Source organism: Bosea sp. 29B (genome assembly GCF_902506165.1).
GTDB lineage: Bacteria > Pseudomonadota > Alphaproteobacteria > Rhizobiales > Beijerinckiaceae > Allobosea.
In genome coordinates this window covers 3,898,137-4,010,919 of record NZ_LR733817.1, presented here as the reverse complement: position 1 = coordinate 4,010,919, position 112,783 = coordinate 3,898,137, and the positions used below count along the sequence as shown (strand labels likewise).

Here is a 112,783-nt window from a genome sequence, read left to right as displayed (position 1 = left end):
GGGTGGCCAGCGCCAGCGCATCGCCATCGCCCGCGCCATGATCCTGCACCCGGCGCTGGTCGTGCTGGACGAGCCGACCTCGGCGCTCGACCGCACTGTGCAGCAGAGCATCGTCGCTTTGCTCAAGGACCTGCAGGCGAGGCACGACCTCTCCTACCTCTTCATCAGCCACGACCTCGCAGTGGTGCGCGCCATGGCCGACGAGATCATGGTGATGAAGGACGGCAGGGTGGTCGAGCGCGGGCCGACCGAGGCGATCTTCGAGGCACCGCAGCAGGGCTATACCCAGCGCCTGATCGCGGCGGCGCTGAAGTGCTGAGACGAAAACGCCGCCTCGCTGGAGCGAAGCGGCGCCCTATCGGTGTCCGGCCAGGGGAGGCCACCGACACCGGCTAGAGTATTGTCTTATCGCATTTTCTTCACGCGAACCGGTACCCGCTTCGCTCGAAAATGCTCAGGCCGTCAGTTCTCGACATAGCTGATCTTGCCGTCCGAGCCCTTCTTCCAGGTGTAGACGGTGTAGTCGAGATTGGTGCGGTCGCCCTTCTTGTCATAGGACATGTCGCCGAGCACGGTCTTGAAGGTCATGCCCGAATGCATCGCGGCGGCGATCTTCTTCGGATCGAGCGATTTAGCCTGCTCGGCTGCCTGCTTCATGATCTGGACCGCGGCATAGGAGTAGAGCGTATAGGCCTCGGGATTGATGCCCTTGGCCTCGAAGCGCTTGACCACCTCGGCCGCTGCGGCACGTTTGCGCGGATCGGGTGGGAAGGTCATCAGCGTGCCTTCGGTGCCTGGACCGCCGATGACAGCGTATTCGTCGGAGGTGATGCCATCCGCGCCCATCGCCACAGTCGTCAGGCCCTGATCGCGCATCTGCCGGACGATCAGGCCGAGCTCGGTGTGCAATCCGCCCCAATAGAGCAGGTCGGCCTTGGCCGCCTTGACCTTCGAGACCAGCGCCGAGAAATCCTTCTCGCCTGTGTTGACGCCTTCGTAGAGCACTTCCTTGATGCCGGCGGCGTGCAGGCCCTTGCGGGTCTCTTCGGCGAGCCCCTGGCCATAGGTCGTCTTGTCATGGACGACGACGATGACCTTGCCCTTGAAGGTCTTGGCGATATGGCCGGAAGCGACGACGCCCTGCTGGTCGTCGCGGCCGCAGGTGCGGAAGACGTTCCAGAGGCCGCGCTCGGTGATCTTCGGGTTGGTGGCCGAGGGGCTGATCATCAGCATGCCGTTCTCGGCATAGACCTCGGACGCCGGCATGGTGACGCCGGAGTTGAAGTGGCCGACGACGAGCTTGACGCCGTCGCCGACGAATTTGTTGGCGACCGAGACGCCCTGCTTGGGATCGCCGACATCGTCTCCGCTCGAGAGCGCGATCGTCTGGCCGAGAATGCCGCCGGCGGCATTGATGTCGGCCACCGCCTGCTCGACCCCGTTCTTCAATTGCGCCCCGAAGGCGGCGCTCGCGCCGGTCATCGGGCCGGCGACGCCGAGCTTGACCTGCGCCAGCGCTGCGCCATGTGACATCGCGAATGCGCCTGCGGCGAGCATCGCGATCAGATTGATCCTCATATCCGTTCTCCTCCACGGTCTGAGCCGTGGCCGGACGCTACGTCGCTTGCCTTAACCTGTAAATCTGAGATAGCTGGTTACATGACAACCGATCGTACAGGCGGCCCCAGCCGCGCCGGCTCGCTGCCGCTCGTCGCCAGCGAGCTCGCCTTCGACTTCACCAACACCAGCTCCGATCGCGGTGGGCCGAACGAGCTTGAGCATCTGCGCGAAGGACGCGACGTCGTGATCTGGGCGCGACATGCCAAGGTGATCAGCGACAGCGACCGCGATGCGTCGCTAGCCGCGGTCGAGGCGGACGCCAGGCTGGCGGCGCGTCTGCTTACTGAGGCACTCGATCTGCGCGATACGATCTACCGGATCGGCGCCGCGCTCAGCCGCCGCCAGCCTCCGGCGGAAGAAGACCGGACGCAGCTCGCCGCCACCCACGCGCATTGCCTGGCCTGCGCCAGGCTTTCGCCGTTCGGCGACGGCTTCGTCTGGCGCTGGGACGCCAGCCAGACCCTGAGCGAGGCGATCCGCGGGCCGGTCGCGCTGTCGGCCCTCACCGTGCTGACCCAGCAGAATCTCGCCCGCATCAAGCAATGCGAAGGCGATCATTGCGGCTGGCTGTTCTTCGACACCACCAAGAACCGGCTGCGGCGCTGGTGCGAGATGTCGGTCTGCGGCAATCGCGCCAAGGTCCGCGCCTTCCGCCAACGCCATTTCGAGGCGAAGACGACCGGCTAGCGCCGCCCTGCATCCGGCGCCGGTCGGCAAGCCGGCATGCCATCTCGCTTCGCGCCTCCGGCTCGGCTAGGAAGGTCCGTCCTTCCCGCATGAGACCATCCCCATGAGCCGCACCGTCTACGTCAATGGCGCCTATCTTCCCGAGGAAGAGGCGACGATCTCGATCTTCGACCGCGGCTTCATCTTCGGCGACGGCATCTACGAGGTCTCGGCCGTGCTCGGTGGCAAGCTGGTCGATTGCGAGGCACATCTGGCACGGCTCGAACGCTCGGCCGGCGAGATCGGGCTGGAGCTCCCCTGCTCGCGCGCCGAGCTCGTCGCGATCCATCAGGAGCTGATCGCCCGCAACAACCTGGATGAAGGCAGCATCTATCTGCAGGTCTCGCGCGGCGCCTCCGATCGCGACTTTCCTTTCCCCAAGGGCGTCAAGTCGTCCCTGGTCCTGTTCACGCAGGCCCGCCAGTTCGCCAATACGCCGCTGGCCAAGACCGGCATCAAGGTCGTCAGCACGCCGGACCTGCGCTGGGTGCGGCGCGACATCAAGAGCGTCAATTTGCTCGCGCCGGTGCTGGCCAAGCAGTTTGCCGCCGAGAACGGTGCGCAGGAAGCCTGGATGATCGAGGACGGCGTCGTCACCGAAGGCGCCTCGTCGACCGCCTGGATCGTCAAGGGCAAGACGCTGATCTCGCGGCCGCTTTCGCACAAGGTGCTGCCCGGCATCACCCGCACGGCCGTGCTCGCCTTCCTGGCGGAGAGCGGCTTTACCTTCGAAGAGCGCGAATTCACGCTGGAAGAGGCGCTCGACGCCGAGGAAGCCTTCATCACCTCGGCGACCAGCCTGGTCATGCCGGTGACGACGATCGACGGCCACAGCATCCATAACGGCGCGCCAGGCCCGGCGACGATCCGGCTGCGCGAGATTTATCTCGACCACGCCCGCAAGGGCGGCGTGCTGGGCTGATCGCTCGTTCTGGCGGCGCTCACAGCGCCGCCAGACGCTTGTCCAGACCATCGATACGCGCGATCGCCGCGGTTAGGCGTTCCCGCCAACGCGGGCCGCGTGCCTGCGCGTCCTCATAGGCCTCCCGCAGTTCGTCAGGCCGATCGCGGGCCAGAATGTCGATCAGTATGGCGGCCTGGCGGCGATCCTTCACCGCCTTGAGACTGTCCGGCCCGCCTTGCCGACGGTCCGAGACGATCAACTTGTGGATGGCGAAGCGCTCGGGGCGCGGAATCTGGACCAGCACGCCGCCGCGATAGGTGACCGCGGCCTTGATCGGCTCGGCGATCAGGTAATTGAGGTAATGCAGGGACTGTGCGTGGATGCCGAGGGCCGGCAACTGCCGCGGCTCCTCACGCTCCGTGAAAGCAGGCGTGAGAAACTCGACCAGCGTTTCGCTGCGGCTCTGCTTCCAGCGCCAGGCACGGCGCTCATCGAGCACCGGTGCCGGCGCGAACGAAAACCCTGCCAGCAGCCGGGGAAGCGCTTCTTCGACCACGTCATCGAGCGCGAGCGACAGACGCTCGAAGCTGGCGATGTCGATGTCATTGGTCTGCGCCGCCTGGTCGAGGCCGAAACGGATGCCGAGTTCGCCTTCATAGAGGCGAAAGGCGACAGTCCCGACCAGCGTGCCGCCTAGGCGGAAGACGCCAGCCTTCGCCATTGCCGCCAGCAGGCTGCCTGTCCCGGCATCGACACCAAGGAACCCCTCGGCGCGCAGAATCCTGATCAGCCGGGTCCGGTTGGCCTGCGCAGCGGTAATTTGCTCGCGAAGCGCCGGAACCTGCGCGAGGCGCTGCCGAAGCGCTTCGCTGTCCTCGCCGATGTAGGACTTCTTGACCTCGGAGCCGACGCGATAGCTGTCGTACCAATAAGCTCGTCCGTTCCGCTCGACGCGTGTCGGCGTTCCACGAACCGCCGACACCGCCTCGTCGAGCAACGAGCGCAGCAGGTCGTGATAGGCCGCATGGGCCAGTGAAGAATGATAGGCTGCGGGCGTCATCCGTGTTCAACAATCGCAGATTTTGTTGAACATTAGTGCATATTCAACAAAAATTCAATTCGTTGAACATGCAGAGACCAACTCTCCCGCGACGTAGGTCGCGGCGACGTTGCGCTCGTCGCCGAGCGTGATCAGCACGAAGAGCTCCTCGGCAAGGTCACGCACCGTCTCCAGCCGGTGCGCCATTGCGCGCGTCGCGGCGGGGTCGAGCACGACGATATCGGCTTCGCGACCCGGTTCGAACGAGCCGATCAGATGGTCGAGCCCGAGCGCCGCCGCATTGCCGAGCGTGATCGCGTGCAGCGCCTCGAAGGCCGAGAGCGACTGTCCCTGGAGCTGCAGGATCTTGTAGGCCTCGGCCATGGTGCGCAGCATCGAATAGGAAGTGCCGCCGCCGATATCCGTGGCGACCGCGACCTTGACGCCCTCGTGCCGGGCTCTCTGCCAATCGAACAGGCCGGAGCCGAGGAAGAGGTTCGAGGTCGGGCAGAACACCGCGATCGCGCCATGCTGGGCGAAGGCACGCCATTCGCGCTTGGTCATGTGAATGCAATGGCCGAGCAGGCTCTTGCGGCCCAGCAACCCGTAATCCTCGTAGATGCCGGCATAGTCGGCTGCATCGGGATAGAGCTCCCTGGCGAAGGCAATCTCGGCCCGGTTTTCGTTGATATGGGTCTGGACGAAGCAGTCCGGGTGCTCCTCGACCAGCCTCGTTGAGGCCGCCATCTGCTCCGGCGTCGAGGTCACGGCGAAGCGCGGCGTGATCGCGTAGAGCTGGCGGCCCTTGCCGTGCCAGCGGCCGATCAGCGCCTTGCTGTCGGCATAACCGCTCTCGGCCGTGTCGGTCAGCGCCGGCGGCGCGTTGCGGTCCATCATCACCTTGCCCGCGATCATGCGGGTGTTGCGCCGGTGGGACTCGGCGAAGAAGGCCTCGGCCGACTGCTTGTGCACGGAGCAATAGACCGCCGCAGTGGTGGTGCCGCTCGCCAGCAACTCGTCGAGCAGGAAGGCGGAGAGCTTCTCGGCATGGCCCTGCTGCGCCAGCTTCTGCTCCTCGACGAAGGTGTATTTGTTCAGCCACTCCATCAGTTGCGCGCCATAGGAGGCGATCACTTGCGTTTGCGGCATGTGGAGATGCGCGTCGATGAAGCCCGGCATGATCAGGTGCGGGCGATGATCGGTGATGGCGGCACCGGCCGGCAGCGCCGGCAAGAGCTCCTTCGCCTCGCCGGCAGCGCGGATCAGGCCGCCCTCGATGACGAGCAGACCGTCCTCGACATAGCGATGCGCGGCCTCACCGACCTCGTGCGGATCACCGAAGAACCAGAGAAGCCGGCCGCGCAGGGCCAAGATCGCACCGTCTTTGCTCAAGGCTCGCCGCTCCGGCTCAAATCGCGATCATATCTGCACCAAATCAAAGCTTCCGGCCAAGCCGCGAACGTGCCTAATCTTGGGGCATGAATCCGATCTGCGAGCGGCCGTGCCGCCATGCGTGAGAGCGTGCGTTTCCTGCTCGGCGACGAGCTGGTCGAGATCGCGTCCTGCGATCCGACCCGCACCGTGCTCGACTGGCTCAGGCTCGACCGGCGCCGCACCGGCACCAAGGAAGGCTGCGCCGAAGGCGATTGCGGGGCCTGCACCATCGTCGTCGGCCGGCTCGATGGCGAGCGGCTGCGCTATGAGGCGATCAACGCCTGCATCCGCTTCCTGCCGACGCTGGACGGCTGCCATGTGCTGACCGTCGAGCATCTGAGAAGCCCTGACGGGGCGCTCCATCCGGTGCAGCAGGCGATGGTCGACTGCCATGGCTCGCAATGCGGCTTCTGCACGCCCGGTTTCGTGATGTCGCTGCTGGCGCTCTGGCTGAACGAGACGGCGCCGTCGGTCGCGCGCATCGAGGATGCCCTCGCTGGCAATCTCTGCCGCTGCACCGGCTACGAGCCGATCATCGCGGCGGCGCAGCGCATGGATGCAGCTGAGCGCGGGAAGGACCGCTTCGTCGCGGGGATACCCGCACTCATCAACCGGCTGAAGGCGCTCGCTGACGGCGAGACGATCTCGATCGGAGATGGCGAGCGCCATTTCTATGCTCCCGCCACGATCGAGGCGCTCGCCGAGCTCGTCAGCACCCATCCGCAGGCGACGCTCGTGGCTGGCGCCACCGATGTCGGCCTCTGGGTCACCAAGGGCATGCGCCGGCTCGACCCGGTGGTCTCTCTCGGCCGGATCGACGAACTGCGTGCGATCTCGGATGAAGGCGATCACCTCCGCTTGGGTGCGATGGCCAACCAGATCGCGGTTCGCGAGGCATTGGCAACCATCTCGCCACAGCTCGACGAGATGATGCGCCGCTTCGGTGGCGAGCAGGTCCGCAATGCCGGCACGATCGGCGGCAACATCGCCAATGGCTCGCCGATCGGCGATCTGCCACCGGCGCTGATCGCACTCGGCGCGGCTTTGGTGCTGGCGCGCTCCCGTCATTGCGAGGAGCGCAGCGACGAAGCAATCCAGGGGGACGTAGAGCAAGCCCCCCTGGATCGCTTCGCTACGCTCGCGATGACGGAAATCGATCGCCGGACCATTCCCCTCGAAGCCTTCTTCCTCGACTACCGCAAGCAGGATCGACAGCCCGGCGAATTCGTCGAGGCCGTGCTGGTGCCGAAGCTGCCTGCGGGTGTCCTCTTCCATATCTCGAAGATCTCGAAGCGCTTCGACGAGGACATTTCGGCTGTCTGCGGGGCGTTCCATCTGACGCTGGATGAAGCCGGGCGCGTCAGCGAGGCGCGGCTCGCCTATGGCGGCATGGCCGGCATCCCGAAGCGGGCGAAAGCTGCGGAAGCCGCCTTGCTTGGCCGCTCCTGGAACGAGGCAGCGATCGCTGCCGCAATCGCCGCGCTCGCACAGGATTTCACCCCGCTGACCGATATGCGCGCCTCGGCCGCCTACCGACTCAAGATCGCCGGCAACCTGCTACGGCGTTTCCTGATCGAGACGACGACGCCTGAGACGTCGACCCGCGTCGCCGGCCTGCTGGCGGAGGCTGCCCATGGCTGACGCGCGCAAACGGCTCGACGCCATGGCGACGCGGCCGATCGTCGGCTCACCGCTGAAGCATGATTCCGCCGAGAAGCACGTCGCCGGCGAGGCCCTCTATATCGACGACATCGCCGAGCCGGCTGGCCTCGCCCATGCCTGCCTCGGCCTTTCGACCATCGCGCATGGCAAGCTGCTGTCGCTCGACCTGTCGGCCGTCGAAGCGGCGCCGGGTGTGCTCGCGGTCCTCACTACCGCCGACATCCCCGGCGAGAACGACATCTCCTCGACGCACAAGCATGACGAACCGGCCTTCGCGACGGCGGACATCCTGCATCACGGCCAGCCGCTCTTCGCGGTCATCGCCGAGACGCGCGAGCAGGCCCGCCATGCCGCATTGCTAGCCAAGGCGACCTACGACGAGGCGCCTCCTCTGCTCGATGTCGCCGCCGCTCGCGCCGCCGGCTCCGATCTCGTCACCGAGCCGCTGAAGCTCGAGCGCGGCGACATCGCTGCGGCGCTTGCCGCCAGCCCGCGCCGGCTGAAGGGCTCGATGGCGATCGGCGGCCAGGATCATTTCTATCTCGAAAGCCAAATCTCGCTCGCCATCCCCGGCGAGGACCAGGACACGCTGGTGCTGTGCTCGACGCAGCATCCGAGCGAGGTCCAGCACATGGTCGCGCAGGTACTCGGCGTCGGTGCACATGCGGTCACCATCGAGGTCCGGCGCATGGGCGGCGGCTTCGGCGGCAAGGAGACGCAGGCCAATCTATTCGCCTGCGTCGCCGCGCTCGCCGCACGCAAGCTGAAGCGGCCGGTGAAGCTCAGGCCTGACCGCGACGACGACATGGTCATCACCGGCAAGCGCCACGACTTCGTCGTCGACTACGAGATCGGGTTCGACGATGACGGCCACATCCATGCGGTCGATGCGGTCTATGCGGCGCGCTGCGGCTGGAACGCCGACCTCTCCGGCCCGGTCACCGACCGCGCGCTGTTCCACATGGACAATTGCTATTTCTACCCGGCGGTGCGGGCCCGCTCGGAGCCCCTGCGCACGCACACCGTCTCGAACACAGCCTTCCGCGGCTTCGGCGGGCCGCAGGGCATGGTCGGCGCCGAGCGCTTCATCGAGGAGGTCGCCTACGCTACCGGGCTCGATCCGCTGGAGGTCAGGAAGCGCAACTTCTATGGCGGCGAAGGCCGGGAGATCACGCCCTATCACCAGCCCGTGGAGGACATGATCGCCGGCGAGATGATCGACGACCTCGCGCATTCCTGCGACTACCACGCCCGGCAGGGGGCGATCCGCGCGTTCAACCAGCAGAGCCCCATCATCAAGCGCGGCATCGCGCTGACGCCGGTGAAGTTCGGGATATCCTTCACCGCCACCTGGTACAATCAGGCCGGCGCGCTGGTCCATGTCTACACCGATGGCACGGTGGCGCTGAACCATGGCGGCACCGAAATGGGCCAGGGGCTCTACCAGAAGGTGGCGCAGGTGGTGGCGCAGGCCTTCGGCATCGGGCTGGAGCAGATCAGGATCACCGCGACGACGACCGGCAAGGTGCCGAACACCTCGGCGACCGCCGCCTCCTCCGGTTCCGACCTCAACGGCATGGCGGCGCTCGACGCCTGCGAGACGATCAAGCAGCGGCTCACCGCCTTCGCCTGTAAGCACTGGCAGGAAAAGCCGGAAGCGATCGCCTTCCTCCCCGGCCGGGTGCAGGTCGGCGCACGCGAGATCGGCTTCGTCGAGCTGGTCAAGGCGGCCTATATGGCCCGCGTCCAGCTCTCGGCCACCGGCTTCTATGCGACGCCGAAGATCCATTGGGACCGCAAGGCCGGACGCGGCCACCCGTTCTACTATTTCGCCTATGGCGCCGCCGCGGCCGAAGTCGCGATCGACACGCTGACCGGCGAGTACAAGGTCGAGCGCGTCGACATCCTGCACGACTGCGGAAACTCGCTGAACCCGGCGATCGACAAGGGCCAGATCGAGGGCGGCTTCGTCCAGGGCATGGGCTGGCTCACCACCGAGGAGCTGGTCTGGGACGAGAAGGGGCGCCTCAAGACGCACGCGCCCTCGACCTACAAGATCCCGGTCGCTTCCGACCGGCCGCGCATCTTCAATGTCGCGCTCTTGGAGAAGGCTCCAAATCGCGAGCACACCATCCATCGTTCCAAGGCGGTCGGCGAGCCGCCGCTGATGCTGGCGATCAGCGTGCTGCACGCGCTGTCCGATGCCGTCGCCAGCGTCGGAGATCACCGCTTCTGCCCGCAGCTCGATGCGCCGGCGACGCCGGAACGGGTGCTCGATGCGGTCGACCGGGTGCGAGCCCTGGCGGAGGCGGTAAGATGACCCTCGCCGACTTCCTCGCCAGCAGCCTTGCCGACGGCGCCGTCATCGTCCGCATCGCGGAGGCGCAGGGCTCGACCCCGCGTGAGGCCGGCGCAACGATGATCGTCAGCGCCCACGGCAGCGCCGGCACGATCGGCGGCGGCCAGCTCGAATTCCATTGCATCGACCTCGCCCGCATCCTGCTCGACAGCGGCGGGCCGCAACAACTCGTTGAGATACCGCTCGGCCCGCAGATGGGCCAGTGCTGCGGTGGGCGCGTGCGGGTGGCGATGGAGCCGGCGGGCGCGGCACATCTCGAAGCGCTGAGGCAAGACGAGGCGAAAGCCGCCGCCGAGCGGCCACAGGTTCTGATCTTCGGTGCCGGCCATACCGGCAAGGCGCTGGCGCGCAGTCTTGCTCTGCTGCCCGTCGCCGTGACGCTGATCGACGATCGACCCAGGCAGTTCGACGAAGTGCCGACGACCGTCGCCTGCCTGCAGCTCGACGATCCCGAGACTGCGCTGACCGCTGCCCGGCCAGGCTCCGCCTTCGTCGTCCTGACCCATAGCCACGCGCTCGATTATCGCCTGGCCGAGGCGGCGCTGCTGCGCGGCGATGCGGCTTATGTCGGGATGATCGGCTCAGGCACGAAGCGCGCCCGCTTCGAGGCGAGCTTCCGCCGCCGGCACCCGGGCAGCACGGCGTTGACCGGGCTCACCTGCCCGATCGGTGGATCGGATGTGCATGACAAGCGTCCGGAGGTGATCGCCGCCTTGACGAGTGCCGAGCTGGTGCGTTGCTTGCTTGGTGAGAAGGCAGGCCTCGCGGGGAGGTCTGCCACGGGACGCGCGAGGGCACGGAACCGCCATGACGCAGCCGCCTGACCAGACGGCACCTTCGCGCCTGGCGCTCGCCCATGTCTCGAAGAGCTTTCCGGGCGTGAAGGCCAATCAGGACATCAGCCTCAGCGTCCGGCCCGGCGAGATCCATGCCCTGCTCGGCGAGAACGGTGCCGGCAAGTCGACCCTGGTGAAGATCATCTACGGCGTGCAGCGCGCCGACGAAGGACAGATCAGCTTCGACGGCCGGCCGGTCGAGATCGCCTCGCCCAAGGCGGCGCGCAAGCTCGGCATCGGCATGGTCTTCCAGCATTTCTCGCTGTTCGACGGCATGACCGTGCTGGAGAACATCGCGCTCGGCCTCGACGAGACCGTGCCGGCCGAGGAGCTGAAGGCGCGGATCAAGGCGATCCTCGACAGCTATTCGCTGCCGCTCGATCCGGACCGCGAGGTGCACACGCTCTCGGTCGGCGAGCGCCAGCGCATCGAGATCGTGCGCTGCCTTTTGCAGAAGCCGAAGCTCCTGATCATGGACGAGCCGACCTCGGTGCTGACGCCGCAGGAGGTCGAGCGCCTGTTCGAGACGCTGCGCCAGATCGCCAGCGAGGGCTGCTCGATCCTCTACATCAGCCACAAGCTGCACGAGATCAAAGCGCTCTGCGAAGCCGCCACCATCCTGCGGGCTGGCAGGGTCGTCGCGGCCTGCGACCCTCGCATCGAGACGACGCAGCGCATGGCCGAGCTGATGATCGGTGCGGAACTGAAGTATCTCCAGCGACCAGCCGCCAGCAAGCAAGGCGCGGCCCGGCTCAGCGTTGAACACCTGGACATGCCGGGTGAGCCGCCCTTCGGCACCAGCCTGAAAGGCATCTCCTTCTCCGCCCAGGCCGGCGAAATCCTCGGCATCGCTGGAGTCGCCGGCAACGGCCAGGCGGAATTGCTGCTGGCGCTCTCGGGCGAGCATCTCGCCGGCCGGGCCGATGCGATCAAGCTCGATGGCCGGCCGATCGGTCTTTCAGGCGCCGGTGCGCGCCGCGCCGCCGGCCTTGCCTGCGTACCCGAGGAGCGCAACGGCCATGCCGCGGTCCCCGACTTCTCCCTCGCCGAGAATGTCGTGCTGACCGCGCGCCATCGCCTGCCGCTCGCGCCGTCCGGGCTGATCCGGCAGAGGCCGGTCGAGGCTTATGCGAAGGAGGTCATCGCCCGCTTCGATGTCCGTACGACCGGCCCAGCGGCGCTCGCGGGCTCGCTCTCAGGGGGCAACCTGCAGAAATTCATCATGGGCCGCGAGATCGGGCAGAAGCCCGACGTGCTGGTGGTGGCGCAGCCGACCTGGGGCGTCGATGCCGGCGCCGCCGCGGCGATCCGGCAGGCGCTGGTCGATCTTGCCGCACAGGGCTCGGCGATCGTGGTGATCTCGCAGGATCTCGACGAGCTGCTCGAACTCTCCGACCGGCTCTGCGTGATCAATGAGGGCCGGCTGTCGCAGGCGCGGCCGGTCGCCGGGCTGAAGCTGGAAGAGATCGGCCTGCTGATGGGCGGCGTCCACGGCGAGAGCCATGAGGCGGAGCCGGCGCATGCTTGAGTGGCGGCGCCGGCGCGAGCCGAGCAAGACGATGCTGTACCTCAGCCCGCTGATCGCGATCGGGCTCACCATGCTGACCGGCATGCTGGTCTTCGGCGCGATCGGCTATGACGGCCTGCGCGCGGTCACGGCGATCTTCGTCACGCCGCTGATCGAGCCGCAGCGCTGGGCCGATCTCGGCGTCAAGGCGGCGCCTCTCATCATGATCGCGCTCGGCCTCGCCATCGGCTTCCGCGCCAATGTCTGGAACATCGGCGCCGAGGGGCAGTACGTAATGGGCGCGATCGCCGGCACCGGCGTCGCGCTATTGACCGATGACATGGCCGGCTGGTGGATTCTGCCGGCTATGGCGCTCGCCGGCATCCTCGGTGGCGCGGCCTATGCAGCGCTCCCTGCCCTGCTCAAGGTCCGCCTGCAGGTCAGCGAAATCCTGACCAGCCTGATGCTGACCTATGTCGCGGTGCAGTTCCTGTACTACCTCGTGCGCGGCCCTTGGAAGGACCCGGACGGCTTCAATTTCCCGCAGACCAAGATGTTCAGCGCCTCCCAGACGCTGCCGGCGGTCGCGGAAGGCTCGCTCGTCCATCTCGGCGTTCCGCTTGCCATCCTGCTCGCGCTGATCGCCTGGTTCGTGATGAGCAAGACCATCGCCGGCTATGCCGTCCGCGTCGTCGGCCGTGCGCCGGCAGCCGCCCGCCATGGCGGCTTCGATGCCAATCGCGTGACCTGGGCGGCGCTGCTCGCCGGCGGTGGGCTCGCGGGCCTCGCCGGGCTGTTCGAGGCAGCCGGCCCCTTCGGCCAGCTCACGCCGCAATTCCCGGTCGGCTACGGCTTCACCGCGATCATCGTCGCCTTTCTCGGCCGGCTCTCGCCCGTTGGCATCGTCTTCGGCGCGCTGGTGCTGGCGGTGACCTATGTCGGCGGCGAGATCGCCCAGAGCACAGTGCGCCTGCCCTCGGCCGCGACCGGCATGTTCCAGGCGCTGCTGCTGTTCTTCCTGCTCGCGACCGATGTGCTGGTGCGCTGGCGGCTCGCCTGGAAGGCGCGCCCGACGAGGAGCGCGCCATGACAGCCGCCATCCTCGTCTCGATCTTCATGACGCTCGCCGCCGCGGCGACGCCGATCCTGCTTGCCGGTCTCGGCGAGCTCGTGACCGAAAAGGCCGGCGTGCTCAATCTCGGCGTCGAGGGCATGATGCTGTGCGGCGCGGTTGCCGGCTTTGCCGTCGCCTACTCCACCGGCAGCGTCCCGCTCGGTCTCCTGGCCGCGACATTGGCTGGCGTCGCTGCAGCGATGATCTTCGCGCTGCTAACGCTCGGCCTCGGCTCCAATCAGGTCGCGACCGGCCTCGCGCTGACGATCTTCGGCATCGGCGCCTCCTCGCTGATCGGCGCCGGCTTCGTCGGGCGCACGATCACGCGGCTCGGACCGCTCTTCCCGGCCGATTATGCAGCGCATCCCTGGCTGCGCCTTGTCTTCGGCCATGACGCGATCGTCTATCTCTCGCTCGCGCTCGTCCTTGCGGTCAGCCTGTTCCTGCGCCGGACCAAGGCCGGGCTGATCCTGCGCGCCGTCGGCGAGAACGCCGATTCCGCCCATGCGATCGGCTATCGCGTGCTGGCGATCCGCACCGGCGCAACGGCCTTCGGCGGCGCGCTGGCCGGCCTCGGCGGTGCTTATTTTTCGCTGGCGCTGACGCCGATGTGGGCCGACCGGCTGACCGCAGGCCGTGGCTGGATCGCGCTCGCTCTCGTCGTCTTCGCCGCCTGGAAGCCGGGCCGGCTGCTGATCGGCGCCTATCTCTTCGGCGCGGTCGCGACCTTCGAACTGCAGGCCAAGGCGGCCGGCCTCAGTTTCATCGCGCCCGAGGTGCTGGCGATGACCCCCTACCTTGCGACGATTGTGGTTCTGACCATGATGTCGCTAGGAGGACGGACCGGCGGACGCGACGCGCCCGCCTGCCTCGGCAAGCCTTTCCCGGCGCCCTGACGGCGTCGCAACCGACAACGGGGAACACCACCATGTCGACCATCATCACCCGCCGCACTCTTCTTGCCGGCGCTGCCGCGAGCTCGGCCCTGCCGCTGGTGGGCGCGAACGCCCAGGCGCCGTTCGGCGTCGGCTTCGTCTATGTCGGCCCGATCGGCGACCATGGCTATACCTGGACCCACGATCAGGGCCGCCTCGCACTGGAGAAGCACTACGGCAACAAGATCAAGACCAGCTTCATCGAGAACGTCGCCGAAGGCCCGGACGCGGCGCGCGCCATCCGCCAACTCGCCCAGGCCGGCAACCAGCTGATCTTCACCACCTCGTTCGGCTTCATGAACCCGACGATCCAGGTCGCCAAGCAGTTCCCGAAGATCTTCTTCGAGCATGCCACCGGCTATCAGCGCGCCGAGAATGTCGCGACCTACAATGCCCGCTTCTACGAGGGCCGCGCCGCGATCGGCACCATCGCCGGCCATATGTCGAAGACCGGCCAGGCCGGCTATGTCGCCTCCTTCCCGATCCCCGAGGTGGTGATGGGCATCAATGCCTTCCATCTCGCAGCGAAGAAGGTGAACCCGAACTTCAAGACCAAGGTGATCTGGTGCTCGACCTGGTACGACCCGGCCAAGGAAGCCGATGCGGCCAAGGCGCTGATCGACCAGGGCGCCGACATGATCACCCAGCACACCGATTCCGCCGCTCCGTTGCAGGCGGCCGAGCAGCGCGGCGTCTTCGCCTTCGGTCAGGCCTCGGACATGAAGGCGTTCGCGCCGAAGGCCCATCTCTCGGCGATCGTCGACGACTGGTCGGGCTACTACATCAAGCGCGTCAAGGAGGCGATGGACGGTACCTGGAAGACCGGCGACGTCTGGCACGGCCTCAAGGAAGGCATGGTCAAGCTCGCGCCTTATAATGACGCCGTCACACCGGCAGCGCGCGCCGCCGCAGACGAAGTGCAGAAGGGCATCGCAGCCGGCACGCTCCACCCCTTCACCGGCGAGCTCAAGGACCAGAAGGGCACGCTGCGCCTCAAGGCCGGCGAGACCGCCAGCGACGAGATGCTCTCGAAGATGGACTGGTACGTCGACGGCGTGCAGGCCTGACGGCGGCTACCCAGGAAGCGTCATGCTCGGGCTCGTCCCGAGCATCTCAGGCCGGAAGGGGCGCCAGCCGGCGCCTTCTCGTCCTGAGATTCTCGGGTCTGCGCTTCGCTCCGCCCGAGAATGACGCTCTCCGCCCACGCACGAAAATTACACGCAGGAACCCCCTTGCAGATATTTTAAGCTTGAAACAATATGGCTGCCGACACCGCACGGACAGGGATGGGGAACCCCGCCGGCGGCCGCATCTGGCACGTCCTGGGAGGACATCAGACATGACGCTCAAATTCACCCTGTCGCTCGGCGCCGGTGTGCTCGCACTCGGGCTCGCCACCGCCCAGGCGCAGGAGCCCCTGAAGATCGGCGTGGTCAGCGTACTGACCGGGCCGGCGGCGGCGCTCGGCCAGCAGGTTCGTGACGGTTTCCAGCTCGCGGTCGACCAGAACGGTGGCAAGCTCGGCGGCGTGCCGGTGCAGATCACCGTGATCGACGATGAGCTCAAGCCCGATGTCGCGGTCGGCAAGGTGCGCAGCTACGTCGAGGGCGGCAAGGTCGACTTCGTCGTCGGCCCGGTGTTCTCGAACATCCTCGGCGCGATCGCCAAGCCGGTGCTGGACTCTGGCGCGATCCTGATCAGCCCGAATGCCGGCCCCTCGACCATGGCCGGCAAGGCCTGCCACCAGAACTTCTTCGTGACCTCGTACCAGAACGACCAGGTCCACGAGGTGCTGGGCAAGTACGCGCAGGACCAGAACTACAAGAAGGCTTACATCATCGCGCCGAACTATCAGGCGGGTAAGGACTCGCTCGCCGGCTTCAAGCGCTACTTCAAGGGCGAGGTCCTCGACGAGGTCTATGTGCCGCTGAATGCGCTCGACTTCTCCGCCGAGCTCGCCAAGATCGCCTCGGCCAAGCCCGACGTGGTCTTCGCCTTCCTGCCCGGCGGCCTCGGCGTCAACTTCGTCAAGCAGTGGTCGCAGGCCGGCCTCACCGGCAAAGTGCCCTTCCTCTCCGCCTTCACCGTCGACGAGTCGACGCTCCCGGCGCAGCAGGACGCGGCGGTCGGCATGTTCGGCGGCATGACCTGGGCGCCCAACATGGACAACCCGCAGACGAAGAAGTTCGTCTCGGCCTATGAAGCCGCCTACAAGATCGTGCCCGGCTCCTATGCCCAGCAGGCCTTCGACGCGGCGCTCCTGATCGACTCGGCGGTCAAGGCCGCCGGCGGCACCGCCGACAAGGACAAGCTGCGCGCCGCGATCAAGAAGGCCGACTTCACCTCGCTGCGCGGCAAGTTCAAGTTCAACACCAATGGCTACCCGATCCAGGACTTCTACCTGGTCAAGGTCGCCAAACGGGCCGACGGCAAGTTCCAGACCGAGATCGCCCAGAAGGTGTTCGAGGACTATGCCGACCCGCATGCAAAGGATTGCGCGCTGAAGTGACGGTGACGTCCTTCAACGCGACCTGAATGGTCATCCCGGGCGGGCTCAAGCCCGACCCGGGGTCCATGCCAGACCCGATCGATGTTCAGGCATGGATCCCGGCTCTCCGCTTCGCTGCGGCCGGGATGACGGCATCTGTTGTTCTCGAGCCGAGTTGCCGAAGCGCATGACCACCGGCCTTCTCATCGTCCAGATCCTGAACGGGCTGCAGTTCGGCATCCTGCTGTTCCTGGTGGCGGCAGGGCTGACGCTGGTCTTCGGCGTGATGGACTTCATCAACCTGGCGCATGGCGTGCAGTACATGCTCGGCGCCTATCTTGCCGTGACCTTCGTGGCGCTGACCGGCTCCTTCGTGCTCGGCCTCGTGCTGGCGCTGGCGGCGGCGCTGGTCTTCGGCCTCGCGCTCGAATTCCTGGTCTTCCGCCATCTCTACGAGCGCGACCATCTCGACCAGGTGCTGGCTACCTTCGGGCTGATCCTGCTGCTCAACCAGGGCGTCAAGATGATCTGGGGCGCCGCTCCCCTTTCCGTGCCGCTGCCGGCGTTCCTGACCGGCAATGTCGCGCTGATGGATGGCATCCTCTACCCGACCTATCGCTTCGCCCTGATCGGCTCTGGCTTGGCAGTCGGCGCCCTGCTCTGGTTCATCGTCGAGAAGACCCGAACCGGCATGCTGCTGCGCGCCGGCGCCTCCAATGCGCCGATGGTCTCGGCGCTCGGCGTCGACATCCGCAAGCTGTTCATGATCGTCTTCGCTTTCGGCACGATGCTGGCTGGCTTCGCCGGCGCGATGGCAGCGCCGATCCTCTCGGTCGAGCCCGGCATGGGCGACACCGTGCTGATCCTCGCCTTCGTCGTCATCGTCATCGGCGGCATCGGCTCGATCCGCGGCGCCTTCGTCGCGGCGCTGATCGTCGGGCTGGTAGACACGCTCGGCCGCTCCTTCATGAACGACCTGCTGCGGCTGTTCATGAGCGCGCCCTCGGCGCGGGCGACCGGCGCGGCCCTGTCCTCGATGCTGATCTACCTGCTGATGGCGGTGGTGCTGTTCGTGCGGCCGGAAGGCCTGCTGCCGGCGCGGGGACGGACATGAGTGCGACGACGACAGCCGAGGTGACCAGCGTCGTCCCGCCGCGCGAGCGCGCCAAGGTCTTGCTGCCGGCCATCCTGTTCCTGCTGCTCGCCCTGCTGCCGCTCGCCGTCTCCATCGGCATGCCGGCCGGCTGGCTCGCTTTGCTGACGCGGGCGCTGATCTTCGCCATCGCTGCGCTCTCGCTCGACCTCATCCTTGGCGTCGGCGGGCTCGTTTCCTTCGGCCATGCCGCCTTCCTCGGGATCGGCGCCTATGTCACCGGCATCATGATCACCGAGGGCCGGAGCGAGGCGCTCGCGATCCTGCCGGTGATCCTCGCCGTCTGCGCGCTGTTCGGCGCGATCACAGGAGCGGTCTGTCTGCGCACGCGCGGCGTCGCCTTCATCATGATCACCCTCGCCTTCGGCCAGATGGTCTATTTCCTGGCGCAGGCGCTCTCGGCCTATGGCGGCGATGACGGGCTGACGCTCTACGAGAAGAGCACCCTCCTCGGCTTCAACCCGTTCGCGAACCGGACCTCGTTCTATTACAGCGTGCTGATCGCGCTCGCCGGTGCCTATCTGCTGGTGCGCGGCCTCGTCGCCTCGCGCTTCGGCCGAGTGCTCCGGGCGGCGCGCGAGAACCCGGTCCGCGTCAGCGTCACCGGTTTCGACGTCACCAAGGTGCGCCTCGTCGCCTATGTGATCAGCGGCATGCTGGCGGGCCTCTCCGGGTTCTTCCTCGCCAACCACACCGAATTCGTCAGTCCGGCCTTCATGTCCTGGCAGCGTTCGGGCGAGTTGATCTTCATGGCGGTGCTCGGCGGCGTCGGCTCGCTGCATGGCGCGATCATCGGCGCCATCGCCTATCTGATCGCCGAGGACGCGCTCTCGCACCTCACCGAGCACTGGCGCGTCATCTTCGGACCGATGATCATCCTGTTCGTCCTGTTCACCCGCGGCGGCATCGTCGGCTTGCTGCGCAAGCTGGGTGGGCGCCATGGCTGAGCCGGTCCTCGTCCTCGAGGCGTTGAGCAAATCCTTCGGCGCGCTGAAGGTCACCGACGGCGTCAGCCTCGCCGTCGCGCCCGGCGAATTGCACGCGCTGATCGGCCCGAACGGCGCCGGCAAGACCACGCTGGTCCACCAGATCTCCGGCATGCTGACGCCCGATGCCGGCCAGATCCGTTTCCGCGGCCAGGACGTCACCGCCTTCAACGCCGAAAAGCGCGCCCGCCACGGCCTGGCGCGGACCTTCCAGATCACCTCCACCATCGCTTCGCTCTCGGCGCTGGAGAATGTCGCGCTCGGCGTGCAGGCCAAGGCGACGCATCCGCTCTCCTTCTTCCGCAATGCCGCCGGCGACGAGCGCCTGAACAGCCCTGCCCGCGTGGCGCTGGATGCGGTCGGCCTCAGCGAGCGCGCCCATGTCCCGGCCGGCAGCCTGTCCCATGGCGAGAAGCGGGCACTGGAGATCGCCATGGCGCTGGCGCTCGAGCCGGCGGCGATCCTGCTCGACGAGCCGCTCGCCGGCGTCGGCAAGGAGGAAGGCGAGCGCCTGATCGCCCTGCTCAAGAGCCTGAAAGGGCGCTACGCCATGCTGCTGGTCGAGCACGACATGGAGGCGGTGTTCGCGCTCGCCGACACCGTCAGCGTGCTGGTCTATGGCCGTGTCATCGCCTCGGGCGACCCGGCCGTCGTCAGGGCCGACCCGGCCGTGCGCGAAGCCTATCTCGGCGAGGAGGGCTAGCCGTGCTGACGGTCGAGAACCTCGATGCCGGCTATGGCGAGGCGCAGATCCTGTTCGGCGTCGATCTTTCGGTCGGCGCCGGCGAGGTCGTGACCCTGCTCGGCCGCAACGGCATGGGCAAGACCACGACCGTGCGCGCCATCATGGGGCTGATCCGGCCGCGCGCCGGCCGCGTCAGCTTCGGCGGTGTCGACCTCACTGGCAGCGCGCCGTTCCGGCTGGCGCAGGCCGGCATCGGGCTCGTTCCGGAAGGCCGCCAGATCTTCCCGACGCTCTCGGTCGAGGAGAACCTCATCGCCACCGCCGCCAGCCGCTTTGGCAAGGCACGCTGGACGCTGGAGCGCGTCTACGCCTTCCTGCCGCGCCTCAGGGAGCGCAAGGCCAATCGCGGCAACCAGCTCTCCGGCGGCGAGCAGCAGATGCTGGCGATCGGCCGGGCGTTGATGACCAATCCCAAGCTCGTCATCCTCGACGAGGCGACAGAAGGGCTGGCGCCGATCATCCGGCAGGAGATCTGGTCCTGCCTCGCCGCGCTGAAGGCCGAGGGCGAGTCGATCCTGGTAATCGACAAGAATGTCGACGCACTCGCGAAGATCGCCGACCGGCATATCGTGCTGGAGAAGGGCCGCGTCGCCTGGCGCGGCAGCAGCGACGAGCTGCGCAGCGACAGCGCGGTCAAGGACCGCTTCCTGCATCTTTGAAAGAAGGAGACCGAAGATGAAACCACTCACCGCCGGCGTGACCAAGGCCAATGAGGGGATCGACGCGATCTCCTGGAACATCCTCGGCCAGACCTATGTGCCGAAGATGCTGAGCGAGGACAGCTTCTCCTGGCACGCCACCTTCCCGCCCGGCACCTTCGTACCGCCGCACATCCACCCGACCCAGGACGAGTTCATCTACATGCTCGAGGGCCGGCTCGACCTCGTGCTCGACGGCCAGGAATCGCATGCCCTGCCCGGCGACCTGATCAAGCTGCCGCGCAACATCCCGCACGGCCTGTTCAACAAGAGCGATGCCCCGGTGAAGTGCCTGTTCTGGGTCGCGCCCACCGGCCGCCTCTACGACCTGTTCTGGGCAATCCATTCGATGAAGGAGCAGAACCCGGCCGAGGTCGTCGCCCTGTCGGCGCGCTACGAGATCGACTTCCTGCCGCCTCCGCCCGACGGCGCCTGAGCAAGCGCGGCGCAGTTAAGGTTAAGGAAGACTTACTGCTGCAACCGGGAGCATGAACGGGCATTATCTCAACCTGAGCTTGAAGAAGGGCCAGGCCCATGCCCGCCGTAACCACCTCCTCCGAACGCCGCCGCTCACTCCGCAACCGGACCTTGATCGGTGGCAAGGTCATCTTCAACCAGCGCCAGTCGACGCTGGACTGCACGATCCGCAACCTGTCGGAAGACGGGGCTCTCCTGGTGTTCCCGGATAGCGTCGCCCTGCCGGAGCTGTTCGAGCTCTATGTTCCGGTGAAGCGGGAAAGCCGTATGGTGCGCAGCCGCTGGCGCGACGCCGAGCGCATCGGCGTCTCCTTCGCCGCTGCCGCGAAGCAGGATGATGCGCCGGTTCCGCTCGACCTGATGCAGCGCCTGCGCCAGCTCGAGCAGGAGAACACGGTGCTGAAGGCACGCATTGTCGAGCTGACGGAAGGCGCCTGATTTCCGGCTGAATTTCGCCGGCTTGCAGCGCCGACATCACGCCCCGTTTCGAGGGGATGGCGATGAAACGAATCTGGCTCGTTGCCGGCGCTGTGGCCGCGGCTTTAGGCGTCACCGCCTTCGTGCAAAACACCTCGCTCCTGGCCTCGGCCTCAACGGAGCGCCCCGTGCTGCTGGCGCATCGTGGGCTGGCACAGACTTACTCATCGAGCGGCGTAACAGACACGACCTGCACGGCGAGCCGGATCAATCCGCCAGAGCACTCCTATCTGGAGAATACGCTGGCCTCGATGGACGCGGCCTTCGCCGCGGGCGCCGACATCGTCGAGTTTGACATCCACCCGACCACGGACGGCCAGTTCGCCGTGATCCATGACTGGACGCTGGACTGCCGCACGAACGGCACGGGCGTGACCCGCGAGAAGACACTGGCCGAGCTCAAGGCGCTCGACATCGGCCATGGCTACACGGCGGACAGTGGCAAGACCTACCCGTTCCGCGGCAAGGGCGTCGGCCTGATGCCGTCGCTGGACGAGGTGCTGGCGCGCTTTCCTGACCGGCGCCTTTTGATCAACGTCAAGAGCAACGATCCGCGCGAGGGCGAGGCGCTGGCCGAACGCCTGCTGAAGCTCCCTCCGGCACAGCTTTCCCTGCTGATGGCCTATGGCGGCGACCGGCCGATTACGGTGCTGCGCGCGCGAATCCCGACCTTGCGCACCATGTCGAAGGAGGCCGAGAAGCGCTGCCTGATCCACCATCTCGCGCTGGGTTGGGCCGGACTGACGCCTGAAGCCTGCGAGCGGCAGCTGCTGCTGATCCCGTCCAACTACACCAGCTGGATCTGGGGCTGGCCGGCGCGGTTCACGGACCGCATGCGTGCCGCTGGCAGTGAGGTCATCGTCGCCGGCCCACTGGTCGGCGGAGACGGTTCCGCCGGCATCGACCGAGCCGAGGATCTAACCTCGCTCGACCGGCCCATCCCCGGCATCTGGACCAACCGGATCGACCGGATCGCGCCGCTCGTGCAGGCTGAGCGGCGTTGAGGCAGCCTCAGCCTTTCGTCGGCTGCGCGACCGGGAGCACGGTCTTGCCGGCATAGGCCTTCACGATCTGCTCGCGCTTGCCATAGGGCAGGACGCGCTCGACATCGTCGAAACCGTTGGGCGCGAGCGCCTCGACCGCATCGATGACGCGCTCGGGACCACCGGCGCGGTTCATCGCGACGATCTCCGCCGTCGCCGGCAGGCGCAGCGCTTCATAGGCCGCAAGCGCATGGCGCGGATGCTCGGCCTTGACCAGGAGGTCGGCGAGGCAGCGCGCATCCAGGATCGCCTGCGAGGCGCCGTTCGAGCCGACCGGATACATCGGATGAGCGGCGTCGCCGAGCAGCGTCACCCGTCCATGACTCCAGCGCGGCAGCGGATCGCGGTCGCACATCGGGTATTCCCAGAAGGTGCCGCTCGCGTGGATCAAGGCGAGGATATCGACTCCCGGTACGGTGAAGCGCTTGGCGAAGGGCAGCACGTCCTCGAGCCGCCCGGCCTTGGACCAGGCCTCCTTCGGCGGCGGCTTGGCGGGGTCGCCCGTGCGGATGTTGACGACCCAGTTGGTCAGGCGCGTACCCGGCTTCTTGCCCTCGGCGATCGGGTAGAGCACCAGCTTGCCGGCCATGCCGCCGGCGATAATCATGCTCTCGCCATCGAGGAAGGCCGGCCAGTCGCAGGCGCCACGCCACATCTGGACGCCGTTCCAGCGCGGCCCGCCCTGGTTCGGAAAGTAATGCGCCCGCACCGTCGAATGGATGCCGTCGGCGCCGATCAGGATATCGGCGCGCGCCGTTTCGCCGTCTTCACCCAGCTTCGCATCGGCGAAATGTGCGGTCACCCCGCCCTCGTCCTGCAGGAAGCCCTGCAGGCGGCGCCCGGTGCGGATCGCATCCGGCCCCAGTCGCTCGACCACGGCATCCCGGATCACGCCCTGGAGCCGGCCGCGATGGATCGAGAACTGCGGCACCGGAGCGCCCGCGTGCAGGCCGCGCAGCTCGCGCCAGACGGTCTGGCCGAAGCGGTTCATGTAGACCAGCTCGCGCGTCCGGATCGCCACTGCATCGAGGGCCGGCAGCAGGCCGAGCTCGGCCAGCTCGCGAATCGCGTGCGGCAGCGTGTTGATGCCGACGCCGACCTCGCGGATCTCGCTCGCCTGCTCGTAGACTGTCGCGGCGATGCCGCGTGCGTGCAGCATCAGGGCCAGTGACAGCCCCCCGATGCCGCCGCCGATGATGATGGCCTTCATGCCGCGTTCCGCTCCCCTGAATTATTTCAAGCTTCAAATAATTCGGAGCAATTTGTCAATCGCTCCACAAAGCTGGTGAAAACCGCCGCAATTTCGCGGCTTTTGACAGGAACGAAGCCGATTGCTGTGCGTATGTACGGCCGTTGCCGTCGTGTTTCGGCGGCAAGCATGCCAAATGGCGGGTTCGTGCGCGAGAGCGCGTCGATTCGCCGCGTTGCACCCGTATCCGTTGGGATTCGGCGCAGCGTCAATTTTAACAACATTGGTCTCTAGGAGGTTTTCATGACCAAGAATGAACTGATCGCCGCGATCGCGGACGAGACGGGCAAGACCAAGGCCGATGTCTCGGCCATCCTCGGCTCGCTCGCCGGCGTCGTCGCCAAGACGCTGAAGTCGGGCGGCGACGTCACGCTCGGCGGCATCGGCAAGCTGGCGGCCGCCAAGCGCGAGGCCCGCGAGGCCCGCAACCCGTCGACCGGCGCGACCATCAAGGTTCCGGCCAAGACGGTCGTGAAGTTCAAAGTCACCAAGGATCTGGCCGACGCCGTCGCCTGAGCCTTGTTAGACAGCGGCGGCCCAGAGCCGGGTCCGACCAGCCTGCCTCGCAGCTTGATCGGGACCGGCCCTAGGCCGCCGCAGCTTGACCTTGAGGCGCTGCTGGCCACAGTAGCGCGATGTTCCTCCGCCTCTTCACCGATCTGCGCGCCGCCAAGGTCCCGGTGACCTTGCGCGAATATCTGGCGCTGCTCGAAGGCGTCGAGGCCGATCTCGCCGAATACCGCGTCGACGAGTTCTACTATCTCGCCCGCACCTGCCTGGTGAAGGACGAGCGCCATCTCGACCGCTTCGACCGCGTCTTCGCCGAGGTCTTCAAGGGCGTCGAGACCCTGGGCGAGGCCTTCGAGCAGGTCGGCATTCCCGAAGAGTGGTTGCGCAAGCTCGCCGAGAAATTCCTAACCGACGAGGAAAAAGCCCAGCTCGATGCCCTCGGCTGGGAGAAGCTGCTGGAGACGCTTAAAGCACGTCTCGCCGAGCAGAAGGGCCGCCATCAGGGCGGCTCGAAATGGATCGGCACCGCCGGCACCTCGCCCTATGGCGCCTATGGCTACAATCCCGAAGGCGTACGCATCGGCCAGGACAAGAACCGCAACTTCCGGGCGGTGAAGGTCTGGGACAAGCGCGAGTTCAAGGATTTCGACGACACGCGCGAGCTCGGCGTGCGAAACTTACGGATCGCGCTGCGCCGCCTGCGCAAATTCGCCCGCACCGGCGCGGCCGAGGAGCTCGACCTCGACCAGACCATCACCGAGACCGCCAAGCATGGCTATCTCGACGTCAAGCTCCGGCCCGAGCGGCACAACGCGGTCAAGGTGCTGCTCTTCCTCGACGTCGGCGGCTCGATGGACTGGCATATCGAGCTGGCCGAGGAGCTGTTCTCGGCAGCGCGGGCCGAGTTCAAGCATTTCGAGCATTTCTACTTCCACAACTGCCCCTATGAGCGGGTGTGGAAGGAGAACCGGCGCCGGCACGACCAGGTGATCCCGACCTTCGACGTGCTGCGCACCTACCCGGCCGATTATCGTCTCGTCTTCATCGGTGACGCCTCGATGAGCCCCTATGAGATCGCCATGCCGGGCGGCTCGGTCGAGCATTGGAACGAGGAGGCCGGCGAGGTCTGGATGCGGCGGCTGACCGAGCGCTTCCCGAAATCGGTCTGGCTCAACCCTGTCCAGCAGCACCTGTGGAGCTACACCCAGTCGATCCGGCAGATCGGCGGGCTGATGGGCGGCCGGATGTTCCCGTTGACGCTCGACGGCCTGGATGGGGCGATGAAGGCGTTGACACGGTAACGCAGGCCCGCACCTCTCCTCCGGATGGATCGCAGGTCAGCGCCTGGCCGGCCGGGCGCGCCCCTCGATAGCTGCGACGAGGGTTTGGCTGCCCTCGACCAGATGCTGACGCAGAACGTGAACCGCCCTGCTCTCGTCGCGTTGCCGGCAGGCCGCGAGCAGCTCCCTGTGCTCGGCCTGAGAGCGGCTACGATAATCCAGGTTCGACAGCAGGATGCGGACATAGCGGTCAGCGGCGTTGTGATGCGCTTCGATGAGCCCGAGCAGCCGGCAATTGCCGCAGGCACTGTACAGAACAAGATGGAAAGCGCGGTTCAAAGCCCCCCATCGGCCGACATCCGGCTCGGCATCGATTTGCCCCAGCACGCGGTCGGCTTCGTCAAGTTTTGCATCCGTGACGGCGGGAACCGAAAGCCGCAACGCCTCACATTCGAGTAGCTCGCGCAGCGCGTAGATTTCGGCGATCTCGACCCCGTCCATCGCGGCGACATGCGCGCCTTTGGTCGGATGAATTGAGACGATGCCTTCGGCCTCCAGCTGGCGAAGTGCGTCGCGCACCGGCATCCGGCTGAAGCCGAACTGTTCTGCCAAATCGTCCTGGCGAAGCACGGTGCCGGCCGCCAGGCTTCCGTCCGCTATCGCTTCGCGCAGAACGCCAGCGACCTGCTCGGCCACGGTTTGCGGCTTCTGCTTCAGGGCTTCGGCCAGTCCAAGCAAGCGACACCCTCCGATCCACTCAACCCTCTAGCAGATCGTGGCTCGTCGGGATATAAGTATCCTCGTATACGAGTATACCAACAAGCAGACTGCGAGGGAGCCAGCACATGTCACATGTCACGCGACCGATGGATGCCGTGGTCATCGGTGGAGGAATTGCGGGGTGCACGCTCGCTTACGAGCTCGCGCGGCGAGGCGTGAAGACGGTCGTGATCGAGCAGAGCATGATCGCCGCCGAGTCCTCGGGCCGAAACACGGGAACCCTGCTGAGCGGCCCGGAAAGGCCAGTGGTCGAACTGCTCGACGCCTGTGCCGGGATCTACGCCGAGCTTGCCGACGGGCCGGTGCCGTTCGAATTCGGCCGCATCGGCCATCTGCTCATCTCCGAGGACGAGGCCAGCTTCGAGCAGGCTGCGGCCGCCGCGGAGCGCTACCGAGCGGCCGGCGTGGCGATGGAGAAGCTGTCGGGTGCTGAGCTGGCGAGGGACTATCCGCGGATCGGCTTCAGGGTGGCGGGAGCCTATTCCGTCGACCGCGCCTGGACATTGGAACCGATGGGTGCGACGCATGCCTTCGCCCATGCCGCCCGCGAGGCCGGCGCCACGATCCGGACCGGCCTGCGCGTCGCCCAGATCCATTCGCGCGGGGGGAAGGTCCAGGGTGTCCTCACTGACCAGGGCATCATTCCCGCCGATCTCGTCTTCATCGCCAACGGCTTGTGGATGTCGGACCTGTTGCGGCGGACCGTGGGCGATGGGCCGCTTCCCGGCCTACCCTTCATCGCCGGGCGCGGCTGGCTGATCCAGCTCGGCAAGCTCGACTTCGCCTTGCCCTGGATCGTCGAGGAGCTGACCTGGCCGGGCCAGGAGGAGCTCGGCCGGAGAATGGATCTCGGCGGCCTCGCGGATGTCGCCGACCAGCGCGACGACCGGCCGATGGTCGAAGCCATCTGCCTGAATCCCATGCAAGGCGGCGATGCCCGCCTCGGCGCTTCGCTCCAACCCGCCTTCCGCGACCTCCTGCGCAACACCGACATGGCGAGCCGGATCGCCCAGCGGACGCTGCGCATGCTGCCCGGCCTCGGAACACCGCCGGTCAGGAACGTCTACCCGGGGAACCGGCCGATGCTCCCGGACGGCCTGCCGGTCGCGGGCAGGACCGCGGTCGAAGGCCTGTTCATCCATGGCGGGTTGGGGTCGATCGGCATGCATGCCGCGCCGGCAACGGCGCGCTGGCTGGTCGAGGCGGTTCTGTCGGGCGACGGCAATCCCGAGCAGGCATGGCTTCGGCCGGGCCGCTTCCCCGGCTGGGGACATTAGCACTCCGGTTATGAGCTGACGCGGCAGACTCTACGACACATCGGCGGCGGGCGTGCCTTGGTGGAACACCATCTGCCAACGCCCCTCGCGCCACATCCAGATCGAACTCCGAAGCGATCGGGCTACTTTGCCCAACTCGCGTCGGGTCGAGCGGTAGGTCAGCAGGACCACGCCATCGGCCAGCTGATTGATGCGGAAATGCGTGGCAGTTCGTTCCGCCCGCTCGGAACCGTCGGCTTTGCCAGCCAGCGCTTCGACGGTCTGCAGCTTGTCATAGATGAGGCCAGAACGGCCGAACTCGACGAAATCGTCGGCCAGTAAATTGGCGACCTCGCCGGGCGCGGATCGCACTTGCAGCATCAGGAGCCGCTCTTCGAGGCCCCTCAGCACCGTCAGCAGTGCTTCATCATCAACCTTCGGTGGGCTTCGATCAGCCATGTCATCTCCAAAGGCTCCAGCGAGAGCCAAGACAAGAGCGCAAGCAGACGCTAGAGCCTGCATCATGGACAATCCCGACGATACAACCCTGCCCTTCTGGCGCCAGCGGCCACGGCCGATCGGCTTCGAGATCGCCTATCGGCTCAAGGGCGACACGCTGGAGATCGATTCGACCCGCAAGGTCGATCAGGTCAGGCTCTCGGCCGTCGAGCAGGTGCGCTTCATCTATGCGCCCAGCAATGTCTCGTCGAAGGGCTTCCGAACCCAGCTGCGGCTGAGCGATGGCCGGACGATCAGCTTCGGCAACCTTTCCTGGCGCTCGCTCACCGACATCGACCGCGACGATGCGCGCTATCATACCTTCGTCGCGGCGCTGTCCGCTGCGATCGTGCGTGCCAATCCCAAGGCGCGCTTCCTCGCCGGCAAGCCCTATCTGCTCTGGCTGGCACTGGTGATCGCCGGCGGCGGCGCCACGCTCATGCTGACCTTCTTCAGCCTGCGCGCCTTCCAACAGGGCGCGACCGCCGCCGCAGGGCTCGGGCTCGTGCTCGCCGCGGCCTCGTTCTGGCAGGTATGGCCGATGATCAGGCTCAACCGGCCAAGGGACCTCGCGAGCGGCGAAATCCCGGACGATCTCGTCCCGGGCCGCCTCGCGGCCTGACGTTTGCTACCTGACCACCAGCACCGAGCACTTCGCCCGGCGCACGATGGTCGAGGCGTTCGAGCCGATCACATAGGCGAGCATGCCGGGCTCGTGCGAGCCGATGACGATCAGGTCGGCACCGCTGGCATCGGCCTCGGCCAGGACCTCGCCATGGACCGAGCCGACCAGGACCTTGGCCGAGACGCGTTCGGCCGGCAGGTTCACCTTGGCGGCGATCTCGGCGAGCTTGGCTTCGGATTCGGATTGCTGGCCGGCGTCGAAATCCGCCGGCACGAATTCCATGTAGGTGATCGGCACCAGCGAGCGGACATAGATCAGCCTGATCGAGCCTTCGGACTGGGTGGCGAACCCCTCGGCCGCGGTGATGGCAGGACCTGCCAGCTCGGCCTCGGCGAGATCGACCGGGACCAGAATCGATTTGTACATCGCATCCTCCTCCGGCGTGGCCCGCCCGGCCGCATGGTCGAACGATCGGAACCGACGCCTACACACTATGTCGGAGCACATTCCCCTATGGGAAGAGCGTCGCGTCGTCGCGATGGGCTCCGGCGTCCGACAGCGCGATCATGGCCAGTGCGAACGCGGCCGTCCTTGCGGTCGATCAATCAGGAGGGACATGCCTGCAGGAAGGGGATGATGCCGCGTCGTCATTCCGAGCCCATCGCTGCGCGATGTCCCGGAAAGACGACGTGCCTCCGGAAAACTCAGCCCTGGCGTGCCGGTGTGCGCACCACCAGACCGTCGAGGTCATCCCGCACCCTGATCTGGCAGGACAGGCGCGAGTTCGGGCGGACGTCGAAGGCGAAGTCGAGCATGTCCTCCTCCATCGGCTCGGCGTGCCCGGCTTTCTCGGCCCAGGCCTCGTCGACATAGACATGGCAGGTGGCGCAGGCGCAGGCGCCGCCGCACTCGGCCTCGATGCCCGGCACGCCGTTGCGCACCGCGACCTCCATTACGGTCGACCCTGTCTCGCCCTCGACCGTGCGGCTGGTGCCCTGGGCGTCGATGTAAGTGATCTTCGGCATCGTGAACTCCGGCCGCCTGGCGACGGCTGCGCGGCTGGCGCGGTCGGGAGGAACCGGCCGGGCTTCCTGGCGGGCCTCGGGCAGGTTCGCGAGAGGGACATCGTCCGCGAGCAGGGAAGCCACGGACATCGCATCTCTAGAAGATTTCGAAAGCGCGCGAAACGGCGATCTCCGCCGTGCCGCCCCTGCCGTCCTGCGGCGTCAGGCCGCGCAGTCGAGCCGGGAGATCACGGCGCGCGCCTCAGCGGCAGCGAGCGCCAGCGCGTCCAGCGCATCCTCGCGCGGCGCGGCGCCGGCCTCTGTCAGCTGCTGCTCGATCCGGTCGGCGGCCTCGGCCACCTGCCAGGCGCCGATGGCGCGGGCGGCTCCCTTCAAGGTGTGGGCGGCATCGCGGCCGACGCTCGCGTCGCCGGCATGGATGGCGCGCAGCTGGCGGGCACATTGCTGGGCGAACAGCGTCAGCAGCTCGCGCTCCAGCTCGGCATCGCCGCCGCTCTGGCGGGCGAGATGCACGAGGTCGATGGCAGTCTGGGACATGGGGAACTCGGTTTTCTCTCGCGCTGCGGAACTCGCGCAGCCTTCTGACCCCTGATGAAGCGCCGTTATGGTGAATGAGGCGTTAACGACGTTTGTGAATCAGAAGGTCAAACGGGTTTCAATCCCTGCTTGCCTCAACTACCCTTCAAGACAGTAAACGATGGGCGTCGTGTCGCTTGTAGGATCCGGCTGGAGGCTGCCGGTTCCCGCTCTGCGGCGGACAGTGACACCCGTCGCAAGTAGCGTAGCGAGGCGGCATTCATGACCCGGCAGAACAAGCTCCAGGATCCGACCGAAGCGGCAATGTCGGCGATCGAGGAGGCGCTGAGGCTCGATCCGTCGAAGACTGAGGGTCAGGCTCCGGCCGAACCGAGGCTGCCCTCGACGGGCGAGAACGAGCTCAAGATCGAGCTGCCTCGTGTCGAAAGCGCTCCGGCCAGCGCCGAGCCCGTATCAGAACCGCTTCCCGCCCCCTCCCGCCCGGCCATCGCGCCGGACACCAGCCGCGTCGCCAATGACGACCGCCGGGATTCGTCGTCACTCGTCCAGGCCTTCGCCGCCCGGCCTTCCGGCCGACCCTATTGGCTTGCCGCCCTCACCACCCTGATCTGGGCCGGCGCGGTCGGCTTCACGCTGGTCAGCCGCTACGGCTCCTTCACGGAGGGCCTGCCGGCTGGCATGGCCGCCTGGGGTCCGGGCCAATGGGCGCTGCTGGCGCTCGGCGCCGGCACGCCGGTGGTGTTCTTCTTCGTGCTGGCGGCGCTCTATCGCCGGACCCAGGAGATGCGGCTGGTCTCGCGCGCCATGACCGAGGTCGCGCTGCGCCTGGCCGAGCCTGAAGTCGTCGCGACGGATTCCGTCCTGTCGCTGAGCCAGACCATCCGCCGCGAGGTCGCCGCCATGGGCGACGGCATCGAGCGCGCGGTTGCCCGCGCCGGCGAGCTCGAGACCATCGTGCGCGGCGAGATCGCGACGCTGGAACGCGCCTATGCCGACAACGAGATCCGGCTGCGTTCCCTTATCGACGAGCTGGTGACCCAGCGCGAGTCGGTCGTCGGCAATGCCGAGCGGGTGAAGTTCGCGATCTCAGGCGCGCATGAGAGCATCACCAAGGACCTGGAGACCGCCAGCCGCTCGATCTCCGAGGCTGTTGCCGAGGCGGGCGAGCGCGTCACCTCGCGCCTGACCGACAAGGGCGACCAGATCACGCTGGCGCTGGGCCATGCCGGCGAGCGCATGGTCGACGAGATCAGCGGCCGCGGCAACGACCTGGTCGAGCGCCTGCAGTCCACGTCGCACGACGTCAGCGAGCGCATGACGAGCGCCAGCCAGTCCGTCACCGCCGTGCTCGACAACCGCGCCCAGGAGATCGCCGGTTCGCTGGAGCGCACCGGCGCCGTCCTCACCGAGGGCCTGACCGCCGGCGCCCGTGATGTCACCCGCGCCATCAGCGAGACCGGCGCGCAGGTCGTCGAGTCGCTGGCGAGCCGCGCCGAGACCGTCAACGAGACGCTGCGCTCGACCGGCGACACGCTCGCCGAGGAGATCACCCAGCGCGGCGCCACCGTCGCCGAGCGCTTCGAGCAGAGTGGGCGCACGCTGGTCGACCTGTTCGACACGCAGAGCAGCAGCCTGACCCAGCGCCTGACCGAGACCGGCGAGAGCCTGCGTACGTCGATCAGCAGCGAGGGCGAGAGCGTCACCACGCGCCTGGCCGAAGTCGGCCGCGGCGTGCACATGCTGCTCGGCAAGCAGAACGAGCTCGTCGTCAGCCGCATCCAGGAGGCCGGTGACACCGTCCACGGCCTGCTCGCCAGCCAGGGCGAGACGCTGGTCGGGAAGCTCGAAGGCACCGTCCAGACTGTCGACAGCCTGCTGCGCGAGAAGACCGACTCGATCACCCTGCGCTTCGACGAAGCCGGCAAGGGTCTGCACAACCTGATCGGCGAGCGCGGCGAGGAACTGACCGCGCGCATCTCCGCCGTCGGCGCGACCGTGCATAGCCTGTTCTCGGAGGAGGCGAGCAGCCTCGTCACCCGCCTCTCCGACCTCGGTCACGAGGTCCGCAGCACGATTGGCGAGCAGGGCGACCATCTGGTCGGCCGTCTGTCCGAGACCGGCCAGCGCCTGCAGGAGGCGATCAGCGAGCGCGGCGACGGGCTGGTGCTGCGCATGGCCGAGATCGGCCAGGGCGTCGAGCATGCGATCGGCGAGCGCGCCGACAGCATCGTCAACCGCGTGGCCGATGCCGGCCGCAGCGTCGAGGCCATGATCGGCGAGCGCGGCGACGGCCTCGTCTCCCGGCTATCCGAGACCACCTATGAGATCGAGCAGACGCTGGGCGGCCGCGCCGACGGCATCGTCGCGCGCATTACCGATGCCAGCCGCGGTATCGAGAGCGTGATCGGCGAGCGTGGCGACGGCCTTGTCGCCAAGCTGTCCGAGACCACCGAGGAGATCCACCGGACGCTCGGCGACCGCGCCGAGGGTATCGTCGCCCGCGTTGCCCATGCCGGCCGCGACGTCGAATCGGCAATCGGCGAGCGTGGCGACGGACTGATCGCCCGTCTGTCCGAGGTCGCGCGCGAGGTCCATGCCACGATCGGCGAGCGTGGCGACAGCCTCGTCGCCCGCCTGTCGGATGTCGGCACCGAGGTCCACACCGCGATCGGCAGCCAGCGCGAGACGCTGGTGACCCAGCTCTCCGATGCCGGCGCCAGCGTGCGCAACATTCTCATCACCGAGGGCGAGGCGCTCAGCGGCCGCGTCATCGCGACCGGCCACGACATGCAGGAGCTGCTCTCCGGCCAGAGCCAGGCGCTCGTCACCCGCGTCGCCGATGTCGGCCGCTCGGTGCACGGCCTGCTGGCGGAGCGCGGCAATGCCCTGATCGATCGGCTGGCCGAGGCCAGCGGCACCGCCCATCGCCAGCTCGACGAGACCGGCGAAGCGCTCGCCGCCAAGATCCTCGCCGCCAGCGAGACGGCGAAATCGGTCATCGACGACCAGCACAGCGGCTTCATCGCCCGCCTCGGCCAGGCCGGGGACGAGGTCGGAGCCCTGCTCGGCACCCAGCGCGATGCGATCATCGCCGGCCTCACTGCCACCGGCCGTGAGGTCCATGGCCTCATCGGCGAGCAGAGCCAGAGCCTGGCCGGCCGTCTCGACGAGGCGACCAAGGCCCTCGCCGACGCGATCAATGTCGACGGGCGCGAGATCGCCGACCGCGTCAGCGACGCGGCGACGGCCCTGCGCAGCACCTTCACGACCGAGGCCGAGCGCGCCAGCAGCCTGCTCGCCGCGACCGGCAAGGACGTGGTCATCGCCCTCACCCAGCAGGGCGGCCGGGTCAACCAGGCGCTCGCCGCCAATGCCGAGTCGCTGCTGCGCTCGGTCGATGCCCGCTCGCAGGCGCTCAACGAGTCGCTCGCCGGCAAGCACGATGCGCTGAACCGTCTCTTCGACGTCCAGGGCCGCGAGATCGAGGCGACGATCGGCGCTCGCCTCGGCGCCTTCGAGGAAATCATCGTCACCCGCGGCGGCACGCTGGCCGCCAAGCTCGGCCACGACGCCCGCTCCTTCACCGATTCGGTGACGCTGCGCCTCGGCCAGGTCGAGAAGCTGCTCGGCGAGGAAGGCCAGGCACTGGCCGAGCGGATCGGCGAACGCTCGCAGCACGCCGCCGAGACCATGATGGCGCGCACGCAGGAAGCGGCGGCCGCCATGGAGACGCAGATCAAGACCTTCGAGGACCGTTCCAGCGCCAAGAGCGCAGAGATCGCGACCTCGCTCGACGGGCTCATCGCCCGCATCGACGGCAATCTCGGTTCGCGCGCCAGCGCGCTCAACGAGGCGTTGGTCGAGCGCACGGTCGACATCGCCCGTGTCATGGCCGAGGGCGGGCGCGAGGTCACCCGTGCCCTCACCGCCAAGGCCGACGAGATCGGCGAGATCGTCACCTCGAAGAGCGAGGCGCTGACGCAGACGCTCGCCGAGAAGGCCGACAGCATCAATGCGACGCTGGGCGGGCGCGCCTTGCAGATCGCCGACACGCTCGACCAGAGCGTGGCGCGGTTCGAGGAACGCGTCGTCAACCGGCTCGACACGGTCTCCGGTACGCTCGACGCGCGCGGCAGCCAGATCGCGCAGACCCTGCAGGGCACCGCAGATTCGATCGCCGGCTCGCTCGGCGACCGCACCGAGGAACTGCGCGCCCTGTTCGACGGCAAGGGCACCAGCCTGATCACCCTGCTCGACGAGCGCGGCAACCATATCGTCCAGACGCTGCAAGGCACCGCGGATGCGGTCACCGGCTCGCTCAGTGCCCGCACCGACGAGCTCCGCGCCCTGTTCGAGGGCAAGGGCACCGGCCTGATCACCCTGCTCGATCAGCAGGGCAATCAGATCGTCCAGACCCTGGAAGGCGCTGCGGCGTCGGTCGCCGGCTCGTTCAGTGCGCGTACCGACGAGCTGCGTGCCCTGTTCGACGACAAGGGCACCGGGCTGGTCACCCTGCTCGACCAGCACGGCAACCAGATCGCGCAGACGCTGCAGGAGAAGTCGGACGGCATCTCGGCAGCGCTCTCCGACCGTTCGAACGAGCTGCGCGCCGTGTTCGACGAGCGCGGTGGTGGCATCCTCAACGCGCTCGGCCATCGCGGCAGCCAGATCGCCCAGATCCTGCAGGAGCGCTCGGAGGGCATCGCCACCGCCCTCTCCGGCCGCACCGAGGAGTTGCGCGCCTTGTTCGACGAGCGTGGCGGCGACATGCTGAACACGCTCGACCAGCACAGCCGCAACCTGGCCCGGACCCTGACGGAGCAGTCGGACGGGATGAGCTCGGCGCTGACCACGCGCACCGAGGAACTCCGCGCCCTGTTCGACGAGCGCGGCAACGGCGTGGTCGATGCGATCGGCCGCAAGGGCGTGACGCTCGCCAACCAGTTCGCCAACCTCGGCGAGGCCCTGGTCAACAACATCGAGAACCGCGGCAACAGCATGGTCGCCGGCCTGCACGAGCGCAGCACCGAGATCAGCCAGGCGCTCGAGCTTGCTTCGGGCGCACTGCGCGAGACGATCGAGACCGGCACGAACCACTCGGTCGAAGCGCTGCTCAAGACCAACGAGCAGCTACGCAGCGAGCTCGGCAGCATGCTCGGCCGCCTCGGCGAGGCCAACAAGCTGATGCAGCAGATCGTCACCGGCGCGAACAAGAATCTCGCGGCGGTCGAAGGCAGCCTGTCGGGCCGCGTCGAGGAGCTGCAGAACGTGCTCTCGACGGTGGTGCAGGAGACCAACCGGACCTCCGAGCAGGTCGCGAACCAGATCGCGACGCTGAAGGGCTATTCGGAGGGAACGCTGCGCGACACCGCAGCGCTGATCTCCCGGATCGACGCGCAGGGCTCGTCGATGACCGAGACCTCGCAGACCAATGCTGCGGCGCTCAACGCCGTCGCGCAGCGGTTGGAGCAGGTCGAGGCCCGCGTCGGCAATGTCCTGGCCGACCGCAAGGAGGCGCTGGAGCACCTGCACGGGCTGATCTCGACGCGCACCGACGACATCGAGCAGATCACTCGCTCCTTCTCGTCGGCGCTCGACGATTCGCTCAGCAACGCCGAGACGCGCACCCGCCAGCTCAGCACCGTGCTCGGCGACGCGGCCGAGTCGACCAGCAGCGCCATCGCCCAGCAATTCGACTCGATCCGCGCCGCCAGCGGCCGCGAGCGCGAGGCGACGGCACTGGCGCTGCGCGCGGCCTATGAGGAGGTGGTGAACGAGGTCTCCGGCGAGTTTGCCAAGGTCACCGAGCGCTTCCAGAGCGCCGCCGAGGACATGCGGACCATGTCGGCGGAGATCCATCGCGAACTCGAGACGACCCGCACGGAGCTCAAGAAGGGCGTGCTCGATCTGCCGCGCGAGACGCAGGAATCGACCGCCGCCATGCGCCGCGTCGTCGCCGACCAGATCAAGGCGCTCAATGAGCTGACCGAGATCGTCTCGCGCTCGGGCCGCAGCAGCGATGTCGCGCGCCCGCAGGGCGAGCGGCGGCCGACGACGAGCTATCAGCAGCCGGTCCCGGTCGTCAGCGCCGCGTCCTCGGTCGCGGTGCAGAGCGCCCCGGTGCTGACCGAGCCGCTGCGTGCCTCGATCGACCCGACGCCGGAGCCGGCCCGGGCCGAGATGCAGGCGGCGCCCGTGCGCCCGGCCCCTGCCCCCGAGCCGGTGCGGCCCGAGGTTCAGCGTGCCGAGCCGGCTCGCCGCGCTGCCGTCGAGCAGCCTGCCCCCGCCAAGTCGGGCTGGCTCTCGGATCTGCTCAGCCGCGCCTCGCGCGACGACCGGGCGCCGGAAGCCGCCAAGCCGACGGCTCACAGCATCGAGAAGCTCGATTCGCTCTCGGTCGACATCGCCCGGATGATCGACCATGACGCGGCCGTCGAGCTCTGGGAGCGCTACAAGCGCGGCGAGCGCAACGTCTTCACCCGCCGGCTCTACACATTGCAGGGCCAGCAGACCTTCGACGAGATCCGGCGCAAATACCGCCGCGACACCGAGTTCAAGGAGACGGTCGACCGCTATATCGAGGAGTTCGAGCGCCTGCTCGGCGAAGCCGCCAAGGACGATCGCGACTCGATGGTGGCGAAGACCTACCTGACCTCGGAAACCGGCAAGGTCTACACCATGCTGGCCCATGCCAGCGGGCGGTTCGAGTAAGAGCTGCGGCTGTCGGCACCATCGAGGCCGCCCTCTCCGAGGGCGGCCTTTTTCATTAGCGCCCCGACGGATCGGCAGAACCGGCGAGACGACGATGTCGAAGTGGATCGAGCGCGCGAAGCAATCGGCGCGCCTTATCAAGCGGGATGTCTTGGCGCTGTGGATCGCGGCGCGGGATCGACGCACTCCCGTGCTGGCCAAGCTGATCGCCGGGGCCGTCGCGGCCTATGCGCTCTCGCCCATCGATCTGATCCCGGACTTCATCCCTGTCCTCGGCTATCTCGATGACCTCGTCATCGTCCCGCTCGGCATCCTGCTGGCCGTGCGGCTGATTCCACCGCCGTTGATGCAGGAATTTCGCGATCAGGCGTCAGCCAGGGAGCGCCCGGTCAGCCAGATCGGGCAGATCGCGATCATCAGCCTGTGGCTTCTGGCCCTGGTGCTCGTCGCGTGGTTGCTCTGGGGGCGGTAAATCACCCCTCCGCCAGCGCAGACATACAAGAAGGACAGTATCCCGGCGAACGCCGTCAGCGTGCCCAGCGGGCGATCTGGATCAGCACCTGCGACAGGGCCTGGTCGAGAGCCTGTGCCGCCCCTGCCCCGTCGGCGCCTCCCGGCACGCGAGCCGAGAACAGCTTGGCGCGCTGGACCTTGCCGGTGCGGTCGCCGATCAGCTTGGCGGTGATCTCGACCACGGCCTGGCCGCTGGCGGCGTCGATGTTGAAGGCGCGGATATCGGTGTTGAGCTGGAAATCGGGCACGATCCGCTCGCCCGGCCGGCCGACGGCAGCGATGCGGCTGCCGTTCTCGAAGGTCTGGATCAGGCGGGTCTGCACCAGATTGGGCACCCGGTCGGCCCATTGCGCCCCGCCGAGGAAAGAGAGAGCGCCGCTCGAATCCTTGACGATCAGCCGGTCGGAATCGAGTGCCTGCACCGCCGTCGGCTGGGCGACGATAAGCACCCCGCCCCCCCCGCCAATGCGGCCGAAATCGCGCGGTGCCGAGAGGTCATAGGTGGTCGGCGCGGACCCGCCGCCGCAACTGGCCAGCAGCAACGAACCTGCCGCCGCAAAAGACAGGGCGCGCAGACGACCACGAAGCGGCGAGGGCAGAATCGGCATGGTCATAACGGGCTAGCGCGATCCGCTGTATTGGGGAAGCGGCGGACGGCCGCCGAAGATGAACTGCTGGGGATTGCGCTCGACATTGCGCAGAACGCGGTTGAGATCCCCGAGCGTGCGCTTGCCGTCGGAGGCGAGCGTCTCGAGGTCGCGCAGGCCAGGGCCGGTGAAACGGCTGATGCCGGTGGTGATCTCGGCGGTGCGCCTGTCGAGATTGTCGGCCAGCACCCGAATCGACTTCGCGGCGCTGGCGACCTCGGCGAAGGCGCCCTGCCCGTCCTGCGTGTTCAGGAAGGCCTGCGCCGCCTTGAGCACACCCTCGACCTGGTCGGCGGCGCGGTTGAGCTTGTCGGTGATCGAGGCGACGTCCTTGACCGCCTTCGAGACGTCGCCGCTCGAGCCGCCCAGCGCCCCGGTGAACTTGTCGACATTGTCGATGATGCCGGTGATCTTGGCGCGATCGACCGAGCGGACCACTCCGGTCAACTCCTCGCTCAGCGTGCCGAGTTTCTGCGACAGCGGCGCGATCGTATCGGCGATCTGGCCGAAGCTCGACATCAGCTTGTCGATGCTGCCGGAATTGTCGCCAAGCGCCTGCGAGAACTTCTCGACATTGCGGACGGTGTTGGTGATCGAGCCGGCGTTGGTCTTGATCAGCCCGTCGAGATTGCCGAGCACCTCGTCGGCCTTCTTGGCGACGTTGCGGACGGATTCGATGATGTCCTGCAATTCGGAGCGCTCGGCGATGATGGTCGGCATCGGCTCGCCTGGCCTCGCCTGCAGCACGGCGGCATCTGGCTCGCCGCCGATCAATTGCAGGGCGACGACCCCGGCAAGTCCCTGCGCCTCGATGCGGGCGCGGGTGTCGACCCGCAGCGGCGTCGTGTTGTCGACCTCGATCACACCGAAAATGCGGCGCGGATCGTCGGGCTGCAGGCCGATCTGCTTGACCTCGCCGACGCGCAGGCCGTTGAAAAGCACGCTGGAGCCACGTCCCAGGCCAGTGACCGTCCCGGTAAAGATGACCCTGACGTCCTGCTTGCGGCCGCCGCCGCCACTGCCGAACCAATAGGCGAAGCCGAACATCGCCGCGATCACGGCGAGGGTGAAGAGACCGACCAGGGCGTAATTCGCACGGGATTCCATCGCGGGCGTCCGTCACGTCCTCGTTTGATCGGGCATGCGGGCGCGGGCGCGCTCGCCGCCGAAATACGCCTTGAGCCAGGGATGATCGGAAGCCAGCATGGTGGCGAGCGGACCGACCGCGATGACACGCTTGTCCGCCAAGGCGGCTATCCTGTCGCAGGCTACATATAGACTGTCGAGATCATGGGTTACCATGAACACGGTCAGGCCCAAAGTCTGCTTGAGCGTCATGATCAGCTCGTCGAACTCGGCGGCACCGATCGGGTCGAGACCGGAGGTCGGCTCGTCCAGGAAGACGATCTCGGGATCGAGCGCCAGCGCCCGGGCCAGCGCCGCACGCTTGATCATGCCGCCGGACAGTTCGGAGGGCGTCTTGTCGGCCGCATCGGGTTTCAATCCCACCATCTCGATCTTGAGCATGGCGAGCTCTTCCAGCAGACCCGGCGAGAGCTGGAGATATTCGCGCATCGGCACCTGGATGTTCTGCTTGACGGTCAGCGCCGAGAACAGCGCGCCTTGCTGGAACATCACGCCGAAACGACGTTCGAGCCTGCGCCTGCCGCGCGGATCGAGCTTGTCGACGTTCTCGCCGAAGACTTCGATGGTGCCGCGCTGCTTGCGCACCAGGCCCAGAATGGTGCGGGTCAGCACCGACTTGCCCTGGCCGGAGCCGCCGACGAAGCCGAGAATCTCGCCGCGCATCACGTCGAGATCCAGGCCGTCCATGATCACCTTGTCACCGAAGGCGACCTTGAGATCGCGAACGCGAATCACTGCCTCGGGCTCCTGCCCGGCTGCTGCGCCCGGTCCAACCGGGCCGGTCTGAGAGGGTCTGTCGAGCACGCTCAGCTCCCCTCACATCCTGATCGAGGCGAAGAACATCGCGAACAGCCCGTCGACCACGATCACCATGAAGATCGCCTTCACCACCGAGGCCGTTACCTGATGGCCGAGTGATTCGGCCGAACCCTTGACCGCCAGCCCCTCGATCGAGGCGATCAGGCCGATCACGAACGCCATGAAGGGGGCCTTGATGAGGCCGACCGCGAAATGCTGCCAGGTGATCACCGATTTCAGGCGGTCGAGATAGGTGTCGAGGCCGATGCCGCCGTAGAGCCAGCTCACCAGACCGGCGCCGACGAGGCCGGACATGGCCGAGATGAAGGTCAGGATCGGCAGCGAGATGATCAGCGCCAGGATGCGCGGCACCACCAGCACCTCGATCGGATCAAGTCCCATCACTCTGAGCGCATCGATCTCCTCGCGCATCTTCATCGAGCCGATCTCGGCGGTGAAGGCGGAGCCGGAGCGGCCCGCGACCATGATCGAGGTCAGCAGCACCGAGAGCTCGCGCAGGACGAGAATGCCGGTCAGGTTCACGACGAAGGCGGTGGCGCCGAAGCGCTGAAGCTGGAAGATGCCCTGCTGCGCGACGATGCAGCCGACCAGGAACGAGATCAGGATGATGATCGGCGCGCCGTTGAAGGCGATCAGCTCGACCTGGTTGACCAGCGAGGGCCCGCGGAAGCGCCGCGGCCCGAACAGGGCGCCGACGCAGCCCGCCATCACCTCGCCGAGGAAGACGGCGCCGCCGGCAAGGTCGCGGCCGAAGCGGGCGACCGCCTGACCGATGTCGACGAGGACGGTGACGAGCCCGATCGGACGAACCGGCGGCTCGTAGTCGGTGACATTGCGCTCGACCTCGCGCAGGAGCACCGCATGCTCCGGACGGCGGCTCACCAGCTCGATGGCGACGCCCTTCGCCTCGCCTGCCTGCTTCACCTGGTCGAGCAGATAGGCGCCGAGCGTGTCGAGGCGCTCGATCGCCGACAGGTCGAGGCGCGCCTGGCGGACGCCGCCGACGCGCTCTGACAATTCGCTGGCCAGGGCTTCCAGGCGCGGCGCGCGCCCAACGCTCCAGCGGCCGGCCAGAGACACGACAAGGACGCCGCCATCGTCGCGATAGACCGCCTGCGGCTCAACGTCGTCGACGACAGCCATGACGGCTCGCCCGCTCCCACGCTTAGATTCGGCCCCCGAGACCTGTATTGCCGCGGGACCTGAGGATGGCAAGGGCCGCCAAGGCCAGCCCGAGCAGCGCAACCGGCACCATGGCGAGGAACACGCCCGGCCCGAACAAGCGATAGAGATAGCCGGACAGCACGGTGGCGAGCCCCATCACCAGCGCACTCACCGCGACGAGGCGCCCCTGCGCTGCTGCGCGGCGCGCCTCTGGGGACAGCGCCGACAGCGCCGCGAGCGTGCCGAGATGCATGCAGCCGAAGGTGATGCCGTGCAGCAGCTGCAGGAAGGCGGTGACGGCAAGGCCGGGATCGACGCTCATCGCCGCAAACCGCAGCGCGGCTGCGACCGCCGCGATCGCGATCCAGCGCAGGCCGGTGAGACCGCTTGCCGCAATACTGCCCCCGATGAGGAAGACGGCGATTTCGGCGAGGACGGCAACCGCCCAGAGCCAGCCGACCGCCTCGCCGCTGAAGCCGATGCTGCGCCAATGCAGCGAGCTGAAAGCATAGACCGCCGCATGCGTGGCGTTGACGCAAGCCGCCGCCCCGACCGCGAGCCAGAACGGCAGCCCGAAGCCAGCCGCAGACGCCCCTCGCGGAACGGCTGCCGACAGTCCCCCTGGCGGCGACGGCGCCTGCAGCGCGGCAAGCGCAGCGAGCGAACTACTGCCGGCGAGGACGAAGGGGATCAGCCAGGCGCCGTGCTGCGCGATCAGGTAGCCGCCGGCGAGATTGGAGAGCACGAAGGTCACCGAGCCCCAGAGCCTGACGCGGCCATAATCCTTCAGCGCCCCGGCCTTCACCTGCGCGGTGGTCAGGACGTCGGCAAGCGGCACCACACCCGACAAGGCGATGGCGCTGAGCGCCGTCAGGACGGCGATCGGCAGGAATTCCACCTGCTGCGCCAGGGCAAAGTAAACCAACGCTGCCAACGCGTTGAGCAGCGCCAGAAGAATGTTCGGGCGCAGGCGATCACCGAGCCCCGTCACCGACGATGCCACGAAGACGCGCACCAGGATCGGGATCGCCAGCACATAGCCGATGTCGACATCGCCCAGCCCCTTGGAGGCGAGCCAAACTGGAAAGAATGGCAGATAGAAGCCCACGCCGAGGAAGTTCAGCGCGTGCATGAGCGAGAGGCGCAGAGCCAACACGCGCGAGAATCCGGTCCGGAGCGGCGGTGACATGCCTTTGGCAGCGATTTCTTAAAGAATCAGCAGCAATTTTGCCGATGGGCATCTTCGGTCGGCGAAACACGATTCGGCCAGCCCATGGAGTGCAGCCTGGCCATGAGCGACGCGCGTTCGCTATCTCCGCTGAGCGCGGCCGACTATGACGCGATTGCCGCCGCCGTGATGGAAACGGCACGCGGCCGCTGGTTCCTGTCTGAATATGCCAGGCGCAACCGGCAGACCGACACCGAGATGGTGCTGTCGGCGATCGCGCGCCTCGAACGGCTCTGCACGGTGCCGGTTGCGCTGCCGGATCTGGGGCCGGAATTCTCGGAAACTGCCCGCACCATCGCCGAGTTGCGCGACGATCTCGACCGCGGCGGCGCCTCGGCCCGCCTGTCGGCCCGCATCCAGGAGACCACCGCCGGCATCATCGAGGCGGCCGAATCCATCCAGGAGATCGCCTGGACCTTGCGCGAGGGCGGCGCGGAGCCTGAGCTATGCGATCGGCTCGACCGGCGCGCGACCGAGATCTATGGCGCGACCACGGTGATCGAGGCCGGCGCCAACCAGATCGAGAAGGTCTCCGACACCGTCGCCATGCTCGATGCGAGCTTGCGGGCCGCAGCCGACGTCGCAGCCGAGGAATCGCATCCGGCCGTGACCGCCGCGCCTGCGCAACCGGCCATGATCGACCCGACGACCGATCTTGGTGACATCGATGTGGTCGATGCCGGAACGAAGCAGCGTGTGCCCCTGAACGAAACCGGCCTGCACCAGCAGACGCAGCCCTATCGCCGGCGCAGCAGCACCCAGGTGGCCGAGGACGATATCGCCTTCGCCGATGTCGGTGCACCGGCAGAGTCGATCGTGCTGCCGGAAACGGCCAGCTCGGCGCGGCTCGAGCTCAGCTATTCGGAGGCCGACCTGCGGGCGATAGCCTCGCTGCCAGTCGAGGACCGACTGCATTTCTTCGGCTGAGACTTTCGATCTGTCGCACTGTCTTCAGGCGAACCGGTATCCAGTTCGCTTGAAAACGCTTCGCGACGCCCGGCTCAGTTCTCGCGCTTCAGCGCGCTCTCGTGCCAGCGCCGCAGCAGGAGATGCGAGATCAGGCTGGTCGCCAGGAAGATCGCGATGCCCGAGAGCGAGATCATCAGCAGCGCCGCGAAGACACGCGGGATCTTGAGCTGATAGCCTGCCTCGAGGATTCGATAGGCCAGCCCCGATTCCGAGCCGCCCGTCCCGGCCACGAACTCGGCGACGACGGCGCCGATCAGCGCGAGCCCGCCCGAGATCTTGAGGCCCGCGAGGAAGTACGGCAGCGCCGCCGGCAGCTTGAGATAGCGCAGCGTCTGCCAGCGTGTCGCGCCATGCAGCTGGAAGAAGTTGATCAGGTTGTGGTCCGCCGAGTTCAGCCCGAGGATCGTGTTCGACAGGATCGGGAAGAAGGCGACGATCCAGGCGCAGATCAGCAACGACAGGTTGATGTCGCCGGCCCAGATGATGATCAGCGGCGCGATCGCGACGATCGGCGTCACCTGCAGGATCACCGCATAGGGCAACAGCGCCATCTCCAGCCATTTCGACTGGGTAAACAGCACCGCGAGCGCAACGCCGACGATCACGGCTGCCGCCAGCGCCATGAAGGTGATGCGCAAGGTGACCCACAGCGAGGTCGAAAGCGTGCCCCAGTCGGCGATCAGGGTCTGGCCGACCAGGAGCGGCCCGGGCAGCACATAGGACGGCACCTCGTTCCAGCGCACGGCGAATTCCCAGAGCCCGAGCACCAGGATGCCCACCGCGATCGGCGCGAGGATGCGCGGCCAGAAGCTGACCGGCAGGCCGAGGATGGTCGGCTCAGCGAGCGCGAGCGGGCGGGCTTCCGCATCGGTGCCATCGTGCGGCACGGCGGTCGCGGGGGAAGACGAGCTCATGCGCCGATCGCCTCCTTGAGCTTGCCGGAGGCGAGCCGGCAGAGATGAGCGTATTCGGCCGAGGTCCGGAACAATTCGTCACGCGGATAGGGCGCGGAGACGTCGAGATCGGCCATGACGCGGCCGGGTCGCGCCGCCATCACCACGATGCGCTGCGAGAGATAGACGGACTCGAACACCGAATGGGTGACGAAGACGGCGGTGAAGCGCTCGCGCCACCACAGGTTCAGAAGGTCGTCGTTGAGGCGGTGGCGGGTGATCTCATCGAGCGCGGCGAAGGGCTCGTCCATCAGCAAGATCTTCGGCCGCATCACCAGCGCACGGGCGATCGAGACCCGCATCTTCATGCCGCCGGAGAGCTCACGTGGGTAGGACTTCTCGAAGCCCTTGAGGCCGACCAAGGCCAGCATCTCAGCCGCGCGCTCCTCGGCTTCGCGCCGCGGCACATGCTTCAGAACCAATGGCAGCATGACGTTGGCGAGCGCATTGGCCCAGGGCATCAGCGTCGGGTCCTGGAAGACGAAGCCGAGGTCGCGCTCGGCCTTGCCTTCACTGCCTTGGCCGGTGCCGGGCCAGGTGATCGTGCCGGTGGACGGACTGCCCAACCCGGCGATCATGCGCAGCAAGGTCGACTTGCCGCAGCCGGAGGGGCCGAGCAGGCTGATGAACTCGCCGGTGCCGAGATCGAGATCGACGTCGCGCACGGCGATGGTGCCGTTGGCGAACTGCTTGGAGACCCGCCGGATCAAAACGAGGGGAGCCCCGCTCGCCGCGCCCGCTGCCGGATGTGTGCTCAGATAGGCTGTGTCCAAAGGCCTGATGATCCGTTGTGTGCAGGGCCGTCATTCTCGGGCGGAGCGCAGCGCAGACCCGAGAATCTCCGGCAAGAGATGCTCGGGGCAAGCCCGAGCATGACGCTTATCAGGGCTTGCCGACGCCCTTGTTGATGAACTCCAGGCTGTAGGCCTTCTTCACGTCGACGCCCGCGGGGATGACGCCGGCCTCGGTCATCGTCTTGGCGAAGCTCGCCCAGCGCGCATCCGTCATGGCGCCAATGCCGAGTGTCTTCGCATCGCCCGAGGTGACGATGCCGTTCTCGTTCATCACCTTGAGCGCGTAGTCGATCTTCTCCTGATCCATGTCGGGATTGTCCTTCAGGATCCGGGCATTGGCGGCGGCGATGTTTGGGCCGCCCTTCATGTATTCAGCCCAGCCTTCGGCGGTCGCGTCGACGAAGCGCTGCACGACCTCCTTCTTCTCCTGCACCATCTTGCGGGAGATCGTGATGGTGGTGTTGTAGTTCTCGAAGCCGGCATCGGCGAGGAGATGGACGACCGGCTCGACGCCGGCCTTGCGGATGACGAAAGGCTCGGAGGACAGGAAGCCCTGCTGGGTCAGCTTCTTGTCGGCCAGGAACGGCGCCATATTGAAGGTGTAGGGCCGGATCTGCTCGTCGCGGAAGCCGAATTTCAGCTTCAGGAAGGGCCAGAAGCCGACACGGGCCTGGGCCGCGATCAGGATCGGCTTGTCCTTGAGGGCGGCGAGCGAGTCGTTGCCCTGGCCGGGATGCGAGATCAGGACCTGCGGGTCCTTCTGGAAGATCGAGGCGATGCAGAGGAAGGGCAGGTTCTCCTGCGCGAAGCTCAGCGCCTCCAGCGAATTGCCCATGATCATGTCGACGCGGCCGCCGAGCAGGAGCTGGGTCGGGTTCTGCTGCGGGCCGCCGGGGCGGATGTCGACGTCGAGGCCGTACTTCTTGTAGATGCCGTTGGCGGCGGCGAGATAGAAGCCGCCATGCTCGGTCTGGGCGCGCCAGTTGGTCTGGTAGCTGACCTTGTCGAGGGTCTGCGCGTTGACGCGCGCACCCGGCACCGGGATCAGCACCGAGGCGGCCGAGCCACCGAGCAGGCCGAGCGCAGCGCGCCGGTCGAGGCGATATTTCATCGTCATGGCCGAACCCCCTCCATCATGGCGCGAACCTGTCGCCGGACCGCGCAACCCTTGTATCCAGCAGGCAGCTTGTATGCCACGGCCTGTGGGCCGCTGGAAATGCGTCGTGGCCGGCTTTCGCACAGACAGGCTTTGCCGGCGAGGCTCCAGCCCGCATGGCATGCGCGTGCCATCGGCCCTTCCCTCGTCATCTCCGGCCACTATGCTGGGCAGTCCTGTCGCCGTGAGGCAGCAGGTGCGAATCGCGGGACCGGCCCGCAGCTTGACCGACGAGACCTCGAGACCATGACCGCACGCTTCTGGGGCGACCTGAAGACCACCGAGTTTGCCGGCCTCTCGCCCGAGGCGACTATCGCCGTGCTGCCGCTCGCCGCGATCGAGCAGCACGGCCCGCACCTGCCTGTGTCGGTCGACACCACCGTGATGAACGCGATGCTGGCATTGGCAATGCCGCAGGTCCCGGCCGGGCTCGACGTGCTGGTGCTGCCGACCCAGGCGATCTGCAAGTCGAACGAGCACCTGCACTCGCCGGGCACGCTGACCATCTCCTGGGAGAGCGCGATCCGCAGCTGGATCGAGATCGGCGAGAGCGTGAGGCGCGCCGGCCTGCGCAAGCTCGTGCTCGTCACCTCCCATGGCGGCAATGTCGACCCGATGAAGGTGGTGGCGCGCGAGCTGCGCGTCAGCCAGGGGATGTTCGCGGTCTCGACCTCCTGGAGCAATTTCGGCCTGCCGCCCGAGCTCTATGGCGAGATGGACGCCAGGCACGGCATCCATGCCGGTGACATCGAGACCTCGCTGATGCTGCATTTCCGGCCCGACCTCGTCGACATGAGCGAGGCCGGCCGTTTCGTGCCGCGCACGGTCGAGATGGCAGATGAGGGTTATAAATGGCTGCGGCCGACCGGTGCGCATCCCTTCGCCTGGATGGCGCAGGACGTTCACCCCTCGGGCGCGGCCGGCGATGCCAGCCTCGCAACGGCCGAGAAAGGCAAGGCGACGGCCGAGTTGCAGGCCAAGGGCTTCGTCGAGCTGCTGGCGGATGTGGCCCGGTTTCCGCTGGCAACGCTGCACAAGGCCGATTGACACGCGTCAATCCGGATCGAGCAGCCTCGGCCCCGCGCCCTGCTTGCCGAGCTCGTCCCAAGGGTTGTGCAGCGGGCAGCTCTTCACCGAGAGGCAGCCGCAGCCGATGCAGTCGGTGAGGTGGTCGCGCAGGCGCGTCAGCCGGTCGATACGATGCTCCAGCTCCTCCTTCCAGGCAGCGGAGAGCCGGCTCCAGTCATCGGCCGTCGGCGTCCGCTCCTGCGGCAGCGCCTTGAAGGCCTCGCGGATGGTCTTCAGCGGAATGCCGGTGCGCTGCGCCACCTTGATGATGGCGACGCGGCGCAGAACCTCGCGCGGATAGCGGCGCTGGTTGCCGGCGTTGCGGCGGCTGCGGATCAGCCCCTCGGCCTCGTAGAAATGCAGCGCAGAGACGGCGATGCCGCTGCGGCTGGCGACCTGGCCGACGCTGAGATCGTCGGCGAAGGGATTGCGGGCCGGGTGCTTCATGGCGCTTGACCTTAACCTTAGTTGAGGTCTTATAGAGTTCGCTCCGCTGCACCGCCAGCCCTCCGGAGCCCTTCCCATGCATCGCCCGCTCATCCCCCAGATCAAAGTCGCCGTGATCTATGGCAGCACGCGCCAGGGCCGCCTCTGCACCAAGGTCGCCGGCTGGACGATCGCGCAGATCGAGGGCGACGGCCCCTTCTCGGTCGAGAGCGTCGACCCCGGCGTCCATGATCTCGCCGAACAGGCAGAGCGGCTCGGCCGTGCCGACGCCTTCATCGTGGTCACGCCCGAATACAATCGCAGCTTCCCCGCCCCGCTGAAGGCGCTGATCGACGGAACCGGCGCACAATGGCGCGGCAAGCCGGTCGCCTTCGTCTCCTATGGCGGGGTCTCGGGCGGCCTGCGCGCCGTCGAGCAACTGCGCCTCGTCTTCGCCGAACTGCACGCCGCGACGATCCGCGACGGCGTCTGCTTCGCCAATGCCTGGGACCAGTTCGACGAGACGGGCCGGCTGCGCGACGCCGATCGCGCCGAGCGGGCGATGGCGACCATGCTCGGGCAATTGCACTGGTGGGCAACCGCGCTCAGGACGGCGCGAAACACCGTGCCCTACGGCCAGTTTGCAGCCTGAGCGGCATCGGGCTCGACACGATACCGATAGCTTGCGCGCAGGAATCTTCTCATGTCAGCAGCTTGTCGGAGACAAATTCAATGTCCCGATGGCTGCGAGTGAAAAATTTCCCTGAAACCTCAGTATCCTAACGCCGCGATGCAGTTTGCTTCACAAATTGGAACTGGTCGTGGCGGCTGCATACGGGAAGGATCGGGCAAACCGATCCCTCCTTCTGCGGAGCCGCCATGCAGCTCAAACTCCTGCGCAACGCCCTGCTCAAGCTGAGCTATGCCGGCAAGACCTTGCTGATCGATCCCGATTTCGGCGAGAAGCTCAGCCGCCGCTCGATCGCCGGCAAGTCCCAGAACCCGATGGTGGACCTGCCCGAGCCGATCGAGGACATCCTCGCCGGCGTCGACCATGTCATCGTCTCGCATCTGCATGCCGACCATTTCGACGAGGTCGCCAAGGCGCGGATCCCGAAGGACATCCCGCTGATCTGCCAGCCCGGCAACGAGGACGCGATCCGAGCAGCCGGCTTCAGCAATGTCGAGCCGCTCGAATGCTTCATCCGGATCGGGCCGATCGTCGTCAAGTCGCAGCCGGCCCAGCATGGCACCGGGCCGGTCGTCGAGGTGATGGGCCAGGTGATGGGCTTGACGCTGGAAGCGCCGGGCGAACCTTCCGTCTACTGGTGCGGCGACAGCGTGCTCTATCCGCCGTTGCAGGAGGCTGTTGCCAAGGCCGAGCCCGACGTGATCGTCACCCATTCCTGTGGAGCGCTCTGGGACGGCACACTGATCGTCATGGATGCGCAACAGACGCTGGACCTCGCCGAGCAGGCGCCGCAGGCGGTGATCGTCGCGACCCATATGGAAGCGCTCGACCATGCCAGCGTCAGCCGGCTGGCGTTGCGCGAAGCGGCCGAAGCCCGCGGCATCGGCCGCGACCGGCTGCTGATCCCGGCCGATGGCGAGACGATCGAACTGAAGGCGCCGGTGCACGCCTGAGCGGCGCCTATCTGACCCGCTTGGCGTCGACGCCGAAGGAGCGAAAGGTATTGCGGTCGACGACGATCACCGTCGTCGACGAGCTGGAATTGCCGAACTCGCTCTTGCTGGACATTTCCAGCACGCACTCACCGGCGCCGGAGCCTGGCTTGGCCGTCCATTGCCCCGAAGTGACCTGCTCCTCCCACTTCCCTTCCTGATTGACGAAGCGGCGCACCGCCCGGAAGGAGCCGTCGGCATTGTAGACGTCGCGATTGTCGACCTTGACCTTCGCCAGACCCATATCGACGTCACCCTTGGTGACCCATCGCCCGGTCAGCGTCCCCCGGCAATCGGTGGCGGCCGAGGCGATCCCGGCCGAGCCGAGAAGGGCTGCAAGTAGCGGCAGGAGGAAACGGCGCATGACGGTCTCCGGAGGGCGGTGCAGGTATCTCTGCACCGATCCTTGCTCCGGAAGCACCTGACCGCGCGTCCTCCATTCGAAGGAGCGGGTCTATTCCCCAGCCTTGAGCTGCTTGGCGTAGATGTCCTTGTACTGCTCGCGCAGCAGGTTCTTCTGGACCTTGCCCATGGTGTTGCGCGGCAGGTCGGCGACGACGAAGACCTGCTTGGGCTGCTTGAACTTGGCGAGGCGTTGCTCCAGCGCCCTGGCGATGCCGGCGGCGCTGACCTCGGCGCCGGGCTTGGCCACCACGACGGCCGTGACCCCCTCGCCGAAATCGGGATGCGGACAGCCGATCACGGCGCTTTCGATCACGCCGGGCATCTCGTCGATCTCGGCCTCGACCTCCTTGGGATAGACGTTGTAGCCGCCGGTGATGATCAGGTCCTTGCCGCGCCCGACGATGTGAACGTAGCCGGCCGGGTCGATCTTGCCGAGATCGCCGGTGATGAAGAAGCCGTCGGCCCTGAACTCAGCCTTGGTCTTCTCGGGATTGCGCCAATAGCCCTTGAAGACGTTCGGGCCCTTGACCTCGATCATGCCGATCTCGTCGCGGACGAGCTCCTTGCCGTTCTCCGGATCCGTGACGCGGGCCGAGACGCCCGGCAGCGGGAAGCCGACCGTGCCGGCTACCCGGTCCCCGTCATAGGGGTTCGAGGTGTTCATATTGGTCTCGGTCATGCCGTAGCGCTCGAGGATGGCGTGGCCGGTGCGCTCACGCCATTCGCGATGCGTCTCGGCCAGCAGCGGCGCCGAGCCGGAGACGAAGAGGCGCATATGCTTCACCGCCTCCTTCGACAGGCGCTGGTCCTGCAAGAGCCGGACATAGAAGGTCGGCACGCCCATCATGCTGGTCGCCCTGGGCAGGTATTTGAAGACCTGCTCGGGATCGAATTTCGGCAGCAGGATCATCGAGGCGCCGGCGAGGAGGATCGTGTTGGTCGCGACGAAGAGGCCGTGGGTGTGGAAGATCGGCAGCGCGTGCAGCAGCACGTCATCCTTGGTGAAGCGCCAGTAGTCGACCAGCGACAAGGCGTTCGAGGCGAGGTTGTCGTGGCTGAGCATGGCGCCCTTGGAGCGCCCCGTCGTGCCGGAGGTGTAGAGGATGGCGGCGAGATCATCGGCCCCGCGCGCGACATCCGCGAACACGGCCGCAGCCGCATTAGCCTTGTCGAGCAGGCTGCCGGCACCGACGCCGAGAGTCTCCAGCTTCGCGCCGGCCTTCTCCGCGAAGGGCTTCAGCGCCTCGGCCTTGGCGGGGTCGCAGACAAAGACGGCCGGCTCGGCATCGCCGAGGAAATACTCGATCTCGGCCGGGGTATAGGCGGTGTTGAGCGGCAGGAAGATCGCGCCGGCGCGGACGGTGCCGAGATAGAGCATCAAGGCTTCCAGGCTCTTCTCGACCTGGACGGCGACGCGATCGCCCGGCTTGACGCCGAGGCCCACCAGCGCATTGGCGAAGCGGGCAGAGCGCGCGACCATGTCGGCGTAGGTATAGGTCCGGCCGTCATCGAGGAACGCGAAGGGCGCAGTCGGCGCCGGCATGCGGGCCTTGATCAGGTCGAACAGATGATTGCCCATGATTTCGGGTCCTTTCAGGCGTTTCCGTTGTCTTTGGTCACTTGGTCGCCGGCCGCAACTGCTTCTTCACCGAGGAGGAAGCGACCACGGTGTTGCGGGTGGCGAAGGCCTCGTGATTGGTCTCGATGTCGTCGAGCTCATAGCGGTAATTGACCATGACGCCATGCGACTCGCGCAGGCCGCGGTCGGAGAGGTTGCCGCCGACATTGATGCGCTCCAGCCGCGCGCCATTGCCGAGATGGAAGCGCGCGACCGGGTCGATCACGCGGCCGGAGGAGGTCCGCGCCCGCAGCATGTACTGCGCCATCATCTGGCCGAGCAGCTTGTCGCGGCGGGCGCGGGTGACCTCATCCTGCGCCGCGACCTCGGCCGGAGCCTGCATCAGCAGTGCCGCTTCCTCATTGGTCAGGCCGAGCTCGGCCGGCTCCGCCAGCGTCGGCCCGAGCCAGCGCGCGAAACCGGGAACTGGCGAGAGCGTGACAAAGACGTCGAGCCCGGGCAGCTCGCGCTTAAGATCCTCGGCGACCTGCTTGATCAGGAAATTGCCGAAGGAGATGCCGCGCAGGCCCTCCTGGCAGTTCGAGATCGAATAGAACACCGCGGTGGTCGCCGAAGACGCCGGCAGCACCTCGCGGTCCTCGCTCAGCACGTCGACGATCCGGCTCGGGCTCTCGCGGGTCAGCGCCACCTCGACGAAGATCAGCGGCTCGTCGATCAGCTGCGGATGGAAGAAGGCGAAGCAGCGCCGATCGGCCGGTTCGAGCCGGCGGCGCAGGTCGTCCCAGTCCTTGATGGCGTGGACCGCCTCGTAGCGGATGATCTTCTCCAGCACATTGGCCGGTGTGGTCCAGTCGATGCGACGCAGCACCAGGAAGCCGCGGTTGAACCAGGAAGCGAACAGGTGGCGGAAATCGGCATCGACCGCCGAAAGCTCCGGCTCCTGCTTCATCGCCTCGAACATGCTCTCGCGCATGCGCACCAGCACATGCGTGCCGCCGGGCGCGAGGTTGAGCCGGCGGAACAGCTCCTGCCGGCGGGGTTCGGAGGCGAGGTGGAGCTGGCCGATCGCCGCGGCGTCGGGATTGTCGCGATAGCGCTCCAGCGCGGCGTCGAGCCGCTCGCGATCAGGGCCGAAGCGCTCCTGCAGCAGGCGGAAGAAAGCGAGCCGGCCAGCCTCGTCGAGCTGCTCCCAATCCTCCAGCACGGCCTGCGCCAACGCCATGCCCGAGGCCTCGCCGCGGCCCGAGAGCAGGTCCTCACAGAGCTTGTCGAGCGGCCGGCGGCGATTCGAGGCGAAGCGCTCGAAATTGATCAGCGCCCGGCCGCGATCGGCGACGCTGGTCAGAAGATCGCCAAGAAACGCCATCTGCACCCCCAAAGCCTCGCTTGCACCGCCTATCCTATACGAGTTTGCCGCAGTGCAAACGCGCGGCGCCGCGACACGATCGCGCTACTTCAGCAGATCCCAAGCCTTGAGGAAGAAATCTGGCGCGCCGAAATTCCCCGACTTCAACGCCACCACCATGTCCGGTCCGTCGACGACGCGCGTCCAGGGCACGCCGGGATCGATCTCCGGGCCAATCTCCAGCGTGCGGATGGAAAGGCCCTGCACGACCGCGCCGGAGGTCTCGCCGCCGGCGACGAGCAGGCGAGAGACGCCGCCGGCGTTCAGCAGACGCGCGACCTTGGCGAAAGCGTGCTCGACGATCTCGCCGGCCTTGTCGCGGCCGAGCTTGTCCTGCACCGAAGCGACCTCGGCCGGGTCGTCGCTGGAATAGACGAGGAAGGGCTTGTCGGCCGGCTGAGCCAAGGCCCAATCCGCCAGTTCCTTCGCCGTCTGCTTGCCGCCGGCCAGCGCGAGCGGATCGACCTTCAGCGCAGGGATGCCGGCTGCCAAGGCCGCCTTGATCTGGCCGCGTGTCGCGGCCGAGCAGCTGCCGGAGATGATGCCGGCACGGCCCGCCGGCGCGGAGAGATGCGTGGCGGTCTCGCGCCAAGGCAGCAGCCCCGCCTTGCGGAAATTCTCGGGCAGGCCCATGGCGATGCCGGAGCCGCCGGTGAGCAGGACATGGTCGGAAATGGCCTCGCCGAGCACCTTCAGATGGCCGTTGTCGAGCGCGTCGGTGACGACATAGCGCACGCCGTCCGCTGCCAGCTCGGCCAGGCGCTTGCGCACCGCGGCAGCGCCCTGGTTGACGGCGGCATAGGAGGCGAGCCCGACCTTGTGGGCGGTCTGCGCGCCCATCAGCCGCATCAGGTTCGAATCCCGCATCGGCGTCAGCGGGTGGTCCTTCATCGAGCTCTCGTGCAGCGGCACCTCGCCGACGAAGAGATAGCCATTGAAGATCGAGCGGCCATTGGTCGGGAAAGCCGGGCAGACGATCGCCTGATGGGCATTGAGGCGCTGCATCAGCGCATCCGCCACTGGGCCGATATTGCCCTTCGCCGTCGAGTCGAAGGTCGAGCAATATTTGAACAGGACCTGCCGTGCGCCAGCCGCCAGCAGCGCTTCGCAGGCGGCAAGCGAATCCGCCACAGCCTCGGCGACAGGGTTGGTGCGCGACTTCAGCGCGACGACGACGGCATCGGCGTCGGGCAGCTTTGCGCCGGCAGCAGGCGCGCCGATGACCTGGACCGTGCGCATGCCCGCGCGGTTCAGCATCAGGGCGACGTCGGTCGCGCCCGTCATGTCGTCGGCGATCACACCCAGCAGCATCACTAGACCTTTCCTATGCCGTGCCGCTTCGAATGTGAGCGTAGTCGGCAGAATCTTGCATACCAGAATTCGTGCGAGCGGCGACAGACCTTGGCCGCCCTGCCGCCATGCGGGCACCGGCGGCACCCGATCGTCACACTGTATCCATTGCACCAATCGCGGCGGCGTGGAATGTTCGCGGCAACGCCCGGCAGGAGCAAGCCGAGCCTATCGACGATCACCGAAAAATGCGCCAGCTTGGTACCGAATGGGACCAACCCAGAGTGACCCGCGGAACTCCCGCAAGCGCCGAAGAGCGAGGGAGCGCCACTCAGCGGGCCAGCATCAACACAAAACAATAAGGGGAACAGCCATGAAGCGTATCGTTCTGCTGGCCTCGGCGGCCCTGCTCGGCCTCGCCGCTCTTCCAGCCCAGGCCCAATCGCCATCGACCTTGCGCATCGGGCTGCAGGAAGATCCCGACATGCTCGACCCGCACAAGGCGCGTACCTTCGTCGGCCGCATCGTCTTCATGGGGCTGTGCGACCGGCTCGTTGACATCGATCCGGAGCTGAAGATCACCCCGCGGCTCGCGACCGAATGGTCTTTCTCAGGCGACGGGCTGACGCTGACGATGAAGCTCAGGACCGACGCCAAATTCCATGACGGCGAGACGTTCAACGCCGAGGCGGCCAAGGCCAATATCGAGCGGGCGATGACCCTGCCGGATTCGCTGCGCAAGTCCGAACTCGCCTCGGTCGAAAGCGTCAGTGCCCCCGATCCGGCGACCCTCGTCTTCAAGCTGAAGCGCCCCGATGCGACGCTACTGGCCCAGCTCACCGACCGCGCCGGCATGATGCTGTCGCCCAAGAGCCTCGGCCCCGATATCACAGCCAAGCCGATCTGCTCCGGCCCCTACCAGTTCGTCGAGCGCGTCCAGAACGACCGGATCGTGCTGGAGAAATTCAAGGGGCACTGGGAGGCGGACAAGTACCAGTTCGACCGGATCATCTACCGCGCCATCCCCGACACCACCGTCCGCCTCGCCAACCTGCGCGCCGGCGAGCTCGACATGCTCGAGCGGCTGGCCCCGACCGATGTGAAGTCGGCCCAGGGCGACAAGAACCTGAAGGTCCAGAGCACCGCCAATCTCGGCTATCAGGGCATCACCATCAACACCAACCATACCGATGCCGCCAACCAGCCAATGGGCAAGGACAAGCGCGTCCGGCAGGCGCTGTCGCTCTCGATCGACCGGAAGGTGCTGAGCCAGGTGGTGTTCGAAGGGCTCTATGCCCCGATGAACCAGCCCTTCAACCCGGGCAACCAGTATCTCTCCGCCGCCCTGCCCGTACCGGAGCGCGACGTCGCCAAGGCCAAGGCGCTGCTGAAGGAGGCCGGAGTCGCCAAGGTTTCGGTCGAGCTCTTCGTCACCAACAACCCGGTCGACGCCCAGCTCGGCCAGGTGATCCAGGCCATGGCGCAGGAAGCCGGCATCGACATCCAGATTCGCTCCAGCGAGTTCGCCAGCCAGCTGCGCGACCAGCAGCAGGGCAAATTCCAGATGAGCCGGATCGGCTGGTCCGGCCGCATCGACCCGGACGGCAACATCCATCCGTTCGTGACGAGCAAGGGCAACCAGAACGACGGCAAGTACTCCAACGCCGAGGTCGACAGGCTGCTCGACGAAGCCCGCACGATCTACGACGTCGCCGAGCGCAAGAAGCGCTACGACGCGGCGCAGAAGATCCTGCAGGACGAGCTGCCGATCGTCTATCTCTACAACCAGACCGTCTTCTTCGCGCTGCGCTCCAACATCCAGGGCTTCGTGATCAATCCCGACGGGATGATCCGGCTCTCGGGGCTGAAGCGGTCGTGAGCACGGGCGGCGCCCTGTCCCCTTCCCCCCGCTTGCGGTGGGGAAGGGTTAGGGATGGGGGGCCGGAAAGCCGGAACGCCATCCTCAATCGTTTCGCCAAGCGGCACTGCCCCCCACCCCAGCCCTCCCCACCGCAAGCGGGGGGAGGGAGAAGACAGCCATGCTAGCGCTGATTGGCCGACGCCTCGTGATCGCGATCCCGACCCTGTTCCTGGTATCGCTGTTCGTCTTCGCCCTGCAGCGGGCGCTGCCGGGCGATCCGTTCCTGGTGATCGCCGGCGAGGAGCGCGACCCCGAGGTGATCGCGCGCCTGCGCGAGATCTACCGGATGGACGATCCGATCGTGGTGCAGTTCTTCGCCTGGCTCGGCCAGGTGATCCAGGGCGATTTCGGCCGCTCGCTGCGGACGGGAGAGCCGGTGCTCGGGCTGATCATCCAGAAGCTCGGCGTCACTTTCCAGCTGGCGGTCGCCTCGATGCTCATCGCCGTCGGCATCGGCATCCCCGCCGGCATCATCGCTGCCAGACGCAAAGACACGCTCGCCGACTATTCCGCGAGCGCAGTCGCGCTGTTCGGCCTCTCGGTCCCGCATTTCTGGCTCGGAATCATGCTGATCCTGCTGGTTTCGGTCGAATTGCGCTGGCTGCCGGCCTCGGGCTTTGAATCGATCTTCCGCGACCCGCGCGCCGCGATCGAGCGGCTGATCATGCCGGCCTTCGTGCTCGGCGGTGGGCTGGCGGCGTCGCTAATGCGCCATACCCGCTCGGCCATGCTCGAAGTGCTGCAATCCGACTATGTCCGCACCGCACGCGCCAAGGGGTTGGCCGAAGACGCCGTGATCAACCGGCACGCGCTGCGCAATGCGCTGGTGCCGATCATCACCTTGTCGACGATCCTGTTCGGCGAGTTGCTCGCCGGCGCCGTGCTGACCGAGCAGGTCTTCACTATCCCCGGCTTCGGCAAGCTGATCGTCGACGCGGTCTTCAACCGCGACTACGGCGTCGTCCAGGGCGTGGTGCTCTGCACCGCGATCGGATTCATCGTCATGAACCTTCTCGCGGATGTGCTCTACATCCTCGTCAATCCGCGCCTAAGGGACGGCTGATGGGCGCCCTGACCGTCCGCGCCACTGGTGCGACCCTTCAGGGCCGTGGCTCCTTCCGCAAGCTGATGCGCAGCCGCTCGGCCCGGATCGGCGGCCTGATCGTGCTCGCCTTCGTCGCCATGGCGCTTCTGGCGCCGCTGCTGCCGCTCGCCGACCCCCTGAAGTCGAACTTCCTCGCCATCCGCAAGCCGCCTTCCGAGCTCTACTGGTTCGGCACCGACGAGCTTGGCCGCGACCAGGTCTCGCGGCTGATCTTCGGGGCGCAGGCCTCGCTGCTCGCCGGCATCGTCTCGGTCGCGATCGCGCTCGCGGTCGGCGTGCCGATCGGCCTGATCGCCGGCTGGTATGGCGGCTGGATCGATGCCGTGATCTCGCGCGTCACCGAAGCGCTGCTCGCCTGCCCCTTCCTGATCCTGGCGATCGCGCTCGCGGCCGTACTCGGCCCGTCACTGACCAATGCGATGATCGCGATCGGGCTCTCCTTCGCGCCGATCCTGATCCGCCTCGTGCGCGGCCAGGTGCTGGCGATCAAGAACGAGGAGTTCGTCGACGGCGCCCGCGCCATCGGCGGGGGCAAGCTCTACATCCTGTTCCGCCATGTCGCGCCGAACACGCTCTCGCCGATCATCGTGCAGTCGACCCTGTTCATGGCGCAGGCGATCGTGCTCGAAGCCGCCCTCTCCTTCCTCGGCCTCGGCCAGCAGCCGCCCTCGCCGTCCTGGGGCCAGATGCTCAACGTTGCCAAGAATTTCATGGAACAGGCGCCGTGGATGTCGGTTGCGCCCGGCGTCGCCATCTTCCTGGCGGTCCTGGGCTTCAACCTGCTCGGCGACGGCCTGCGCGACGCGCTCGACCCCAAAGAATCCTGATACTGCTACCCAAGGAACCGCCCATGTTCACCACCCGTCCCGAGATCCTCGGCACCTTCGGCGTCGTCACCTCGACGCATTGGCTCGCGACCGCCTCAGGCATGGCGATGCTGGAGAAGGGCGGCAACGCCTTTGACGCCTGCGCCGCCGCCGCCTTCGTGCTGCAGGTGGTCGAGCCTCACCTCGTCGGCCCGGCCGGCGACATGCCCGCGGTGTTCTATTCGGCCGAAACCAGGAAGGTCGAAGTGCTCTGCGCCCAGGGACCGGCGCCGGCAGCGGCGACGATCAAGGCCTATAAGGACCTCGGCATCGACATCATCCCCGGCGACGGCCTGCTCTCGACTGTGATCCCCGGCGCCTTCGGCGGCTGGATGACGATGCTGCGCGACCATGGCCGCCTCCCCTTGCGCGAGGTGCTGGAGCCGGCGATCGGCTATTTCGAGAACGGCCACCCGATGCTGCCGCGCGTCTCCGACACGATCGCGGGGCTGACCGATCTCTTCAGCAATGAATGGCCGACATCCGGCGCGGTCTACCTGCCCGGCGGCAATGTCCCGAAGGGCCGCGAGCTCTTCCGCAACCCGGCCGCAGCCAACACCTACAAGCGCATCCTCGCCGAGGCGGAAGCCGCCGGCGGCGACCGGCAAAAGCAGATCCAGGCCGCTTACGACTGTTGGTACAAGGGCTTCGTCGCCGAGGCGATGGATGCCTTCTGCCGCACGGAAGCGCCGATGGATTCGACCGGCCGCCGGCACAAGGGCTTGCTCACCGCGCAGGATATGGCCGGTTGGACGCCGCATTACGAGGCGCCAGCGAGTGTGACCTACCATGACTGGGAGGTGTTCAAGATCGGCCCCTGGGGCCAGGGCCCGGTCTTCCTGCAGACATTGAAGATCCTGGAGGGCTTCGACCTCTCCGCCATGGGCCCGGCGAGCCCCGGTTTCATCCACCACGTCACCGAGGCGATGAAGCTCGCCTTCGCCGATCGCGAGGCCTATTACGGCGACCCCGATTTCGTAAAGGTGCCGCTGGCAACGCTATTGTCCGAGGATTATGCCCGCGGCCGGCGCGAGCTGATCGGCAACAAGGCCTCGCTCGAAATCCGGCCGGGTGCAGTCGCTGGCTTCGAAGCCCAGGTCGCGCAGGCGCTCGCCAATATCCGGATCGCCGGCCAGCATGGCGCCAGGGGCGGCGCGACCGTCGGCGAGCCGACATTGGCCTCGATGGTCTCCTCCTCGCGGCGCGGCGACACTGTCCATATCGACGTGATCGACCGCTGGGGCAACATGGTCGCGGCGACGCCCTCGGGCGGCTGGCTGCAATCCTCGCCGGTGATCCCGGAGCTCGGCTTCCCGCTGAATTCGCGCGCCCAGGCCTTCTTCCTCGAAGAGGGCCTGCCCTCCTCGCTTGCGCCCGGCAAGCGCCCGCGCACGACGCTGACCCCGACCATCGCCTTCGAGAACGGAGAGCCGCGTCTTGCCTTCGGCACTCCGGGCGGCGACCAGCAGGAGCAATGGCAGCTCGGCATGTTCCTGCGCCGGGTGCATCACGGCCTCAATTTGCAGGAGGCGATCGATCTGCCGCTGTTCCACACCCAGCATTTCCCCTCGACCTTCTATCCGCGCGAGGCCCGGCCGGGCCATCTCACTGTCGAGGAAAGCGTCGGCGAGGCGACATTGGCCGAACTCACCCGGCGCGGCCACAAGCTCGAGAAAGCGCCGGCCTGGACGGTGGGGCGCCTGACCGCAGCCGAGAAGAGCGCCGACGGGCTCTTGCGCGCGGCTGCGACGCCGCGTCTGATGCAGGCCTACGCCGCCGGGCGCTAGGAGGCCTGCTTCCATGACATGGTCCATTGTCGCTCGCGATGCCGCGACCGGCGCCTTTGGCGTCGCCGTCTCGACCTGCGCCTTCGCCGTCGGCGCGCGCGTGCCCTATGGCTGCGGCCGGGTCGGCGCGATCGCGACTCAGGCCTTCGTCAACCCGCTCTACGGCGTCGACGGCCTGAGATTGCTGCAGGAAGGGCGGTCCTCGGTCGAGATCATCGCCAATCTGACCGCGGCCGATGAAGGCCGCGCGCACCGGCAATTCCATCTGATCGACCGCGACGGCCGCACGGCGTCCTATACCGGCAATGCCTGCATCGACTGGTGCGGGGCGGTGAACGGGCCGCAGGTCTCGGTCGCCGGCAACATGCTGGCCGGCCCGGAGGTCGTCCAGGAGACGCTCAAGGCCTATGTCGAGAATTCGGGGCTCGACTTCGACGAGCGCCTGCTTGTCGCACTCGAAGCCGGCGAGAAGGCCGGCGGCGACAAGCGTGGCCGGCAATCCAGCGCGATCCGGATCTGGGCGAGCGAGCCGGTGCCGAGCTTCGACATCAGGGTCGACGACCACGCCGAGCCGCTCGTCGAGCTGCGCCGGATCTGGCGGGTTGCGCATCAGCGCTCCGTGCCGTTCCAGCAGGCCTCACCCTCGCGGGCGCGCCCTGCCGGCGTCACCGACCGGGACGAGCTCGACCGGCTGTGCAGCGAGTATGCCGCAGCGTGGAATGCGCGGCATCCGGAATAGTCTCCGCAGAACCCCTCTCCCGGATGGGAGAGGGGCAGGGGTGAGGGACCGCCGCTGATTGTTAAGGCGAGGCGGCACTGTCGTGCCATTTGCGGATAGAGCAGGCCCTCATCCCTGCCCTTCTCCCACACGGGAGAAGGGTTCCAAGCGTCCTTTATCCGGCACTTCGCCCGAGAGTGACGACTCTGATCACGCCGCCTTGGCGGCCCGCCCCTCGGCCGCCCATTTGGCGTACCAGCTCTTGAAGCGGCGCCATTCGGTCTCGACATAGTTGCGCTGAGCGTCGGAGAGCCTGTCGGCGTCGTTAAAGTGGCGCTCATAGGCCTTGTGGCCCTCCAGCACCATCAGGTGCTTGTAGTACAGCACGAGGTCGACGCCCTCGTCGAAGGACGACAGCACATAGAGCGCCCGCTCCAATTCGAGCGCATCACGCTCGGCCTGTGGGTCACCGGCGGCGGCCTTCTGCGACAGCGCGACGAGGTGCAGCACCTCCTTGGGCAGGGCATTGCCGATGCCGGTGATCGCGCCGCCGGCGCCGCAGCGGATGAAGCCGTGGGTGACCTGCGTGTCGACGCCGACCATCAGGGTCAGCTTCGGATCGCGATTGGTGATGTGCTCGGCCGCATAGGTCAGCGCTGCGCCGCCGCCGAACTCCTTGAAGCCGACGAGATGCGGGAAGCGTGCATTCAGCGCGAAGAACAGGTCGGCTTTGGTCTCGTAGCCGTAATAGGGGCTGTTGTAGATCACCGAAGGCAGATCGACCGCCGCTTCCAGTATGCCCTCGAAATGGGCGCGCTGGGCCTGCAGCGAGGAACCGCGCGAGAGCACACGCGGGATGACCATCAGCCCTTGCGCGCCTGCCTTCTTGGCATGGGCGGCGAGCGCGGCGGCGCGCTTGGGGTTCTGCGCGCCGGTGCCGACGATGAGCGGGATGCCGCCCCTCACCAGGGCCTCGACGCCCTCCATGCGCTGCTCGTCGGTGAGCAGCGGCCAGTCGCCCATCGAGCCGCAATAGACCACCGCCGACATGCCGGCGTCGATCAGGTGGCGGCCGGTGCGCACCAGCTCGGCATAATCGACGTCGCCCGAGGCGGTGCAGGGGCTCATCAAAGCGGGGATGGTGCCGCTGAAGATGTTCTTGGTCATGGCAGGGGTCCGCTCACGGGAGGAAATGCGGCTGCGGGCGAAACGCCCGCAGCCGTGATGATAGCTTAAAAAATCAGGCCGTGATCGCCTTGCCGGCCTTGCGCAGGTCGGCCAGCACCGGCGCCTTGGGCAGCCAGATCTTGTCGAACTCGGCGATGACCGCCTCGGCGTCCTTCGGGTTGGCGAGCTTGAAGTTGGCGCCGGCCGCCTTGAACTGCTCGACCAGCTTGGGCTCGTTACCGGCGAGCGCATCGATCTGCTCGTCGAGCGCAGCGCGGACCGTCTTCTGGATCAGCTCGCGATCAGCAGCCGGCATGCCTTGCCAGACACGGCCCGAGGCGAGCGCGATCACCGGCATGAAGATCGCATTCATCTGCAGGATGGTCTTGGAGACCTTGTCGAAGCGCTGGTTCCAGGAGAACTCAAGGTCCGCCTCGAGCCCGTCGACCTGGCCATTGGTCATGGCGTCGAAGACCTGCGGCGTCGGGATCGGCGTCGGGGCAGCGCCGAGCAGCTGATAGAAGTCGCGATAGACCGGCGTCGGGTTGATGCGCAGCTTCATGCCCTTGATGCCGGCGATCCCGTCGATCTCCTTGGCGGCGAAGACGGCGCGCATGCCAGTGATGCCCCAGGCCATGCCGACGCAGCCGGTCTCGCGCGGCAGGACGTCAAACAGCTTCATCGCAACGGGGTCGCGCACCAGCTTGGCGATCTTGGCGGTGGAATCGACGATATAGGGCGCGGTGATCGCGCCGATCGCCGGGACGCGCGAGCCGAGCTCGGCGGCCATGATCCAGCCCATGTCGAGCGCGCCGGACTGCATCTGCTGCAGCATCGCCGCCTCGTTTCCGAGCTGGCCGGAGTGGAAGACCGTCAGGTTCAGCCGGCCATTGGTCTCGGCCTTCAGGCGCTCGCCGACCTTGACGGCCGCAACGTTCCAGGGATGGCCGTTCGGGGTGAGGATGCCGAGGCGCAGATCCTTGCTCTGGGCGAGCAGCAGCGCGGGCTTGGCGATCGGCAGGGTCGCTGCGGCGGCGAGCAAATGGCGGCGCGAGATGGTCATGACGGTACTCCCCTTATTGGTTGGCAGACAGGTTCACTTCACCAGGGCCAGCGAGAGCCATGGGTAGATCGAGAGCAGGACCAGGAGGACGCAGGAGATGATGAAGAAGGGCAGCGTCACCAGGAACATCTTGCCGGGCTTGGCTCCTGTCACCGCAGCGGCGACGAAGAAGCACAGGCCCACCGGCGGCGAGAGCAGGCCGAGCACGAGGTTGATCACCACGACCACACCGAAATGGCGGGGATCGATGCTGTAGACCTCGGTCGCGATCGGCAGCAGGATCGGCACCGTCATGATCAGGCCGGGAATGCCATCGATCACCGTGCCGATGACCAGCAGGATGACGTTGACCAGCAGCATGAAGGTCACCGGATCCTTGGCGATCGCCTGGATCGAGGCCGCGACGGTCTGCGGGACCTTGCCGTAGACCAGCACCCAGGAGAACACGGCGGCGGCAGCGACGAGGAACAGCACGATCGCCGAGTAGACGCCGGCGCGCAGCATCATCTGCGGCAGCTGCCCGAACTCGAGCTGCCTGGTCCAGTAGCGGCCGATCAGCAACGCCGCGACCGAACCGACGGCCGCCGCCTCCGTCGCATTGGCGAAGCCGCCGAGGATCGAGCCGACGATGACGATCGGGATCAGCAGGGTCGGGGCCGAGCTCAGCACGATCCTGACGCGCTCGCGCAGGGTCAGCTTGTCACCGGCCGGGTAGTTGTAGACGAAGCCCATGCCGGCGATGATCAGGAAGAACAGCACGGTCAGGAGCACGCCCGGCACGATGCCGGCCATCAGCATGTCGCTGACCGAGACCTGGGCCAGCACGGCATAGACCACGAACATCACCGAGGGCGGGATGATCGGGCCGAGCATGCCGCCATAGGCGGTGAGGCCGGCGGCGAAGTCCTTGTCGTAGCCCTTGCGCTCCATCTCGGGGACCATGACCTGCGCCATGATCGCGACCTGCGCCGTCGCCGAGCCGAGGATGGAGGCGACGAACATGTTGGCGAGGATGTTGACATAGGCCAGCCCGCCCTTGAGCGAGCCGACGAAGGCCATGGCGAGGTCGACGATGCGACGAGTGATGCCGCCGCCATTCATGATCTCGCCGATCAGGATGAAGAGCGGGATCGCGATCAGCCCGTAGCTGTCGACGCCGCCGAACATCTGCAACGGATAGTTCGGCAACAGCTGCATGTTGCCGGTCGCCGCCATGTAGATGAGGGCGCCGAGGCAGAGGCACAGCGCGATCGGCACGCCGGCCAGCATGATGCCGAAGAAGGCTCCAATCGTCAGCGCCATGTCAGTTCACCACCCCGTCGGCATTGGCGGCGAAGCCCGGCAGCTCCTGCTTGGCAACGAGGCCGAGATCCTCGAACAGGTTCGCCAGGGCATGCAGGGTCATCGAGAGCGCGAAGATCGGCATGATCAGGTAGATCACCCAGGTCGGCCAGTTCAGCGTCTGGGTCCGCTCGGTGTAGATGAAGTTGAAGGACTGGCCGGCATATTCCTTGGCGTCGAAGCCGGCCTGGGCGATGCCGACTGGATCGAGCCAGAGCCAGCACATCACGCCGAGCGCGATGCCGAACAGCACGACGCCGAGCGTCGCGATCACCCGGAATATCGCGGCGCCGCGCTCCGAGAAGCGCTCGGTCAGCATGGTCACAGCGAAATCGAGCCGCATGCGGGTCATCGCGGAGGCGCCGATGAAGGTGAGCCAGACCACGCTGTAAACCGCGGATTCGTCGATCCAGTAGATCGGGTAGCCGGTGTAGCGCGTGACCACGTTGAGCAGGATCAGCGCCGAGAGCAGGAACATCAGCGCCTGGATGGCGCGGTGCTCGACCCGGAGCAGGTGCACGGACAAGGCAACGATCGCCTCCGGCACGGCCATGGAGCGGCCTTTCGCCGCGACAGCTTCATTGTTCATTCTTGCCTTCCCCTTGCCGCTTTGTAGATTGTATAAAATCTACATGTCAATGGCGTTCGGCACTGCGATCCACTACGGTGCAACTCGATGTCCCCTCCCCTGAAGCACCGCACCCTCGCCTCTGCGATCGTCGACCGGCTCCGCCAGGAGATCCTCGACGGCAGTTATCCGGCCGGCTCGCAATTGCGGCAGGATGCGCTGGCGCAGGCCTATGAGGTCAGCCGCATCCCGGTGCGCGAGGCGCTGTTCCAGCTGGAGGCGGAGGGGTTCGTCCGGATCGTGCCGCATAAGGGCGCGATCGTCTCAGGACTGTCGCTGGACGAGATCAATGACGTCTTCGAGTTGCGCAAGCTCCTGGAGCCGCGCTTGCTGGCAAGCTCAGTGCCGGCATTAACGGTGGAGGATTTCGCCGCCGTCGCCGGGATGGAGGCTGCGTTCGAGCAAGCGATGACGGCTGGTGACGTCAGCCGCTGGGGGTTGCTGAACGCCGATTTCCACATGGCCCTCTATGCGCGGGCGACCCAGCCGCGCACGCTCGCGATCGTCGCGGGGCTATTGCAGACCAGCGACCGCTACACACGGCTGCAATTGCAGCGCAGCTCCTCGATCGAGCGGGCGCGGACCGAGCACAACGAGCTGATCCGACTCTGCCGCGCCGGAGCGATGCAGGAAGCCTGCCGCCTGCTCGTCGACCATATCGAGCTGGTTCGGCAGGATCTGGTCGCCTTCCTGGAGGATCGCGGGAAGGGGTAGCAAAGACTGGGCGTCCTTCTCGGGCGGAGCGGAGCGCAGACCCGAGAATCTCAGGGCGAGAAGGCGCCGGCAGGAGCCTCCTCCGGTTCGAGATGCTCGGGTCAAGCCCGAGCATGACGCCTCGTGAACCTTAGGTCAGCTTCCCTCGTGCCGCCACCGGCAGTTCGCCGACGAGCTTGTCGCCGCGCACCGTCACCAGCCGGTCGACCATGTTGACGACGACGCAGACATGGTTCGGCACCACACGCACGACCTCGCCGACATTGGGCCGCTCATTGCTGCCGGAGAGGTCGAGGAAGCCGTGCTCCTCGGCGAATTGCGCGATCCTGGCCAGCGGATATTCGAGGATATAGCCGTGGCCGTCGAGCCCGCCCTTGTCGCTGGTCAGCGTCTTCGAGCCGGAATCGAGGATGCCGCGCTCCGGCCCAGCCCGGCTGACGACCGTGGCGTAGACGGTCAGCGCACAGTCTTCCAGCTCCGCCACCCCGGCCGCGATCTGCATGCGATCGTTGAAGATCGAGGTGCCGGAGCGATGCTCGGTCGAGCCCTTGAGCTTGCCGATGTTCGGGATGTTGGGTGAGCCGCCGGTCGAGATGATGCCGGCTTCGAGGCCAGCCTCGCGCAGGCCGGCATTGGCGGTGTCGAGGAAATCCTGCGTCGCCGGCCAACCGGTCTCAGGCGGATACATCAGGAAGCCGGCGAAGGTCAGGCCCCTGGATGCAGCGATCTGTTTCGCCAGTTCGACGGCTTCGCCCGGCGTCTCGACGCCGGCGCGCTTGCGGCCGGTGTCGCACTCGACCACGACCTCGAGATTGCGCCCGGCGATCTCGGCGGCCTTGGGCAAGCCGGCGATGGTGACGGGATTGTCGGCGGCGACGATCATGCGGACGCGTCTTTGCAGCGCTCCGAGCCGGCCCAGCTTCTCCTCGCCCAGAATGTTGTAGCTGATCAGGATATCGTCGATGCCCCCATCGGCCATGACCTCGGCCTCGCCGAGCTTCTGGCAGGTGATGCCGCGCGCGCCGGCCGCGACCTGCATGCGCGCCAGCTCGGGCGATTTGTGCGTCTTGATGTGCGGACGGTTGGCGACGCCGGCGGCGTCGCAGGCGGCCTGGAGCCTGGCGATATTGGCCTCGACCTTGTCGAGGTCGATGACGACCGCGGGCGTGCCGTAGACGCGGGCGATTTCCTCTGCGAGCGCGGTCACGGCAGCACCCGGACGATGACTTCGATCTCGACGGTCATGTTGTTGGGCAGCGAGCCCATGCCGACGGCCGAGCGGGCATGGCGGCCATTGTCGCCGAGCACGGCGACGAACAGGTCCGAGCAGCCATTGATGACCTTGGGATGCTGCGAGAAGTCAGGGGCGGCATTGACCATGCCCAGCAGCTTCACGACCTCGATCTTGTCGAGCGAGCCGGCCGCCTTCTTCATCGCCGCCAGCAGGCCGAGACCGGTCTGCTTGGCGTGCTCATAGGCTTCCTCGATCGAGACATCGGCGCCGACCTTGCCGGTCGGATAGGTGCCGTCGGCACGCTTGGGACCCTGGCCGGAGAGGTAGATGAAATCACCGACACGCTTGAAGCTGACATAGGTCGCGACCGGGGTCGGGACGTCGGGCAGGGTCAGGCCCAATTCCCTGAGCTTGTCATCGGCACTCATGCGTTTCTCCCATCGTCTTTCAAATCGCGAACCAGATAGCGGGCCGCATCGTCATAGCTCGCAAGCTTGCGGGCAAGGGCTTCGTCATGCGCCTCACGAAAGCCCTGGCGACGCCAGAAGCCGGCCGAGTTGCCGACGGCGACCAGCGCCATGCGGACAAAGCCCGATGCACGAGCATGAGCCGCCAGCCGGTCGACGCATGTGGAGGCGGCGCCACCGTCGCGCGCGACCGGCAGCAGAGCAAGGTCATGAATGTAGTAAGCGTCGGCGTCATCGGGCAGCGCGCCGAGCAGGCTGTCGAGCGCCGGCACCTGTCCGAGCCGCCAGGGATGGCTCAGCACATAGCCGCCGAGCCCCTCTGCGCCCGTCAGCACGAGGCAGCCGGCAGGATGGAGTGCGAGCCGCTCGGCGAAGACCACCTCGCTTTCCGGGTAGTTCGGGTGCACCTGCGCTGCGACTGCCATCACAGTCGGCAGGTCGGTGGCGGTCATGGGGCGCCAGGAGGAGGAAATCTTTTCAGGCATGAAGTCAGCGGCTTCTCTCTACGCGTCGTCCCGGGCGACCGCAGGGAGACCCGGGACCCATTCCGGAACCTTCATCGGAAAGGCTCAGGAATGGATCCCGGATCGGCGCCGCTTCGCGGCTTGTCCGGGATGACTCGTGTTCTAGAGGCTGAAAACCGCTACGCCGCCTCGACCTTCCTGAACTTGTTGCTGCGCTTGGGGTGCCACCAGGCGCCCTTCAGCACCACGCCCTCGGAGACGATCTTGCGATCGCCGATGAGGTGCTCGCCGACGACGTCGACATAGTCGAACTTGCCTTCCTTGACCGTCAGCACGGTCGCGTCGCCGAGCGAGCCGACCTTGAGCGAACCGTATTCCGTCCGCTTCAGCGCCATCGCCGCGTTCACGGTCGAGGCCGCGATCACATTGTTCAGGCTCATGCCCATGCAGAGGAACTTCGACATGGTGGTGACCTGGTCATAGGCCGGGCCGTCGATGCAGAGCTTGTGCACGTCGGAGGAGATCACGTCCGGCTCGAAGCCGTTGGCGAGCATGGCGCGCGTCGTCTTGAACGAGAACGAGCCCTTGCCATGGCCGATGTCGAAGATGACGCCGCGCTTGCGGGCGGCGAGCACCTCGGGCTTCACCGTGCCCTGCGCCGTCGCCGGCGCATTGGGGAAGGGCCGGAACGCGTGGGTCAGCACGTCGCCCGGCCGCAGCATGCCAATCACCTCCTCATAGGATGGCGGCGGATGGTCGATATGGCACATCAGCGGCATGCCAACCTCGTTGGCGACCTGCAGCGCGATATTGAGCGGCACGGTGCCGGAGGTGCCGGAGGCGTGTAGCCCGACGCGAACCTTGATGCCGACGATCAGGTCGCGGTTCTTGTCGGCGACCTCGACGCAGTCGATCGGGTTCATCAGGCGCAGATCGCCGCTCTCGCCGACCATGACGCGATGGTCGAAGCCGTAGATGCCGGCATGCGAGACGTGGAGATAGGCGAGGATGCGCGCCTGGCTCTTCTCGATCACATGCTTGCGGAAGCCCGGCCAGTTGCCGGGCCCGGCCGAGCCGGTATCAACCGAGGTGGTGACGCCGGAGGCGCGGCAGAACTCGTCGGCGTCGATGCCGAGCGAGGTGCCGCCCCAGTAGACATGGGTGTGCAGGTCGATCAGGCCCGGCGTGACGATGTAGCCAGAGACGTCACGGATCTCCTTGGCTCCCTTCAGGTCCTTGCCGAAACCCGAGACCTTCCCGCCGGTGAAGGCGACGTCGAGGATGCCGTCATGCTTCTGCGACGGGTCGATCACCCGTCCGCCCTTGAGGATGAGATCGTGAGTCATGACTGCTCCTTGGGAAACCGGGCGGGCGGACGCTTCGCGTTCAGGCGAAGCCGCCCGTAGCGCCCTTCTGGATAACGGTAAAGACGTCGTCGAAGCGACCTCGCAGGCCGGGGATGTAGAGCTGCGAGACGGTCGGGTCCTGGATCGGAATGTAATCGGCATTGCCGTCGCGCTCGTCGGCCTCATCCGGGTCGCGATTGTAGAAGGCGGGAAGCCCGCGCCCCTTGTAGGCGTCAAGGCGGACGTCGAGCCGGGCGATGACCAGCGAACCGCAATCGCCCCATTCGTAGGGAATGGCGAAGTAGAGCTTGGCCGCATAGGCGAGCCGCGACGAGCGAATATTCTTGGCATAGCGTTGGATCGTGCGCTGGCGCTGCGCCGCCTGCTTCACCTTGACGAAAACTTCGTAGTCGGCCCACCAGCAGCCAGAAGCTGCGGCTTTCCAATCTTCGCCGAAGCGCCTCCTGTCACAGAAGCGGAAATAGTACTGCCCGACGTTGAGATGGATGCGCTGGACATGCGACATGCCGCCGTTCTGCGGCCCTTTCGCGATGCCGCGGGCGTCGTTGTTGTAGAAGGTGATGCTGGCCTGGTCGGCCGGGTTGTCAGAGACGAAGCAGGTCTTGTTGAAGGGTTCGGCGACCATGTCGGCACTCCTGTCGAGGCGCCGCATCCATCGGCTCGACGAGCGGATGCGGCTTCCGGGAGCCATTGGCCTGATCAGACGCGGTTCCAGGCTGCGCCTAGGGAATGCGGCGCATGCGCCGTCAGCACTCACGCGATCACCGCGCCCTTGCGCTCGACGATCATGCCGTAGGTTTGCGGCTCGCGATGCTTCGCGAAGTTGAAGGTCGATCTCTTGTAGCTGTTGCCGAGATCGAGATCGCAGCGGGCGACGACGAGTTCGTCCCCCTCGGTCACCGCCTGCGCCACCACCTCTCCGGTCGGGGCGATGATGCAGGAGCCGCCGATCTGGTCGACGCCGGCCTCCAATCCCGCCTTGGCGACGCCAACGACCCAGGTCGCGTTCTGATAGGCGCCGGCCTGCATGACGAGCTGGTTGTGGAAATTGCCGAGCCGGTCGTGCGCCGGCGCCGGCGGGTTGTGCTTGGGCGTGTTGTAGCCGAGCACGATCATCTCAACGCCTTGCAGCCCCATGACGCGATAGCTCTCGGGCCAGCGCCGGTCGTTGCAGATCATCATGCCGAGCCGGCCGCCCATGGTCTCCCAGACAGGCCAGCCGAGATTGCCGGTCTCGAAATAGCGCTTCTCGAGATTCTGGAAGACGGCGTCGGGGCGGTGCTCAGGATGCCCCGGCAGATGGATCTTGCGGTATTTGCCGACGATCTTGCCGGACTTGTCGACGATGATCGCGGTGTTGAAGCGGCGCTTGCGGCCGTCCTCGAAGGCCAGTTCCGGATAGCCGAGATGGAAGCCGATGCCGAGCCGCTCGGCTTCGGCGAAGAGCGGCGCCGTCTCGTTCGAGGGCATCGCGCTCTCGAAATAACTGTCGATCTCGGCTTCGTCCTCCATCCACCAATGCGGGAAGAAGGCGGTCAGCGCTGCCTCCGGATAGACGACGAGGTCGCAGCCATTCGACTTCGCCTGACGCATCAGCTCGATCATCCGGGCAACGGCGGAGCTGCGGCTCTCCTCGCGCTGGATCGGCCCGAGCTGGGCTGCGCCGACGGTCAGGATACGAGGCATCGGAAGGCTCCTGCTGTGCTTGTTCGTTGCTCGAGGATGCTGCCGGAGGCGAACACCGCTATCCCTGTGCGCCATTGCGCAGTTGCCCTTACGGCAATACCGTCTGGCGTTCCCTCTAGGCTCGGTCCGGAACCGCCGGCCGCGGCTGCCGGGGCAGCATCGAGCTGCGGGTCAAGGCCATGGCCACGTTCAATGTCGTCCGCTTCCGCATCAAGCCCGGGCGCGAGGCCGAATTCCTCGACGCCCATCGCCAGGGCAAGGCCAACTGGCCGGGCCTCGCGCGGGGCCACATCATCAAGACCGGCGACCATTCTTATTGCCTGATCGGCGAATGGGAGGACCTCGCCGCCTTGAAGGGCGCCCGCGACCAGATGATCGCGACGCTGGGCAGCTTCCGCGACACGCTCGAGGACCTTGGCGGTGGCCTCGGCGTCACCGACGCGGTGTCCGGGGACGCCGTTCTCGACCTGCGGGCCTAGCGCCCGGCCATCAGCGCCATCACCGAAGGCGACAATGGGACCGAGCGAGCGAATCGGCCGGCCAGCGGGCCAATTCGACGAACGGATCGGGCTTCGTGCTTGCCCGATAGCCACACATGCCATGACGTCGAACGCCTTCAGATGCTTTTGGCCAGCCTGGGATCGAGCGAGTCGCGCAGGCCGTCGCCGAGCAGGTTCACGGCGAGCACGGTGATCGACAGGAACAGCGCCGGGAAGAAGACGATGTGCGGCCGAACCTGCCAGAGTGCCCTGCCCTCGGCCATGATGTTGCCCCAGGACGGGGTCGCCGGCGGCACGCCCGCGCCGATGAAGGACAGGATCGCCTCGATGATCATCGCGCTGGCGCAGATATAGGTCGCCTGCACCGTCATCGGCGCGATCGTGTTGGGCAGGATGTGCTTGATGATGATGCGCGGCACGCGGGCGCCGTTCGAGATCGCAGCCTCGACATAGGGCTGCTCACGCAACGAGAGCACGACTGATCGCACCAGGCGGGCAACACGCGGGATCTCGGCGATGGTGATGGCGAGGATGACGTTGCCGACCGAGCCGCGCGTCAGCGCCATCAGGGCGATGGCGAGCAGGATCGGCGGGATCGACATCATGCCGTCGATGACGCGCATGACGATGCCGTCGGCCCAGCGCACGAAGCCGGAGAACAGCCCGATCGCGAGCCCCACGACCGAGGCCAGGATCGCGACCGAGAAGCCGACGATCAGCGAGACGCGGGCGCCGTAGACGACGCGCGAATAGATGTCGCGGCCGAGCATGTCGGTGCCGAACCAGTACAGTTCGGACGGTACGCGGGTGCGCCGCGCCGTCGAGATCGCCGTCGGATCGACGGTAAAGAGCAGCGGCGCGAAGACGGCGATGAAGATCATCGTCAGCAGCAGGAAGCCGCCGATCGCGACCGAAGGGTGCTTGCGCAGATAAGAGCGCCTGGGCGGCTTGACGCCCGCGCCGATGTCATCCGCCAGGGGCAGTGGAGCAGCTGGAGCGGTCAATAGCGTATCCTCGGATCGACGAGGGTGTAGATCAGGTCGACGGCCAGGTTCACCAGCACGTAGACGAACGAGAAGATCAGCACGACGCCCTGGATGACCGGATAGTCGCGCCGCAGGATCGCATCGAGCGTCAGCCGGCCGAGACCGGGAATGGCGAAGACGCTCTCGGTGACGACGGCGCCACCGATCAGCAGCGCGACGCCGATGCCGATGATGGTGACGACCGGCACCGCCGCGTTCTTCAGCGAATGCAGGAAGAGCACGTCACGGTTGCCGACGCCCTTGGCCTGGGCGGTGCGGACATAGTCCTGCTGCAGCACCTCGAGCATGGTCGCGCGGGTGATGCGCGCGATGAGCGCGATATACACCGTGCCCAGCGTGATCGAGGGCAGGATCAGGTTCTTGAACCAGGGCCAGATGCCCTGCGCGATCGGCGTGTAGCCCTGCACCGGCACCCAGTCGAGCTTGAGCGCGAAGACATAGGCGAGCAGGTAGCCGATCACGAAGACCGGCACCGAGAAGCCGAACACCGCAAAGCCGACCACGGCACGGTCGACCCAGGTGCCGGCCTTCCAGGCCGCGATGACGCCGAGCGGCACGGCGATCGAAACCGCCAGGATCAGCGTCAGCACCATCAGCGACAAGGTCGGCTCGATGCGCTGGCCGATCAATTGCGTCACCGGCAGCGAGGTGAAGATCGAGGTGCCGAGATCGCCCTGCAGCACCCGGAAGAACCATTCGCCGAAGCGGACCAGATAGGGTCGGTCGAGGCCCAGGCTGGCGCGGATGCGCTCGACGTCGGCGGGTGAGGCCTGGTCGCCGGCGATCACGGCCGCCGGATCGCCTGGCGCGATGTAGAGGAGCGAGAAGACGAACAGCGCCACGAATGCCATGACGGGGATCGTCGAGATAATGCGTCTGACGATGAAAGCGAGCATCGAACCCCTGAGTTGCCGCTGCTGGCGCCGGACTTGTTGGGATCGCGACCCCGAAAAGTCCGGCGGCTTGATTGGAGCCGCGCCCCGGGGTCAGCCGGGCCGCAGGCTTGCTCGGTCTCAGGCCTTGGACACGCCCCAGAAGAAGGGCAGCGGGCCGCTGGTCACGCCGGTGACGTTCTTCCGCCAAGCCTGGTAACCGAGATAGAAGCCGGTCGGCGCATAGACGACGTTCTCGACGGCGGCCTTGTTGAGGCGGTCCATCGCCGCCTTCTCCTCGGCCATGTCCTTGGCGTTGAACCAGTTGGTGACCTCGGTCTCGACCGCCGGCACGTCCGGCCAGCCGAACCAGGCCTTTTCGCCATTCGCCCGAATCGCCGTGTAGGAGGACGGGTTGAGGCAGTCTGCACCGGCATGCCAGGTGTGGAACATGCTCCAGCCGCCCTGGCTCGGCGGGGTCTTCTGGGCGCGGCGCGCGCCGACCGTGCCCCAGTCGGTGGCGACGAAGTCGACCTTCAGGCCGATGCTCTTGAGCAGCTCGGCCGTGACGTCGCCCATCGCCTTGGTCGCCGACATGTCCTGCGCCACGACGCAGATCACCGGCTCGCCATTATAGCCGGACTCGGCGATGAGCTTCTTGGCGGCCGCGACATTCTTCATCTTCAGCATGTCGCCGCCCGCCTCGGTATAGAGCGGCGTGCCGGGCGTGAAGAAGCCAGGCAGCGGCCTCCAGAGCTTGTCGTCGTCGCCGACGATCGAGCGCATGAAGTCTTCCTGGTTCATCGCCGTCAGCACCGCCTGGCGCACCTTCAGATTGTTGAAGGGCGGATGCAGGTGGTTCATGCGGAAGGCGCCGATATTGCCGAGCGGGTCGCCGATATCGACGTTGATGTCCTTGTGGCCCTTGAGCACCGGCACGAGGTCGGAGAGCGGGGTCTCCCACCAGTCGACCTCGCCGCTCTGCAGCGCCGCGGCTGCGGTCGCCGCGTCCGGGATGATCACCCATTCGACGCGGTCGACCAGGATATTCTTGCCGCCGGCGAGCCAATCGGCCTTCTCGGAGCGCGGCACATAGTCGGCGAATTTCTCGAAGACGGCCTTGGCGCCCGGCACCCATTCATTGCGGGCAAACTTCATCGGCCCGGAGCCGACATATTCCGTGATCTGCGTGAACGGATCAGTCTTGGCGATGCGCTCGGGCATGATGAAGGAGCACGGCGCGTTGTTCTTGGCGAGCGCCAGCAGCATCTTCGGGAAGGGCTGCTTGAGCTTCCATGTCCAGGTGCGGTCGTCGACGGCGGAGAGCTCGTTCTCGATCGCCTTGATCATCAGACCCATCGGATCGCGGGCCTGCCAGCGCTTGAGGCTCTGCACCACGTCCTTGGCGAGCACCGGCGTGCCGTCATGGAATTTGAGGCCGGAACGCAGCTTGAAGGTCCAGGTCAGGCCGTCGGAGGAGACCTCCTCGCCCTCGACCATCTGGCGCTGCGGCTGGAACTTCGAATCGATGCCGTAGAGCGTGTCCCAGACCAATGCCGCGGCATTGCGGACGACGTATTGCGTCCCCCAGATCGGGTCGAAATTGGCGAGGTTGGCCTGCGGCACGAAGCGCAGCGTCTTGGCTGCCGCGCCCTGCGAGAGCGCCGGCATGGCGAGGCCGCCGGTTGCTGCCAGAACGCCGGTCCCGGCGGCGGTCTTCAGAAAATTCCTGCGGTCCATCTTGTACTCTCCCCTGAAGCGGCGGCGGCCTCTGATCGGGCGACCTTGCCTAGAGTGTGGGCAGAAAAATCTGCACCTGACAACACGCTTGACGGGTCGCTACGACAAGAATTGGCCCTGCAGGGTTCGTGCCAGACGGAACCGGTTTGCGGCTCACGACATCGTTTGCAAGCAAACGACACGCAAAGCCGGGGGGCCGGCGCAGAAAATTGCGCCGATCCGCTTAAATCGATTTGATCGGCGCATCGACACGCGCGAAAGGACGCGCAGACTCGAAAGATACAGCCGCCTGCATGACGAGCGCATCATTGCCGAAGGCCCCGACGATCTGCAGGCTCGCCGGCAATCCGGCCGAGGTCAGCCCACAGGGCACGGCGGCGGCCGGCTGCTGGGTGATGTTGAAGGGGTAGGTCAGCGGCGTCCAGCGCGTCCAGTCCTCGCCATAGCCGCCATGCTCGGGCGTGTTCCTGCCGACCGCGAAGGCCGGCAGCGGCAGCGTCGGCGTCAGCAGGAGATCGAACCGCTCATGGAACTGCGCCATCTGATAGGCGAGCGCATTGCGCTGATATAGCAGGGCATCGACGTAAGTGGCGCTCTCGATCCGCTCGCCCATCTCGGCGACAGCAACGAGGCCGGGGTCCATCTGCGCACGCCCGGTTGCATCGGTGCTGCGCAGGGCCAAAGCCGCGCCGGCCGACCAGAGCGTCATCAGCGTTTCGATCGGATCGTCGAAGCCAGGGTCGACCTCCTCGACGGTCGCGCCCAGTTCGCGGAAGGTCAGCGCCGCCGCATGCGTCAGCGCTGCGATCTCGGGATCGACCAGCGCGTCACCGCCGAGACGGGGCGACCAGGCGATGCGCAGGCCGCGCACGCCGCGATCGAGCCCAGCGGTGAAATCGGGCGGGGCATCCTTGAAAGCGGTCATGTCGCGCGCATCGGGCCGGCCAATCGCATTCATCGCGAGGGCGGAATCGCGCACGGTGCGGGTCAACGGGCCGAGATGGGCGAGGAAGCCCATCACCGAGGCGGGCCAGGCCGGCACGCGGCCATAGGTCGGCTTGAGACCGAAGACGCCGCAAAAGGCGGCCGGAATGCGCACCGAGCCGGCGCCGTCGGTGCCGAGATGGATGCAGCCGAGATTGAGCGCTGCGGCCACCGCCGCGCCCGAGGAGGAGCCGCCCGGACCGGTCGAGACGTCCCAGGGATTGCGGGTGATGCCGGAGAAAGGCGAATCGCCGACGCCCTTCCAGCCATATTCCGGCATGGACGTCTTGCCGAGGAAGACGCAGCCGGCCTCGCGCAGCCGCGCCGTCGCCGGCGCGTCCTGCTGGAACGGCGCATCGGAAGCCAGCGCCGAGCCGCGTCGCATCGGCCAGCCGGCGACGCCGAGATTGTCCTTGATCGTCACCGGCACGCCGTCGAGCGGGCCGAGCGCCTCGCCCTTCAGCCAGCGGCCCTCCGCAGCTTGCGCCATGGCGAGCGTTACGGGCTCATCTCGGGCGACGAAGGCATTCACCTCCGGCTCGAAGCGCTCAATGCGGGCGAGCGCGTCCCTGGCGACCTCGACTGGCGAGAGCTCGCGCGCGGCATAGAGGTCGCCGAGTTCGGCGGCGGAGAGGGAGGCGATGCTGGTCATTGATCTACCCCGTCAGGCGTTGGCGGCGCGCCAGGCGGCGCTGAGCAGGACGTTGGCGCCGGCGACCATGTCGTCGTCGCTGCTGAGCTCGGCCGGGTTGTGCGAGAGCCCACCGATCGAGGGGATGAACACCATCGCGGTCGGGCAGAGCCGCGACATCATCTGCGCATCGTGACCGGCCCCCGAGATCATCCGGCGGATCGGCAGGCCGAACTCGGCGGCGCTCGCCTCGACGCTGGCGATCAGCTCCTCGGCGAAGGGCGTCGCCGGGAAGCGGGCGAGATCGCGGAAGCTGATGGCGATGTCGTCGCGGGCCGACAATTCGGCGCAGAACTTGCGGACGGCAGCCTCGGCCTCGGCCAGCGGCGCATCGAGCGGGTTGCGCAGATCGAGCGTCATCACGACGGTCTCGGGCACGACGTTGACGTTGCCGGGCCAGGTGCGGATCACGCCTGAATTGGCGAGCTGGCCCGGGATCGTCTTGGTCAGTTCGTTGGCGAAGATATTGATACGGGCAGCGGCGAGGCCGGGATCCTTGCGATAGCGCATCGGCGTGGTGCCGGCATGGCTCGGCCGGCCCGTCAACGTCAGCTCGAGCCAGCAGATCCCCTGGATGCCGGTGACGGCGCCGAGGCCACCGCCCTCGCTCTCCAGAATCGGCCCCTGCTCGATATGCAGTTCGAGATAGGCATGCGCCGGCAGGAAGCCGGGCTGCTCCGGCCCGTGATAGCCGATGCGGTTCAGCTCCCTGCCGAGCACGGCGCCGTCGGCGTCCTTCTCGGCATGGGCGGCAGCGACGCTCATCCCGCCGGCCCAGACATAGGAGCCGAGCATGTCGGGATGGAAGCGCGCGCCCTCCTCATTGGTGAAGGCGATCACCGCCATGTCGCGCTTGGGCGTCACGCCGGCATCGCGCAAGGCCGCCAGCACCTCGACGCCGCCGATCACGCCGAGCGCGCCATCGAAGCGACCGCCGGTGCCGACCGTATCGATATGCGAGCCCATGATCACCGCCGGCCCGTCCTCCTGGCCCTTGAGGATGCCGACGATATTGCCGATCGCATCGACGCGGACATCGAGGCCGAGCGCCTTCAGTTCACCGACCAGCCAGCCCCGCCCCTGCTTGTCTTCATCCGTCAACGCAAGGCGCCGGCAGCCGCCTTCCGGCGTCGCCCCGATCTTCGACAGGGCCGCCAGCCGCGAGAGCAGGCGCTCCCCGTCGATCCGCAGATTGGTGCTCATCGCGTCGGCTCTCCATAGGCGCCCGTTCAGGCCCCCAGCAGGCCGGAACGGGCGCTCGCGCGCAAGAGGCAGATTGGGCGGCACGACGCGGGCCGGCAGCGCGCCACGCGCAGGGCGCGGTCCAGCCCGGCGCGCCGAGGACTTTGAAGGAGCACTCTGCCCAGATAAAAGGCAGCCATCATGTCGCAGATTGCCCTGCCCTACCGCTCGGGGAGCCCCTGGCTCACCGAGGTCAAAGCCATGCTGGCGCTGAGCTGGCCGATGGTGCTGACCAATGTCGCCCAGACGGCGATGACGGCGACCGACGTGATCATGATGGGCCATCTCGGCCCCGACTCGCTGGCCGCCGGCGCGCTCGCCTCCAATCTCTACATGGCCTTCCTGATCTTCGGCATCGGTGTGATGGCCGCCGTCGCACCGATGGTCGCGATCGAGCTTGGGCGGAACCGGCATTCGGTCCGCGACGTGCGCCGCACCGTGCGCCAGGGCTTCTGGGTGGCGGCGACCATGGCCGGCCCGATGTGGCTCTGCCTCTGGCAAGCCGAGGCGATCCTGACGGCGATGGGCCAGAATCCGGCGCTGGCGAAAGCTGCCGCTTCCTATCTGCACACACTGCAGTGGGGGCTCCTGCCCTTCTACTTCTATCTTGCCTTGCGCGGATTCCTCGCAGCGCTGCAGCGGCCGTTCTGGGTCTTCGTGACCGTGCTCTTTGCGGTCGGCTTCAACGCCTTCGCCAACTGGGTGCTGATGTTCGGGCGGCTCGGCTTCCCGGCATTCGGGCTGCCCGGTTCGGGAATGGCGACGGCGCTGGCCTCGACCCTGATGTTCGCCGGCCTCGCGCTGGTGGTCTCACTCGACCGGCGCTTTCGGCGCTATCATCTGTTCGGCCGGTTCTGGCGGGCGGATTGGAGCCGTTATCGCGCCTTCTGGCGGATGGGCCTGCCGATCGGCACCACGGTCGGCTTCGAGGTCTGGATCTTCAACGGCGCTGCCTTCCTGATGGGACTGCTCGGCCCGACCTCGCTCGCCGCCCATGCGATCGCGATCCAGATCGCCTCACTGTGCTTCATGGTGCCAATGGGCATTGGCCAGGCCGGAACCGTCAGGGTCGGGCGCGCCTTTGGCGCCGGCGACAGCGCGGGCATCACCCGGGCCGGCGCGACGGCGCTCGTGCTCGCGACCGCCTTCATGTGCTTCACCGCCCTGCTGATGTTGCTGATCCCGCATTGGCTGGTCGTGCCATTCCTCGACGCCGGCAAGCCGCGCGCCGCCGAGGTGGCAGAGCTCGCCATGGTGTTCCTGTTCTATGCGGCGATCTTCCAGATCGTCGACGGCATCCAGGTGGTCGGGGTCTCGATCCTGCGCGGCCTGCGCGACACGCGCATGCCGATGTTGTTCGCCGGCCTCGGCTATTGGGGCATCGGCCTGCCGCTCTCGGCAGCGCTGGGCTTCCTGACACCGCTCGCCGGCGTCGGCATCTGGATCGGACTCGCGACCGGCCTTGCTATTGTCGCCGCCCTGATGCTGGCCCGCTGGTTCGCCCGCGAGCGGCTCGGCCTGATGAGGTCGGCCGGCCAGCCGGCCTCGTAGCGACGCTGCGACGGCGAAGTAGCGATTCATTAACTCCAGGTTGCATTTTCGCGCATCTTGGCGGACACTTCCTGCGACGATCCCTCATGCTGCCGCGCTGAAAAGGGACGAGTCGTGACGCCGCAAGATATCGCGCTGATCCGGTCGAACTTTGCGCAACTGCACCGGCGCAAGATCGAGACGGCCTGCCTCTTCTATGAGCGGCTCTTCACCACGATGCCCAACACGCGCGCGCTGTTCAAGACCAACATCGAGGCGCAAGCGGCGAAGCTGATCGAAACGCTGACGGTCGCGCTCGCCATGTTGAACGACCCGACGGGACTCAACGCCCTGCTGGCGCGGCTCGGCGAGCGCCACAGCGGCTACGGTGTCCGGCCGGCGCATTACGAGGCCGTTCGCGGTGCCCTGCTCTGGACGCTGGAGACCGCGTTGGGAGATGCTTTCACGGCGCAGGCGCGAGCGGCCTGGAGCGAGCTCTACGACCAGATGGCGGCGACCATGCTCGCCGCCGCTGCACCGAGCCAGCGCTCGGCCTGATCTGCCGCCGTCAGCGCGCCGCCTAGAGCAGTTCCGCAATTCTCCGAACCGCGGAGCTGCTCTAGGTCTTTGTCTTATCGCATTTTCTTCACGCGAACCGGTGCCCACTTCGCTTGAAAATGCTCTAGAACTCCTCCCATCCTGTGTCATTTGCGCGCCCGTTTGCGGCCTTGCGGGTCTGGGCTGGAGCGCGCTGGGGCGCGGCGGCCTTGCTTTGGGCGAAGGCGGCCTCGGCGAGCTGGCGCAGCCGCTCCGGCTCGGGCGCCTGGCCGCTGCTGCGATCGGCCGCGCCGGCAGCATGCGGTGCGGTGCCCGCGGATCGTGCGGGCACGCGCATCGCAGGCATCGCAGCAGATCTGGCAGCCGGGCGCGTCCCGGGGCCGGCGAAGGCCGGCGCGGGCGCCATGGCGAGTTTCGCCCCGCTGCCGGTGCGGAAGCTCGCCACCAGCGTGTTGAGCTCGCCGATCCGGCCCGACAGCGCCCCGGCCGAGGCGGCGCTCTGTTCGGCCAGCGCCGCATTGGCCTGCGTCATCTCGTCGAGATGGGCGACCGCCTGGCTCATCTCCTCGATGCCGTTGGCCTGCTCGCCCGCCGCCGCCGAGATCTCCTGGATCGTACCGGTGACCTTCTGCGAGGCCGCCAGGATCGTCTCCAACGACTCGCCGGCCCGGCGCACCAGCTTCACCCCGGCCTCGACCTCGGCATTGGACGAGGAGATCAGCCCGGAAATGTCCTTGGCAGCCTCGCCCGAGCGCTGCGCCAGGGTGCGCACTTCCGAAGCGACGACCGCGAAGCCCTTGCCGGCATCGCCCGCCCGCGCCGCTTCGACCGCGGCGTTGAGGGCAAGCAGATTGGTCTGGAAGGCGATGCCATCGATGACCGAGACGATCTCGGAGATCTTCTTTGAGGCGTCCTCGATCCGCGCCATGGCGCTGACTGCCTCGCCGGCGATGGCGCCGCCGTCCTGCGCTGCCTTCATCGCCTCCTCGGCCACTGCCGCCGCCTGGCGCGCGCCTTGAGCCGAAGCCTTCACCGAGGCCGCCAGCTCTTCGGTCGTCGCTGCGGTCTCCTCGAGCGAGGAGGCCTGCTCCTCGGTGCGCTTCGACAGGTCGTCTGCGCCCATATTGATCTCGCGGGCGGCGATGCCGACATCCGACGCCGTCACCTGGATGGTCGAGACCGTCTCGGAGAGGCGGGCGATCGTCTCGTTGACCGCATCCTTGAGCTCGGCGAAGCGGCCGCGATAGGCCGTCGGCACCTGGCGGGTGAGATCGCCCGCGGCGAGCGCCTGCAGGACGTCGACGAACTCGGTGGTGGCGCCGTCGACCACGGCATTGATCTCGTTGATGCCGGCGACCAGCTTCTGCATCTGCTCGTCGGCATCGTCGATCTGCAGCCGCGCCGAGAAATCGCCCGCCGCCGCTGCCGCGACCACCTCGCCGACATCCGACACCACAACCGACATCGCGTCGGCGGAGCGAATTCGGTCCGCCGCGGCAGCCCGCTCCTGCTCCTGCAGCAGCGCGACTTGCTCGGTGCTCTGACGCAGGACCGCCACGGCCCGCGCCATGTCGCCGACCTCGTCCTGCCGCTTGGTATGCGGCACCGCGATCGCGGTCTCGCCGGCGGTGAGACGGCTCATGCTCGCGCTGAGATCGAGCAGCGGACGCGTGATCGAACGTTGTGCGAACAGAAGCGCTGCCGCGACCGAGGCCAGCAAGGCGGCAAACAGCACTGACGGGAGAATCCACTGCACCTGGCGTGTGAAGGCCGCCGCCTCGTCGGAGAGCCGGTTCCCGACCTCCTCGTTGCGCTTGCCGAAGGCGACGAGCTGGTCGTTCAGCGCCTTGCGGTTGGCGCGGTTCTCGTCGTTGTTGCCCTGCTGGTTGGCGGCCGCGGTCGAAACCTCGCGACCGAGGCGAATCAACTCACCACGGAAGGTGATGAATTCCTCGACCGACTTCTGCAGCTTGAGCGCAGTCTCACGCTCCTGCGCCGGCACCAGCGCCACCAGATCGGCGGCGAGCTTACGCATCACCGGGAAGCGCGCCTCTTTCGGCTTGGCGAAGGCCTCAGCCTCCTTGGCGTCCTTCGACATGTAGATGCCGCGGGAATCCATCACCACGGCGAAGACCTGCGTGTTGAGCCGCTCGGTCAGCAATGCGATCTCGCCCTGAACGTCGGAACGCGCGTTGAGGTCACCGGAACGTGACAGTGCGTAGAGGCTCAGGACTGCGGAAAGGATCGCACCGGCGGCGACGATCCCCAGCATCGCCAACACCTTGAAGCGGATCGATTTCATATGCTTGCTCGTACTCTTTTGCGCAGTCGAAGTCTGACCGGCACTTAAACGTTCGGCATGACCCGGCACCGAAGCCCACAAGGCTTAAAAAGCTTTGCCGGTAGTGGTTAAAAGCCGTTTAAGACAGCCCAGTTTCCCTTGGGAAACTGATGCAAAACACGGCAACTCCTCGCCTTTCAGCTGCATGCATGAGCATTTACCTACACAGGGTGGCGGCCCCTTCGACATGCAAGGACGGCATGTCGCACTGTGGCATTCCAGCCACGCTCTGCGTCGACCACAATTTCGCCACATGCTGTTCACCCCGGCGCCACGCGAGACCGTGAATTGAAAAGGGCCAGCCGGCGGGAATTCACTGGAACTTGTCGGCAATTCACCTGTTGTCGCTGCCAGCCGCTGCCAATCCAAGAGCCGAGTCATGTCCGCCCATCTGCCCGACACCGCCGCCGCCTGCTCCCGCCGCCGCTTCCTGACGATGGTCTCGGCCTTCGTCCCCGTCGGCCTCGCCGGCTGTGTCAGCGGCCCGCAGCAGCCCTACGAAGCCCGGACGCCGGTTCACCAGAACGCCGCCTTCCTGTCGATGTATGACGAGCGGCCCGACGAGCGGCATCCGCTGCCGGCGACCGATATCGACGAGGTCGACACGCGCTTCCTGCGCCAGGAAGTCGACTATCGGACCCCCGAGCGGCCCGGCACGATCGTGGTCGACACCTCGGCCCGCTATCTCTACCTGGTCCGCGAGAACGGTCGCGCCATCCGCTACGGCATCGGCGTCGGCAAGCAGGGCATGTCCTGGCGCGGTCGCGCCACCGTCGCCCGCAAGGCCGAGTGGCCGCGCTGGACGCCGACCGCTGCGATGGTCGCCCGCGAGCCGGAGCGGAACGCCCGCTGGGCCGGCGGCATGGCCGGCGGCATCGAGAACCCGCTCGGCGCGCGCGCGCTCTATCTCTACCAGGGCAGCCAGGACACGCTGTACCGGATTCACGGCACCAGCGAGCCCTGGTCGATTGGCAAGGCCGTGTCGTCGGGCTGCATCCGGCTGTTCAACCAGGACATCATCGACCTCCACAGCCGCGTCCCGACCGGGACCCCGGTGGTCGTGCTGAACCGCAATCCGACCTCCGAGCCGCAGATCGACGAAACTGACGCGCCTCTGCCGCCGGACGATATCTGAGGTTGCTGCCGGACCAGCCGGCTCGTTTCGAAAAAGGGCGGCTCGCAGCCGCCCTTTTTCATGTCGCCGCGGCACCGTCACGGTCCCTTCGCCAGATTGGGCTACTCCTCCAGCCCCGTGCGGCTGCGATTTGCCTCGACGCGGTTTTGCGCTACGCCCAGCCGGTCGGCAGCCCGCCGACGAGACGATGAGACCGCCAGATGCGCGTGACGATGATCGGTTCAGGCTATGTCGGCCTGGTCTCTGGAGCCTGCTTCGCCGATTTCGGCCATGAGGTGACCTGCGTCGATACCGATGCCGGCAAGATCGCTGCCCTGAAGCGCGGCGAGATCCCGATCTACGAACCCGGCCTCGACGACCTCGTCGCCAACAATGTCCGTGCCGGGCGGCTCTCCTTCACCACCGAGCTCGCCGGACCGGTCGCGGCGGCCGATGCCGTCTTCATCGCGGTCGGCACGCCCTCGCGCCGCGGCGACGGCCATGCCGACCTGTCCTATGTCCACCAGGCGGCGCGCGACGTCGTCGCCGCGATCGACGGCTTCACGGTCGTCGTCACCAAGTCGACCGTGCCGGTCGGCACCGGAGACGAGGTCGAGCGGATCATGCGCGAGACCCGGCCCGATGCCGATTTCGCCGTGGTCTCCAATCCGGAATTCCTGCGCGAAGGCGCCGCGATCGCCGACTTCAAGCGCCCGGACCGGATCGTGATCGGAACCGAGGACGATCGCGCCCGCAAGGTGATGGAGGATATCTATCGGCCGCTTTATCTCAATGCGGCGCCGCTCCTGTTCACCGCACGGCGGACCTCCGAGCTGATCAAATACGCCGGCAACGCCTTCCTCGCGACCAAGATCACCTTCATCAACGAGATGGCGGACCTGTGCGAGCGGGTCGGCGCCAATGTCCAGGAGGTGGCGCGCGGCATCGGCCTCGACAACCGCATCGGCGGCAAGTTCCTGCATGCCGGCCCCGGCTATGGCGGCTCCTGCTTCCCGAAGGATACGCTCGCGCTGATCAAGACTGCGCAGGACATGGAAAGCCCCTTGCGCCTGGTCGAGACGGTGGTCGCGGTCAACGACCAGCGCAAGCGCGCGATGGCGCGCAAGGTCATCGCCGCCTGCGGCGGCTCGGTCCGGGCCAAGCGCATCGCCATCCTCGGCCTCGCCTTCAAGCCGAACACCGACGACATGCGCGAGGCGCCTTCGCTCGCGATCGTGACGGCGCTGCTCGACGCCGGTGCCGAGATCGTCGCCTATGACCCCGAGGCGATGGCGAGCGCCAGGACGCTGATGCCCGAGATCGCCTACGCACCCGACGCCTATTCCTGCCTCAACGGAGCGGATGCGCTGGTGATCGTCACGGAATGGGACGCCTTCCGCGCCCTCGACCTCGACCGGGTCAAGGCGGCACTGCGGCATCCCGTCGTCATCGACCTGCGCAACATCTACCGCTCCAGCGAGATGCACGAACGCGGCTTCACCTATGTCAATGTCGGCAACGCCTGAAGCGCTTTCCCTGACGACGCGACAGAAAGGCGCCGGACCGTCGCCTTGATAGCGTCATAAGCCGTCACCACCTTTCGGGGCGACAGGGCGACCGCCCTGTCCAACATGAGAGGAGATGACGATGACGCCGCAAGAACGCGACGTGATCGCCGGGATTTTCGATCGCCTGCGTCAGGCGGCCAACCAGCCCCGCGACCCCGAGGCTGAACGCTTCATCGCCGACAGGCTGCGCGAGCAGCCCTATGCAGTCTATGCGATGGCGCAATCGGTCTATGTGCAGGAGCAGGCGCTCACCAGCCTGCAGGGCCAGATCGAGCAGTTGCAGGCCGAGGTCGAGCAGTTGCGCAACCAGCCGCCCGCGCCGGCCCCTGCCCCGGCGCAGCAGTCCGGCGGCTTCCTGTCGGGCATCTTCGGCGGCGGCGCGAGCCAGCCGGCCCGCTCCGGCTCGGTGCCATCCTTCCCGCAGCGCGCCGCGCCGCAACCGGCTTCGCCGCCCTGGGGCAGCCAGGCTGCAGCGCCGCAGCAGGGAATGGCCTCGCAGCAAGGCATGGGCGCGGCCCCGGCCCCCGGTTCGTGGCAGAACCAGGCGCCGCAGCAGCCTCCGGCCCGGGGCGGCGGCTTCATGGCGAGTGCGCTGACGACGGCAGCCGGCGTCGCCGGCGGCATGGTCGCCGGCAACATGCTGATGAACGCGCTCGGCGGCAACAAGAGCGCGGCGAGCGCGAGCGAGGCCAAGCCGGCTGAGGCCAGCACCGCCCAGAACAAGGACGCCTCGCAGAACAGCGACGCGGCGAAGGATACGCAGACGGCCGCCGACCAGCAGCCGACGGCGGAGCCGCAACAGGCCTATCAGGAGCCGACCTACCAGGACGCCAATTATGACGACGGTAGCTATGACGACGGCTCGGGCGGCGGCGACGACGACTGGACCTGAGCGCCGCACCACCCCCCTGAAACGACGAGGCCCGCCTGGCGACAGGCGGGCCTTTTCGTTTGAAGGAAGGGCCGGCGAGGTGACGGTAACGGTCGAACCCTCAGGCCATCGTCTCCGCGGCGAATACCTTTTGAACGATCTGCCAACGCCCGTTGAGGTAGAAGCACGACAGCAGGTCGGTCATTTCGCGAGGCGGAATCCGCACACGCAGCTTGAGCAGCGCCATGTCGCGAGTCACGGCGATGGAGAGGATCTGGTCAGCGCGCACGCTGCCCGCATCCCGCGGAGACGTCATGCTCCGGACCATATCGAGCCAGGCGGCAACAGGAGTGACCACTACGCTGTTGCCATCACCGCGCCGGGTGACAAAGGCGGCAGGGTCGAAGATGGTCGCAAAATTGTCGGCATCCATCGCATAGACAGCGTCGAAATAGGTTTTCGCCAAAGCGACCAGCTCATCTATATTTCCTGCCGAGGGCATAACTTGTGACGTCATTATGATTTCCTTCAACTTCAGTATCCAACAAAGTATAAATATGAGCGGTGGATTTTTTAATATGCACACTCTAATCAGCCTTATAAGCTGAGCTAAGCAATCGAGACGATCATGAACCCGTCCCTTTTGTCTGCCGGAGACTTCAACCAGCTCCGAGCCTTCGTGGCGGTCGCCGGCTCGCTGAACTTCAGCCGGGCGGCCGAAAGGCTCGGAGTATCATCCTCGGCGCTGAGCCAAATGGTCCGCGCGCTTGAGGAGCGGGTCGGAGTCAGCCTGTTCAACCGCACCACCCGCAGCGTCTCCCTGACCGAGGCGGGGGCCAAGCTGTTCGAACGGGTGCAGCCCGCCGTCGAGGAGCTGGCGGAGGCGCTGGGCGAGACCCGTGAGCGCCGCGCCCACCCCGCCGGCACCGTGCGGATGCACTGCTTTCGGGCGGCGGCGGACCTCCACCTGACCCCGATCCTGCGTGCCTTCAGCGACGCCTATCCGCAGGTCGTGCTCGACGTCACCCTCGACGACGCCGTCGTGAACATCGTGGCGGAGGGCTACGACGTCGCCATCCGGCTCGGAGAGGTAATCGACAAGGACCTCATCGCCGTGAAGCTCGGCCCGGAGTTGTGCCAGATCGCAGTGGCCTCGCCCGACTATCTCGCCCGGCACGGGACACCGGCCCATCCGCGCGATCTGCTCGCCCATCGCTGCATCGGCTGGCGCTGGCCGGGCCAGAAGACGCCGTACAAATGGGAGTTCATGGAAAACGGCAAATGGTTCGAGGTCGCCGTCGATGGCCCGCTGATCTCCAACAGGAAGGACTTCGGAGTGCAGGCGGCGGTCGACGGTGTCGGCATCGCCTTCGCCAGCCAGCAACTGATTGCCGCCCACATCACTGAGGGCCGCCTCGTCCCACTACTCGAGGCCTGGTCAGCGCCCTTCCCCGGCTACTACCTGTGCTATCCGGCCCAGCGGCAAATGGCGCCACCGCTCCGCGCCGTGATCGACACCATCCGCGGCGGCCTACGCCCGACTGGAGCCGGCGCAGCGGTGGTCGGCGCGGCCATGGCGGCGATGACCATCCCACGGACGGCGGGCACGACTGCGCCCAAGTGAGCGCCGCGCAGCTCCCTGAAACGACAAGGCCCGCCTGGCGACAGGCGGGCCCTTTCCGTCGCGCGATGTGCGGCCGGCCTCAGATCACGAAGACCTTGGCGCCGACCCGGACGCGCTCGTAGAGGTCGACAACATCCTCGTTGTTCATGCGGATGCAGCCGGAGGAGACGGCCTGGCCGATCGTGTTCGGCTCGTTGGTGCCGTGGATACGGTAGAGCGAGGAGCCAAGATACATGGCGCGGGCGCCGAGCGGGTTCTCGGGGCCGCCTGCCATGAAACGCGGCAGATCGGGACGGCGCTTCAGCATCTCGGCCGGCGGCGTCCAGCTCGGCCATTCCGCCTTGCGGGTGATCGCCTTCATGCCGGCCCATTCGAAGCCGGGGCGGCCGACGCCGATACCGTAGCGCAAGGCGCGGCCACCGGGCTGAACCAGGAAGAGGAAGCGGCGCGGCGTATCGATGACGATGGTGCCGGGCTTGTGCGGGCCGTCATAGGCGACTTCCTGCTTCTGGAAGCGCGGATCGAGGGTGCGCGCGATCGGCCGCTCGGCCGGGATCGGCTCGCCGAGCGCGGCGGAGCGGCGCTCGCGGCGCGGCTCCATCGGATCGCCCTGCATCGGTACCGGGGCCTCATAGTCGGAGAGGCGGCGCATCGTCGGCTGCTGGCCGTAGGCGCCGCGCTGCGGCCGGTTGTAGACCGCCCCGCCCCGGCCATAGTCGGTCGGGTCCTGGCCGGTCATCATCATCTCGATGAAGCCGCCGCCATATTGGCCGCGGCCGGCCGAATGCGTGACCATCGGATCGGCCGGGCGCCAATAGGTCTCGGCATTGGCCTCAGCCGACAGCAGCACGCCGCCGAGCACAACAAAGGGAACGAGATAGAGCGGACGCATGACGCAACTCTCTTTACGCAACAGGCTTGAAGCGTGAGGCGATGCGTTGAAATGAATGGTGAATCGTTGACTCTATCGGCCCCGGAACCGGCTGAATCGCTCGAATTCCCAGGATTAACCTTAGCGATCCCCGAGCAAACGCGGTAAACGCCTGGTTCACGCCCTCCGCTAGCGCCGGCTCTTGCGCATGGCGAGCCAGAGCCGCAGCAGCGTCCGGCAGCGGGCCACGTCGAAGGCGAGCATTAGCCCACCATAGACGACTAGGCCAAGCGTGCCCTGCAGCAGCAGTTCAGGCAGAGGAGAGAGCCGGCTGGAGAGCGGCCAGACGACGATCGCCATGGCGACGACCGCCGCGATGACGATGCCGATCTCCCGCCAGTTCGGGGAGACCGGGAGCGAGCGCAGGCCCACCCAGCCGGTGATGGCGAGAACCACGAGGAAGCTGAGGGTCTGGCCGAGCGCATAGCGTTCCGGGCCGAGCGCGCCGGCGGCGAAGACCAGAGCAAGGTTGACGAGGAGGCCTGCGAGGGCCGCCAACGTCACCACGCCGGTACGCTTGCCGAGCAGGAAGACCGGGTAGATTCCGGCGGCGAAGACCGCGAGCGCGACCAGGCCGGGCAGCAGCAAGCGCAAATAGCCGGAGAAGTGGCCGTGGAATTTCACCGGCACCAGCAGCGCCTCGAACGCCGGCAGCACCAGGAAGAGGCCGGCGGCCACCGGCAGCGACACCATCAGCACGATCACGAAATTGGCGGCAATGCGCTTCTGGGCCGCTCGCTCACCTTTCGTTTCGTCGAGCCGCAGTACCTCTCGCAGCATGACGATCTCCAGCGTCGAGGCGAGCATGCCGAACAGCCGCAGGCCCATATCGGCGGCGAGCGAGAAATAGCCGGCCTCGGCGAAGCCGTTGCTATCGGCGAGCAGCGAGCGGTTGAGCAGCGGGATCAGCGAGTAGATCGCGTTCGCGCCGACGATCGGCAGCGCATAGCGCGCGAAGTCGAGTGCGAGGTCGCGCCGCGCCGCCGACCAGGAGAGCGGCGCGTCCGCCAGCGCCCGCCGCACCGCCAGCAGGGCCGCCATGGCGCTGAGGACGCCGCCGAACATCACGACCGTCGCGTCGCGCGTCCACCAGGCACCGCCGACCATCAGCAGCAAGGCGAGCACGTTCTTGATGATGATCAGGCGGGCATAGGCCGCATCGAGGAAACGGGCCCGGGCGATGGCGCCGTGATAGTCGAACAGGCCGGCGCAGATGCCGCCCAGCACCGAGCCGGCGACGAGCATGACCGGCAGGCCGAAATCGACGCCGGCGACGACGGCCGCGACCAGGATGCCGCACAAGGCGAGCGTGATCCCCGCGCTCAGCACATCGAGGGTCGCCCTGATCTGCGGCTGTTCGTCCCGGCTCTTCTGCGAGTAGAAACGGACGGCTGAGAGCCTGATCCAGTCGAGCAGCGCGGTGTTGAGCAGCACGAGCATCGCCGCACCGATGGCGTAGCGGCCAAATTCGGCGGGGCCGAGGAAATAGGCGATGAGCAGTCCGAGGATGAAGTTTAGCCCGGCATTGATCACGAAGGGCAGGAGTACGGTCATGACGCCATCGCGAAGGGGCAAGCCGACTCAGCACCGGCCGCGCATGACTGCGCTGATCCCGCCTAACCGCCAAACCGCGCCTGTCCAAGCGGAAACTGGCGCGGCCTCGCTCCGCGCCGTCATGACGAGCTGAGCTGATGCCGGGCGATCCGATGTTCTATCTCGTCGGCTGGACCACCACCCTGCTGATGGGCATCGGCAAGGGCGCCTTCGGCGGCGGCCTCGCCATCCTCGGCGTGCCGCTGCTGGCGCTCGTCGTCGATCCTCTGCAGGGCGCAATCATGGTGGCGGTGCTGATCGCCGCGATGGACCTCTTCGCCATCGGCAGCTTCGGCGTCTCGACCTGGTCGAAGCCGGACCTCGCCTGGCTGATCCCCGGCCTGATCGTCGGCATCGCGATCGGTTATGCCGTCTTCCTGATCGTCGATGCCCGCATCGTCACGCTGATCATCGGCGTCATCACGCTCGCCTTTACGGCGCACTGGTTCCTGCGCGGCCGGACCGCCCCCGCCGGCCAGCTTCCAGTCTCGCCGCCATTGGCCTTGCTGGCCGGGACCGCCTCGGGCTTCACCACCTTCGTCGCCCATGCCGGCGGCCCGCCGGTCGCGATGTACCTCCTGGCGCGCGGGCTCTCCAAGACCGCCTTCGTCGGCACGACCATCGCCTTCTTCATGCTCGGCAACCTCCTGAAACTGCCGCCCTATCTCGCGCTGGGCCTGAAGCAGCCGCAGGCGCTCTGGGCCGCGCTCGCCTTGCTGCCGGCGGCGCCGATCGGCGTCTGGATCGGCCGCTGGCTGCATGAGCGTCTCGACCAGAAGCGGCTGTTCTTCGCCTGCTATCTGCTGCTTGCCGCAGCCGCGCTGAAACTGACCACAGACGCCGCGCTCGCACTGCTGCGATAACGGCATGGCAGGAGCGCGAGCGCCCCATCTTTGCAGCGGCCCCTATTGGCCCTAAGCGCTTTGTCATGACCGCCCTGCCCGCCCTTCGCGACGCCACCGACGCCGATTCGGAGCCGCTCGCCGCCCTGATCGCCGCGACCTTCGCGGAGTATCCGAACTGCTGGTTCGACTGGTCGGAATTCCCCGAGCTGCGCCGTCCCGCCAGCCACTATACGCAAAAGGGCGGCAGGCTCTGGGTCGCCGACGGGCCGGATGGCCGGATCGCCGGCTCCATCGCCGTCGTGCCGGTGCCCGACCAGAACGCGGTCGAGCTGTTCAAGGTCTATGCCGATCCGAGCCAGCGCGGCAGCGGGCTGGCGCAGGCGCTGTTCGCCCGCACCCTCGCCTTTGCGCAGGCCGGCGGCTATGGCGAGATGATGCTGTGGTCGGACAGCAAGTTCGCCCGCGGCCACCGCTTCTACGAGAAGCTCGGCTTCGTGCGCTGGCCCGGCGAGCGCTATCTCGCCGACATCTCCTCGACCTGGGAATATCATTTCCGCAAGCCGCTCGCCCCGGCGCAGCCATGAACCTCAACACCGCGCTGCGGGCGGTTCTCGGCATCGCCCTGCTCACCGCGATGGACGCGGTGATCAAGGCGCAGATGCAGCAGCACCCCTTCCTGCTGGCGCTGTTCATGCGCTTCGCGGCGGGCGCCTTCTGCGCGATCATCGTCGTCGCGGTACTGCGGCCGGCGCGGCCGACGCGGACGAGCCTGATCGGCAACAGCATCCGCATACCGCTGGTCATCGTCACCGCCGGCAGCTTCTTCTATTCGATCTCGGTGCTGCCGCTGGCCGAGGCGCTGACGCTGTCCTTCCTCGCTCCGGTCTTCGTCGCCCTGCTCGGGGCGCTGATCCTGAAGGAGCGGCTCGACGGGCGCATCCTGCAGGCGCTCGGCTTCGGCCTCGCCGGCATGCTGGTGATGGTCTGGCCGCGCCTGCAGGGCGGCGTCACCGGCGCCGAGCTCGGCGTCGCCGCAGCGCTGGTCTCGGCAGTCTCCTATGCCTTCAACCTGATCCTGCTGCGCACGATCGCGGTGAAGGAGCACCCGGCGATCATCGTGCTGTTCCAGAATGCCGGACCGGCGCTGTGCCTGGCCTGGCCGGCCTATTACGTCTTCCAGCCAATGAGTGGTGGCGATTTGCTCACCTATCTCGCAGGCGGCGCGCTCGGCGTCGCCGGGCATCTGTCGCTGACTTCGGCCTTCGCCCGCGCGCCCGCCTCGCGGCTGGCGCCGATCGAGTATACGGCGCTGGTCTGGGCGAGTCTGCTCGGCTGGTTCGTCTTCGGCGAGATACCGCTCTGGACCACCTATGCCGGTGCAGCGCTGATCGTCGCCGGCGCCTTCGCAGTCAGCCGGCGCTGATCTCCGCCGCAAATTCGCCGGCTTGGTCGGCTTCTGCACGGAACGACACCAGGGAGAGACCGCCCGCCATGCTTGCCTTCCGTTCCAACGGCGATTGATCAGGGGATGCAGCGCGCCGGCACCGCTGCTCGCGTCCTGCGCGAACCCGGCCTTCCCGCCGCGCTCTGCTTCCACCTCCTGTTCGGCCTGCTGCTCGCTATCCGAACGATCAGCAGCTTCACACCGCCGATCGAGACGAGTGTCGAGGTCGAGTTGGTCGCTCCGGAAGCGCTGACGCCTCCCGCTCCGGTCCAGGCGCCCGCTCCTCCCTCTACAGCCGAGATCGCGTCACCTCCGCAGCCGGCTCCCCCCACCGCGCCGCCGGAAAAGCCCATTACGCTGCCTGCTCCGCCGCCAACTGAACCGCCGGCGATGATCACAGCCAGGACGCTGCATTCCGAAAGCGTGCTCGCCAATCCGCGCAGCCGCGGGGCGCGGGAGGCGCTAAAGACGCTTGAGGCGGGCGAGCGCATCGAGCAGCTCTGCAATCTCGAGGCGATGAGCCAGATCCATGCCTGGAAAGCGGAATTCGAGCCGGATCGCGTCGTTGCCTACGCCATGGCCGGCACCAAGCTGACGAAGTCCGCTCTCGAAGCCGAGGGTGCCGCCTTCCGCAGCCGCAAGCACTGGTACGGCCTGCGCTTCCGCTGCGAGATGGCGGCGAACGGCAAGGTCGCCGGCTTCCAGTTCCGTGTTGGCGAGGCAATCCCACGCAGCGAATGGGCGGCGCACGACCTGCCGCCCGAGCATTAGCGGCCTCAGGCCGGCTTGCTGCAATAGGCCTCCAGTCGGTAGCCGTCGGGATCGACGACGAAGGCGGCGTAATAGTCGGGGCCATAGGATTCGCGCAGGCCCGGCTTGCCGTTGTCGGTCCCGCCCGCCGCGAGCGCCGCCGCGTGGAAAGCATCGACGCTCTGGCGGGTCGGTGCGACGAAGCAGAAATGCAGGTTCGAGTCGCGGTCGGGCGGCACCGGCGCCGAGACCGCGCCGATCCAGAGCCCGACGCTTCCCCTGCCATAGCCAAGCGAGCTTTCGTCGCTGCTCAGGCACTCGTAACCCAGCGCGCCAAGCGCAGCGTCGTAGAAGCGCTTGCTGCGGGCGATCTCGCGAACGCCGATGGAGATGTGATCGAACATGATGGTCGTCCTCCTGATTGTCAGACTTTGATACGCCTGGCTCGGAAATCGGCCTGGACCTGCCAGCTCGCGCCCTCGTCACGCGAGCGGTCGCCGATCCAATGGAATGAATCCGGCGTGACCTCAGTGAAGCGCCAGCGGATCGCGGTGCCGTTGTCGAGCTTGCCGTGCTGGACGATGTCCTTGCCTTCGGCGCGGCCGATCTGGTGCGTGTAGTATTGCTTGAGCGGGTCGTTCCAGAGGATGTGCCAGGCATCCTGACCGGGATCGTAGATCCGCAGGGTCGTGCCATGGAAGAAGCCTGGCAGGATCCAGATATCCTGTACGGCGCGGCCTCCGAGCACCCAGCCGAAATGGATCTCACCCTTGGCCTCGTGGCGCTGGCCGTCGTCGGTATGCATCACTGCAGCCATGGTCCAGGCGCCGACGAACTGGCCGTAGAGGTTCATCTTGCCGGCATGTTCAGGCGCCGGCCCGCTCGCGATGAGGACATCGGCCAGCGTCGATGGCGCTGCTGTCATGATCGGGCTCCGTCTGGACCAAGTTGGTGTCCAGCTAGACCCGGAGCCTCGGGCCGCGCTTGGGAAAAACTGCTAAACTCAAAGAATGACCGCGACCGCTCATCTCCTGGCGTCGGGCCCCGGCTGGCGGGTCAGCGACATCGTCTGCACGGCCGGCCCGGACGACCGTGCCTTCGAGGAAGCGCACCCGCAGCACTGCATCGCCATCGTCCGCAGCGGCTCGTTCCGCTATCGCTCGACACAGGGCAGCGCCGTGCTGGCGCCAGGCTCGCTGCTGCTCGGCAATCGCGGCGCCTGCTTCGAATGCGGCCATGAGCATGCGGCCGGCGACCGCTGTCTCGCCTTCCAGTTCGAGCCGGCCTGGCTCGAAGGCATCGTCGCAGCCGTGCCGGGCGCACGGCAAATCGGTTTCGCACAGGCGCATCTGTCGGCCCTCGCGCCGCTCGCCGGTGTCGTCGCCGAAGCGGAAATCGCCGCGGACGAGCCCGAGCGGCTGGAGGAAACCGCGCTGCGCCTCGCCGGCGCCGTGGCGAGCGTGCTGTCAGGCGCAAAACCCGGGATCGCGACGCCGAGCGCCCGCGACCAGCGCCGGATCACGCGGGCGCTGCGCCATATCGAGGCGCATAGCGAAGACGCTCTCTCGATCGATGAACTGGCGTGGCAGGCGGCGATGAGCCCCTACCATTTCCTGCGCACCTTCAGGGCGCTGGTCGGGATGACGCCGCATCAATATGTGCTGCGCACCCGCCTGCACCGTGCAGCGCTGCTGCTGCGCCGGACCGATCAGCCGATCGCGGGCATCGCCTTCGATTGCGGCTTCGGCGATCTCTCGACCTTCAACCGCCGCTTCAAGCGGGTCATGAGCGCGAAGCCGAGCGACTATCGCGGCGCCTAAGCGGCGTCAGCGTTTCGCCCAGCGGTGATAGGTCAGCGCGAGTGCGATGCAATGCGCCAACGGCTCGGCCGGCGGCTCGCTCCCGACAGCGAAGATCAGCGCCCGGTTGCCGTCATAGCTGAACTGCTTGGCGTAGTGGCGCCGATAAGTCTCGATCAGGCTGGTCTGGCAGTGGACATAGAGCGCGTAATGCGTCGACGAGCCTTTCAGCGCGTCAGCCCGCACAGTCGTCCCGGTCCTCGGCCGCCTGGGCAGCCAGGCAGGCTCGCCCCATTTCAGCGTCTCCGTGAGCGGCCCTATGTCGGGACTTCCGGCGGCGACCTCGAGGATCATCTGGCGCAGGCGCAACAGGGACGGCCGCAGTGGCTCCGGCAGCGCTCGAAATCTCGCTTCGACGGCCGCGTCGGTAAATGGCGCAAATGTCACGAGCCGCTCCTGCCCACCGGCAGGTGCGGCGCTCCGATCAGCGCCCCGCTCCCGCCTTCGCACCGAAGATCATGCAGGTCTCCGTCCCATGCGCCAACAGCTTGCCTTGCGCGTCGATCAGCTTGCCCTCGCTGGTCGCGACCGAGCCGCCCCGATGGATCAGCTTGCCCTCGCAGCGCACCGGGCCGCTGGCAGGCATGACCGGGCGGACATAGTTCAGCTTCATCTCCAGCGTGGTGTAGCCCTCGCCGACCCGCAGCGTCGAATGCACGGCGCAGGCCATGGCGGAATCGAGGATCGTCGCGGTCCAGCCGCCATGGATCGTTCCCAGCGGATTGAAGAAGCGCGGCGAGGGCGTTCCGACGAAGACCACCCTGCCCTCCTCGACCTCGGCGATATCGAAATCCATGGCGTCGGCGAAGGGCGGGCCGGGATGGCGTCCCTCGACGATCCCGCGCAGGAAGGATGCGCCGTCCTCCGCCAGCAGGACATCACGGCTGACGACACCGACCTGGCGGGACATGACTGCGCTCCATCTCTATCGTGTAGATGCACGATAGAGATGGAATTGGATGGCGGTCAAGCCAGCCAGTGCGGGGTCAGCCGACTTCCCTCGCGGCCCGCCGGATGGTCCTGAGATTGTCGCGCGTCTCGCTCCAGCGCTCCTGGCCGAGCCCGCCCTCGATCCTGTCCTGCGCCGCGCGCCAATAAGGGATCGCCGCCTCGATCGCGGCGCGGCCCTTCTCGGTCACGGCATAGGTCAGCGCCCTGCCCTTGCAATCGACCGGCTCAATCAGCTTCTCGGCGGCGAGCAGTTGCAGGTTGCGCGTCAGTGACGTCCGCTCCAGCGCGAAACGGTCGGCGAGCTCGGTGACCGAGCGCCAAGCGCCGGTCGAGAGCGCCGAGAGCAGCACGAACTGGGTGATCTTCAGGCCGCTCGGCCGCATCGCCTCGTCATAGGCGCGGGTCACGGCCCGTGCGGTCATGCGCACATGCAGCACCACGCAGGAGCGGGCGATGTCGTCGAGCTTGAGGTCGGCTACCGGCGTCGTCATCTCGCCACGATAGCCGGTTTAACGTGCCGCCGCAGCAGCGCAGATGGCGGCCGGTCGTCGCGTTCACCTTTTGCGCAGCGCTTTCCTTGACTCCGGCAGACCCCGCGCCTATCTCCGCGACGTCGGTTAGCACTCACTTGCTGAGACTGCTAACAGACCCCTTTCACGGGCCGCTATCGAGTCCGTCCAGAATAAGACCGAGAGGAAGACAGAACCATGAAGTTCCGTCCGCTGCATGACCGCGTTGTGGTCCGTCGCCTTGATGGCGAAGAGAAGACCAAGGGTGGCATCATCATCCCCGATACCGCCAAGGAAAAGCCCCAGGAAGGCGAGATCGTCGCCGTCGGCCCTGGCGCCCGCGACGAAGCCGGCAAGCTGGTTGCGCTCGATGTCAAGAAGGGCGATCGCGTCCTCTTCGGCAAGTGGAGCGGCACCGAGGTCAAGATCGACGGCCAGGATCTCCTGATCATGAAGGAATCCGACATCATGGGCATCGTCGGCTGAGCAGCCAGACGCCCACCCGTCCGTAGAGTTCAATCAGGAGTAGTCTCATGGCTGCCAAAGAAGTTCGCTTTTCCACCGACGCCCGCGACAAGATGCTGCGCGGCGTGGACATCCTCGCCAATGCCGTAAAGGTCACGCTGGGTCCGAAGGGCCGCAACGTCGTGATCGAGAAGTCGTTCGGCGCCCCGCGCATCACCAAGGACGGCGTCACCGTCGCCAAGGAGATCGAGCTCGCCGACAAGTTCGAGAACATGGGCGCTCAGATGGTCCGCGAAGTCGCTTCGCGCCAGAACGACCATGCCGGCGACGGCACCACCACCGCCACCGTGCTCGCCCAGGCGATCGTCCGTGAAGGCGCCAAGTCGGTTGCGGCCGGCATGAACCCGATGGACCTGAAGCGCGGCATCGACCTGGCCGTCGAGGCCATCGTCGCCGACCTCAAGAAGAACTCCAAGAAGGTCACCTCGAACGCGGAAGTCGCGCAGGTCGGCACCATCTCGGCGAACGGCGACGAGTCGGTCGGCAAGATGATCTCGACCGCCATGCAGAAGGTCGGCAACGAGGGTGTCATCACCGTCGAGGAAGCCAAGACCGCCGAGACCGAGCTCGACGTCGTCGAGGGCATGCAGTTCGACCGTGGCTATCTCTCGCCCTACTTCATCACCAACGCCGAGAAGATGGTCGCCGAGCTCGAGGACCCCTACATCCTCATCTTCGAGAAGAAGCTGTCGTCGCTCCAGGCGATGCTGCCGATCCTCGAGGCAGTCGTGCAGACCGGCAAGCCGCTCCTGATCATCGCCGAGGACGTCGAGGGCGAGGCTCTCGCCACGCTCGTCGTCAACAAGCTCCGTGGCGGCCTGAAGGTCGCGGCCGTCAAGGCTCCGGGCTTCGGTGACCGCCGCAAGGCCATGCTCGAGGACATCTCGATCCTGACCGCCGGTCAGATGATCTCGGAAGACCTCGGCATCAAGCTCGAGACCGTGACGCTCAACATGCTCGGCCGCGCCAAGAAGGTGCGCATCGAGAAGGAGAACACCACGATCATCGACGGCGCCGGCAAGAAGAAGGACATCGAGGGCCGCGTTGCGCAGATCAAGGCGCAGATCGAGGAGACCACCTCGGACTACGACCGTGAGAAGCTCCAGGAGCGCCTGGCCAAGCTCGCCGGCGGCGTCGCGGTCATCCGCGTCGGCGGCGCGACCGAGGTCGAGGTCAAGGAGAAGAAGGACCGCGTCGACGATGCCCTGAACGCCACCCGCGCTGCGGTGGAGGAAGGCATCCTGCCGGGCGGCGGCGTCGCCCTCCTGCGTGCGCTGTCCTCGGTCAAGGGCATCAAGACCCAGAACGACGACCAGAAGACCGGCGTCGAGATCGTCCGCAAGGCGATCGCTGCTCCGGCCCGCCAGATCGTCGACAACGCCGGCGGTGACGGCGCGGTCGTGATCGGCAAGCTGCTGGAGTCGAAGGACTACGCCTGGGGCTACAACGCCCAGACCGGCGAGTACGGCGACCTGGTCAAGGCCGGCATCATCGACCCGACCAAGGTCGTGCGCACGGCGATCCAGGACGCGGCTTCGATCGCCGGCCTGCTGATCACCACCGAGGCGATGATCGCCGAGGCGCCGAAGAAGGACGCCCCGATGCCCCCGATGGGCGGCGGCGGCATGGGCGGCATGGACTTCTGATAAGAAGTCCGGGCTCTCAAGCTCGATCGATACGAAGGCCCGGTGCAAGCCGGGCCTTTTTCGTTTGCCGGCGCGTCGCGCAACCGACATCGCATCGTAACGGCGCTGACGCCGCCTGCTGATCGGATGGGTTTCCTTCGGAGACCCGATCATGATCACCCGCCGCCTGCTGCTCGCCGGCTCCGCTTCGAGCCTCGTCTTGCCCGCCCTTGCCCAGCAGGATTGGCGGCAGGCGATCAAGGAGGTGCGCTTCGGCGTGTCCTCGGCGGAGAACGAGGCGACCGCCGTCGCGCGGAACCAGCCGGTGGTCGATTATCTCGCGCAGAAGCTCGGCGTGCCGGTGAAGCTCTACCGGGTCAGCGACTATGCGGGGCTGGTCGAGGCGATGCGCGCCGACCAGCTCGAATTCGCCCGCTTCGGGCCGGCGGTCTATTCGCTCGGCCGGCGCGTGCTCGGCGACAAGCTGCAGCCGCTGTTCCGCGATGTCGATAACAACGGCCAGGAGGGCTACTACTCGGTCGTGGTCGTGCGCGCCGACAGCCCCTATCGGACGATCGCCGACCTCAAGGGCAAGAGCTTCGCTTTCGCCGATCCGAACTCGACCTCGGGCTTTGCCTTCCCCGCCCATTTCCTGCGCAAGCAGGGTTTCGATCCGCAGGCGCATTTCGGCGGCACGGTCTTCTCCGGCGGCCACGACAATTCGGTGCTGGCGCTGGTGCGCGGCCAGTTCGACGGCGTCGCGACCTATCAGGTCAACGAGCACTCCGGCGTCGTGCAGCGGCTGGCGCTGCGCGGCATGATCCCTGCCGATGCGACGCGGGTGATCTGGACGTCCCCACTCATCCCGGCGAGCCCGTTCTCGACACGGGCGAACCTGCCCCCTGCTCTCAAGGATGCGTTCGTCGCAGCCATGATGACGATGAAGGACGAGGCCCCGGAGGTGTTCAGGGTCTTCACTGACGGGCAGGTGTCGCGCTATGCGCCGGCGAAGCACGAGGACTATCTCGACGTCATCGCCGTGACGGATGAACTGGAAGCGCGGCGCAAGCAGAAGCCGGGCGGCTGAACCCCGGTTCGGCAACGAGCCGCTTTGCACAGCTACGAGCGCCCGCAGGCTTGCGTCGACTTTGGTTGTAGGCCCTAGATCGCGACTGGTGCGGCATCCTGCCGCGCTCATGCTTTCGGGGGTCCTTTTCATGAACAACCCTGCCCTGGGCGATGCCGCCAAGCTGGTCGGCCGCATCCTGCTCGCTCTGATGTTCGTGCTCGCCGGCTGGTCCAAGATCAGCGGCTATGCCGGTACGCAAGGCTACATGGCCTCAGCCGGCGTGCCGGGGATCCTGCTGCCGCTCGTCATCATCGTCGAACTGCTCGGCGGCCTGATGATCGTCATCGGCTTCAAGACCCGCCTCGTCGCTCTTGCCCTGTGCGCCTTCACCCTCGCCGCCACAGTGCTGTTCCACATGAACTGGGCGCAGCCGATGCAGCAGCTCCTGTTCATGAAGAACCTGTCGGTCGCCGGCGGCTTCCTCGTGCTGTTCGCGGCCGGCGCAGGCGCCTATTCGGTCGACAGGGAGTAAGTCCCATCACAAAACGCTGAAAAAGCGCGGCCCGGTCTTGAGCCGGGCCTTTTTTGTGCGCAGGGCTGATCTACAACGCTTTCTCCTAAGCAGTGCGTCTCCCGCGCTGATTCCCCGACAAGGACGATGCCATGCGCCTGTTGAGTTTCGCCGTCGCCGCGCTTGCCGTGATCGCACTCGTGGTCGGCCAGCAAAGCGGCAGCCACGGCATCCTCGGCCTCGGCGCCGTCGGCCTGCTGCTGGCATTCGCCACCTTCCGGGCGACCGAGATCAGCACCTTCCTGAAGGTCTTCTCGGTCATCTTCGCGGTGGAATACGTGGCGACCGGCGCCGGCGCGGTGTTGGCGCAGGTCGGCTTCTGGCCGTCCGACTGGCAGGCGATCGCACCGCCCGCGAGCCTGCCGACGACGATCGCCGTCTTCGGCATCCTCGTCTACGGGATCTCGTTCATCCCGGCGATCCGGCGCATCGCGCGGCTGGCCTCGCCTTATTTCGAGGCGCCGGAAGCGACCACAGCACAGCTCTGGCCCGCGAAGCCCTTCTCGATCGGCACGGGTCGGCTCGGCATCGCGCTGCTGGTCTTCCTGGTGGTGCTCAACCAGATCCAGGTCGGCATCTCGCTGCGCCTCTCCTTCTTCAACCGCGATTTCTACAACGCGATCCAGGAGAAGGACGCGGCGACCTTCTGGTACCAGCTGATCTACGTCTTCAGCGTCTGGGCGGCGATCTTCGTCATCTCCAACCTGATCGAGATGGTCGCCAACTACACGCTCCTGATCCGCTGGCGCCGCTGGATGGCGGAGAGCTTCAGCGCGGCCTGGCTGCGCAACGCCAATCACTACCGGGTCTCGCTCGCCCACACCGCCGACAACCCCGACCAGCGTATCGCCGAAGACACGCGCGCCTTCGTCAACCAGACCTACAGCTTCGCCCTGCCGCTGCTGACGCAGGTGTCGACGCTGGTCTCGTTCTCGATCATCCTCTGGTCGATCCCGGTCGCCAGCGTCGTGCCGGGGACCGAGATCAGCATTCCCGGCTTCATCTTCTGGATGGCGCTGATCTATTCGGTCGCCGCGACCTGGATCGCCCATCTCATCGGCCGGCCGATGATCGGCCTGGAGTTCGAACAGGAGAAGCGCGAGGCGAATTTCCGCTACTCGCTAGCCCGCTTACGTGAATATTCCGAGCAGATCGCCCTGATGCGCGGCGAGACCTCCGAGCAACGCCACCTCACCGAACGTTTCGGTGACATCGTCCAGAACTTCTACCGGCTGGTCTGGGCGCGGGTGCGGCTGACGACCTTCACCCTGTCCTTCGCGCAGGCCAATGTCGTCGTGCCCTACATCCTGCTCGCACCGCATTACTTCTCGGGCAAGATCACGCTCGGCATCATGACCCAGGTCGCCTCGGCCTTCGACCGGGTGCAGACGGCGATGTCGTTCTTTATCGACCGCTACCAGTCGATCGCCTCCTATGTCGCCTCGATCAACCGTCTCACCACCTTCGAGGCCGCGATCGCCCAGGCGGAAGCGCAGGGAGCCGGCGGCACAGACGCCGGGATCGACATCGCGCAGAAGACCGGCAAGGACACGACGATCGAGACGCTGTCGCTCACCCTGCCGAACGGCAAGCAGATCGTGAACGCATCCGACCTGACCCTGCCGGCCGGGCATGCGACGCTGGTCGTCGGCCCCTCCGGCTCCGGCAAGTCGACGCTGTTCCGGGCACTCGCCGGCATCTGGCCGTTCGGCAAGGGCAAGGTCGCGACGCCCGCCGGCCAGAACATGCTGCTATTGCCGCAGCGGCCCTATCTGCCGCAAGGCTCCCTGCGGGCAGTGCTGTCCTATCCGGCCGAGCCGAACGCCTTCAGCGATGCCGACATCCAGGCGGCAATGGAGAAGGTCAAGCTCGGCCACCTCACCGACCGGCTCGACGAGGTCGACCTCTGGGGCCAGCGCCTCTCAGGCGGCGAGCAGCAGCGGCTCGCGGTCGCCCGTGCGCTGCTGGCCAAGCCCGACTGGCTCTTCCTCGACGAGGCGACCGCCTCGCTCGACGAGACGCTCGAGAACGAGATCTATGCGATGATCCGGCGCGAGCTGCCGCAGACCAGCATCGTCTCGATCGGCCACCGCTCGACACTGCGCGCTTTGCATGACGGGCTGGTCGCGATGGAGAAGAACGCCGACGGCACCTTCAGCCCGAAGGCGAAGGTCATGGCAGAGGCGAAGTAATTGAACGGACGGCGCTCAGGCTCTGCCAAAGGTCAAGAGTCGGGCGCCACGCCGTCATGGTCGGGCTTGTCCCGACCCTCCACGTCTTCAATTCGCTGAACGAGAGCGCCGTTCAAAACGTGAATGCTCGCCACGAGGGCGAGCATGACGAATTGAACCTGTGCTGTGGCCGAGAATTCCGGGCTCAGGCTGCCAGCCTGCCCCGGAACGGCAGCGTGACTTCGTCCGTCAGATCCCGCGGTCGAAGCGGATCTCGCCGGCACCCGTCTTGAGGACGAGGCGGCCCTCGACCATGTCCCATTGTTTGGCGGTGCGCAGCGCCGTCAGATAGCTGCGCTCGAAATCCGCGGCGCTCTTGTCGCAGGCCGCCTTGGTCACCGCGATCGGGCCGACGGCGAAGGCCTGCTGCCGCAGGGGATAGGCCGAGGCCGAGAAGGTGTTGCAGCCGGCAAAGCCGGTGCCGCGCAGATTGGAGTCGACCTTCAGCGTCGCCCGGAAGCCGTTGATGGGCTTGCCGTTCAGCTGGATCGCCGTCCAGGACGCGTCGAGCGGGAAATTCTTCTCCTGCTTCGGCGGCGGAGCCTCCTGCGGCTGCTCGCCACGGCCAGGCATCGGCTGACGACGCTGGGCGAGCGCATCGGTCACCAGCATCGGCGACAGGGAGAGAGCGAGGGCGGCCAGGAGGCCAAGGCGCGACTGCGTATTCAACTGGTCCAGACCCCGATTGGAAAGAGCGACAGCTCGTAGGAGAACCCGATACTTTCCACTGCACCGATCGTGGTGGCGAGCGCAAGTCTCGATCGCACCGCTTTTGGTACGACTTGCACCGAAATCGCCTCGCCCGGCTGAATTACCCGGACATTGCGTCGGGAATCCGGCGGGTCAGATCCGCGCCAGCAGCCGCTCGATCAGCGGGTTGGAGCGGCGGAAGACATAGTCGAGCGCCCGTACGGTGATGTCGTCGGCGCCGGCCTTGCTCAGTTCCTCGACCAGCGGGAACACCGCCTTGCGCGGGCAGTGCAAGGTGACGACGCCGTCGCCGCCGGCCGTGCCGAAGGGCAGGCGCGCGCCGAGCCGGTGCGCGATCTCGCCGAGCCGCTGCGGCGAGACGGCGTTGAGCACAGCGCGGACCTCGCGCAGCGAACGCGCCTCCTCCTCCGCCGCGATGCGCGACAGGATGGCGCCGGCAGCGTCCCGCGCCTGCTTGCCCCAGGGTGCGCGCACGGACGCCACGAGATTGGCCTCCGAGGCCAGGATCACGCCGTCGTCCAGCACCTTCAACGCGTTCGCGGAGAGAGTCGCGCCGGTGGTGGTGATGTCGACGACGATCTCGGCCGTACCGGCAGCCGGGGCGCCCTCGGTCGCGCCGAGGCTCTCGACGATGCGGTAGTCGGCAAGACCGTGGCCGGCGAAGAAGCGGCGGGTCAGGTTCACGTATTTGGTCGCGACGCGCAGCTTGCGGCCGGTGCGGGCCCGCATGGTCGCGGCGACGTCGTCGAGGTCGGCCATGGTGCGCACATCGATCCAGGCCTGCGGCACGGCGACGACGACATTGGCCTGGCCGAAGCCGAGCGGCGCCAGCAGCACCATGCTGGCATCGGCATCGGCGACCTGCTCGCGCACCAGATCCTCGCCGGTGATGCCGAGATGGGCGGCGCCGGAAGAGAGCTGCGCGACGATCTCGGAGGCCGAGAGATAGGCGACCTCGGCCCCGCCGAGCCCGGCGATCTGGCCGCGATATTCGCGCTGGCCGCGCGCCTGCACAAACGAGAGGCCGGCGCGGCCGAAGAATGCGGTGGCGTTCTCCTGCAGCCGGCCCTTGGAGGGCACTGCAAGGACCAAAGGCGCGTTGTTGATCGGGTCTTGCGTCATCTTCTCCGCCCCGCTCATGCCTTGCCTCCCGCGAGACGATCGAGCCAGAGCGAGGCGCCGACAGCCGGCACCGGCGCAGGCGCACCGAGACGCTGGAGCACGCCGTCATAGCGGCCGCCGCCGGCGATCGGCTTGAGGTCCGGCCGGGCCGGGTCGTGCAGCTCGAAGATGAAGCCGGTGTAGTAGTCGAGATTGCGGGCGAAGCCGGCCGAGAACGAGATGCTGGCGACATCGACGCCGCGCGCGGCAAGGAAGCCGGTGCGCTCGTCGAAGGCGTCGAGCGCGGCCGACAGATCGAGTCCAGCTTCGCCGGCGAGCTTGCGCAGGGCGGCGGAAGCGCCGTCCGGATCGCCGCCGATCGCCAGCGCATGCGCGATCACGCCGCTCGCCTCGCCGTTGACCGGATTGTCGCGCTCGGCGGCCCGCGCCAGAAAGCGCTCGGCGATGTCGCCGGCCGAGCGGCCGCCGACGGTCGAGATGCCGGCGATCGAGAGCACGTCCTGAACGAAGGCACGCGCCGCCTTGGGATCTTGCCCTTCCAGCGCCTTGAGCAGGCCGGCATGGGCGTGCTCGACCTCGTTCACAGGCGGCTCGAGCGTGGCGACGGCGTCGGCGCCCTTGCCCTGCGCGACGGCACGCATCAGCCGGCGACGGGCGGCCTGCGGCACGCCGAGTCGGTCGAGCAGCGCGGTGAGCAGCGCGACATCGCCCATCAGCAGACGCGGCCGGGTCAGGCCGAGCGCCGCGGCGGCCTCGACCGTGAGCGCCATGATCTCGGCATCGGCCGCGGCAAAGTCGGTGCGGCCGAAGGATTCGAGGCCGGCCTGGGCGAATTCGCTCGGCTCGTTCGCGCCACGCATGCGGAAGACCGGGCCGGCATAGGCGTAGGAGGCTGGCTCACTGGCATGGGCAGCGATATGGGCCAGCGCGACAGGGATCGTGTATTCGGGCCGCAGGCACCATTCGCGCCCGTCATCGTCCTGCGTCAGGAAGATGCGGCGGCGGATATCCTCGCCCGAGAGGTCGAGGAAGGGTTCGACGGGCTGCAGGATCGCCGGCTCGGCGCGCCGATAGCCCTCGCGCTCGAACGGCGCGATCACGGTCTCGAGCTTTGAGCGCATGGCCGGCACTTTACAAAAACCCTGTTGCGGCGTCGTCCTAGCAGGGACGCCGCCGATTTTCGACGGTTTTTAGGGAATTGGGTGAACGGGAATCTGGACACCTCGTCATTCTCGGGCGGAGCGAAGCGCAGACCCGAGAATCTTAGGCCGGAAAGAGCTCCCGACGCGCGGTGAAAGGCATGCCGATCAAAGAATATTCTCGAACAGATCGTTCCAATCAGGATTGTCTTTCTCAATCAGCTCGATCTTCCAGGCTCGTCCATAGCGCTTCAGGCTCGTCTCACGTTGGATAGCCAGCTCGATCGCGTGGTGCGGCTCGTACCAGACCAGCCTGTCGAGGTTATATCGAGCGGTGAAGCTGCGCCCTTGGAGCAGCCGATGCTCCGACACGCGACGAGCAAGCTCCGCTGTTACACCGATGTACAATGTGCCGCGCGGCTTGTTCGTCATGATGTCGACGAACGAGGGCTGGTGCATCGGCTCTCCCCACGGCAGTTGGCGTGGAATGGGAGCCTTCTCGTCCTGAGATGCTCGGGTCAAGCCCGAGCATGACGCGCTATGACCCTTCTCACCCCCGCGACCAGCTCGTCCGCCGGCACGGAGAACTGCGCCTGAGCCTGCCGTTCCTTGTGCTCGGCCGAGTCCTTGACGTCGCGGCCGGCTGCAGCGAGCTCGGCGCCGAGGATCAGGTCTTTGATCACCACCGTGCCGGCGTCCCGTTCCGAAGAACCTTGAATGACAGCGCAGGCCGCCCCGCGCCGATCGGCATATTTCATCTGGGCGTTGAAGCCCGACGAGCCCAGATAGAGATCGGCGCGGCAGAGCGCCCTGCCCTCGCCATCCTTGGCCTGGCGCAGTTGCGCGACGAAAGCCTGATAGGTCGGCATGAACTCGGGCGACTTGTTGTCCATCGCGGTGACGACGACGAGCGGCAGCTCATTCTTCGCATCGACGATCGGCGACTTCACCGCCTTCAGCGCCGAATAGAGCCGGGAGACGCCGATCGAGAAACCGGTCGCCGGCACGGGCTCGGGCCGGAAGCGGCCGACGAGGCCGTCATAACGCCCGCCGCCGGCGACGGAGCCGAAGCGCACGACCTGCCCGTCCTCATTGGTCACGGGGAAGGTCAGCTCCACCTCGTAGACCGGGCCGGTATAGTATTCGAGGCCGCGGACGATCGAGGGATCGATGATGACCCGGCCGAGATAGCCCGCAGCGGTGACGAGTTCCCTGATCTGTTCGAGCTCTTCGATACCCGCCTTGCCGTTCTCAGCGCCCTCGACCAGCTTGCGCAGTTCCGCAACGGCCTCCGCGGATAGCTCGGCGGACTTGGCGCTGTCGGAGGCGGTCGACTTGCCGAGATCGGCGAGGCGCTGGCCGACGGCGAGATAGCGCAGGATCGTCTCGGCCTGCCCCTCGGACAGGCCCGCGCCTTTGGTGAAGTCACCACTCTCGTCCTTGCGGCCGTCGCGTAGGAGCTTGCGGATTTCGTCGAGCGAGAACTTGTCGGCCTTGTCGATCGCGCGCAGCACCGTCAGGCGCGTGCCTTGCTCGATGCCGGCGGCGTCCATCACCCCGTCGAGCACCTTGCGGTTGTTGACCTTGACGACATAGTCGCCGCGCTTGATGCCGAGCTTCTCCATCGTGTCGGCGGCGAGCATGCAGATCTCGGCATCGCCGGCGACCGTGGCACTACCGACGATGTCGGCGTCGAACTGCATGAACTGGCGGAAGCGGCCCGGGCCCGGCTTCTCGTTGCGGAAGACGTAGCCGACGCGATAGCTGCGATAAGGCTTGGGCAGCGCGTCGAAATTCTCGGCGACATAGCGGGCGAGCGGCGCCGTCAGGTCGTAGCGCAGCGAGAGCCACTGCTCGTCATCGTCCTGGAAGGAGAAGACGCCCTCGTTCGGTCGGTCCTGGTCCGGCAGGAATTTGCCGAGCGCGTCGGTGTACTCGACGAAGGGCGTCTCGACGGGGTCGAAGCCATAGAGCGAGAAGCTCTCGCGGATCACGGCGAGCATGCGCTCGGTGGCGGCGACATCGGCCGGACCGCGATCGACGAAACCGCGCGGCTGGCGGGCCTTCAGCTTGGCAGGGGCGGACTTGTCGGCGGACATGGGTACGTGTCTCGGATGCTGGAAGCGCTGGAAATCGTTGGACAGCGGGTTAGCCCGCTGAGCTGCCAGGGGCAAGCACGGCGGCGCAATCCGGCTCGGCGTAGACGGCTAAAGCGCCAACCCTTCGTCCCAGTACGGTGTCGCCCCGTAAAGCTCGGCGAGATAGTCGACGAAGGCACGCACCTTGTGCTCCATGTGCCGGCGGCTCGGATAGACCGCGTAGACAGCGACGCGCTTGCCGACTGAATAGGCCGGCAGCACCCGCGCCAGGGCGCCCGATTTCAGCTCCGGCCCGACATCCCAGGTGGAGCGCAGGGCGATGCCGACACCGGCCAGCAGCGCCTCGCGCACCACCTCGCTGGAATTGGTCCGCAACTGGCCATTGATCTTGACCGTCACCTGGCCCTCCGGCCCGTCGAGGCGCCACTGGTCGGCATTGTGGGCGATGAGCGTATGGCGCGACAGGTCCTCGATCGTTCCGGGCGTGCCGTGGGCGGACAGGTAGCCCGGCGTCGCGCACAGCACGCGGTGGTTCGGCGCCAGCCGCTTCGCCACCAGGCTGGAATCGCGCAGGTCTGCGATCCGGATCGCGAGGTCGAAGCCATCGGCGACGATGTCGACGAAGGCGTCGCTGAGGATCAGCTCGACGTTCACCGCCGGATTGCCGTCGAGGAAAGGCTTGAGATGCGGCGCGACATGCATGCGCCCGAACGAGGTCGGCGCCGAAACGCGCAAGGTCCCGCGCGCCTGGCCGGCGCCGCTGGCGACCCAGGCCTCCGCCTCCTCGATCGAGCCGAGGATCGAGACGACCCGCTCGTAGAAGCCCTGCCCCGCCTCGGTCAGCGAGAGCTGGCGCGTGGTGCGCTGGAGCAGGCGCACGCCGAGCCGATCCTCCAGGCGGCGGATGCGCTTGGAGATGACCGCCGGCGAGAGGTTGAGTTCGCGCGCGGCGGCGGACATGCTCTTGGCGGTGACGACATGGGCGAAGACGTCGAGGTCGCCGAACCGGTCCATGCGTCCCCAACCTTTTCTGTTTTGGAAATAATCATGCACGTTACTCCCGCTGCGTCCCGTGTGGAAGTATTCTAGAGTCGCGCCGAGGCGCCCTGCCCCATCCTGCGAGACGGGGCCCGCGGCCGCCCAGCGTGACGGGTACTGGCGAGGGACGGAGGACCGAGTTTCATGAGTGCGATCGCCTTTCCGGTGCCCGATGCCGGCATCCTCGCCCGCCGCGACGCCATCCTCGCCGGCCTCAGCCAGTTGGTCGCGCCCGATGCGCTGATTACCTCCGAGGACGAACGGCGCCCCTATGAGACCGACGCTCTGACTGCCTATCGCCGCATGCCGCTCGCAGTCGTGCTGCCCTCGACCACGCAAGAGGTCGCGGCGGTGCTGCGCTATTGCTCTGAAGCCGGCGTGCCGGTGGTGCCGCGCGGCGCCGGCACCTCGCTCGCCGGCGGGGCGATCCCTCAGGAGGACGCTGTGGTGATCGGCGTCTCCAAGATGAACCGCATCCTGGAGATCGACTATGCCAACCGGGTGGCGAAGGTGCAGGCCGGCGTCACCAACCTCGCCGTCACCGGCGCCGTCTCGGCCGACGGCTTCTTCTACGCGCCCGATCCGTCCTCGCAGCTCGCCTGCTCGATCGGCGGCAATATCGGCATGAACTCGGGCGGCGCCCATTGCCTGAAATACGGCGTCACCACCAATAATGTGCTGGGGGTCACCCTGGTCATGTTGGATGGGAGCATCGTCGAGATCGGTGGCGCCCATCTCGACGCGCCCAGCTACGACCTGCTTGGCCTGATCGTCGGCTCCGAGGGTCAGCTCGGCATCGTCACCGAGGCGACGGTCCGCATCCTGCGCCAGGCCGAGGGCGCGCGCCCTGTGCTGTTCGGCTTCCCGACCAGCGTCGAGGCCGGTGCCGCGGTCGCCGCCATCATCGGCGCCGGCATCATCCCGGTGGCGATGGAGTTCATGGACAAGCCGGCGATCGAGATCTGCGAGGCGTTCGCCCATGCCGGCTATCCGATGGATTGCGGCGCGCTGCTGATCATCGAGGTCGAGGGTTCGGAGGCCGAGATGGACGCGCAGCTCGCCCGCATCGTTGCGATCGCCAGGGAGCATGGCGTCGGAACGGTCAAGGAGAGCAAGTCGGCAATGGAGACGGCGGCGATCTGGAAGGGCCGCAAGTCCGCCTTCGGCGCGACCGGCCGTATCGCCGACTATATCTGCATGGACGGCACGATCCCGACCGGGCAATTGCCCTTCGTGCTCGAGCGCATGGACGAGATCATCAAGGGCTATGGCCTGCGCGTCGCCAATGTCTTCCATGCCGGCGACGGCAATCTTCACCCGCTGATCCTCTACAACTGCAACGACCCGGTCGAGGCGCAGAAGGCCGAGGACGCTGGCAACGACATTCTCCGGCTCTGCGTCGAGGTCGGCGGCTGCCTGACCGGCGAGCACGGCGTTGGCATCGAGAAGCGCGATCTGATGACCGTACAGTTCAACGAGGTCGACCTGCACCAGCAGCAGCGGGTCAGGGCGGTGTTCGATCCGCGCTGGTTGATGAACCCGGCGAAAGTGTTCCCCCTCGAAGGGCGGATCGCGGCCTGATGCTCCACACGCCCACCACAGAGGCGCAGGCCTGCGCCGTCGTCGCCTCGATCGTCGAGGCGCGCGTTCCGCTCGCCATCCGCGGCGGCGGCACCCGCTCCGGCCTCGGCCGGCCGGACAACGCCGTCAGCACGATCTCCAGCGCCGAGCTCACCGGCATCACCCTGTATGAGCCCTCCGAGATGGTGATCGGCGCCAGAGCCGGCACGCCGCTGAAGCTGATCGAGGAGACGCTGGCAAGCCGTGGCCAGATGCTGCCCTTCGAGCCGATGGACCACCGCGCTTTGTTCGGCACGGAAGGCGAGCCGACGATCGGCGCGATCGCGGCCGGCAACATCTCCGGCCCACGCCGGATCAATGCCGGGGCCGCTCGCGACTCCCTGATCGGCATCAAGCTGATCAACGGCCGCGGCGAACTGGTGAAATCCGGCGGACGGGTGATGAAGAACGTCACCGGCCTCGACCTGGTCAAGCTCGTCTGCGGCAGCTTCGGCACGCTCGGCTTCCTGACCGAGGTGACCTTCCGCGTGCTGCCGCGGCCTGAGCGCATCGTCACGCTGATCTGGGAGGATCTCGCCGACGAGGCGGCGGTGGCGCTGCTCTCGGGGGCGCTCGGCTCGCCCTTCGAACCGATGGCCGCCGCACATCTGCCGGCCGGGCTCGGTGCGGAGCACGCGCGCACCCTGCTCAGGCTGGAGAACTTCTCCGCTTCGATCAGCTATCGCGCCGCCGAGCTGGCCCGCCTGCTCAAAGGCTTTGGCCGGCCCCAACTGGTCGAGGGCCGCGCCTCGGACGCGCTCTGGCGTGACGTCAGGGATGCAGCCTTCTTCGCCGGCACGCGGGAAGCCGTCTGGCGGCTTTCGCTCGCACCGACCAACGGGCCGAAAGCGACCGCCGCGATCGCGCGCATGGTACCCAGCGCGCGCTGGTTCTATGATTGGGGCGGCGGCCTCATCTGGCTCGCTGTGCCAGCCGACGGCGATGCCGGAGCGGCAGCGATCCGCACCGGACTGAAGCCGCTCGGCGGCCATGCCACGCTGGTGCGGGCGCCCGATGCGGTGCGGGCAGCGGTTCCCGTCTTCGAGCCGCTCTCCGAGCCGCTGATGCGGGTGACGGCGGGCATCAAGAAGAGCTTCGATCCGGAGGGCGTGTTCGAGCCCGGCCGGATGTATGCGGGCATTTGAGAAGCGACCATGCAGACCAACTTCACGCCCGAGCTCCTCGCCTCCGACCCGCGTCTTCCGGCCTCCGAGAAGATCCTGCGCACCTGCGTGCATTGCGGCTTCTGCACTGCGACCTGCCCGACCTATCTCCTGCTCGGCGACGAACTCGATTCACCGCGCGGGCGCATCTACCAGATCAAGGACATGCTGGAGAGCGGCAAGCCGGCGACGCCGGACGTGGTCAAGCATGTCGATCGCTGCCTGTCCTGCCTGTCCTGCATGACGACCTGTCCCTCGGGCGTGCACTACATGCACCTGGTCGACCATGCCCGCGCCCATATCGAGGAAACCTATGAGCGCCCCGTCGCCGATCGGACGCTGCGGCGTATCCTTTCGGCGATCCTGCCCTACCCCGGCCGCTTCCGCCTCGCCATGCTGGCGGCTCGGCTCGGCAAGCCATTGGCCGGAGCGCTCGGCGCTCTGCCCGTCATCGGCGCACGCCTGAAGGCGATGCTGGCGCTGGCGCCCTGGAGCCTGCCCGACCGCTCGACGATGGAGGGGCCGGCCTCGTTTCCGGCTGAAGGAGAGCGGCGCAGGCGCGTCGCCATCCTCTCCGGCTGCGCTCAACCGGTGCTCGATCCCGGCATCAACGAGGCGACGATCCGCCTGCTCACCCGCCACGGCGTCGACGTGGTGCTGCCCAAGGGCGAAGGCTGCTGCGGAGCGCTCGTCCACCATATGGGCCGCGAGCATGACGCGCTCGCCTTCGCCCGCGCCAATATCGACGCCTGGATGGCGGAGATCGAGGGCGAAGGGCTGGATGCGATCCTGGTCACGGCGTCGGGCTGCGGCACCACGATCAAGGATTACGGCTTCATGTTCCGCGACGACGCGGCCTATGCGCAGAAGGCGGCCACGGTTGCCGGCCTCGCCAGGGACGTGACCGAGTTCGTCGAGACGCTGGAGATCGCGCCAGTCCGCAGCTTCGACCTGACAATCGCCTACCACTCCGCCTGCTCGATGCAGCACGGCCAGCAGCTCAAGGAGGGGCCGAAGCGCCTGCTGGCGCGCGCAGGCTTCCGGGTAAAGGAGGTGCCGGAGGGCCATATCTGCTGCGGCTCGGCCGGTGTCTATAACATCCTCCAGCCGGAGATCGCCGGGCAATTGCGCGAGCGCAAGGTCGGCAACATCCAGCGCACCAAGCCGGACCTCGTCGCCACCGGCAATATCGGCTGCATCACCCAGATCGCGAAAGGCTTTGCCGACCGCGGCGCGACGACACCCATCCTGCACACCGCCGAGCTGCTCGATTGGGCGACCGGTGGGCCGCTGCCGGAAAAGCTGGCCAAGGCCGGGATCGGGGAGGTGGTGGCGCCTGAATTGGCCGCAGCGGAGTGACGAACGCGTCATGCTCGGGCTTGACCCGAGCATCTCAGGCCGAATGAGGCTAGGGTCAGCGACTTCTTGTCCGGAGATTCTCGGGTCTGCGCTTCGCTTCGCCCGAGAATGACGCCCAGGCATGCTGCCCCTGTGCCTCACGCGATTGCCTCGGTCCTGCCAATCGTCGATCCTCCGGCGCCATCAGGGAGGATCGCCATGACATTCGGCTTCATCGAGGGTTTTCGCGTCGAGGTGCTCGACCCGCGCTTCCACCGGATCGTGCCCGGTTCGGCCCGGATGGAGAGGCTATGGACCGGAGCGCGCTGGTCGGAAGGACCGGCCTGGTTCCCGGCGCACCAGACACTGGTCTGGTCCGATATCCCGAACAACCGCATGCTGCGCTACGACGCCCTCACCGGCGAGGTCGGCACCTTCCGCCAGCCGGCACGCAATTCGAACGGCAACACCGTCGACCGGCAGGGCCGGCTCGTGACCTGCGAGCATGGCGGGCGGCAGGTG

At 67.0% G+C, this 112,783-nt stretch carries 107 protein-coding genes (2 of these 107 only partly in view); 55 read left to right on the top strand and 52 right to left on the bottom strand.

Going from position 1 to position 112,783, the window contains the following annotated elements; translation table 11 throughout:
• Positions 1-319 carry the final stretch of an ABC transporter ATP-binding protein gene (locus GV161_RS19440; protein ID WP_152017237.1) on the top strand. 1,277 nt of this gene lie to the left of the window's left edge, so 319 of the gene's 1,596 nt are visible here — the last part of the coding sequence; the start codon falls outside the window, past its left edge; it ends in the stop codon at positions 317-319.
• Positions 320-462: 143 nt separating this feature from the next.
• Here the strand turns inward: GV161_RS19440 and GV161_RS19435 are convergent, their stop codons facing one another.
• Positions 463-1,578 (bottom strand): branched-chain amino acid ABC transporter substrate-binding protein, encoded by a 1,116-nt coding sequence (locus tag GV161_RS19435; protein WP_152017236.1) that lies wholly within the window; start codon positions 1,576-1,578, stop codon positions 463-465.
• Between the two features lie 81 nt (positions 1,579-1,659).
• Between GV161_RS19435 and GV161_RS19430 the strand changes: the two genes are divergently transcribed.
• On the top strand, positions 1,660-2,307 hold the full coding sequence (locus GV161_RS19430; RefSeq protein WP_152017235.1) for a CGNR zinc finger domain-containing protein: 648 nt from the start codon (positions 1,660-1,662) through the stop codon (positions 2,305-2,307).
• A gap of 103 nt (positions 2,308-2,410) precedes the next feature.
• A complete protein-coding gene (locus GV161_RS19425) occupies positions 2,411-3,268 on the top strand; it encodes a D-amino-acid transaminase (protein WP_152017234.1) in 858 nt (285 codons plus the stop codon).
• Positions 3,269-3,287: 19 nt separating this feature from the next.
• Here GV161_RS19425 and GV161_RS19420 read toward each other — a convergent pair whose 3' ends face one another.
• Both GV161_RS19420 and guaD read right to left on the bottom strand, forming a co-directional pair.
• Positions 3,288-4,310, bottom strand: a complete 1,023-nt coding sequence (locus GV161_RS19420; protein ID WP_152017233.1) for a GSU2403 family nucleotidyltransferase fold protein — start codon at positions 4,308-4,310, stop codon at positions 3,288-3,290.
• Positions 4,311-4,364: 54 nt separating this feature from the next.
• The gene (gene guaD / locus GV161_RS19415) at positions 4,365-5,681 is read right to left on the bottom strand and encodes a guanine deaminase (protein WP_244624275.1); all 1,317 of its coding nucleotides are present in this window, start codon (positions 5,679-5,681) and stop codon (positions 4,365-4,367) included.
• Between the two features lie 117 nt (positions 5,682-5,798).
• Between guaD and GV161_RS19410 the strand changes: the two genes are divergently transcribed.
• From GV161_RS19410 to GV161_RS19340, 15 genes are all read left to right on the top strand, one after another.
• Positions 5,799-7,364, top strand: coding sequence for a xanthine dehydrogenase small subunit (locus GV161_RS19410; RefSeq protein WP_152017232.1), 1,566 nt, complete (start codon positions 5,799-5,801; stop codon positions 7,362-7,364).
• Positions 7,365-7,386: 22 nt separating this feature from the next.
• Positions 7,387-9,705 carry a xanthine dehydrogenase molybdopterin binding subunit gene (gene xdhB / locus GV161_RS19405; RefSeq protein WP_152017539.1) on the top strand — a complete coding sequence of 773 codons (2,319 nt, stop codon included), beginning with the start codon at positions 7,387-7,389 and terminating at the stop codon, positions 9,703-9,705.
• Positions 9,702-10,568: a xanthine dehydrogenase accessory protein XdhC gene (gene xdhC, locus GV161_RS19400; RefSeq protein WP_152017231.1), complete on the top strand. Its 867-nt coding sequence runs from the start codon at positions 9,702-9,704 to the stop codon at positions 10,566-10,568. The genes xdhB and xdhC overlap by 4 nt, the downstream gene beginning before the upstream one ends.
• A complete protein-coding gene (locus tag GV161_RS19395) occupies positions 10,552-12,108 on the top strand; it encodes an ABC transporter ATP-binding protein (RefSeq protein ID WP_152017230.1) in 1,557 nt (518 codons plus the stop codon). The genes xdhC and GV161_RS19395 overlap by 17 nt, the downstream gene beginning before the upstream one ends.
• Positions 12,101-13,177, top strand: a complete 1,077-nt coding sequence (locus tag GV161_RS19390) for an ABC transporter permease (protein WP_152017229.1) — start codon at positions 12,101-12,103, stop codon at positions 13,175-13,177. Before GV161_RS19395 ends, GV161_RS19390 begins: the two co-directional genes overlap by 8 nt.
• On the top strand, positions 13,174-14,097 hold the full coding sequence (locus GV161_RS19385) for an ABC transporter permease (protein WP_152017228.1): 924 nt from the start codon (positions 13,174-13,176) through the stop codon (positions 14,095-14,097). Before GV161_RS19390 ends, GV161_RS19385 begins: the two co-directional genes overlap by 4 nt.
• A gap of 32 nt (positions 14,098-14,129) precedes the next feature.
• The gene (locus tag GV161_RS19380) at positions 14,130-15,203 is read left to right on the top strand and encodes a BMP family ABC transporter substrate-binding protein (protein ID WP_152017227.1); all 1,074 of its coding nucleotides are present in this window, start codon (positions 14,130-14,132) and stop codon (positions 15,201-15,203) included.
• Between the two features lie 272 nt (positions 15,204-15,475).
• Positions 15,476-16,645 (top strand): ABC transporter substrate-binding protein, encoded by a 1,170-nt coding sequence (locus GV161_RS19375; RefSeq protein ID WP_152017226.1) that lies wholly within the window; start codon positions 15,476-15,478, stop codon positions 16,643-16,645.
• A gap of 166 nt (positions 16,646-16,811) precedes the next feature.
• On the top strand, positions 16,812-17,738 hold the full coding sequence (locus tag GV161_RS19370) for a branched-chain amino acid ABC transporter permease (protein WP_091831142.1): 927 nt from the start codon (positions 16,812-16,814) through the stop codon (positions 17,736-17,738).
• Positions 17,735-18,724, top strand: coding sequence for a branched-chain amino acid ABC transporter permease (locus GV161_RS19365; RefSeq protein WP_152017225.1), 990 nt, complete (start codon positions 17,735-17,737; stop codon positions 18,722-18,724). The genes GV161_RS19370 and GV161_RS19365 overlap by 4 nt, the downstream gene beginning before the upstream one ends.
• Complete coding sequence (locus GV161_RS19360; protein ID WP_152017224.1) at positions 18,717-19,466, top strand: ABC transporter ATP-binding protein; 750 nt, start codon at positions 18,717-18,719, stop codon at positions 19,464-19,466. Before GV161_RS19365 ends, GV161_RS19360 begins: the two co-directional genes overlap by 8 nt.
• A 2-nt stretch (positions 19,467-19,468) precedes the next feature.
• On the top strand, positions 19,469-20,167 hold the full coding sequence (locus tag GV161_RS19355) for an ABC transporter ATP-binding protein (protein ID WP_152017223.1): 699 nt from the start codon (positions 19,469-19,471) through the stop codon (positions 20,165-20,167).
• A gap of 16 nt (positions 20,168-20,183) precedes the next feature.
• Positions 20,184-20,642 (top strand): cupin domain-containing protein, encoded by a 459-nt coding sequence (locus GV161_RS19350; RefSeq protein ID WP_152017222.1) that lies wholly within the window; start codon positions 20,184-20,186, stop codon positions 20,640-20,642.
• A 98-nt stretch (positions 20,643-20,740) separates the two neighbouring features.
• Positions 20,741-21,121, top strand: a complete 381-nt coding sequence (locus tag GV161_RS19345) for a PilZ domain-containing protein (RefSeq protein ID WP_152017221.1) — start codon at positions 20,741-20,743, stop codon at positions 21,119-21,121.
• Between the two features lie 62 nt (positions 21,122-21,183).
• On the top strand, positions 21,184-22,164 hold the full coding sequence (locus GV161_RS19340) for a glycerophosphodiester phosphodiesterase family protein (protein ID WP_152017220.1): 981 nt from the start codon (positions 21,184-21,186) through the stop codon (positions 22,162-22,164).
• A gap of 7 nt (positions 22,165-22,171) precedes the next feature.
• Here the strand turns inward: GV161_RS19340 and GV161_RS19335 are convergent, their stop codons facing one another.
• Positions 22,172-23,413, bottom strand: a complete 1,242-nt coding sequence (locus GV161_RS19335; RefSeq protein WP_152017219.1) for a flavin-dependent oxidoreductase — start codon at positions 23,411-23,413, stop codon at positions 22,172-22,174.
• A gap of 282 nt (positions 23,414-23,695) precedes the next feature.
• Between GV161_RS19335 and GV161_RS19330 the strand changes: the two genes are divergently transcribed.
• The gene (locus GV161_RS19330; protein ID WP_066468590.1) at positions 23,696-23,968 is read left to right on the top strand and encodes an HU family DNA-binding protein; all 273 of its coding nucleotides are present in this window, start codon (positions 23,696-23,698) and stop codon (positions 23,966-23,968) included.
• A gap of 119 nt (positions 23,969-24,087) precedes the next feature.
• On the top strand, positions 24,088-25,263 hold the full coding sequence (locus tag GV161_RS19325; protein ID WP_152017218.1) for a VWA domain-containing protein: 1,176 nt from the start codon (positions 24,088-24,090) through the stop codon (positions 25,261-25,263).
• A gap of 36 nt (positions 25,264-25,299) precedes the next feature.
• Here GV161_RS19325 and GV161_RS19320 read toward each other — a convergent pair whose 3' ends face one another.
• A complete protein-coding gene (locus GV161_RS19320; protein ID WP_193219602.1) occupies positions 25,300-25,980 on the bottom strand; it encodes a GntR family transcriptional regulator in 681 nt (226 codons plus the stop codon).
• A 107-nt stretch (positions 25,981-26,087) separates the two neighbouring features.
• Between GV161_RS19320 and GV161_RS19315 the strand changes: the two genes are divergently transcribed.
• Entirely contained in the window at positions 26,088-27,299 is a 1,212-nt protein-coding gene (locus tag GV161_RS19315) for an FAD-dependent oxidoreductase (protein ID WP_152017217.1), read from the top strand.
• A gap of 30 nt (positions 27,300-27,329) precedes the next feature.
• Here GV161_RS19315 and GV161_RS19310 read toward each other — a convergent pair whose 3' ends face one another.
• Positions 27,330-27,737 carry a DUF4440 domain-containing protein gene (locus GV161_RS19310; protein ID WP_152017216.1) on the bottom strand — a complete coding sequence of 136 codons (408 nt, stop codon included), beginning with the start codon at positions 27,735-27,737 and terminating at the stop codon, positions 27,330-27,332.
• A gap of 64 nt (positions 27,738-27,801) precedes the next feature.
• On the opposite strand from GV161_RS19310, the gene GV161_RS19305 reads away from it, so the two are divergent.
• Positions 27,802-28,398, top strand: a complete 597-nt coding sequence (locus GV161_RS19305; RefSeq protein ID WP_152017215.1) for a hypothetical protein — start codon at positions 27,802-27,804, stop codon at positions 28,396-28,398.
• Between the two features lie 6 nt (positions 28,399-28,404).
• Here the strand turns inward: GV161_RS19305 and GV161_RS19300 are convergent, their stop codons facing one another.
• From GV161_RS19300 to GV161_RS19290, 3 genes are all read right to left on the bottom strand, one after another.
• Entirely contained in the window at positions 28,405-28,827 is a 423-nt protein-coding gene (locus GV161_RS19300) for a universal stress protein (RefSeq protein WP_152017214.1), read from the bottom strand.
• Between the two features lie 278 nt (positions 28,828-29,105).
• Positions 29,106-29,426 carry a 2Fe-2S iron-sulfur cluster-binding protein gene (locus GV161_RS19295; RefSeq protein WP_152017537.1) on the bottom strand — a complete coding sequence of 107 codons (321 nt, stop codon included), beginning with the start codon at positions 29,424-29,426 and terminating at the stop codon, positions 29,106-29,108.
• 201 nt (positions 29,427-29,627) lie between these two features.
• The gene (locus GV161_RS19290) at positions 29,628-29,963 is read right to left on the bottom strand and encodes an Hpt domain-containing protein (RefSeq protein ID WP_152017213.1); all 336 of its coding nucleotides are present in this window, start codon (positions 29,961-29,963) and stop codon (positions 29,628-29,630) included.
• A gap of 261 nt (positions 29,964-30,224) precedes the next feature.
• Here GV161_RS19290 and GV161_RS19285 point away from each other — a divergent pair, with 261 nt between their 5' ends.
• A complete protein-coding gene (locus GV161_RS19285; protein ID WP_152017212.1) occupies positions 30,225-36,674 on the top strand; it encodes a hypothetical protein in 6,450 nt (2,149 codons plus the stop codon).
• Between the two features lie 94 nt (positions 36,675-36,768).
• Positions 36,769-37,146 carry a YkvA family protein gene (locus GV161_RS19280; RefSeq protein WP_152017211.1) on the top strand — a complete coding sequence of 126 codons (378 nt, stop codon included), beginning with the start codon at positions 36,769-36,771 and terminating at the stop codon, positions 37,144-37,146.
• Between the two features lie 55 nt (positions 37,147-37,201).
• Here GV161_RS19280 and GV161_RS19275 read toward each other — a convergent pair whose 3' ends face one another.
• The 5 genes from GV161_RS19275 to GV161_RS19255 form a co-directional block, all read right to left on the bottom strand.
• Positions 37,202-37,801 carry an ABC-type transport auxiliary lipoprotein family protein gene (locus GV161_RS19275; RefSeq protein WP_244624274.1) on the bottom strand — a complete coding sequence of 200 codons (600 nt, stop codon included), beginning with the start codon at positions 37,799-37,801 and terminating at the stop codon, positions 37,202-37,204.
• A 6-nt stretch (positions 37,802-37,807) separates the two neighbouring features.
• Complete coding sequence (locus tag GV161_RS19270; RefSeq protein ID WP_152017210.1) at positions 37,808-38,941, bottom strand: MlaD family protein; 1,134 nt, start codon at positions 38,939-38,941, stop codon at positions 37,808-37,810.
• A 12-nt stretch (positions 38,942-38,953) separates the two neighbouring features.
• Positions 38,954-39,667 (bottom strand): ATP-binding cassette domain-containing protein, encoded by a 714-nt coding sequence (locus tag GV161_RS19265; RefSeq protein WP_152017535.1) that lies wholly within the window; start codon positions 39,665-39,667, stop codon positions 38,954-38,956.
• A gap of 129 nt (positions 39,668-39,796) precedes the next feature.
• On the bottom strand, positions 39,797-40,942 hold the full coding sequence (locus GV161_RS19260) for an MlaE family lipid ABC transporter permease subunit (protein ID WP_152017209.1): 1,146 nt from the start codon (positions 40,940-40,942) through the stop codon (positions 39,797-39,799).
• A gap of 22 nt (positions 40,943-40,964) precedes the next feature.
• Positions 40,965-42,119 (bottom strand): MFS transporter, encoded by a 1,155-nt coding sequence (locus tag GV161_RS19255; RefSeq protein ID WP_159650295.1) that lies wholly within the window; start codon positions 42,117-42,119, stop codon positions 40,965-40,967.
• Between the two features lie 135 nt (positions 42,120-42,254).
• On the opposite strand from GV161_RS19255, the gene GV161_RS19250 reads away from it, so the two are divergent.
• Complete coding sequence (locus GV161_RS19250; protein ID WP_152017207.1) at positions 42,255-43,118, top strand: hypothetical protein; 864 nt, start codon at positions 42,255-42,257, stop codon at positions 43,116-43,118.
• Between the two features lie 74 nt (positions 43,119-43,192).
• On the opposite strand, the gene GV161_RS19245 is transcribed toward GV161_RS19250, so the two are convergent.
• From GV161_RS19245 to GV161_RS19235, 3 genes are all read right to left on the bottom strand, one after another.
• Positions 43,193-44,074, bottom strand: coding sequence for an ABC transporter permease (locus tag GV161_RS19245; protein WP_152017206.1), 882 nt, complete (start codon positions 44,072-44,074; stop codon positions 43,193-43,195).
• Positions 44,071-44,886 (bottom strand): ABC transporter ATP-binding protein, encoded by an 816-nt coding sequence (locus GV161_RS19240; protein WP_244624273.1) that lies wholly within the window; start codon positions 44,884-44,886, stop codon positions 44,071-44,073. Before GV161_RS19240 ends, GV161_RS19245 begins: the two co-directional genes overlap by 4 nt.
• Positions 44,887-44,995: 109 nt before the next feature.
• Positions 44,996-46,024 carry an ABC transporter substrate-binding protein gene (locus tag GV161_RS19235; protein WP_152017205.1) on the bottom strand — a complete coding sequence of 343 codons (1,029 nt, stop codon included), beginning with the start codon at positions 46,022-46,024 and terminating at the stop codon, positions 44,996-44,998.
• A 285-nt stretch (positions 46,025-46,309) separates the two neighbouring features.
• Between GV161_RS19235 and GV161_RS19230 the strand changes: the two genes are divergently transcribed.
• Positions 46,310-47,110 (top strand): creatininase family protein, encoded by an 801-nt coding sequence (locus tag GV161_RS19230; RefSeq protein WP_152017204.1) that lies wholly within the window; start codon positions 46,310-46,312, stop codon positions 47,108-47,110.
• A 6-nt stretch (positions 47,111-47,116) separates the two neighbouring features.
• Here GV161_RS19230 and soxR read toward each other — a convergent pair whose 3' ends face one another.
• A complete protein-coding gene (gene soxR / locus GV161_RS19225; RefSeq protein WP_152017203.1) occupies positions 47,117-47,578 on the bottom strand; it encodes a redox-sensitive transcriptional activator SoxR in 462 nt (153 codons plus the stop codon).
• Positions 47,579-47,654: 76 nt separating this feature from the next.
• Here soxR and GV161_RS19220 point away from each other — a divergent pair, with 76 nt between their 5' ends.
• Together GV161_RS19220 and GV161_RS19215 are read left to right on the top strand one after the other, a co-directional pair.
• Entirely contained in the window at positions 47,655-48,209 is a 555-nt protein-coding gene (locus tag GV161_RS19220) for an NAD(P)H-dependent oxidoreductase (RefSeq protein ID WP_152017202.1), read from the top strand.
• Positions 48,210-48,436: 227 nt separating this feature from the next.
• Positions 48,437-49,201, top strand: a complete 765-nt coding sequence (locus GV161_RS19215) for an MBL fold metallo-hydrolase (protein ID WP_152017201.1) — start codon at positions 48,437-48,439, stop codon at positions 49,199-49,201.
• A gap of 7 nt (positions 49,202-49,208) precedes the next feature.
• Here GV161_RS19215 and GV161_RS19210 read toward each other — a convergent pair whose 3' ends face one another.
• The 4 genes from GV161_RS19210 to otnK all read right to left on the bottom strand — a co-directional run bounded on the left by GV161_RS19210 (position 49,209) and on the right by otnK (position 53,940).
• On the bottom strand, positions 49,209-49,604 hold the full coding sequence (locus GV161_RS19210; RefSeq protein ID WP_152017200.1) for a hypothetical protein: 396 nt from the start codon (positions 49,602-49,604) through the stop codon (positions 49,209-49,211).
• Positions 49,605-49,694: 90 nt separating this feature from the next.
• Positions 49,695-51,224: a malonyl-CoA synthase gene (locus GV161_RS19205; protein ID WP_152017199.1), complete on the bottom strand. Its 1,530-nt coding sequence runs from the start codon at positions 51,222-51,224 to the stop codon at positions 49,695-49,697.
• Between the two features lie 37 nt (positions 51,225-51,261).
• Positions 51,262-52,590 (bottom strand): malonyl-CoA decarboxylase, encoded by a 1,329-nt coding sequence (locus GV161_RS19200; RefSeq protein ID WP_152017198.1) that lies wholly within the window; start codon positions 52,588-52,590, stop codon positions 51,262-51,264.
• An 84-nt stretch (positions 52,591-52,674) separates the two neighbouring features.
• Complete coding sequence (gene otnK / locus GV161_RS19195; RefSeq protein WP_152017197.1) at positions 52,675-53,940, bottom strand: 3-oxo-tetronate kinase; 1,266 nt, start codon at positions 53,938-53,940, stop codon at positions 52,675-52,677.
• A 352-nt stretch (positions 53,941-54,292) separates the two neighbouring features.
• On the opposite strand from otnK, the gene GV161_RS19190 reads away from it, so the two are divergent.
• The 5 genes from GV161_RS19190 (at position 54,293) to GV161_RS19170 (ending at position 60,337) form a co-directional block, all read left to right on the top strand.
• Positions 54,293-55,798, top strand: a complete 1,506-nt coding sequence (locus GV161_RS19190) for an ABC transporter substrate-binding protein (protein WP_152017196.1) — start codon at positions 54,293-54,295, stop codon at positions 55,796-55,798.
• A 160-nt stretch (positions 55,799-55,958) separates the two neighbouring features.
• On the top strand, positions 55,959-56,903 hold the full coding sequence (locus GV161_RS19185; RefSeq protein WP_152017195.1) for an ABC transporter permease: 945 nt from the start codon (positions 55,959-55,961) through the stop codon (positions 56,901-56,903).
• Positions 56,903-57,772, top strand: a complete 870-nt coding sequence (locus GV161_RS19180) for an ABC transporter permease (protein WP_152017194.1) — start codon at positions 56,903-56,905, stop codon at positions 57,770-57,772. Before GV161_RS19185 ends, GV161_RS19180 begins: the two co-directional genes overlap by 1 nt.
• A gap of 23 nt (positions 57,773-57,795) precedes the next feature.
• Entirely contained in the window at positions 57,796-59,598 is a 1,803-nt protein-coding gene (locus GV161_RS19175; protein WP_152017193.1) for a gamma-glutamyltransferase family protein, read from the top strand.
• Between the two features lie 13 nt (positions 59,599-59,611).
• Entirely contained in the window at positions 59,612-60,337 is a 726-nt protein-coding gene (locus GV161_RS19170; RefSeq protein ID WP_152017192.1) for a DUF1028 domain-containing protein, read from the top strand.
• A gap of 189 nt (positions 60,338-60,526) precedes the next feature.
• Here GV161_RS19170 and GV161_RS19165 read toward each other — a convergent pair whose 3' ends face one another.
• From GV161_RS19165 to GV161_RS19150, 4 genes are all read right to left on the bottom strand, one after another.
• Positions 60,527-61,483, bottom strand: coding sequence for a dihydrodipicolinate synthase family protein (locus GV161_RS19165; protein ID WP_152017191.1), 957 nt, complete (start codon positions 61,481-61,483; stop codon positions 60,527-60,529).
• Positions 61,484-61,556: 73 nt separating this feature from the next.
• Positions 61,557-62,546: a TRAP transporter substrate-binding protein gene (locus GV161_RS19160; protein WP_152017190.1), complete on the bottom strand. Its 990-nt coding sequence runs from the start codon at positions 62,544-62,546 to the stop codon at positions 61,557-61,559.
• Between the two features lie 33 nt (positions 62,547-62,579).
• A complete protein-coding gene (locus GV161_RS19155; RefSeq protein ID WP_152017189.1) occupies positions 62,580-63,848 on the bottom strand; it encodes a TRAP transporter large permease in 1,269 nt (422 codons plus the stop codon).
• 1 nt (position 63,849) lies between these two features.
• Positions 63,850-64,476 (bottom strand): TRAP transporter small permease, encoded by a 627-nt coding sequence (locus GV161_RS19150; RefSeq protein ID WP_152017188.1) that lies wholly within the window; start codon positions 64,474-64,476, stop codon positions 63,850-63,852.
• A gap of 87 nt (positions 64,477-64,563) precedes the next feature.
• On the opposite strand from GV161_RS19150, the gene GV161_RS19145 reads away from it, so the two are divergent.
• On the top strand, positions 64,564-65,229 hold the full coding sequence (locus tag GV161_RS19145) for a GntR family transcriptional regulator (protein WP_152017187.1): 666 nt from the start codon (positions 64,564-64,566) through the stop codon (positions 65,227-65,229).
• 130 nt (positions 65,230-65,359) lie between these two features.
• Here the strand turns inward: GV161_RS19145 and GV161_RS19140 are convergent, their stop codons facing one another.
• From GV161_RS19140 to GV161_RS19115, 6 genes are all read right to left on the bottom strand, one after another.
• Positions 65,360-66,436, bottom strand: a complete 1,077-nt coding sequence (locus tag GV161_RS19140; protein ID WP_152017186.1) for an alanine racemase — start codon at positions 66,434-66,436, stop codon at positions 65,360-65,362.
• A complete protein-coding gene (locus GV161_RS19135; RefSeq protein WP_152017185.1) occupies positions 66,433-66,891 on the bottom strand; it encodes a RidA family protein in 459 nt (152 codons plus the stop codon). The genes GV161_RS19140 and GV161_RS19135 overlap by 4 nt, the downstream gene beginning before the upstream one ends.
• On the bottom strand, positions 66,888-67,415 hold the full coding sequence (locus GV161_RS19130; RefSeq protein ID WP_152017184.1) for a GNAT family N-acetyltransferase: 528 nt from the start codon (positions 67,413-67,415) through the stop codon (positions 66,888-66,890). Before GV161_RS19130 ends, GV161_RS19135 begins: the two co-directional genes overlap by 4 nt.
• Before the next feature lie 158 nt (positions 67,416-67,573).
• On the bottom strand, positions 67,574-68,740 hold the full coding sequence (locus GV161_RS19125) for an amidohydrolase/deacetylase family metallohydrolase (protein WP_152017183.1): 1,167 nt from the start codon (positions 68,738-68,740) through the stop codon (positions 67,574-67,576).
• A 40-nt stretch (positions 68,741-68,780) separates the two neighbouring features.
• Positions 68,781-69,386, bottom strand: a complete 606-nt coding sequence (locus tag GV161_RS19120; RefSeq protein WP_152017182.1) for a hypothetical protein — start codon at positions 69,384-69,386, stop codon at positions 68,781-68,783.
• Positions 69,387-69,514: 128 nt separating this feature from the next.
• A complete protein-coding gene (locus GV161_RS19115; RefSeq protein ID WP_152017181.1) occupies positions 69,515-70,447 on the bottom strand; it encodes an N-carbamoyl-D-amino-acid hydrolase in 933 nt (310 codons plus the stop codon).
• Positions 70,448-70,626: 179 nt separating this feature from the next.
• Between GV161_RS19115 and GV161_RS19110 the strand changes: the two genes are divergently transcribed.
• Positions 70,627-70,926 (top strand): antibiotic biosynthesis monooxygenase, encoded by a 300-nt coding sequence (locus tag GV161_RS19110; RefSeq protein WP_152017180.1) that lies wholly within the window; start codon positions 70,627-70,629, stop codon positions 70,924-70,926.
• Between the two features lie 137 nt (positions 70,927-71,063).
• Here GV161_RS19110 and GV161_RS19105 read toward each other — a convergent pair whose 3' ends face one another.
• The 5 genes from GV161_RS19105 to GV161_RS19085 all read right to left on the bottom strand — a co-directional run bounded on the left by GV161_RS19105 (position 71,064) and on the right by GV161_RS19085 (position 77,483).
• Positions 71,064-71,930, bottom strand: a complete 867-nt coding sequence (locus GV161_RS19105; protein ID WP_244624303.1) for an ABC transporter permease — start codon at positions 71,928-71,930, stop codon at positions 71,064-71,066.
• Positions 71,931-71,947: 17 nt separating this feature from the next.
• On the bottom strand, positions 71,948-72,889 hold the full coding sequence (locus tag GV161_RS19100; RefSeq protein WP_152017179.1) for an ABC transporter permease: 942 nt from the start codon (positions 72,887-72,889) through the stop codon (positions 71,948-71,950).
• A gap of 117 nt (positions 72,890-73,006) precedes the next feature.
• Positions 73,007-74,605 carry an ABC transporter substrate-binding protein gene (locus GV161_RS19095; RefSeq protein ID WP_152017178.1) on the bottom strand — a complete coding sequence of 533 codons (1,599 nt, stop codon included), beginning with the start codon at positions 74,603-74,605 and terminating at the stop codon, positions 73,007-73,009.
• A 223-nt stretch (positions 74,606-74,828) separates the two neighbouring features.
• Positions 74,829-76,241 carry an amidase gene (locus tag GV161_RS19090; protein ID WP_152017177.1) on the bottom strand — a complete coding sequence of 471 codons (1,413 nt, stop codon included), beginning with the start codon at positions 76,239-76,241 and terminating at the stop codon, positions 74,829-74,831.
• Between the two features lie 12 nt (positions 76,242-76,253).
• Positions 76,254-77,483 (bottom strand): M20 family metallo-hydrolase, encoded by a 1,230-nt coding sequence (locus GV161_RS19085; RefSeq protein ID WP_152017176.1) that lies wholly within the window; start codon positions 77,481-77,483, stop codon positions 76,254-76,256.
• A 180-nt stretch (positions 77,484-77,663) separates the two neighbouring features.
• On the opposite strand from GV161_RS19085, the gene GV161_RS19080 reads away from it, so the two are divergent.
• Together GV161_RS19080 and GV161_RS19075 are read left to right on the top strand one after the other, a co-directional pair.
• Positions 77,664-79,073 carry an MATE family efflux transporter gene (locus GV161_RS19080; RefSeq protein WP_244624272.1) on the top strand — a complete coding sequence of 470 codons (1,410 nt, stop codon included), beginning with the start codon at positions 77,664-77,666 and terminating at the stop codon, positions 79,071-79,073.
• A 114-nt stretch (positions 79,074-79,187) separates the two neighbouring features.
• Complete coding sequence (locus tag GV161_RS19075) at positions 79,188-79,610, top strand: globin domain-containing protein (RefSeq protein WP_159650294.1); 423 nt, start codon at positions 79,188-79,190, stop codon at positions 79,608-79,610.
• A gap of 124 nt (positions 79,611-79,734) precedes the next feature.
• Here GV161_RS19075 and GV161_RS19070 read toward each other — a convergent pair whose 3' ends face one another.
• Complete coding sequence (locus GV161_RS19070; RefSeq protein ID WP_152017174.1) at positions 79,735-81,912, bottom strand: methyl-accepting chemotaxis protein; 2,178 nt, start codon at positions 81,910-81,912, stop codon at positions 79,735-79,737.
• A 418-nt stretch (positions 81,913-82,330) separates the two neighbouring features.
• On the opposite strand from GV161_RS19070, the gene GV161_RS19065 reads away from it, so the two are divergent.
• The 3 genes from GV161_RS19065 (at position 82,331) to GV161_RS19055 (ending at position 85,525) form a co-directional block, all read left to right on the top strand.
• Positions 82,331-83,086 carry a L,D-transpeptidase gene (locus tag GV161_RS19065; protein WP_244624271.1) on the top strand — a complete coding sequence of 252 codons (756 nt, stop codon included), beginning with the start codon at positions 82,331-82,333 and terminating at the stop codon, positions 83,084-83,086.
• 200 nt (positions 83,087-83,286) lie between these two features.
• Positions 83,287-84,591, top strand: a complete 1,305-nt coding sequence (locus GV161_RS19060; RefSeq protein ID WP_152017173.1) for a UDP-glucose/GDP-mannose dehydrogenase family protein — start codon at positions 83,287-83,289, stop codon at positions 84,589-84,591.
• Positions 84,592-84,712: 121 nt separating this feature from the next.
• A complete protein-coding gene (locus GV161_RS19055; protein WP_152017172.1) occupies positions 84,713-85,525 on the top strand; it encodes a DUF2076 domain-containing protein in 813 nt (270 codons plus the stop codon).
• Positions 85,526-85,625: 100 nt separating this feature from the next.
• Here GV161_RS19055 and GV161_RS19050 read toward each other — a convergent pair whose 3' ends face one another.
• Positions 85,626-86,036 carry a nuclear transport factor 2 family protein gene (locus tag GV161_RS19050; RefSeq protein ID WP_244624270.1) on the bottom strand — a complete coding sequence of 137 codons (411 nt, stop codon included), beginning with the start codon at positions 86,034-86,036 and terminating at the stop codon, positions 85,626-85,628.
• Between the two features lie 96 nt (positions 86,037-86,132).
• On the opposite strand from GV161_RS19050, the gene GV161_RS19045 reads away from it, so the two are divergent.
• On the top strand, positions 86,133-87,128 hold the full coding sequence (locus tag GV161_RS19045; RefSeq protein WP_152017171.1) for a LysR family transcriptional regulator: 996 nt from the start codon (positions 86,133-86,135) through the stop codon (positions 87,126-87,128).
• Positions 87,129-87,207: 79 nt separating this feature from the next.
• Here the strand turns inward: GV161_RS19045 and GV161_RS19040 are convergent, their stop codons facing one another.
• Together GV161_RS19040 and GV161_RS19035 are read right to left on the bottom strand one after the other, a co-directional pair.
• Complete coding sequence (locus GV161_RS19040) at positions 87,208-87,924, bottom strand: L,D-transpeptidase (RefSeq protein ID WP_152017529.1); 717 nt, start codon at positions 87,922-87,924, stop codon at positions 87,208-87,210.
• 264 nt (positions 87,925-88,188) lie between these two features.
• Positions 88,189-89,613 (bottom strand): polysaccharide biosynthesis C-terminal domain-containing protein, encoded by a 1,425-nt coding sequence (locus GV161_RS19035; RefSeq protein ID WP_152017170.1) that lies wholly within the window; start codon positions 89,611-89,613, stop codon positions 88,189-88,191.
• A 137-nt stretch (positions 89,614-89,750) separates the two neighbouring features.
• Between GV161_RS19035 and GV161_RS19030 the strand changes: the two genes are divergently transcribed.
• From GV161_RS19030 to GV161_RS19015, 4 genes are all read left to right on the top strand, one after another.
• Positions 89,751-90,515, top strand: coding sequence for a sulfite exporter TauE/SafE family protein (locus tag GV161_RS19030; protein ID WP_152017169.1), 765 nt, complete (start codon positions 89,751-89,753; stop codon positions 90,513-90,515).
• Between the two features lie 65 nt (positions 90,516-90,580).
• On the top strand, positions 90,581-91,081 hold the full coding sequence (locus tag GV161_RS19025) for a GNAT family N-acetyltransferase (protein WP_152017168.1): 501 nt from the start codon (positions 90,581-90,583) through the stop codon (positions 91,079-91,081).
• Entirely contained in the window at positions 91,078-91,920 is an 843-nt protein-coding gene (locus GV161_RS19020; RefSeq protein ID WP_152017167.1) for a DMT family transporter, read from the top strand. The genes GV161_RS19025 and GV161_RS19020 overlap by 4 nt, the downstream gene beginning before the upstream one ends.
• Before the next feature lie 105 nt (positions 91,921-92,025).
• On the top strand, positions 92,026-92,712 hold the full coding sequence (locus tag GV161_RS19015) for a DUF930 domain-containing protein (protein ID WP_152017166.1): 687 nt from the start codon (positions 92,026-92,028) through the stop codon (positions 92,710-92,712).
• A 5-nt stretch (positions 92,713-92,717) separates the two neighbouring features.
• Here GV161_RS19015 and GV161_RS19010 read toward each other — a convergent pair whose 3' ends face one another.
• Positions 92,718-93,095 (bottom strand): VOC family protein, encoded by a 378-nt coding sequence (locus GV161_RS19010; RefSeq protein ID WP_152017165.1) that lies wholly within the window; start codon positions 93,093-93,095, stop codon positions 92,718-92,720.
• Between the two features lie 20 nt (positions 93,096-93,115).
• Positions 93,116-93,616, bottom strand: coding sequence for a hypothetical protein (locus GV161_RS19005; RefSeq protein WP_152017164.1), 501 nt, complete (start codon positions 93,614-93,616; stop codon positions 93,116-93,118).
• A gap of 85 nt (positions 93,617-93,701) precedes the next feature.
• Between GV161_RS19005 and GV161_RS19000 the strand changes: the two genes are divergently transcribed.
• Positions 93,702-94,511, top strand: coding sequence for an AraC family transcriptional regulator (locus GV161_RS19000; RefSeq protein ID WP_152017163.1), 810 nt, complete (start codon positions 93,702-93,704; stop codon positions 94,509-94,511).
• 6 nt (positions 94,512-94,517) lie between these two features.
• Here GV161_RS19000 and GV161_RS18995 read toward each other — a convergent pair whose 3' ends face one another.
• From GV161_RS18995 to GV161_RS18985, 3 genes are all read right to left on the bottom strand, one after another.
• Entirely contained in the window at positions 94,518-94,937 is a 420-nt protein-coding gene (locus GV161_RS18995) for a DUF1801 domain-containing protein (protein ID WP_201303026.1), read from the bottom strand.
• A gap of 37 nt (positions 94,938-94,974) precedes the next feature.
• Positions 94,975-95,460, bottom strand: a complete 486-nt coding sequence (locus GV161_RS18990) for a PaaI family thioesterase (protein ID WP_152017162.1) — start codon at positions 95,458-95,460, stop codon at positions 94,975-94,977.
• 76 nt (positions 95,461-95,536) lie between these two features.
• A complete protein-coding gene (locus GV161_RS18985; protein WP_152017161.1) occupies positions 95,537-95,992 on the bottom strand; it encodes a MarR family winged helix-turn-helix transcriptional regulator in 456 nt (151 codons plus the stop codon).
• A 216-nt stretch (positions 95,993-96,208) separates the two neighbouring features.
• On the opposite strand from GV161_RS18985, the gene groES reads away from it, so the two are divergent.
• The 5 genes from groES (at position 96,209) to GV161_RS18960 (ending at position 101,992) form a co-directional block, all read left to right on the top strand.
• Complete coding sequence (groES, locus tag GV161_RS18980) at positions 96,209-96,496, top strand: co-chaperone GroES (protein WP_057187545.1); 288 nt, start codon at positions 96,209-96,211, stop codon at positions 96,494-96,496.
• A gap of 47 nt (positions 96,497-96,543) precedes the next feature.
• Positions 96,544-98,181, top strand: a complete 1,638-nt coding sequence (gene groL, locus GV161_RS18975; RefSeq protein ID WP_152017160.1) for a chaperonin GroEL — start codon at positions 96,544-96,546, stop codon at positions 98,179-98,181.
• Between the two features lie 151 nt (positions 98,182-98,332).
• Positions 98,333-99,247, top strand: coding sequence for a phosphate/phosphite/phosphonate ABC transporter substrate-binding protein (gene phnD, locus GV161_RS18970; protein ID WP_152017159.1), 915 nt, complete (start codon positions 98,333-98,335; stop codon positions 99,245-99,247).
• Between the two features lie 130 nt (positions 99,248-99,377).
• A complete protein-coding gene (locus GV161_RS18965; RefSeq protein ID WP_152017158.1) occupies positions 99,378-99,761 on the top strand; it encodes a DoxX family protein in 384 nt (127 codons plus the stop codon).
• Between the two features lie 131 nt (positions 99,762-99,892).
• Entirely contained in the window at positions 99,893-101,992 is a 2,100-nt protein-coding gene (locus tag GV161_RS18960) for an ABC transporter ATP-binding protein/permease (RefSeq protein WP_152017157.1), read from the top strand.
• A 228-nt stretch (positions 101,993-102,220) separates the two neighbouring features.
• On the opposite strand, the gene GV161_RS18955 is transcribed toward GV161_RS18960, so the two are convergent.
• From GV161_RS18955 to GV161_RS18930, 6 genes are all read right to left on the bottom strand, one after another.
• Positions 102,221-102,700 carry an META domain-containing protein gene (locus tag GV161_RS18955; RefSeq protein ID WP_244624269.1) on the bottom strand — a complete coding sequence of 160 codons (480 nt, stop codon included), beginning with the start codon at positions 102,698-102,700 and terminating at the stop codon, positions 102,221-102,223.
• A 174-nt stretch (positions 102,701-102,874) separates the two neighbouring features.
• On the bottom strand, positions 102,875-103,882 hold the full coding sequence (hisG, locus tag GV161_RS18950) for an ATP phosphoribosyltransferase (RefSeq protein WP_244624268.1): 1,008 nt from the start codon (positions 103,880-103,882) through the stop codon (positions 102,875-102,877).
• Positions 103,879-104,985, bottom strand: a complete 1,107-nt coding sequence (locus GV161_RS18945) for an ATP phosphoribosyltransferase regulatory subunit (protein ID WP_152017156.1) — start codon at positions 104,983-104,985, stop codon at positions 103,879-103,881. Before GV161_RS18945 ends, hisG begins: the two co-directional genes overlap by 4 nt.
• Before the next feature lie 186 nt (positions 104,986-105,171).
• The gene (locus tag GV161_RS18940) at positions 105,172-105,462 is read right to left on the bottom strand and encodes a GIY-YIG nuclease family protein (protein WP_152017155.1); all 291 of its coding nucleotides are present in this window, start codon (positions 105,460-105,462) and stop codon (positions 105,172-105,174) included.
• 59 nt (positions 105,463-105,521) lie between these two features.
• Positions 105,522-107,102 carry a histidine--tRNA ligase gene (gene hisS / locus GV161_RS18935; RefSeq protein ID WP_152017154.1) on the bottom strand — a complete coding sequence of 527 codons (1,581 nt, stop codon included), beginning with the start codon at positions 107,100-107,102 and terminating at the stop codon, positions 105,522-105,524.
• A gap of 108 nt (positions 107,103-107,210) precedes the next feature.
• Positions 107,211-108,116, bottom strand: a complete 906-nt coding sequence (locus GV161_RS18930; protein WP_152017153.1) for a LysR family transcriptional regulator — start codon at positions 108,114-108,116, stop codon at positions 107,211-107,213.
• 168 nt (positions 108,117-108,284) lie between these two features.
• Here GV161_RS18930 and GV161_RS18925 point away from each other — a divergent pair, with 168 nt between their 5' ends.
• The 4 genes from GV161_RS18925 to GV161_RS18910 all read left to right on the top strand — a co-directional run.
• The gene (locus GV161_RS18925) at positions 108,285-109,721 is read left to right on the top strand and encodes an FAD-linked oxidase C-terminal domain-containing protein (protein WP_152017152.1); all 1,437 of its coding nucleotides are present in this window, start codon (positions 108,285-108,287) and stop codon (positions 109,719-109,721) included.
• Entirely contained in the window at positions 109,718-110,905 is a 1,188-nt protein-coding gene (locus GV161_RS18920; protein ID WP_152017525.1) for an FAD-binding protein, read from the top strand. Before GV161_RS18925 ends, GV161_RS18920 begins: the two co-directional genes overlap by 4 nt.
• 9 nt (positions 110,906-110,914) lie before the next feature.
• Positions 110,915-112,282: a glycolate oxidase subunit GlcF gene (gene glcF / locus GV161_RS18915; protein ID WP_152017151.1), complete on the top strand. Its 1,368-nt coding sequence runs from the start codon at positions 110,915-110,917 to the stop codon at positions 112,280-112,282.
• Positions 112,283-112,480: 198 nt separating this feature from the next.
• Positions 112,481-112,783, top strand: the 5' end (the start) of a protein-coding gene (locus GV161_RS18910; RefSeq protein WP_152017150.1) for an SMP-30/gluconolactonase/LRE family protein. It continues 627 nt past the right edge of the window; 303 of the gene's 930 nt are visible here — the first part of the coding sequence; the start codon lies at positions 112,481-112,483; its stop codon lies off the right edge, out of view.

Coding starts and splice junctions, on each gene's coding strand:
- GV161_RS19435 (WP_152017236.1), bottom strand. CDS start 1,578: ATGAGGATCAATCTGATCGCGATGCTCGCCGCAGGCGCATTCGCGATG.
- GV161_RS19430 (WP_152017235.1), top strand. CDS start 1,660: ATGACAACCGATCGTACAGGCGGCCCCAGCCGCGCCGGCTCGCTGCCG.
- GV161_RS19425 (WP_152017234.1), top strand. CDS start 2,411: ATGAGCCGCACCGTCTACGTCAATGGCGCCTATCTTCCCGAGGAAGAG.
- GV161_RS19420 (WP_152017233.1), bottom strand. CDS start 4,310: ATGACGCCCGCAGCCTATCATTCTTCACTGGCCCATGCGGCCTATCAC.
- GV161_RS19410 (WP_152017232.1), top strand. CDS start 5,799: ATGCGTGAGAGCGTGCGTTTCCTGCTCGGCGACGAGCTGGTCGAGATC.
- xdhB (WP_152017539.1), top strand. CDS start 7,387: ATGGCGACGCGGCCGATCGTCGGCTCACCGCTGAAGCATGATTCCGCC.
- xdhC (WP_152017231.1), top strand. CDS start 9,702: ATGACCCTCGCCGACTTCCTCGCCAGCAGCCTTGCCGACGGCGCCGTC.
- GV161_RS19395 (WP_152017230.1), top strand. CDS start 10,552: ATGACGCAGCCGCCTGACCAGACGGCACCTTCGCGCCTGGCGCTCGCC.
- GV161_RS19390 (WP_152017229.1), top strand. CDS start 12,101: ATGCTTGAGTGGCGGCGCCGGCGCGAGCCGAGCAAGACGATGCTGTAC.
- GV161_RS19385 (WP_152017228.1), top strand. CDS start 13,174: ATGACAGCCGCCATCCTCGTCTCGATCTTCATGACGCTCGCCGCCGCG.
- GV161_RS19380 (WP_152017227.1), top strand. CDS start 14,130: ATGTCGACCATCATCACCCGCCGCACTCTTCTTGCCGGCGCTGCCGCG.
- GV161_RS19375 (WP_152017226.1), top strand. CDS start 15,476: ATGACGCTCAAATTCACCCTGTCGCTCGGCGCCGGTGTGCTCGCACTC.
- GV161_RS19370 (WP_091831142.1), top strand. CDS start 16,812: ATGACCACCGGCCTTCTCATCGTCCAGATCCTGAACGGGCTGCAGTTC.
- GV161_RS19365 (WP_152017225.1), top strand. CDS start 17,735: ATGAGTGCGACGACGACAGCCGAGGTGACCAGCGTCGTCCCGCCGCGC.
- GV161_RS19360 (WP_152017224.1), top strand. CDS start 18,717: ATGGCTGAGCCGGTCCTCGTCCTCGAGGCGTTGAGCAAATCCTTCGGC.
- GV161_RS19350 (WP_152017222.1), top strand. CDS start 20,184: ATGAAACCACTCACCGCCGGCGTGACCAAGGCCAATGAGGGGATCGAC.
- GV161_RS19345 (WP_152017221.1), top strand. CDS start 20,741: ATGCCCGCCGTAACCACCTCCTCCGAACGCCGCCGCTCACTCCGCAAC.
- GV161_RS19340 (WP_152017220.1), top strand. CDS start 21,184: ATGAAACGAATCTGGCTCGTTGCCGGCGCTGTGGCCGCGGCTTTAGGC.
- GV161_RS19335 (WP_152017219.1), bottom strand. CDS start 23,413: ATGAAGGCCATCATCATCGGCGGCGGCATCGGGGGGCTGTCACTGGCC.
- GV161_RS19330 (WP_066468590.1), top strand. CDS start 23,696: ATGACCAAGAATGAACTGATCGCCGCGATCGCGGACGAGACGGGCAAG.
- GV161_RS19325 (WP_152017218.1), top strand. CDS start 24,088: ATGTTCCTCCGCCTCTTCACCGATCTGCGCGCCGCCAAGGTCCCGGTG.
- GV161_RS19315 (WP_152017217.1), top strand. CDS start 26,088: ATGTCACATGTCACGCGACCGATGGATGCCGTGGTCATCGGTGGAGGA.
- GV161_RS19310 (WP_152017216.1), bottom strand. CDS start 27,737: ATGGCTGATCGAAGCCCACCGAAGGTTGATGATGAAGCACTGCTGACG.
- GV161_RS19305 (WP_152017215.1), top strand. CDS start 27,802: ATGGACAATCCCGACGATACAACCCTGCCCTTCTGGCGCCAGCGGCCA.
- GV161_RS19300 (WP_152017214.1), bottom strand. CDS start 28,827: ATGTACAAATCGATTCTGGTCCCGGTCGATCTCGCCGAGGCCGAGCTG.
- GV161_RS19295 (WP_152017537.1), bottom strand. CDS start 29,426: ATGCCGAAGATCACTTACATCGACGCCCAGGGCACCAGCCGCACGGTC.
- GV161_RS19290 (WP_152017213.1), bottom strand. CDS start 29,963: ATGTCCCAGACTGCCATCGACCTCGTGCATCTCGCCCGCCAGAGCGGC.
- GV161_RS19285 (WP_152017212.1), top strand. CDS start 30,225: ATGACCCGGCAGAACAAGCTCCAGGATCCGACCGAAGCGGCAATGTCG.
- GV161_RS19280 (WP_152017211.1), top strand. CDS start 36,769: ATGTCGAAGTGGATCGAGCGCGCGAAGCAATCGGCGCGCCTTATCAAG.
- GV161_RS19275 (WP_244624274.1), bottom strand. CDS start 37,801: ATGACCATGCCGATTCTGCCCTCGCCGCTTCGTGGTCGTCTGCGCGCC.
- GV161_RS19270 (WP_152017210.1), bottom strand. CDS start 38,941: ATGGAATCCCGTGCGAATTACGCCCTGGTCGGTCTCTTCACCCTCGCC.
- GV161_RS19265 (WP_152017535.1), bottom strand. CDS start 39,667: ATGGACGGCCTGGATCTCGACGTGATGCGCGGCGAGATTCTCGGCTTC.
- GV161_RS19260 (WP_152017209.1), bottom strand. CDS start 40,942: ATGGCTGTCGTCGACGACGTTGAGCCGCAGGCGGTCTATCGCGACGAT.
- GV161_RS19250 (WP_152017207.1), top strand. CDS start 42,255: ATGAGCGACGCGCGTTCGCTATCTCCGCTGAGCGCGGCCGACTATGAC.
- GV161_RS19245 (WP_152017206.1), bottom strand. CDS start 44,074: ATGAGCTCGTCTTCCCCCGCGACCGCCGTGCCGCACGATGGCACCGAT.
- GV161_RS19235 (WP_152017205.1), bottom strand. CDS start 46,024: ATGACGATGAAATATCGCCTCGACCGGCGCGCTGCGCTCGGCCTGCTC.
- GV161_RS19230 (WP_152017204.1), top strand. CDS start 46,310: ATGACCGCACGCTTCTGGGGCGACCTGAAGACCACCGAGTTTGCCGGC.
- soxR (WP_152017203.1), bottom strand. CDS start 47,578: ATGAAGCACCCGGCCCGCAATCCCTTCGCCGACGATCTCAGCGTCGGC.
- GV161_RS19220 (WP_152017202.1), top strand. CDS start 47,655: ATGCATCGCCCGCTCATCCCCCAGATCAAAGTCGCCGTGATCTATGGC.
- GV161_RS19215 (WP_152017201.1), top strand. CDS start 48,437: ATGCAGCTCAAACTCCTGCGCAACGCCCTGCTCAAGCTGAGCTATGCC.
- GV161_RS19210 (WP_152017200.1), bottom strand. CDS start 49,604: ATGCGCCGTTTCCTCCTGCCGCTACTTGCAGCCCTTCTCGGCTCGGCC.
- GV161_RS19205 (WP_152017199.1), bottom strand. CDS start 51,224: ATGGGCAATCATCTGTTCGACCTGATCAAGGCCCGCATGCCGGCGCCG.
- GV161_RS19200 (WP_152017198.1), bottom strand. CDS start 52,590: ATGGCGTTTCTTGGCGATCTTCTGACCAGCGTCGCCGATCGCGGCCGG.
- otnK (WP_152017197.1), bottom strand. CDS start 53,940: ATGCTGCTGGGTGTGATCGCCGACGACATGACGGGCGCGACCGACGTC.
- GV161_RS19190 (WP_152017196.1), top strand. CDS start 54,293: ATGAAGCGTATCGTTCTGCTGGCCTCGGCGGCCCTGCTCGGCCTCGCC.
- GV161_RS19185 (WP_152017195.1), top strand. CDS start 55,959: ATGCTAGCGCTGATTGGCCGACGCCTCGTGATCGCGATCCCGACCCTG.
- GV161_RS19180 (WP_152017194.1), top strand. CDS start 56,903: ATGGGCGCCCTGACCGTCCGCGCCACTGGTGCGACCCTTCAGGGCCGT.
- GV161_RS19175 (WP_152017193.1), top strand. CDS start 57,796: ATGTTCACCACCCGTCCCGAGATCCTCGGCACCTTCGGCGTCGTCACC.
- GV161_RS19170 (WP_152017192.1), top strand. CDS start 59,612: ATGACATGGTCCATTGTCGCTCGCGATGCCGCGACCGGCGCCTTTGGC.
- GV161_RS19165 (WP_152017191.1), bottom strand. CDS start 61,483: ATGACCAAGAACATCTTCAGCGGCACCATCCCCGCTTTGATGAGCCCC.
- GV161_RS19160 (WP_152017190.1), bottom strand. CDS start 62,546: ATGACCATCTCGCGCCGCCATTTGCTCGCCGCCGCAGCGACCCTGCCG.
- GV161_RS19155 (WP_152017189.1), bottom strand. CDS start 63,848: ATGGCGCTGACGATTGGAGCCTTCTTCGGCATCATGCTGGCCGGCGTG.
- GV161_RS19150 (WP_152017188.1), bottom strand. CDS start 64,476: ATGAACAATGAAGCTGTCGCGGCGAAAGGCCGCTCCATGGCCGTGCCG.
- GV161_RS19145 (WP_152017187.1), top strand. CDS start 64,564: ATGTCCCCTCCCCTGAAGCACCGCACCCTCGCCTCTGCGATCGTCGAC.
- GV161_RS19135 (WP_152017185.1), bottom strand. CDS start 66,891: ATGAGTGCCGATGACAAGCTCAGGGAATTGGGCCTGACCCTGCCCGAC.
- GV161_RS19130 (WP_152017184.1), bottom strand. CDS start 67,415: ATGCCTGAAAAGATTTCCTCCTCCTGGCGCCCCATGACCGCCACCGAC.
- GV161_RS19125 (WP_152017183.1), bottom strand. CDS start 68,740: ATGACTCACGATCTCATCCTCAAGGGCGGACGGGTGATCGACCCGTCG.
- GV161_RS19120 (WP_152017182.1), bottom strand. CDS start 69,386: ATGGTCGCCGAACCCTTCAACAAGACCTGCTTCGTCTCTGACAACCCG.
- GV161_RS19115 (WP_152017181.1), bottom strand. CDS start 70,447: ATGCCTCGTATCCTGACCGTCGGCGCAGCCCAGCTCGGGCCGATCCAG.
- GV161_RS19110 (WP_152017180.1), top strand. CDS start 70,627: ATGGCCACGTTCAATGTCGTCCGCTTCCGCATCAAGCCCGGGCGCGAG.
- GV161_RS19100 (WP_152017179.1), bottom strand. CDS start 72,889: ATGCTCGCTTTCATCGTCAGACGCATTATCTCGACGATCCCCGTCATG.
- GV161_RS19095 (WP_152017178.1), bottom strand. CDS start 74,605: ATGGACCGCAGGAATTTTCTGAAGACCGCCGCCGGGACCGGCGTTCTG.
- GV161_RS19090 (WP_152017177.1), bottom strand. CDS start 76,241: ATGACCAGCATCGCCTCCCTCTCCGCCGCCGAACTCGGCGACCTCTAT.
- GV161_RS19085 (WP_152017176.1), bottom strand. CDS start 77,483: ATGAGCACCAATCTGCGGATCGACGGGGAGCGCCTGCTCTCGCGGCTG.
- GV161_RS19080 (WP_244624272.1), top strand. CDS start 77,664: ATGTCGCAGATTGCCCTGCCCTACCGCTCGGGGAGCCCCTGGCTCACC.
- GV161_RS19070 (WP_152017174.1), bottom strand. CDS start 81,912: ATGAAATCGATCCGCTTCAAGGTGTTGGCGATGCTGGGGATCGTCGCC.
- GV161_RS19065 (WP_244624271.1), top strand. CDS start 82,331: ATGTCCGCCCATCTGCCCGACACCGCCGCCGCCTGCTCCCGCCGCCGC.
- GV161_RS19060 (WP_152017173.1), top strand. CDS start 83,287: ATGCGCGTGACGATGATCGGTTCAGGCTATGTCGGCCTGGTCTCTGGA.
- GV161_RS19055 (WP_152017172.1), top strand. CDS start 84,713: ATGACGCCGCAAGAACGCGACGTGATCGCCGGGATTTTCGATCGCCTG.
- GV161_RS19045 (WP_152017171.1), top strand. CDS start 86,133: ATGAACCCGTCCCTTTTGTCTGCCGGAGACTTCAACCAGCTCCGAGCC.
- GV161_RS19040 (WP_152017529.1), bottom strand. CDS start 87,924: ATGGTCACGCATTCGGCCGGCCGCGGCCAATATGGCGGCGGCTTCATC.
- GV161_RS19035 (WP_152017170.1), bottom strand. CDS start 89,613: ATGACCGTACTCCTGCCCTTCGTGATCAATGCCGGGCTAAACTTCATC.
- GV161_RS19030 (WP_152017169.1), top strand. CDS start 89,751: ATGCCGGGCGATCCGATGTTCTATCTCGTCGGCTGGACCACCACCCTG.
- GV161_RS19025 (WP_152017168.1), top strand. CDS start 90,581: ATGACCGCCCTGCCCGCCCTTCGCGACGCCACCGACGCCGATTCGGAG.
- GV161_RS19020 (WP_152017167.1), top strand. CDS start 91,078: ATGAACCTCAACACCGCGCTGCGGGCGGTTCTCGGCATCGCCCTGCTC.
- GV161_RS19015 (WP_152017166.1), top strand. CDS start 92,026: ATGCAGCGCGCCGGCACCGCTGCTCGCGTCCTGCGCGAACCCGGCCTT.
- GV161_RS19010 (WP_152017165.1), bottom strand. CDS start 93,095: ATGTTCGATCACATCTCCATCGGCGTTCGCGAGATCGCCCGCAGCAAG.
- GV161_RS19005 (WP_152017164.1), bottom strand. CDS start 93,616: ATGACAGCAGCGCCATCGACGCTGGCCGATGTCCTCATCGCGAGCGGG.
- GV161_RS19000 (WP_152017163.1), top strand. CDS start 93,702: ATGACCGCGACCGCTCATCTCCTGGCGTCGGGCCCCGGCTGGCGGGTC.
- GV161_RS18990 (WP_152017162.1), bottom strand. CDS start 95,460: ATGTCCCGCCAGGTCGGTGTCGTCAGCCGTGATGTCCTGCTGGCGGAG.
- GV161_RS18985 (WP_152017161.1), bottom strand. CDS start 95,992: ATGACGACGCCGGTAGCCGACCTCAAGCTCGACGACATCGCCCGCTCC.
- groES (WP_057187545.1), top strand. CDS start 96,209: ATGAAGTTCCGTCCGCTGCATGACCGCGTTGTGGTCCGTCGCCTTGAT.
- groL (WP_152017160.1), top strand. CDS start 96,544: ATGGCTGCCAAAGAAGTTCGCTTTTCCACCGACGCCCGCGACAAGATG.
- phnD (WP_152017159.1), top strand. CDS start 98,333: ATGATCACCCGCCGCCTGCTGCTCGCCGGCTCCGCTTCGAGCCTCGTC.
- GV161_RS18965 (WP_152017158.1), top strand. CDS start 99,378: ATGAACAACCCTGCCCTGGGCGATGCCGCCAAGCTGGTCGGCCGCATC.
- GV161_RS18960 (WP_152017157.1), top strand. CDS start 99,893: ATGCGCCTGTTGAGTTTCGCCGTCGCCGCGCTTGCCGTGATCGCACTC.
- hisG (WP_244624268.1), bottom strand. CDS start 103,882: ATGAGCGGGGCGGAGAAGATGACGCAAGACCCGATCAACAACGCGCCT.
- GV161_RS18945 (WP_152017156.1), bottom strand. CDS start 104,985: ATGCGCTCAAAGCTCGAGACCGTGATCGCGCCGTTCGAGCGCGAGGGC.
- GV161_RS18940 (WP_152017155.1), bottom strand. CDS start 105,462: ATGCACCAGCCCTCGTTCGTCGACATCATGACGAACAAGCCGCGCGGC.
- hisS (WP_152017154.1), bottom strand. CDS start 107,102: ATGTCCGCCGACAAGTCCGCCCCTGCCAAGCTGAAGGCCCGCCAGCCG.
- GV161_RS18930 (WP_152017153.1), bottom strand. CDS start 108,116: ATGGACCGGTTCGGCGACCTCGACGTCTTCGCCCATGTCGTCACCGCC.
- GV161_RS18925 (WP_152017152.1), top strand. CDS start 108,285: ATGAGTGCGATCGCCTTTCCGGTGCCCGATGCCGGCATCCTCGCCCGC.
- glcF (WP_152017151.1), top strand. CDS start 110,915: ATGCAGACCAACTTCACGCCCGAGCTCCTCGCCTCCGACCCGCGTCTT.